The organism is Streptomyces sp. NPDC020917 (genome assembly GCF_044333795.1).
In the GTDB taxonomy this organism is placed as follows: Bacteria; Actinomycetota; Actinomycetes; order Streptomycetales; family Streptomycetaceae; genus Actinacidiphila.
In genome coordinates this window covers 227,344-342,686 of sequence record NZ_JBIRRR010000006.1, presented here as the reverse complement: position 1 = coordinate 342,686, position 115,343 = coordinate 227,344, and the positions used below count along the sequence as shown (strand labels likewise).

Here is a 115,343-nt window from a genome sequence, read left to right as displayed (position 1 = left end):
GCCGCCGGAACCGCGCGGATCCACCACCTCGTCTCCACCGGCGTCGCCGTGCCCGACGCGACCACCTCGGGCCTGCGCCACGCTCTGGCCATCGGAGCCGCGTTCGCCGCCGCGGCGGCCGTGATCGCGCTCGCGACCAACAACGCCCGTGAGGACCCCCAGGCGGCGGACCACCCCGAGCCCGTCTCCGGCCACCCGCACACCGCGGCCCCTCTCGACACCACGGCCACGAAGGAGGTCCACTCATGAACAGCGCCCACGACGCGCCCGTGCGCGTCCTCATCGTCGGACGCAGCCCCGGCGTCCTGCTCGACGCGGTCGCGATGCTCCGGGCGAAGGGCTACGCGGCCGACGCGACCAACCAGTTCGACAGCGTCCTGGAGGACTACGACGTCAGCGCGCTCGACGTCCTCCTCTTCGGCGGCATGGTGCCGCCCGACACGAAACAGCGCCTGCGCGAGGCGATCGTCGCCCGCAGCCCGCGGGTGACCGTCGTCCAGGGACTCGCCGGCATCGCCGGCGTCATCGCCGCCCAGGTCGAGACCCTCGACGCGGCCGGAACCACTGCCCCTGCGGACATCGCGTACGACAGCGCCCGCCGGACCGTGCGGGTCATGCTGCCCGCGCCCGCCCACGTCACCGTCGAGGCATGGTGGGGCACCTCGTTCACCCCGCCGGAGCCCACGAGCACGTCCCTGGTCGTGTGCGACCGCCGGTTCGACGCCGGGTCCCACACCGTCGCCGTGCCCGAAGACGTGCCCTCCGTCGCCTCCTTCGCCGTCGTCCGCACCGGTTCAACGGTCCGCGTCGTCACCCTCGGCGCCCTGCCGAGCGCCGTCACGCGGCGGGTCCCCACGTCGGCGAGCGACCGGCGGCTCCCCGACGTCGCCCCGGTCACCACCAAGGGCGACGACCGGTAGCGCCGGGGCGCAGGGCGGTGGCGGTCAGTACGGGGACATCACCAGCTCGCCGATCACGTGCAGGCCGACGCAAGCCGCCCGCCCCGGGGCGCGTTCCGCCTCCACCTGCTTGACGTGCACGAAGACGGCGTGGTCGGTGGCCGGTTCGGCCAGGTCGAAGTCGCGCACGTTCATGCACAGGGTGACGAAAGCCCCCCGGGTTCCACCGATGTCGAGCCCGATCTCGGGCGCCTCCGGTCCATTTTCACGCTGCCGGTGACTCCCCGGCGCACCAGGTCACTTGGGGGAGTCGAGGTCGGCGCCGGCGGCGAGGGCGGCGGCCTCCCCGCGCGAGGTCACGTCCAACTTCCGGAATAGGCCGGCGACATGGAACTTGACGGTGCTCTCGGTGATGCCCAGGTCGGTCGCGATCGCCTTGTTGCGCTTGCCCTGCGCGACGAGGCGGAGCACCTCGCGCTCGCGCGGGTTGAGGGCCGCCAGGCGGGTCTGGCCGCCGCGGCCGGCGGGCGGCTCCAGGGGGAAGGCGACCGTCGCGTGGCTGCCCCATCCCGGTACCGCGTCCAGGGTGATCACGGCACCCAACGTCTGTGCGCGGCCTTCGAGCTGCCGTCGCAGGGCCGGCACGTCGAGCTTCCCGGCCTCCTGGTCGCGGACATCGACCACCAGCGAGGAGCCGGGGCAGCTCCAGGCGATGCGGACGCGCGTCAGCTCGGGCTGGGCGACGAAGGCCAGCACGGTCGCGCGCGTCATCGCGCGTGCCGCGTAGGCGATCTCGCCCGGCACCGGCCGCTCGTTCCTCGGGGGAGCGGCGAACTCGATCCGTGCCTCGTGGTGCCGCAGCATCTGCCGGATGTCCTTGCGCAGCTTCGCGAACGCGTCGTGGACGTTCTCCTGCGACATCTCCTGGTCGGTCTTCTGCAGCGAGCGCAGCGCGATCAGCGCGGCCGACGCGGTGTCCGTGGCGGCGAGCCGGGCTCTGGCGTCGTCCAGGGCGGAGGAGCGCAGCGTGGCCAGTATGGCCACCAGCGAGGTCTCGTGCGCGGCCACCATCTCCGCGATGGTGCGCGCCCGTTCACTGGAGGCGGCGCGCGACTCGGCGAGGTAGTCGGGGCTGGCCTGCGCGACCTGCTGCCGGATCGAGGTGGCCACGATGCCGAAGGCCGCCGCCAACTCGCCGGGGCGGGGGACCGGCCGCTCCGCGCCGTGCGGCACCAGCAGGAGCAGCGTGTCCTCCTCGTCCCGCACCGCCCACACCGCCCGCGGGGCGCCGCCGATCCGGGCGGTGGTGCCCCGCGCGTGCCCGCGGCCGACGGCCGCCTTGAGGGTCTCGAGTTCGTCGATGGTGACCTGGTGGATCAGGTCCGCGGCCCCGGCGACCTTGCGCGGACGCCCGGTGCACTCGCGGGTGAAGATGACGAGCGCGGCGTGCGGCCACTGCTCCGACAGGAACCGCGAGAACCGCTGAGCGATGTCGTGCAGCGGGCCGGCGACCACCTCCCGCAGCGCGGGCAGACCATCGGCCGGGGCCAGGGTGTCGTGCATTGCGCCGACCCTACACCCTCACCCGGCTGGCCGATCGTCCAGTTCTCCTGGTCGTAAGGCCAGGTCTTCGACGGGCCTGCGGGCGGCTATCTTCGCTGGAGCATGCGCGTTCCGCGCATGGACCCGGCTCACGAACGACGAAGGAACAGTGCCGATGCCACAGCAGGTCCGAGGCGTGATCGCCCGTGCGAAGGGAGCTCCGGCCGAGCTCACCGACATCGTGGTCCCGGACCCGGGGCCCGGTGAGGTCGTCGTCGCCGTGGTCGCGTGCGGGGTCTGCCACACCGACCTCACCTACCGCGACGGCGGGATCAGCGACGACTACCCCTTCCTGCTCGGCCACGAGGCGGCCGGCATCGTCGAGACCGTCGGCAGCGGCGTCGACTCGGTGAAGCCGGGTGACTTCGTGGTGCTGAACTGGCGGGCGGTGTGCGGCCAGTGCCGCGCCTGCAAGCGGGGCCGCCCGCAGTACTGCTTCGACACCTTCAACGCCGCCCAGAAGATGACCCTGCTGGACGGCACCGAACTCAGCCCCGCCCTGGGCATCGGCGCCTTCGCCGACAAGACCCTCGTCCACGCCGGCCAGTGCACGAAGGTGGACCCGTCCGCGGACCCCGCGGTCGTCGGCCTCCTGGGCTGCGGTGTCATGGCCGGGCTCGGGGCGGCGGTCAACACCGGCAGCGTCAGCCGCGGCGACACCGTGGCGGTCATCGGCTGCGGTGGCGTGGGCACCGCCGCGGTCGTCGGAGCGCGCCTGGCGGGCGCGTCGAAGATCATCGCCGTCGACCGCGACGCGCAGAAGCTCACCGGGGCCCGGGAGCTCGGCGCGACCCACACCGTCGACGCGACCGAGAGCGACGTCGTCGAAGCGGTCAGGGAACTGACCCGCGGCTTCGGCGCGGACGTCGTCATCGACGCCGTGGGCCGGCCCGAGACCTGGAAGCAGGCGTTCTACGCCCGCGACCTCGCCGGCACGGTCGTCCTCGTCGGAGTCCCCACCCCGGACATGCGCCTGGACATGCCGCTGATCGACTTCTTCTCCCGCGGCGGCAGCCTCAAGTCCTCCTGGTACGGCGACTGCCTGCCCGAGCGCGACTTCCCCATGCTCGTCGACCTCTACCAGCAGGGCCGCCTGCCGCTGGAGAAGTTCGTCAGCGAGCGCATCGGCCTCGACGCCGTCGAGGACGCGTTCCACACCATGCACGCCGGCAAGGTGCTCCGCTCGGTGGTGGTCCTGTGAGCGGCCCCCGCATCGAACGCGTCGTCACCAGCGGGGTCTTCGAGCTCGACGGCGGCTCGTGGGAGGTCGACAACAACGTCTGGCTGGTCGGCGACGACCGCGAGGTCGTGGTCGTCGACGCCGCCCACGACGACGCCGTGATCGCCGAAGCGGTGGGCGGCCGCCACGTCGTGGCGATCGTCTGCACCCACGGGCACAACGACCACATCTCGGTCGCGCCCCAGCTCGGCGACCGCCTGCACGCGCCGGTCCTGCTGCATCCGGCGGACCGCGAGCTGTGGGAGATGACCCACCCGGAGCGGACGTTCGTGGACACCGCCGACGGGGCGCGGATCGAGGTGGCGGGGACGGCCCTGGAGGTGCTCCACACCCCCGGGCACTCACCCGGCTCGATCTGCCTCCACCTGCCCGAGAGCCGCGCGCTGTTCTCCGGCGACACCCTGTTCGCCGGCGGTCCCGGCGCCACGGGCCGGTCGTTCTCGCACTTCCCGACGATCATCACGTCGATCCGCGACCGCCTGCTCACGCTGGACGGGGACACCGTGGTGCACACCGGGCACGGTGACGCCACGACCATCGGGGCCGAGGCCCCGCACCTCGGCGAGTGGCTGCGCCGCGGCCACTGACCCCGCCGGGGGAGGGCCCACCCGGCCCTCCCCCCGCACGCGGTGCGCGCAGCCGATCCGGGGTGCGGGCACGACTGCGGTGATCAGGGAGCGACGATGGCGAAATCGGGGTCGGGGTCGTCGAGGAGCGCGGTGAGGCGGGTCAGGACGGCGGGGTCGCCGTCGTGGGTGACGCCGTCGAGGCCCCCGCCCGCGAGGAGGCGCAGCAGGTGGGCCTTGTCCAGGGTGAGGGTGAGGTCCGCGGTGGTGTCCCTGGGATCGGGGTAGTGGATCAGGACGCCGTTGGACAGGACCATGCGGTGCGTCTCGCCGGTGTCGGTGATCCTCCACAGGATGCTCAGGCTCTCGTCCCAGGCGCGCGGCCCGTTGACGCGGATCGCGAGGGTGTCGAAGGCCTGGGACACGCTCAGCGCCGAGGCCATGCTCGCGGCCAGCGCGATGGCGGTGTGCGGCACCGGGTTGAGCAGTTCGAAGGCGCCCTGGAGGTAGTAGTTGCGCCAGGTGGCGTTCTGCGCGCCGTGGCCCAGCCGCGTCAGGACGCCGGCCAGGAAGGTGCGGGCCTGCTGGTCGTCGGGGTCGGCGAAGACCAGGTGGGAGCCGAGTTCGGCGGCGAAGCGCAGGTCGCCGTCGTCGGCGAACCGCCGGGCCGCCGCCAGCGCGGGCCCGGGCCCGCCGAGCGCGGTCACGTACCGGCGGCCCTGCTCGGCCGGCGGGTGCTGCCACAGGTGGGCGGGGTTCCCGTCGAACCAGCCCATGTAGCGCTGGTAGACGGCCCTGACGTTGTGGGAGACCGAGCCGTAGTAGCCGCCGGCGTGCCGGGCCCGCTCCAGCGCGGGCGGCAGTTCCATGGCCTCGGCGATCTCGGTGCCGGTGGCGCCGCTGTTCATCATGCGCAGGGTCTGATCGTGCAGATAGCCGTACAGGTCCCGCTGCTCGGTGAGGAACGCCACCAGGCGCTCGCGCCCCCACACCGGCCAGTGGTGGGAGGCGAAGACGACTTCGGCCCGGCCGGTGCCGGTGAACAGCTCGATCGTCTCGTTGAGGTAGCGCGACCACATCCGCGCGTCGCGGACCTGGGCGCCGCGCAGCGTCAGCAGGTTGTGCAGGGTGTGGCAGGCGTTCTCGGCGGTGCACAGCGCCTGCCGGTCCGGGAGGTAGAAGTTCATCTCCGCCGGGGCCTCCGTGCCCGGGGTCAGCTGGAAGACGAACCGGACGCCGTCGAGGACCTCCTCCTGCCCGGTACGGGTGATCTCCAGCGTCGGCGGGAGCAGACCCACCGAGCCGGACGACGTCGCCAGCCCCAGGCCCATGCCGACCTGGCCCTCGGGGCCGACGTCGGTGCCGAACGCGGAGAAGTACATGCCGCGCCGGATCATGGCCGTGCCGGCGTACACGTTCTCGGAGACCGCGTGCTCCATGAAGTGCTCCGGGGCCACGATCGGCACACCCGCCTCGACGTCCTCGGGGGCGATCACGCCGAGGACGCCGCCGAAGTGGTCGACGTGCGGATGGGTGTAGACCACGGCTGTCACCGGGCGGTCGCCGCGGTGGTCCCGGTACAGGCCCAGCGCCGCGGCGGCGGTCTCGGCCGACACCAGCGGGTCCACGACGACGACCCCGCGCTCGCCCTCCACCAGGGTCATGTTCGACAGGTCCAGGCCGCGCACCTGGTAGACGCCCTCGGTCACCTCGTACAGGCCCTGCCGCGCGCACAGCGCCGACTGCCGCCACAGGCCCGGGTGCACCGTCGGGGCCGGAACGGTCTCGCGCAGGAAAGCGAAGGCGTCGCTGTCCCAGACCACCCGGCCGTCGCGCGCCTTGACGACGCCGGGCACCAGCGCGGCGACGAACCCGCGGTCGGCATCGGCCGCGTCGCTCGCGTCGGCCGCGTTACCCCCGCCCTTGGCTCCGGTCGCCGGTTCCGCCGTGTGTGCCGAGGTCATGGGCCCTCCTGATGGCGTCGCGTCGCTTGCTGCCTGCGGGTGGTCCCCCCATTCACCCCCAGCCGTGCGTACGCCGCCCGGCGGCCTACTGCGGACGGGGCGACGCCGACGCGTCGCGGCGGGCGAAGTTGCGCCAGGCGGGGGAACCCCGCGGCGACGGGAATGTCCCGCTGTCGGCGGCTGCACCACCTCCCGCTCAGCCAGCACGCGTTCTAGGGCTGAACACCGGCCGACCGGCCACGGAGGAGAGGCGTTCGGTACCACACTGTGGGGGACGAGAGCGACGCGCCGCCGGGCCACCCGGCCGCCGCGGCCTGCCGGCCTTTCCTGGGGAGACATGCCTACCGGCACGGTGAAGTGGTTCAACGACGCGAAGGGCTTCGGCGTCATCATCCCGGACGACGGCGGCGAGGAACTCCTCGCCCACTACAGCGAGATCCGCAAGGAAGGCTTCAAGAGCCTCGACGAGAACCAGAAGGTCCAGTACGAGGTCGGGGCCGCGCCCAAGAGTTCGCAGGCCGTCGGCATCGTGCCGATGGAGCCCCGCACCATGTGACGGCCGCCGCCGGTGCAACGCCCGAGCCCGCCCGCCCCGGACCTGGTCCGGAGTGGGCGGGCTCGCGTGTCAGGCACTTACTGCGCCGGGCCGAACCCCATGGCGAACAGGTTCAGCCGACCCGAGTAGCCGGACGGCAGCACGACCGACGCGATGGTTTTGGTTGCGTCGACCGGCGTGGTGACCGCGAACACGTAGGCACTCGTCTGCTGCGCGCCGGAGGCCAGGTTGCGGTAGGACATCTTCGCCGCGACCGTCTCGCCGGCGAGCAGCTGGTCCGCGTCGTGGTGCATCGTCCAGTCGCTCACGTGCAGCGTGTACGGCTGCACGGTGCCGTCGGTGTAGACGATCTGCCCGGTGGCGTTGATCGGACCGCCGGACCCGGCCGTCGCGAGGAACGCGAGGGTGCCCGCGTTCCCCGGTGCCGGGAGCTGGATCGCCTGACCGGCGGCCACGACGTCGTCGGGCTGACCGGCCGCGCTCGCCGGCCAGGTGAGCGTGGTGCCGCCGGCGGAGACCCAAGCGCCCGGCGTCAGCCCCGCCGCCGCGAGGGCGTCCCGGGACAGGCTGTTGTGGCCGCCGTCGAGGTTGCCGACGCTCCGGTCGGCGTCCGGGCTGGTGCCGACCGTGTCGAAGAGCTGCGGCAGGGAGCTCGCGGCCACCTGGTAGAGCGCGGTCGTGAAGGTGGTCAGCGCGCTGCCGCTCCCGGCGTTGCTCGACCAGCCGGCGGTGACCGTCAGCGGATAGCTGCCGGGCTTGGCGTCCGACGGCGGGGTGACCTTGAGCGTGGCCGTCGCCGAGTGGCCGGGAGCGATCGCCGGAAGCGTGGTCGCGGGCACCGCCCACGGCCCCTTCGCACCGATCGTCACGCGGTTGGCGGCAGTGGTGCCGGAGTTGGTGAGCTTCACCGTCAGCGTGCCCGCATCCCCGGCGGCACCGGGCTCGGACGTGACGCCGGTGATCCGCACGTCGGCCGTGTGCGCCGTCGCCGAGCACGGGGAGACCGGCGTGCCGGAACCCGTGGCCCAGTCGCTCGGCTGGTCCCCGAGGTCGAAGTGGAGCGTGGCGCCGTCCTGGATCGCGCGATGGCTGATCACGCTGGTGTTGACGGGCGCGTTGCCGACCGTCAGACCCTTGATGTAGCGGTTGGACGCCGACGCGCCGGGCGCGTCGATCACCAGCTGCGAGGCGTGGTACCACGGCTGCTGCAGGTGCACGACGGCGTGGGTGAACAGCGGGCTCGTCACCGTGTACTGGTCACCGCCGGCGAAGAACGGGTACAGCCCGAGCGACGACAGCACGTACCAGCTCGACATCGTGCCGAGGTCGTCGTTGCCGGTGACCCCGGTGGGGCTGGTGTTGTACAGGGTCTCGGCCGCGCGCACGACGTCCTGCGTCTTCCACGGCTGGCCGAGGTAGTTGTACAGGTACGGCGCCTGGAGGTCCGTCTCGTTGTACGGGTTGTACTGGTCCTCGGCGCCCCACTTGGTGCCGGCGACACTCGCCGGGTTCGCGGCCAGCTGGTCGTACGAGAAGAACTGGTCGAGCTTGGCGACCGTCGGGCCGACCCCGCCGAGCGCCTTCGCCAGCCCCGTCACGTCCTGCGGGGCCAACCAGGTGTAGTGCCAGGCCGAGCCCTCCTTGAACCCGTTCTCCTTCGCGGGGTCGAACGGCGTGACCCACGTGCCGTCGGCGCGCCGCGGCTGCACGAAACCGGTCTGCGGGTTGATGACGTTCACGTACGACTGCGAGCGGTCGAGGAAGCGGGCGGCATCGGCGTTCTCGCCCAGCTTGCTCGCGTAGAGCGACAACGAGCAGTCGTTGACGCCGTATTCGAGCTGGTCGGACACCGCCGTCGTGTAGTCGCCGGTGGTCCCCAGCGGCACGTAGCCCCCGTTGAGGTACTCGGCGAGTCCGGTGCGGCCCTCGAACGGCGTCTGGGACGGGTCGGGGAGCTGGGTGGCGTTCTTGACCAGCGCGTCGTAGATCGGGCGGGCGTCCTCGGGGCGCACCAGGCCCTTCAGGTACGCGTCGGTGAGCAGGTTCGCCGCCGGGTCGCCGACCATCTCGTTCGTGTAGTACTGCGCGTACGGCCACTTCGGCATCCAGCCGCCCTGCTGCGAGTCCTCGAGCAGGCTGTGCGCCATGTCGGCGACGTGTTCCGGCGCGACCAGGTCGAGGACCTGCTGCTGCGCGCGGTAGGTGTCCCACATGGAGAACGCCGTGTAGTGCGCGTGCCCGGCCGGCTCGTGGTGCACCGCGCCGTCGAAGCCCGTGTAGTCGCCGTTCGCGTCCGAGTACACGTTGGGATCGAGCAGCGAGTGGTACAGCGCCGTGTAGAACGTCCGCTGCTGCTCGTCGGTGCCGCCCTGGATCGCGACGCGGGACAGCAGCGAGTTCCACTGCGACGTGGCGGCCGTGCGGACGCCGTCGAAGTCGAACCCGCTCGTGCCCTCGGCCGTCAGGTTGCTGCGCGCCCCGTCGAGCGAGACGTACGAGATGCCGACCTTGGCGACGACGTCGTGGCTGCCGAACGACAGGTACGCCCCGGCGCCCGTGCCGGTGGTGGACGCCTGCCCGGTCTTGACCGTGGTGCCGCTGCCGGTGGCGAACGAGCTGAAGGGCTGGTCGAACTGCATCGAGAAGTAGACGGTGTAGCGGTTGTAGCTCTTGGACGGGCAGGTGTTGAAGTACCCGTACGTGCCGACGGTCCCCTCGACCGTGTGGTCGCCGACGACGTTGACGCTCGCGGAGGACACCCCGCGGAACCCGCCGCCCGGGCTCACCAGCACGCCCGGCGTGGAGCCGCTCGGGAACGTGTACCGCGCCCAGCCGGTGCGGGTGGTCGCGGTGAGCTCCGAGTGCACACCGGCGAGGTCGACGGCGTACGAGCCCGGGTGCGCGTCCTCCGTGGCGTGGTCGATGGTGACCTCGTTGGCGTGCGGGTCGAGCGACTTCACCGCGCCGGTGAGCGGCAGCGACGTCACATCGCCCATCGCGGCGCAGCCAGGCCCGGACAGGTGGTTGAGCCCGAAGCCCCAGGTCTTCGGGTTCGTGTACTCGTAGCCGCCGCCCTCGGCCGACTCGGTGTTCGGGCTGAACTGCACCATGCCGAACGGCAGTGCCGCGCCCGGGTAGGTCCCGCCGCCCGCCGCGGTACCGGCCAGCGGTGCGACCAGGCCGGCCGGATCCGCGGGCGCGGCGGCCGCGCCCGCGGCCTCGGGAACGGCGGTCAGGCCGGCGATCACCAGTGCCGCCGTGACCATGACTCTTATGGGATGAACGTGAAGTATTCGCCGCCGCATATCGGCCCCTCGGTGCGCGCGCTGCATTACCTGCCTCCCTGACATCGTTGTCAGGCGGCTCAGGGAACCTACTGCCACGGCCTGGTCAAGGCAAGGGTTTGCCGTACTTTCGCCTCGGGCCGCGGCCGGCGGCACCGAGGCGGTTCACGCGGGGCAGGCGGTTCGCTCAGACCGCTTCGGTCCGTGCGGGCACCCGCGGGACGGCCGCGTTCGGGTCGTGCCCGGCGAAGACCAGGGCGATGACCAGACCCGCGGCCTCCTCCAACTGGCGGGCGCGGCGCAGCGGTCCGACCACCGCCGGCTCGGCGCCCGCGTCGCGGACCAGGGCGGACACGGTGTGCAGGGCGGCCTCGTCGTCGCCCGCGATCGGCACGGTGACCGGCTCGCGGCCCGCCGACCACTGGTCGGCGGGGAAGAGGTGGAACGCCTTCACCACATGGGAGCCGGGCGCGAGTTCCGCGATGTGCTCGGCGGCGGCGCGGCCGTCGGCGACCAGGTGCTCGCCGACGCCGTGGTCCACCGCGTTGACCGGGTCGATCAGCGGGGTGCCGGCGAGCGAGCCGCCGGCCGCCCCGGCCGCGGCCAGGATGCCGGGCACTCCGGACCAGCTGACCGCGAGCAGGACCGCGTCGCGTCCGGTGGCCGCGGCGGCGGGCTCCGCGGCGCGGGCGGTGCCGGCGCCCGGGGCCGAGGCCGTCATCCGCGCGGCGGCCTCGGCCGCCTTCTGCGGCGAGCGGCCGCCGACCACCACGTCGTGCCCGGCCCGTACCCAGGCCGCGCCCAGGGCCGTCGCGAGCGTTCCGGTGCCGAGGATGCCGATGTTCATACGGGTGCGCTCCAGAGGTGCGGGCGACGGCCTCCGGGAGCGGCCGCCGCGGTGCCGCCACGGTAGGAGAACCGACGCGCACCGGACGGTAGGAAACGGCTGCGGGACACTGGGGGCATGGGCGACGACGGGTGCGTGCGGCTGCTCGTGGACTGCCGGCTGCGCGCCGCCACCGAGTTGTTCTCCCACACGTGGGACCCGGTGATCCTCGCCGGGCTCAGCGAAGGACCGCTGCGCCGGGCCGAGTTGCGGACGCTGGCGGGCGGGATCAGCGACAAGGTCCTGACCGAGGCGCTGCGGCGCCTGCTCGGCAACGGGCTCGTCGAGCGCCGCGCCTTCCGCGCGGCGCCGCCGCGCGTGGAGTACGGGCTGACCCCGCTCGGCACCAGCCTGGTCGAAGGGCCGCTGCGGGCGATGGGGCGGTGGACCGAGGAGCACGGCGAGGAGCTGCTCGACGCTCAGGAACGGGCCGCCGGCTCCACGGTGTGAGGGACGGCGGGCCGTCCGGGGCCGAGCGCCGGACCGGCTCAGCCGGTCCGGGTCCGTCCGTCGAGCAGCGAGGCCGACTGCGGGTCGGCGTAGACGGTGCACGAGGGGTGGGTGCGCAGGACGGTGCTCGGCCACTCGGTGCCGAGCGGGGCTTCGAACGTCGCCCGCACCGCCCTTGCCTTGAGCGCGCCGGGGACCATGCAGAACAGATGGCCGGCGCTCATCAGCGTCGGGATGGTGACCGTGACGGCCTTCTCGGGCACGTCCGCCAGGGTACCGAAGCAGCCGTCGGCGACCTGCTGCTCGCGGCAGGCCCGGTCCAGGGACACCGGCTTGACCGCGTCGGGGTCGTGGAAGTCCGCAACGGGCGGATCGTTGAAGGCCAGATGGCCGTTCATGCCGATGCCCAGGCAGACGATGTCGATGGGCTGCTCGCGCAGGAGTTCCGCGTAGCGGTCGGCGGCGGCCCGCGCGCCGCCGGGGGCCGCCGTGTCGATGTAGTGCACGGCGCCGAAGGGGAGCCTGCCGAACAGCGCCTCCCGCAGCCAGTTGCCGAACCGCTCGGGCGCCTCGGGTGGCAGGTCCAGGTACTCGTCCATGTGGAAGGCCGTCACCCGGCGCCAGTCGATGCCCGGTTCGCGGGTCAGGGCGGCCAGGGTCTCCGCCTGGCTGGGGGCCGCGGCGAAGATCATGCGGGCGTGACCTCGGTCGGCCAGGATCCGGCGAAGCCGCCGGGCGATCTCGTGCGCTGCCGTCTCACCGAGCACCCGGCGGTCCGGCAGAACGCGCAGCATGGCGTCAAGGTCGTTTGGTGGCATGAGGGGAGTGTGGCGTGCAACCGGTTGCACGTCAAGTGGCGCCGGGCGCCGTAAAGTGAGCGCATGCCGACTCGCCCACGCCCGTCCTCCGGTGTCACCATCGGCGACGTCGCGGTCGCCGCCGACGTCTCGCGCGCCACGGTCTCCCGCGCCTTCTCCCGGCCCGAGCTGCTCCGCCCCGAAACCGTCGACCACGTGAAAGCCGTGGCGGAACGGCTCGGCTACACCGCCAACCGGGCGGCGCAGGCGCTGTCGACCGGGCGGTTCGGCAACATCGCCATGGTCGTGCCCGATGTCGCGAACCCGTTCTTCCCGCCCATGGTCCGCACCGTCCAGTCCCGGGCGGAGCAGGCCGACCTGGCCGTCTTCCTCGGGGACGCCGACGAGTCCGCCGAGCGCGAGGCCAAGCTCGCCGCGCGCTTCAGCCCGCAGGTGGACGGGTTCATCCTGGCCTCGCCCCGGCTCTCGGCCGAGCGGATCTGGGAGCTGGCCGACAAGCGCCCGGTGGTCCTGGTGAACCGGGACGTCGAGGGGATCCCCCGGGTCCTCATCGACTCCTCGGGCGGGATGACCGAGGGTGTCGTGCACCTGAAGCGGCTGGGGCACCGGCGGATCGCCTATCTCGCCGGTCCCCGCGACTCCTGGTCCGACCAGCAGCGCAGGGCCGCCATCACCCGGGCCGCCGACGCGGCGGGCATGGAGGTCGAGGTCGTCGAGGTGGGACGGCCCAGCTACACGGCGGGCCGCAGTGCGGTGTCCGCGCTCGTGGCGGCGGGCGCGACGGCAGCGGTCGCCTTCGACGACGTGGTGTCCCAAGGCGTGCTGGCAGGACTGGAACTGCGCGACATCGCGGTCCCCAGGGACTTCAGCCTCATGGGGTGCGACGACACCCTGGCCGCCCTCACGACACCCGCCATGACCAGCGTGTCCGCCGCTTCCGCCGCGGCCGGCACCGCGGCCGCCGACCTCCTGGTGCGCATGCTGGAGACCGGCCGCGCCGAGCCGGAGCGGCTGACCGTGGCGACCCACCTGGTGGTCCGCGCGACGACGGGACCCGCCGCCGGCTGACACATGCCGAAAGGCAAAACCTTCGCGCGGACCATTGACGTGCAACCGGTTGCATGTTTGGGTTCCGGCCATGACGCGCATAGCCGTTGCCGGCGCAGCCCATCCTCACGTCGACTACGTGGTGGACGAGATCAGCCGGTCGCAGAACCTCCAGTTGGTGGCCGTCGCCGATCCGGTGCGCGAGCTGGCCGAGAAATGGGCCGCTCCGCACGGCGCCCCGGTCTTCACCGATCACCGCAGGATGCTCGACGCCGTGCGGCCGGACGTGGTCGTCACGGCAGGTGTCTACGGTGACCGGGGCCGGACCGTCCTCGACGCGCTGCACGCCGGCTGCCACGTGCTGGCGGACAAGCCGCTGTGCACGACGCCGGACGAGCTCGACGCCATCGCCGCGGCGACGCACCGCGGCGGACGCCACGTGGTGCTGATGCTGGAGAAGCGCTACTACCCCGAGACGCTGGCCGCCCTGGAACTGGTCCGCGCCGGAGTGCTCGGCGAGATCACCGGCGTGCTGTCGTCGGGCCCGCACAAGCTCAACCGGGCGGCGCGGCCCGGCTGGTTCTTCGAACGGGCCCGCTACGGCGGCATCCTGGGCGACCTGGCCGTGCACGACATCGACGCCGCCCTGTACTTCACCGGGCTCACCGCGGGCACCGTCGCCGGCAGCGTCGCGGGCACCACCCCGGGCACCGCGGACTTCGCCCCGTACGGCGTCGCGACGCTCGCCGCCCCGGACGTGCTGGTGACGGCCGAGGTCAGCTGGATGACCCCCGCGGCGTCCGCGGTGCACGGCGACTACCGCATGCGGCTGGTCGGAACGCGCGGCACCGCCGAACTGCTGTGGGCCCGGCGGCGTCTCGTGGTCACCACCGACGACGAGGCGACGCACGACGTCGCCCTGCCCGAGGGCTTCCGCCCCGCCCAACTGCCGCTGCGCGCCCTCGCGTCCGGCGAGGAACCCGACATCTCCACCCGCCAGAGCCTGCTGGCGACCCGGCTGGCGCTGCTCGCCCAGCAGTCCGCCGACACCGGCGGGACGCGGATCCCGTGGTCGGCCACGACCGCCGCCGTCCCGGACACGAGCGCCTGACCCGCGCGAACACCCCAGGAACCGCCCGAAAGTGAGGGAGTGACCATGCGATTCGCCCTGGTGGGCGCCGGCGTCATCGGCGCCGTGCACGCCCGGCTGATCACCGCGTTCGGCGAGAGCGACGCGAGCGTCCGGCTCGGCGCCGTCGTCGACCAGGACCTCGGCAGGGCCGCGGCCCTGGCCGACCGGTACGGCGGCCGCGCCTTCGCGAGCCTGGCCGACGCGCTGGCCGCCGAGGCCGTCGACGCGGTCGCCGTCTGCCTGCCCAGCGCCCTGCACGCCGATGCGGCGGTCGAGGCGCTGGCCGCCGGCAAGCACGTGCTCGTCGAGAAGCCCGTGGACATCACGCTGGCCGCGGCCGACCGGATCGTCGAGGCGCAGCGCGGCACCGGGCTGACCGTCTCCGTCATCAGCCAGCGCCGCTTCCAGGCGCCCGCCGCCTTCATCAAGGACTCGGTGGAGGCGGGGCGGCTCGGGCGGATCACCTCCGGGATCGCCGAGTCGGCGTTCTACCGGCCGCAGGCGTACTTCGACTCCGGCGACTGGCGCGGCACCGTGGCGGTCGACGGCGGCGGTGCCCTGATGAACCAGGGCATCCACGCGCTGGACCTGCTGCTGTGGATGCTCGGGAAGCCGGTCCACGTCAGCGCGCAGACCGGCCGCGTCGCCCACGAGGGCATCGAGGTGGAGGACCTGGCCGCGGCCACCATCCGCTTCGAGAGCGGCGCCGTCGGGCTGGTGCTGGCCAGCACCGCCGCCTACCCCGGCCTGCCCGTGCGGCTGTCCGTCCACGGCGACCGGGGAAGCGCGGTGATGGCCGACGACCGGCTGGAGTACTTCCACTCGGCGGACCCCGCCGCGCCCGCCGCGCCACCGGACGTGGCACTGCGCGACGGCTGGGGCCCCGTCGACGTCGCGCACCTCGCCCAGTACGAGGACTTCGTCACCGCCGTCCGCACCGGCCGCGAGCCGGCCGTGACGCTCGCCGCGGGACGCCGGGCGCTCGCCGTGGTCCGGGCCGTCTACCAGTCCGCCGACGAGGGCCGCCCCGTCGAACTCCAGGAGGTCTGAGCCATGAACGACACACGGCGTCTCGCCATCGTCGGAACCGAGAACAGCCACGCCGAGGAGATCGTCCGGGCCCTCAACGTCAAGCAGATCGCACCGCACGCCCGGGTCACCGCGCTGGTCGGCGAGGACGACGCCCGCAACCGCGAACTCGCCGATTTGGGCGGCGGACTGCCGGTCGTGCCGACCTCGACCGAACTGCTCGGCCACGTCGACGCGTTGATCGTCACCAACCGCGACGGCGCGCTGCACCGCGCCCAGGCCGTGCCGTTCCTGGAGGCGGGCATCCCGGTCTGGGTGGACAAGCCGCTGGCCGCCAGTACCGCCGATGCCGAGGCGATCATCGAGGCCGCCGCGCGCGGCGGGGCCCCCATGACCTCCTACTCCGCGGTCCGCTGGGTCCCCGACGCCGACCGGCTCCAGGAGGCGGCCACCGGGATCGGTGAGATCCAGGCGGTCACCGTCACCGGCCCCGCGGACCCGGACAGCGAGCACAGCGGCATCTTCTTCTACGGCATCCACGCCGCCGACCTCGCCCAGCGCCTGGCGCCCGGCGTGCCCGGCCCCGTCGACGTCGAGCGGTCCGGTGCCACCGTCGTGGCCCGCTACCGCTGCGGCGGAGTGCCGGTCACCCTGCACCTCGTCACCCCCAGCGACGCCGGACGGGTCCCGTTCCACGCGGAGATCGTCGGCCGGCACGGGCTGGCGAGCCGCGACATCGAACTGGACGCCGACTACGTGGAGCCGGGTCTGCGGGCCTTCCTGCGGATGCTGGAGTCCGGCGTCCCTCCCCTGGACGCGGAGGTGCTGCTGGCACCGATCACAGTCCTGGAGCAGATCCGCGCCGCCCTGTGAGGCGGGCACCCACAGCCATGCAAATCCTTCGTTGAAAGAGACATGCCCTATGGATGCGCGAATCATCAAGTGCGCGGCGGCGGCACTGGCCGTCGGCCTGCTGACGGTCGGCTGTTCCTCGGCCTCGGGCGGCAGCGGCGAATCGGTCTCGGGCGGTCCCGACAAGGGCACCGTACGCGTGTGGTTCATGCAGGACTCGATCCCGCAGGCCGCCCAGGACTACCTGAAGACGGCGTTCGAGAAGGAGCACCCCGGCTCCACGCTGAAGATCGAGATCCAGCAGTGGGACGACATCATCGCCAAGCTGCAGACCGCGATGGCCAGTGAGAAGGAGACCCCGGACCTCGCCGAGATCGGCAACACCACCGCATCGACGTTCGCCAGCGTCGGCGCCTTCGCCGACCTCAGCCCGCTGTACCAGGACCTGGGCGGCACGAAGCTGATCCCCAGTTTCGTCGGGGCCGGCACCTCCCGCGGCAAGAAGTACGCGCTGCCGCTGTACGCCGGGGCGAGCGTCATCTACTACCGCAAGGACCTGTTCGCCAAGGCGCACATAGCGCAGCCCAGGACCCTGGGTGAGCTGGTCCAGGCCGCCCAGAAGGTCAAGGCGGCCAACCCCGACAAGCACCGGAACTTCCAGGGCATCTACCTGCCGGCCGCCGACAACCACTTCATGGAGGCGTGGATCTTCTCGCAGGGCGCCAACTACGCCAAGCAGAACTCCGACGGCACCTGGAAGGGCACGCTCGCCACCCCGCAGGCAGAGACCGGACTCGCCATGCTCCAGGAACTGTGGAAGACCGCCGCACTGGGCGCGTCGGACTCCTCCCAGCAGGGCGCGGCCCCCTGGGTTCCGTACAACAACGGCGAGGTCGCGATCGTCTCCGGCCGTACGTTCGCGGAGAAGAACATCTCTCCCGAGATGAAGAAGAACACCGCGGTCATGGCGATCCCGCCGGTCACGGCGGGCGGCGTGGGCCACTCGTTCTCGGGCGGTTCGAGCATCGGCATCTCGGCCAAGTCGCAGGTGAAGTCGCTGGCGCAGGACGCGCTGCGGCTCGTCTACGGCAAGGAGTTCCAGTCCAAGGTCGCCGCCCAGGGGTGGATCCCCGGCAACACCGCCTACACGGGCGCCATCCCCGCGAGCCTGTCCAGCGGGCAGTTGCAGGCGCAGATCGTGGCGAACTCGGTGCTCACCCCGACCGCCGAGAACTGGGCCGTCGTGCAGGGCGACAACATCCCGGCCGACTTCTGGGCCCAGCTCGCCCGCGGTGGTGACGCCGGGAAGCTGGCCCGGGAGACGGACGGCAAGATCGAGAAGGTCCTGAACAAGAAATGACCACCGATCCGGGTCTCACGCCCGCGGTCCCGGCGGCCCGCCGCCGGCACCGCAGGACGCAACTCACGCCCTACCTGCTCGTCGCGCCGGTGTTCGTGGCGGTCATCGTGGCCCTGGGCTATCCGCTGGTCCGCCAGATCGTGATGTCCTTCCAGGAGTTCGGGCTGCGCCAGCAGTTCGGTCAGGCACCTGGATGGGTGGGCCTGGACAACTACCGGACCGTGCTCAGCGACCCGGCGATGCTGAGGGTGCTCGTCCGCTCGATCGTGTTCTGCTTCGTCTGCGTGGTGCTGACGATGCTGGCCGGGACCGCCCTTGCGGTGCTCATGACGGTGGTGAGCCGGTGGGCCCGGCTGGCGCTGCAGGTCGCGCTGCTGTTCGTCTGGGCCATGCCGGTCATGGTGACCGTGACGGTCTGGCAGTGGCTGTTCGACAGCCGCTACGGCGTCGTCAACTGGCTGCTGAGCCACGTCGGTTTCACCGGGATGGAAGGGCACGCCTGGACCGCGGACCCGATGGGGCTGTTCACCGTGGCGGCGCTGATCGTGGTCTGGATGAGCGTGCCGCTGGTGGCCTTCATGAGCTACGCGGGCCTCAGCCAGGTCCCGGCGGAGGTGATGGAGGCCGCGTCGCTGGACGGGGCGTCCGCCTGGCGCCGGTTCCGCAGCGTGATGCTGCCGCTGGCGCTGCCGGTCATCATGATCGTCGGGCTGCTCCAGATCGTCTGGGACCTGCGGGTGTTCACCCAGATCTACGTACTGCAGCAGAACGGCGGCTCCACCGACGACACCAACCTCCTCGGCACCGCCATCTACCGGCTGGGCATCGGCCAGGGCGACTACGGGATGGCCTCCGCGCTGGCCACCGTGGTGCTCCTCCTCACCCTGCTGCTGACCTGGAAGTACATCAGCACGCTGGTCACCCAGCAGAAGGAGGCGGCGGCCCGATGAGCACGTCCACGTTCTCCCGCACGGGCGGCCGCCCGTCCAGGACGGGTCCGCGGCCCGCGGCCGGCACGCCGGCACCGTCGGGCCGGCGGTCACGGCGCCGGCGCAGCCGCTGGGTGCTCAACGCGATCGCCGTCCTGGCCGCGCTGGTGTGGGTCTTCCCGGTCTACTGGATGGTCAACACCGCGCTGGTGCCGACCTCGGAGCTGTTCACCCTCACGCCGCGGTTCGTGCCGTACCCGACCTCCTTCGAGCACTTCTCGGGGGTGCTGCGGGACGGGAAGTTCTGGTCGGCACTGCGCATGAGCGCCGTCGTGGCGCTGGTCGTGGTGGTCCTGGCGGTGCTCTTCGGCTTCCTCGCGGCGGTCGCGGTCAGCCGGTTCCGGTTCCGTGGCCGCGGCGCGCTGATCATGCTCGTGATCGTCGTGCAGATGCTGCCGGCGGAGGCCCTGTTCATCTCGCAGTTCCGGATGCTCGACGACTGGAACCTGCTCAGCTCGGTGCCCGGCCTGTCGCTGCTGTGCCTCGGCGGGATCGTGCCGTTCACGGTCTGGCTGCTGCGCGGCTTCATCGACGGCGTCCCGGTGGAACTGGAGGAGGCAGCGATGGTCGACGGCTGCAGCCGGGTGGGCGCCTTCTTCCGCGTCACCCTGCCGCTGCTCGGACCCGGACTGGTCACCTCGTCGGTCTTCGCCTTCCTGCACACCTGGAACGAGTACAACCTCGCGCTGATCGTCATGACCAAGACCGACCACGCGACGCTGCCCCTGTGGCTGCGCAGCTTCAGCAGCGAGACCTCCGCGACCGACTGGGGCGGGGTGATGGCCGGTTCCACGCTGATCGCCGTACCGGTGATCGCCCTGTTCCTGTCGGTGCACTCCCGGATGGGCTCCGGTCTGGTGGCGGGGGCGGTCAAGGGCTGATGGAGGGACAACTGCCGGACGGGCGCCACGCCCTGGTGCGGGCCGGCCGCGACGGCCGCATCCGGTCCGTCGAACACCGCGAACCCGCCGGCCGCGACGTCGCGCACCACCTGGTCCCCGGCCTGGTCGACCTCCAGGTCAACGGCTACGGCGGCCACGACGTCAACGCCGACGACCTGAGCGTCGACACGGTGCACGCCCTGACCCGCGCCCTGTGGGCGGCCGGCACCACGACGTTCTTCCCCACGGTCATCACCGCCGACCACGACAGGATCGTGCACGCGCTGGAGGTCATCGCCGAGGCGGTCCGCACCGACGCCCTGCTCGCCCACTCGATCGCCGGCATCCACGTCGAAGGGCCGTATCTGTCACCGGTGGACGGGGCACGCGGGGCCCACGACGCGGACTGCCTGCGGGACCCGGACACCGCCGAACTGGCCCGCTGGATCGCGGCGTCCGACGGCCTGCTGCGGATCGTGACGCTCGCACCGGAGCGGGCGAACACCGACGCGTACATCGACCGGGCGGTGCGGTCCGGAGTCCTGGTGGCGCTCGGGCACTGCGCGGCCGAGCCCGACCGGATCCACCGGGCGGCGGCGGCAGGGGCGTCGCTGTCGACCCATCTGGGCAACGGCATCCAGCCGACGCTGCCGCGCCACCCGAACCCGATCTGGGCGCAGCTCGCCGACGACCGCCTGTCCGCCGGGTTCATCGCGGACGGGCACCACCTGCCGGCCGACACCCTGAGCGCCATGGTCCGCGCCAAGGGCGTCCGCCGCTCGTTCCTGGTCAGCGACGCGGCGGCGCTCGCCGGCTCCCCGCCGGGCCGCTACATGACACCCGTCGGCGGCGACGTCACCGTCACCCCCGACGGCGGCCTGGTCCTCACCGGCAGCGGGTTGCTGGCCGGCTCGGCGGCCTCGCTCGCCGACTGCGTCCGCTGGACGCGCGCGCACACCCCGTTCGCCGACGCGGACGTCCTGGCTCTCGCGACGTCCAACCCCGCGCGCATCGCCGGGCTCCGCGACCGCGGAACCCTGACGGCCGGCGCCGCCGCCGACCTGGTGCTGCTGGACACCGAGTTCCGCGTCCTGCGCACGGTCCTCGCCGGCACGACCGTCCACCGCGCGGACGAACCCCCCTCGCTGTAACCGCAGTTCTCCCTTGAAAAGAAGAGGAGCACCGTCATGCGAAGAAGCAGAAAACCCTGGGCAGTGGCCCTGTCCCTGCTGTGCGCGGGCGCCGCCTGGCTGGCGCCGGCCGGCTCCGCACACGCCGCCGGGACCCCCATGATCTCCATCGACTCCCCGGCCGACCACGCCACGATCGACGGGCACACCCTGACGGTCAGCGGCCGGTACGCCGAGACCGGCGACCTGAAGCTGGTCGTCGACGCGCAGCGGACCGTGCCCGTCACCACCGACGCCGCCGCCGGCACCTGGTCGGCGACGGTCGACGTCGGAGACCAGGACGGGACCATCGGCCTCGCCGTCTACGGCAAGAACCTCCAGACCCTGTACTCGAAGTGGTCCAACCTCGTCTCGGTGGACGTCGACAACCCGGCCGCCGCGAAGCCTGCGGTCCGGATCGTCTCGCCCGCGATGTCCGACCGGCTCACCGGCGCCACCGTGCCGGTCGTCGTCGAGGCGACGTCGAAGAGCGGGCTGCGCGGCGTCGAGGTGCGGGCCAACGGCCGCGCCTGGCGGACGGCCCATCCGGTCCCCGGCTCCCCGAACCGCTACCTGGTACGGCTCGACCTGCGCGCCCTGTCCCCGGGCTTCGCCGGCCTGGAGGCCCGTGCCACCGACCGGCGCGGGCACGTCGGCACCTCCACCACCACCTACGTCTCGCTCGGGGGAGCGAAGCCCGCCCCGCGCAGGACCTACGACCAGAACCGCGCCATGTGGGTCTGGGAGCAGAACTCCTACCCGGTGGTGTTCGACACCGCCGCACGCGACCGGCTCGGCCGGATGATGGACGACACCACCACCTTCCCCGGCTCCGAACCCGTCCGGACCCTGTACCTCGGCGTCGCCGCCTCCCAGGGCAAGGACATGCTGCGTGACTCCCGCACCCAGGTGGCGTCGTTCGTGCGCTGGGCGCGCGGCCGCGGCTACCACGTGCAGGCGGTCGTCGCCGGGGGCACCACCCCGCCGAACCTGGGCGCGCTGCCCCAGTACCAGCACTACGCGATCAGCGAGTTCGAGAAGGTCCTCGACTACAACCTGGCCGTCCCGGCGGACGCCCGCTTCGACGGCGTGAACGTCGACATCGAGCCGTACAGCCTCGCCCCGTGGAGCGACGCGAGCAGCAACCTCCAGGTCGTCTACCTCGACCTGCTGGAGCAGCTCGTCCGGCTGCGGGACGCCTCCGGCGAGCCGCTGCTGTTCGGCCCCGCCGTCCCCAGCTGGTTCGACACGTCCACGCCCTGCTGCACCGCCGTCACCTGGCACGGCAGGACCGCCCCCCTGAGCGACCATGTGCAGGACCTCAGCGACTACGTTTCCCTGATGGACTACGTGGACCACGCCGACAACGGCGGGATCATCGCGCGCGCGGCCCACGAGGTCGCCTACGCCCGGCAGATCGACAAGCCGGAGTCCGTGGTGATCGGCGTGGAGACCAAGGACCTGACCGGCGGCGGCGATCCGCCGAGCGTCACCTTCTGGGAGGAGGGCCGCACCTACATGGAGGCCGAACTCGCCAAGGTCCAGGCGGCCTACGCCCCGGACGAGACCTACTTCGCCGGCATCGCCATGCACCACTACGGGAACCTGCTCATCTTCCCGTCCGTGCAGGGCGGTGGCGGGGTCACCTACCCCCAGGGATAGCAGCGCGCTCCATGCGAACACTCAACAGATCGACGGCCGGGGCCCGTTCGCGGGCCCCGGTGCGGATCGTCCATCTCGGACTCGGCGCGTTCCACCGCGCCCACCAGGCCTGGTACACCCACCGGGCCGACCAGGAGAACGCCTGGGGCATCGCGGCGTTCACCGGCCGCAGGCCCGACGCGGCGCATCTCCTGGCCGCCCAGGACGGCCTCTACTCGGTGACCGAACGCGCCGACCGCGGCGATGGCGTCGAGCTGGTCGGATCCATCGTCGCCGCCCACGACGGTGCCGACCAGCCGCGGCTGCGCGAGCTCGGCGGGGGAGCGGGGGTCGCCGCGGTGACGCTGACCGTCACCGAGGCCGGCTACCGGCTCACCGCCCAGGGGGAGTTGGACCTTGCCGCGGCGGAGGTCCAGCGCGACCTGCGGGAGCTGCGCCGCGGCGGGGACGGCCCGCTGCTCACCGCTCCGGCCCGGCTGGTCGACCTGCTGGCCGCACGCCGGCGCGCCGGGGCCGGGGGCGTCGCGATCGTCTCCTGCGACAACCTGCCCGGCAACGGCGCGGCCACCCGGCGCGTCGTCCTCGGCCTCGCCGCCGAGGTGGACGGGTCGCTGGCCGACTGGGTGGACGCGCACGTCGGATTCGTCAGCACGTCCGTCGACCGCATCACGCCCCGCACCACGGCCGCCGACATCGGGCTGGCATCCGCGCGGCTCGGGCTGCGGGACGGCGCTGCGGTGGTCGCCGAGCCGTTCCACAGCTGGGTGCTCAGCGGCCGCTTCCCGGCCGGCCGGCCGCCGTGGGAACGGGCCGGCGCGCTCTTCGTCGACGACGTGGAGCCGTACGAGCGGCGGAAGTTGTGGCTGCTGAACGGGGCGCACTCGATGCTCGCCTACACCGGGCCCGTCCGCGGCCACGGCACGGTGGCGGACGCGATCCGCGACCCCGCCTGCCGGCGCGAGGTCGAGGAGTACTGGGACGGCGCCGAACGCCATCTGACCGAAGAGAGCCTCGGTGTCCCCGCGTACCGGGAGCAGCTGCTGGCCCGGTTCCGCAACCCCCGTATCGCCCACCACCTCGCCCAGATCGCCATGGACGGCAGCGTGAAACTGCGCGCCCGCATCCTGCCCGTCGTCCGGGCCGAGCAGGCGGCCGGCCGCGACGCCGTACCCGCCCTGCGCTGCGTGGCGGCCTGGGCCGACCACGTCCTCGCGGCCGCCGACCCCGCGGCACTGCCGGACACCGCCGCTCCCGAGCTGGCCCGCGCCTGCGCGCGGCCGGGCGGCACCCGGCGTCTCGCGGCGCTGCTGTCGGTGATCACCCCCGCCTGGGGAGAGGACCCCGCGGTCGTGGCCTCCGTCCAGCAGCTCCGCCGATCCTGAAACCGAGAAGGAGACATGCAGATAACCTCGGCCGACGTCATCGTCACCAGCCCCAACCGCAACTTCGTCACCCTCAAGATCACCACCGACGAGGGCGTCACCGGCCTCGGCGACGCCACGCTCAACGGCCGGGAACTGGCCGTCGCCGCCTATCTGCAGGAGCATGTGGCCCCGCTGCTGACCGGCCGCGACCCGCACCGCGTCGAGGACACCTGGCAGTTCCTCTACCGCGGGGCCTACTGGCGGCGCGGCCCGGTCACCATGGCGGCGATCGCGGCCGTCGACATGGCGCTGTGGGACATCAAGGGGAAAGCCGCGGGCCTGCCGGTCTACCAGCTCCTCGGCGGCGCGTGCCGCAGGGGCCTGATGACGTACGGCCACGCCTCCGGACGGGATCTGCCGGAGCTGTTCGACTCGGTGCGCCGCCATGTGGAGGAGGGCCACCAGGCCGTCCGCATCCAGAGCTCCGTCCCCGGCATCGAGAAGCTGTACGGGGTGGCCGCCCAGCCCCAGGCCAGCGGCGAGCGCTACGACCACGAGCCGGCCGGGCGGGGGAGCAGGCCGGCGGAGGAGGACTGGGACACCCGCGCGTACCTGCGCCATCTGCCCACTGTCTTCGAGGCCGTGCGCAACGAGTTCGGCCCCGAGCTGCCGCTGCTGCACGACGGCCATCACCGGATGACCCCGATCCAGGCCGCGAAGCTGGGCAAGTCGCTTGAGCCGTACGACCTGTTCTGGCTGGAGGACAGCACGCCGGCCGAGCACCAGGAGGCGTTCCGGCTGATCCGCCACCACACCACCACCCCGCTGGCGGTAGGCGAGGTCTTCAACCACGCCGCCGACTTCCACCAGTTGCTCGGCGAGCGGCTCATCGACTACGTCCGCGCGTCCGCGACCCACTTCGGCGGCATCACCCCGCTGCGCAAGATCATGGACACCGCGGCGGAGTACCAGATCAAGTCGGGGTTCCACGGCCCGACCGACATCTCCCCGGTCGGCCTGGCCGCGCAGGCGCACCTGGGGCTCGCCCTGCACAACTTCGGCATCCAGGAGTACATGGGCCACAGCGCGGCGACGAACACCGTGTTCCGGCAGTCGCTGACGTTCGGGAACGGCCTGCTGCATCCCGGCGACACCCCGGGGCTCGGCGTCGAGCTGGACGAGGAGGCGGCGGCCGCCCATCCCTACCAGCAGGCGTATCTGCCGTACAACAGGCTTGCCGACGGCACGATGCATGACTGGTGAGGGCGGGCCCTCCCGCCGCAGGGGCTGTTTCCGGTGCCGGACGGCGGCCGTCAGCCGTGCCTCCGCCGGTCGTTCACCGGATCGTCGGCTGCCGCGGTCCCGCCGGTGACCGTCTCGCCGGCGGCCGCGGCGAGGGGGGCGAGGCGGCCCGGAGCGGACTCGACGAGTTCGAGGTCGGCCTTGGTGTGCGCGATCGCCGCGTCGATGAGGAGCGAGACCAGCGGGTCGTCGGTGTGGGTGCGGCGGAGCCGGGTGAGGCCGCCGATCTCGGACAGATAGGTGCCGCGCTGGGCCTCGACGAGCGCGGCGAGCGCCTCGGGGCCCAGTGACGCGGCGCCGAACAGCTTCAGGAAGAGCTCGTCGCGGTAGCCGCCGGTGCGCACCCAGGCACTGGTGGCCCAGTCGTGGAGTTCGGCCCGCCCGGACGCGGTCAGGGTGTACCGGTTCTTGTCCGGCCGGTCGCTCTGCGAGACCTGGGAGCGGGTGATGTACCCGTCGCGGACCAGCCGTTCCAGGATCTGGTACAGGTGGCCGATGTTGAGGCCCCCCCACTGCGGGCCCACCGCCTGCTCGAAACGGGCCTTGAGCTCGTAGCCGTGGTCCGGGCTCTCACTCAGCAGAGCGAGCACCGCGTGGTGCAGTGGCATGTACACCCCTCCTAAGTTGTGACAATGTAGCGCTGTATTGCGGCAATGTACGAGGGGGATGCTCGACGTGCGCGTGACGCTGCGGGAAGTGACCCGGCGCTACCCGGGGCTGACGGCCCTGGACGCCGTCGACCTGACGGTCGGGGACGGGACGTCCGTGGCCCTCACCGGGGCGTCGGGGGCCGGGAAGTCGACGATCCTGCACCTGGCCGGCGGGATGGACCGCCCCGACGAGGGCGCGGTGGAGATCGACGGCGAGGAGCTGACCGCCCGCCGGCTCGACGCCCACCGGCGCCGGACCGGGTTCGTCTTCCAGCGCTTCCACCTGCTGCCCGCCCTGACCGCGCTCGACAACGTGCTCGCGCCGGTACTGCCGCGCCGGGTGGACTTCGACCGCCGCGAGCGCGGCACGGAGATGCTCGCCGCCGTCGGACTCGCCGACCGCGCACAGGCCCTGCCGTCCGAACTGTCCGGGGGCCAGCGGCAACGGGTCGCGATCGCACGGGCGTTGGTGAGCCGGCCGGCGCTCCTGCTGGCGGACGAGCCGACCGGCAACCTGGACAGCGCGACCGGCCGCGGCATCGTCGACCTGCTGATGAACCTGCGCGAGCAGTTCGGCATGACCATGCTGCTGGCCACGCACGACGCCGAAGTGGCGGCCTCCTGCGACCGGATCGTCCGCCTCCAGGACGGCCGGATCGTCGCCGACGACGCCGTCGCACCGGCCGCGGACGCCCTCGACCGGCTCGGCGGTTACCGGCCGTGACCCTCCAGCACTCCCGGCCCGGCCTGCTGGGCATGATCGTCTCCCAGCTGCGCCGGCGCCGCTCGCGCGCCCTGGCGCTCGGCGCCGGCACCCTCGTGGCCGCCACCAGCTTCACGCTGCTGACCACGGCAGTGAGCACCAGCCAGGCCCGCACCGTCGGCGTCGTCCAGCACAACGTCCGCTCCGCCTACGACGTCCTGGTGCGTCCGAAGGGCACCGAGACGCAGCTGGAGCAGAGTCGGGACCTGGTCCAGGCGAACTTCCTGTCCGGCATCTACGGCGGCATCAGCCTCGGCCAGTACCAGGCGATCAAGAAGATGGCCGGCGTGCAGGTCGCCGCGCCCGTGGCCAACGTCGGCTCCGTCATGGTGGAGAGCCACGTCCGCCTCGACGTCTCCAAGTACCTGAAGGCGGGCACCGAAGCGCAGGCGCTGCGGGTCAGGACCACGATCTCCACCGGCACGCAAGCCGTGCCCGGCTCCGACGCCTACCTGTACTTCTCGCGCACCCCGATCGGCACCGTCGACCACGTGGACGACCTGCCCTTCCCCGGGCTCCAGGCGCAGAAGGCCGGGAAGTCCACCTACTACGTCTGCTGGTACTACAACTCCGACAAGTCGGAGCTCCTCATCAACGGCGACGGCAGCCCGCTGAAGCCGCTGGACCTGCCCGAGGACCTCCGCGAGTGGTCGCCGTTCAACCCCGACATCAACGCCACCCTGACCTGCCGGAGCGGATCCGAGACGGGATACGTGGACGTGCCGGTCAGCTACCCGGTGCTGCTCGCCGCGATCGACCCGGACCAGGAGAACCGGCTGGTCGGCCTGGACCGCGCGGCGGTGACCGGGCGCGCCCTCCGCGAGGACGACAAGCCCGTCTGGAAGACCCCGCATGACGTGTCCTACTACTACGACGTCCCTGCGGTCCTCAGCAGCCGCGCACTGACCGCCGGCCGGGTGGACGGCACCGTCGAGCAGCTCGACGTGGGCGATCCCGCCGCATTGGCGAAGAACCTCGGCGGCGTCCACGCGCACACCTTCCTCAACGGCCTGCACGGCACGCCCGTCGGCAGCGTCACCGCGAACCTGGACGACGGCTTCCCGGCACAGGGGAGCCTCAAGGCGCGTGTCGACACCGACGAGTACTGGACGACCGGCCCGGTGCGGTACGGCTCCTCGGGCGGCGTGCTCCACCCGGTGCTGAAACCGCCGCAGTCGAAGGAGCTGTGGCGGACCCGGTCGGAACAGCAGTTCATCCCGGCCGTCCCCGAGGAGAACAAGGGCACCCAGTTCCGCACGGTCACCCCGCACCCCGGCGCGGTCTGCGTCGGCCTGCGCGACATCTGCGTCGAGCAGGACTTCGGCCGGCTTCCGCCGCCCCTGCTGGACGTGGTCGGCCGGTACGATCCGGACCGGCTGCCGGGGTTCTCGGCCCTGACCGCCGTCCCGATGGAGACCTACCGGCCGCCGTCGGTCGTCGGGGCCGACGATGCGACCCGCAAGGCCCTGCACGACGCCCCGCTCCGGCCGGACCGGAACCTGGGCGCCTACCTCAGTGCACCGCCGACGCTGCTCACCAGCCTCGACTCGCTGACCGTGGTCACCAAGAGCCGCCACACCCCGGACCTTCAGGACACGGCACCGATCAGCGCCATCAGGATCAGGGTCGCCGGCGTCACCGGCGTGGACGCCGTCTCGCGCGCCCGCGTCAGCGCCGTGGCCGGCGAGATCAGCCGCGCCTACCCGGGCCTCCAGGTCGACCTCACCGTCGGCAGCTCGCCGGCCCCGCAGAAGGTCGCGCTGCCGGGCGGGCTGACGGTCCGCGAGGAGTGGACCGCCAAAGGCGTGGCCCTGCGCATCCTCAAGGCCGTCGACCGCAAGAGCGAGATCCTCTTCGTCCTGGTCCTCGTGGTGTGCGGGCTGTTCCTGTCACAGGCGGCGCTGGCGTCGGTGCGCTCCCGGCGCACGGAGATCGGCACGCTGCGCTGCCTGGGGTGGAGCGGCGGCGAGGTGATGCGGCTGGTCGTCGGTGAACTGGCCGTGATCGGCGCGGTGTCCGGTGCGGTGGGCACCGGCCTCGCCTACGGCCTCGGTGCCGGGCTGGGGATGGCCCACGCCGGAGCGCGCGCGGTGCTCGTGCTGCCGGTCGCCTTGCTGCTGACCGTGGCGGCGGGGCTGCTGCCGGCCTGGAAGGCCACCCGCCTGGGCCCGCTGGACGCGGTCAACCCGCCGGTCAGCGCGACCCGCCGGGCCGCCGCGGTGCGCTCGGTCCGGGGCCTGGCGTGGTGCAACCTGCTGCGCACGCCGGGCCGCACCGCGCTCGGCGCGGCCGGAATCGCCCTGGGTGTCGCCGCGTTCACCGTGCTGCTCGCCCTGACCCTCGGCTTCCGCGGCCAGGTCGCGGGCTCGCTGCTGGGCAGCGCCGTCGTCGCGCACGCGCGTTCGGCCGACTACATCTCCGTGGCACTGTCCCTGCTGCTGGGCGCGGCCGGCGCGGTCGACGTGCTGGTGCTGTCGCAGCGCGAGCGGGCGGCGGATCTGGCGGTGCTGCGCGCCACCGGGTGGAGCGACCGCGAACTGGCCCGGCTGTCCCTCTGCGAGGGCGCGCTGCTCGCCCTCATGGGCGGCCTCGCCGGAGCGGCCGTGGGCCTGGCCACCGTGCTGCCCCTGGGCGCCGGCATGCTCGCCGGCCGGCTGCCCGCCCTCACCGGCGCGGCGCTGCTGGCCACCGCCGCGGGCGTCGTCCTGGTGTGCGCCGCGCTCACCCTCCCGATCCGGGCCATGTCGCGCATCACCCCCGCCCACGCGCTCGCCGAGGACTGACCCTCCCTCCGGGGGAGCAGCGCCCGCCCGCCGGGGCACCGGACTTGAGTCCGTCCGGGACTGGTAGGCGGGCCCCCGGCGGCGATCCTGGCGTTGACAGACTCCCGACAGGCCCCGAAGGTCGGAGGATGGCGATCGAGGGCGCCGGCGGCGAGCGCGATCAGGATTGGCTGGCGACGCTGAACGCCTGGGGGCCGCCGCACCTGGGCGGTGACTGGGCGCGCCCGGCGATGTGGCGGTTGCTGCAACTGGCCGTGGAGGAGCCGGTGCTGCGGGCCTTGTTCCCGTGGACGAGCATGAACGTGCTGCATGTGTCGGTGACGGGCGACTTCCGCGACTACTCCGGCGAGCCGTTCCCCGCGATCGCCGCATCGACCACGGATTCCTCGTGATGGCGCACCCGTGGGGACGGGAGCACGTGGTGCTGGACACCCCGGATCCGGCGGCCGCGCTGGCGTGCATGCTGCGCCTGATGGCCGGTGAGGAGCCGCCACCTCCATAGGGCAGGGCCGGGAACCGCGTGCCTGGAGGCTGACCCATTGCAAGGGGGGCGGGGCCCGCGGATGGGCTGGTGACGGCGTCTTGTTTCCTTTGCGCGGCCTGTGGTTGAGTGGTGTACCGAGAGGTTGAAACGATTCAACAGGCAGGGCGGGCGGGGGAGCCGCGCGGCGCGCGGCGCCGGATCCCGTGCCGTCCATGGAGGCAAGTGTGAGAAAGCGCGGATTGGCTGTCGGGCTGATGCTGTCGCTCGTGGCGGCCGTGTCAGGAGTGGGCGCCTCGCCCGGTGCGGCGGCCGTGGCCGTACCGGACCCCGGGCCGGGCGCGGCGGCGAACGGGAACGCCCCGCGGGTGAGCGGGCTCGAAGTCGAGCACCAGGTCCAGCCGTTGGGCGTCGACGTCACCCGGCCCCGGCTGAGCTGGGAGGTGACCCCGGGCCCCGGCGCCGCCGGCCACCCCGCCGTCGAACAGGCCGCCTACCAGGTCGAGGTGTCGACGTCCCCCGGCGGCAAGGGAGTTGTGTGGGACAGCGGGCGGGTCCGCTCCTCCCGGTCCTTCGACGTGACCTACGGCGGCAGCGCCCTCGCCTCGCGGACGGGCTACTACTGGCACGTCCGCGTCTGGGACGGCTCCGGGAACGCCTCGGCGTGGAGCGGCGAAGCACGGTTCGAGACGTCCTTCGTCGACCCCGCGGACTTCCAGGGCACGTGGATCGGCGCCCACGCGAACGCGCCCGTGCTGCGGCTCGACGACGCGAACTGGATCTGGTACCCGGAGGGCAATCCCTCCGACTCGGCTCCCGCCGGGACCCGTTACCTGCGCCGCAGCTTCGACCTGCCCGCCGGAGCGCAGATCGCCACGGCGGAGATGCAGCTCACCGCCGACGACAGCTTCACGCTGTACGTCAACGGCACCGAGGCCGCCGGCTCCCCGCGCGTCGCGGACTCCTGGCGGACGGCGAGCGTCGTCGACATCGCGCCTTACCTCCACGCGGGCACCAACGTGCTGGCGGTGGAGGCGACCAACACCAACCAGGGGCCGGCGGGCGTGCTCGGCAGCCTCCACTTCACCGGCACGGGAGCGCCCGCCGACCTCGTCACCGACAGCAGCTGGAAAGCCTCCGACACGGCGGCTGACGGATGGCAGCAGCCCGGGTACGACGACGCGGCGTGGCCGAAGGCCCTGGAGGCCGCCCGCTACGGCGCGGGCCCCTGGGGCAGGTCCGTGTCGGCTCCGCCGGCGCCCGAGACGCTGCTGCGCGACGACTTCACCGCCCGCAAGCCCATCGCCTCCGCGCGGGCCCACATCGCGGGCCTGGGCTACAACAAGCTGTACCTGAACGGCCGGCGCATCGGCGACCGGGAGCTCGAACCCGGATTCACCGTCTACGACAAGACCGTCCTGTACTCGACGTACGACGTCACCTCCGCGCTGCGCACCGGCGGCAACGCCATCGGCGTCAGCCTGGGGCGCGGCTACTACGCGATGACGAACCCGGACGAGTGGAAGGCGTCGTCCTGGTGGGGCGAGCCCAAGCTCAAGCTGGAGCTCGACATCACCTACACCGACGGCACGCACCAGCAAGTGGTCAGCGACAGCGGGTGGAAGGTGTCGGACGGGCCCACGACCTCGCAGTCGCTGTGGTTCGGGGAGAGCTACGACGCCCGCGCTGAGCAGCCCGGCTGGAACGACACCGGCTTCGACGACAGCGCCTGGCACCCCGCGCTGACGGTCGACGGCCCCCAGGGCACGCTGCGTTCGGAGAGCTTCCCGCCCATCAAGGTGACCGGCCACCTGCAGGCCGCGCACGTCACCACTCCGGCCGCCGGCACGCACGTCTACGACTACGGCAGCCCCACCGCCGGCTGGGCGCGCATCGGCGTCCAGGGCCCCGCGGGAGCGACGGTCACCGTCACCTACGGCGAGAAGCTGCGCGCCGACGGCACCGTCGACAACACCGGCGCCTTCGGGCTCGGCCTGCAGACCTACACCTACACCCTCAGGGGCGGCGGCGTGGAGTCCTACCAGCCGAGCTACAGCTACGCCGGCTTCCGCTACGCCCAGGTCGTCGTCCCCCAGGGGGTCACCCTCCAGTCGGTCGACGGGATGCGGGTCCACACGGCGGTCACGTCCACCGGCGGGTTCACCAGCTCCAGCGACCTGCTGAACCGCTACCAGGACGCGCAGGCCGACACGATCCTCAACAACCTGCACTCGGTCCCGACCGACACACCCATGTACGAGAAGCGGCCCTACACGGCCGACGGCTTCCTGTACGCGGACTCGGCGATCGCCAACTTCGACATGCAGAACTTCTACGAGAGCTGGGTCCGCTCGCACCGCGACGACCAGAACGCCGACGGGTCGATCGGCCCCACCGTGCCCACCACCGAGTCGGGCAAGCAGGTCAAGGACCCCGTCTGGTCGGCCAGTTACATCCTCGGCACCTGGGACCTGTACTGGTACTACGGCGACACCGCGGCGGTCGCCGACAACTACGACGGCATGAAGGCCTGGATGTCGTACTACGAGCACGACATCGCCGGCACCGGCGGCATCTACACCGGCTTCAGCTACGGCGACTGGCTCTCCCCGGAAGGCGCCAACGCACCGGAGGGCACCCGGCTGACGGGCACCGCCTACCTCTACCTCACCGCGACCCGGCTCGCGACGATGGCGAAGGCGCTGGGCCACGGCACCGACGCACAGCACTTCGACGCCTTCGCCGCCCAGGTCAAGGACACCTTCAACGCCACCTTCTACGACAGCGCCAAGGGCGCCTACTTCGACGACAAGGCCGCGGGCTACCGGCAGACGTCGAACCTGCTCCCGCTGAGCTTCGGCCTGGTGCCGCCGGAGCACCGCCAGGCCGTGACCGACAACCTCGTCGCGGACATCCACGCCCGCGGCGACCACCTGGACACCGGGGCGCTCGGCACCAAGGTTCTCCTGCCGGTCCTCACCGACTCCGGGCACGCCGACCTGGCCTACAAGGTGGCCACCAACCCGACCTATCCCGGTTGGGGTTACTGGTTCGAGGGCCTGGACGCCACGACCATGTGGGAGGAGTGGAACGCCAACTCGCGCTCGCACGACCACGCCTTCCTCGGCACGGTGGACGACTGGCTGTACCAGGACGTCGCGGGCATCGAGGCCGCGGCGCCCGGCTACACGAAGGTGACCATCAGCCCCCACACCGTCGGGGGCCTCACCCATGCCTCCGCCCACGTCACGTCACCCCTCGGCCGGATCGCCTCGTCGTGGACCCGGAACCCGGGGCTGCTCACCCTGAGCGTCGACATCCCGGTGGGGTCCACCGCCGACGTCCTCGTCCCGGTCAGCGGTGCGCAGAAGGTCCACGCCCCCGCAGGCGCGACATCCGGCCAACGCGCGGACGGCTACGCCCACTTCACCGTCGGCGCGGGCAGCCACGTGTTCCGCGTCACCGGCTAGCCGCGCGAACGGCGGCGGTTCCGGCCGTCGCCGGTGCAGGGCCGGGTTCACCCGCGGGTGAACCCGGCCTGTAGGCCACTCCGGTCGAAGCGGGCCCCGAACGGGCGCGCCCTTCCGGGCCTCCTCGGAGCCGGGTGCTTGGGTCTGAGCACTGGAAGGTGACGGCTTCTGCGCATGGTCCTGGCCTGCTGCCCGGACGATGCGCCGGTGGGCACGGTCGAGGAGGAATCTGGTGGCAGGAAAGGCCGAGGAGAGCCGGGGGCCGCTGAGCGCGCGGCTTCTGCACGGGCAGAAGGCCCTGGTGACCGGGGCGAACTCGGGTATCGGCATGGCGACCGCGGTCGCCCTGGGCCGTGCCGGGGCCGACGTCGTCGTCAACTACGTCGCCGGGGCGGACGAGGCCGACAAGGTCGTGGAGCAGATCAAGGGCTTCGGGGTCCGCGCCTACGCCCACGAGGCCGACGTGTCCCAGGAGGACCAGGTCGTCGAGATGGTCGCCCGGATGGTGAAGGAGTTCGGCACCATCGACATCATGGTGCCCAACGCCGGCCTCCAGCGGGACTCCTCGCTCGTGGACATGACCCTCGCCCAGTGGCAGAAGGTCATCGACGTCAACCTCACCGGGCAGTTCCTGTGCGCGCGCGAGGCCGCCAAGGAGTTCATGCGCCGCGGTGTCGTCCCCGAGGTGTCCCGGTCGGCCGGGAAGATCGTCTGCATGAGCTCCGTCCACCAGATCATCCCGTGGTCGGGCCACGTGAACTACGCCTCCTCCAAGGGAGGCATCCTCATGATGATGCAGACCCTGGCCCAGGAACTCGCGCCGCACCACATCCGGGTGAACGCGGTCGCCCCGGGCGCCATCCGCACCCCCATCAACAAGTCCGCCTGGGACACGCCCGACGCTGAGGCCGACCTGCTCAAGCTCATCCCGTACCGCCGGGTCGGAGACCCCGAGGACATCGCCGAGGCCGTCGTCGCGATGGCATCTGACCTGCTCGACTACGTCGTGGGCACGACCTTGTACGTCGACGGCGGCATGACGCTCTTCCCCGGCTTCGCCACCGGCGGCTGAGCGTCCGTGGAGGACCACATCACGCCCCGCCGGGTGGTGATCATCGGCGGCGGTTTCGCGGGACTGTTCGCTGCCCGGGCGCTGCGCCGTGCACCGGTCGCGGTGACGCTGGTCGACCGCCGGGCCCACCACCTCTTCCAGCCGCTGCTCTACCAGTGCGCGGCCGGGATCCTGTCCGAGGGCCAGATCGCGCAGCCGTTGCGCGCGGTCCTGCGCCGCCACCCGAACGTGCGCTGCCTGCTGGCCGACGCCACCGGCGTGGACGTGGAAGAGCGCCTCGTCCACGTGCGGCGGCCGGAGGGCGGCAGCCTCGCCGTCCCCTACGACGATCTGATCGTCGCGGTCGGCATGCGCCAGTCCTACTTCGGGCACGACGAGTTCGCCGTGAACGCCCCGGGCATGAAGACCCTCGGCGACGCCCTGGAGATCCGCCGCCGGATCTACCGCGCCTTCGAGATGGCCGAGTCGGCCACCGATCCGGAGGAGCGACGCCAGTGGCTCACCTTCGCCCTGGTCGGCGGCGGGCCGACCGGTGTGGAACTCGCCGGGCAGATCAGGGAGATCGCCGGCCACACCCTCGACCGCGAGTTCCGCACGATCGACCCCCTCCAGGCCCGGGTGCTGCTCTTCGAGGGGTCCGACAAGGTCCTCGGGACCTTCGGTGAACCGCTGGCCGGACGCGCGGCGCGCACCCTGCGGCATCTGGGGGTGGATCTCCATCTGGGGACGATGGTCACCGACCTCGACGCGAACGGCCTCACCGTCAAGGACAGGGACGGCGCCACCACCCGGTACGCCGCACGCACCGTGCTGTGGACGGCGGGGGTCGAGGCGCCGCCCATCGCCGCCGCGGTGGCACGGGCCGCCGGCGCGGCCCAGGACCGTGCCGGGCGTATCGCGGTCGAACCCGACCTGACCCTCGCCGGGCATCCGGAGATCCGCGTGGTGGGCGACGTGATGGGGCTCCGCCACCTGCCCGGTCTGGCGGAGGTCGCGATGCAGTCGGGTGCCTATGCCGGGCGGGCCGTGCGCCATTCCGTGGAGGGCAGGACGAAGAAGCCGAAGCCCTTCAAGTATCTGGACCTGGGCAGCGCCGCCTACATCTCCCGCGGCCGGGCCGTCGTCAAGGCCGGCCCGGTGCATCTGTCGGGCGTGCCCGGCTGGCTGGCGTGGCTCTTCATCCACATCGCCTTCCTGACCGGGTTCCGCAGCAGGCTGGGCGCGGTGCTGAGCTGGTCCGTCGTCTTCGCGTCCGGCGCACGGCGCGAGCGGGCCTTCACCCTGCCCGACCGCGACCCCGCGCCCGATCGGCCCCACGGAGCAACAGCGGTGTCGCACCGGCACTGATCCGGCCGGGACATCCCGAATCCGGCACCCTCCTGTCCCTCCTGTCCCCGCCCGCGGCGGGGGAAGACCACCGAGGCACGCATGCTCAGCACAGCAGCCCAACTGGCCGGCAGCACACCGCCCCAGCTCCTGCCCTCCCGCGAGCTGATGGCCTTCACCCTGGCCTCGCACATCCTGCTCGTCCCCTTCGGGGTGGCGCTGCCCTTCATCACCCTGGTGATGCACTACCGGGGCCTGCGCCGAGGCGACCCGGTGGCCCTGAAGCTCGCCCGGCGCTGGTCGGCGGTCATGGCGGTGCAGTTCGCGATCGGCATCGTCACCGGCACCGTGCTGTCCTTCGAGTTCGGCCTGCTGTGGCCGGGGATGATGGGGCGCTGGGGCGACGTGTTCGGTCTCGGTTTCGGCGTGGAGGCATGGGCCTTCTTCCTCGAAGCCATCATGATCGCCGTCTACCTCTACGGATGGCGCCGCCTGAAGCCGTGGACGCACTTCTGGCTGGCCGTGCCGCTGCCCCTGGCCGCCCTGATGGGGGCCTTCGGCATCATCGCCGCCAACTCGTGGATGAACACCCCGCAGGGGTTCACCCTCGACTCCCACGGCAATCCGGTGAACGTCGACGTGCAGAAGGCCGTCTTCACCCCGATCTTCGGCCCCGAGTACTGGCACTTCGTCGTCGCGATGTTCCTCACCGCCAGCTACGTGGTCGCCGGCGTGTACGCGGTCGGCTGGCTGCGCGGCCGCCGCGACCGCTACCACAAGCTCGGATTCACCGTCCCGTTCACCGTCGCCGCGATCCTCTCGCCGCTCCAGTTCTTCCTCGGGGACTCCGCCGCCCGCTCGGTGTTCCACAAGCAGCCCGTCAAGTTCGCGGCCATGGAGATCGTCTGGAAGACCGACACCCATGTGCCCGAGTACGTCTTCGGCCGGCTGAACGCCGACGGCAGCATCGCCGGCGGCATCAGGATCCCCCAACTCGACTCGATCCTGGCCGGGTTCAGACCCAGCACCAAGGTGGTCGGACTGACCTCCGTGCCGGCCGCGGACCGCCCCACGCCGACCGAGGCGACGATCGTGCACTTCGCCTTCGACATCATGGCCACCATCGGGAGCCTGCTGATCCTGCTGGCCCTGTGGTACGCGTGGATCTGGTGGCGGCACCGGGACCTGCCCCTCAACCGCTGGTTCTTCCGCACCGCCGCGATCGCCGGCGTGGCCTGCCTGGTCACGGTCGAGTGCGGCTGGGTCACCACGGAGGTCGGCCGCCAGCCCTGGATCGTCTACAACAACATGCGGGTGTCCGAGGCCGTCACGCACACGCAGGCCGCGGGGATCTGGACCATGCTCGGCGTCGTCATCGTCATGTACGTCGCCGTCTTCTGGTCCTTCCTCGCGGTCGTGCTGAAGATGCGCACCCGCTGGCGGGTCGCCGACGAGACGGCGGCGGGAGCACCTGCCGGCGTCGATCCGGAGGTGGACACCCCCTACGGTCCCAGGAGCGAAGCCGAGCCCGCCGCGGTGGGGGCAGGGAACGGCGCAGACGCCGGACCGGGTTCGTCGGAAGGGAACGCGGGTGGTGCCCGATGATGGCCGACACCATCGCCTGGGTCCTCGTCGTGGTGATCGCCGCCTACGCCTGCGGCGGAGGCACCGACTACGGCGCCGGCTTCTGGGACCTGGTGGCGGGCGGCGCCGACCGGGGCAAGCGGCCGCGCTGGCTGATCGACCACGCCATGGCACCCGTGTGGGAGGTCAACAACGTCTGGCTGATCTTCGTCCTCGTCCTGATGTGGACCGGCTTCCCGACGATGTTCGAGGCCGTGTTCACCGCCCTGTGGCTGCCGTTGGTCCTCGCGGCCGTCGGGACGGTGCTGCGCGGCGCGGGCTTCGCCCTGCGCAAGCCGACCCGGCGGCTGGCCCGGCGGCGGATCTACGGCGCCGTGTTCGCGATCGCCTCGCTCGTCACGCCGTACTTCCTCGGCTCGGTCCTCGGTGGCGTCGCCTCGGGCAGGGTGGCGGTGGGCACGCCCGCCTCCGCGCACGTGTGGAGCAACCCGACGTCGATCCTCGCGGGGCTGATGGCCATCGCGGCCACCGCCTTCCTCGGCGCGGTCTTCCTCAGCGCCGACGCCCGCAGGTTCGGCGCGGACGACCTCGTCGACTACTTCCGCCTGCGGGCCGTCATCGCCTTCTGCGCTGTGGTGGTCCTGGCCGCCATCGCCCTGCCGGTCACCCACCACGACGCCCGCTACGTCTGGCACGGCCTCACCCGGGGGCTCGGCCTGACCTTCGTGGCACTGTCCGGGTTCATGGGCGTGCTCACGGTGTTCCTGCTGATGGTCCGCGCACACCGCTGGACGCGTTACACGTCCGTGGCCACGGTCGCCCTCGCCATCCTGGCCTGGGGCCTCGCCCAGCGCCCCTACCTGCTGCCGACCACTTTGACGGTGGCGCAGGGCGCCGGTGCCCCGCACACCCTTCGCTGGCTCGGGCTGGTCGCGCTCATCGCGGTTGTCCTGGTGGGACCGGCGCTGTTCCTGGTCTACCGGCTCGACATGAAGGGCAGGCTGGAGGAACTGACCGACACCGACACAGGAGGCGCGGGCCTCCCCGGGGACAACGCGTGACCGGGAGCCGGAACGAACCGCCGTGCGGCCGTGGGCCGTTCAGCCCAGCCGGTCGATCAGGTGGTCACCGACCCGCAGCGCGTTGGCGATCGCGGTCAGCGACGGGTTGACCGCGCCGATGCTGGGGAAGAACGACGTGTCCACGACGTACAGGTTGTCGACGTCGTGCGCCTTGCAGTTGACGTCCAGGGCCGAACTGGCCGGGTCCGTGCCGAACCGCACGGTGCCGGCCTGGTGGGCGGTGGCGCCGATCGGCATCCCCTTGTGCAGGTAGATGCTGTGGTCCAGCAGGTGGTGCTCACGCATGCCCAAGTGCCCCAGCATCCCCTGCAGTTTGTGCCGGAGCTTCTTGACGCCCGCGATGTTGTTCTTCTCGTCGAGGGCCAGGTGGATGCCGTCGTCCCCGTCGAGGGTGACGCGGCTCCCGGGCAGCGGCAGGTCCTCCCCGCACAGCCAGAAGTCCACGGCGTGGTGGGCGAGTACCTCGAACGGCATGTCCGGGGAGACCGCGCCGGCCCAGCGGGGCGCCTCGCCGTGGATCTGCTCGGCGTCCGACTTGCCGAGCATCTGGATGCCGCCGAGTGGGTACTCCCAGTCGTCCGCCCCCAGGTACCAGTCGTGCAGGGCGAGGGTCTTCTGGAACCTCGTCGGGTTCGGCTCCTCGGACACGGCCATCAGGGCCAGGTTGTTGTGCCGCATGTAGTGGCGTCCCACGACGTCCGAGCTGTTGGCAAGCCCGGCCGGGTGCCGGTCGTTCGCCGAACGTAGCAGCAGCACCGCGGAGTTCACCGCACCGCAGGCCACGACCACGATGTCCGCGCTGAACGTCCCGGTCGTGCCGTCCGCGAGGTCGGCGACCACGCCGGTGACGGTGCGGCCCGAATCGTCGGTCTCCAGCCGGCGGACGTCGGCGTCGGTGACCATCGTGACGTTGGGATGTTCGAGCGCCGGGTCGACGCAGATCACCTGCGCGTCGGACTTCGCGCCCAGCAGGCACGGGAACCCGTCGACCCGGTCGCAGCGGATGCAGGCGCTGGTGCGGGTGGCCTCGCCGTTGTCGTCCTGGGTCAGGTTCACGCCGATCGGCAGGTGGAACGGGTGCAGGCCCTGCTTCTCCAAGTCGTCGCTGAGCTGCTGGATCCGCGGCGCGTGCTCCACCGGAGGGTGCGCGTACTGGCCGCTGACCGGGCCCTCGGTGAGATCCTCGCCGTGCCGGCCGTGCACGAGGTAGAGCCGCTCGGCCTGCGTGTAGTAGGGCTCCAGGTCGTCGTAGCCGATCGGCCAGGCCGGGGACATCCCGTCGTGGTGGCGGATCTCCCCGAAGTCCTCCGGGCGCAGCCGGAACAGCGCGGCACCGTAGAACTTGGTGTTGCCGCCGACGTAGTAGTTGACCTCCGGCGGGAAGCTGTTGCCGTGTTTGTCGTACCAGAATTCAGGAGCCCGGTACTTGCCCTGGACGAACACCGCGGTGGAGTCCCAGTTGTCGCGCTCCCTGGGCAGATAGCCGCCGCGCTCCAGGATCAGGATCCGTTTGCCGCTGGGCGCCAGCCGGTGTGCGAGCGTGCCGCCGCCCGCTCCGGTGCCGATGACGATGACGTCGTAGTGCTGATCGCCGGCCATGAGAGCCCCGTTCTGGGAGTCGTCGGCTGCCCCGGCCCCGGCATCATCCCCCCGGTTGGGACTGTTCGCGCAGCCACCTACCGAAAGCACCTCCAATTTTATCGGCTGGGCCGCCACCCGGCACGCGGGCCGCGGCCGGGCCCGGGGGTCAGCCGGCGGCTCGCACGGCGGCTGTCGCACGGTCGACGATCGCCTGCGGGGAGTCCTCCGCGTCGACGGTCAGGCCGGCCTCGCCAGGCCGCAGCGGATCCAGTTCGGCGTACTGGGAGTCCACGAGGGCGGTCGGCATGAAGTGCCCCGTGCGCGCGGCGACCCGCCGGCGGGCCGCCGCCTCACCGAGTGCCAGATGCAGGATCCACACCCCGCCTCCCGCGTCGCGGAACACCTCGCGGTAGCCGTACCGCAGTGCCGAGCACGCCACGACCCCGCCGCGGCCGGACTCCGACGCCCGCCCGATCCACCGGGCCAGGGACAGCAGCCAGGGCTCCCGGTCCTCCTCGGTGAGCGGGCGGCCGGAGGCCATCTTGAGCCGGTTCGCCGCCGGATGAAGATCGTCCCCCTCCAGGAAGGGCACCTGGAGCCGGTCGGCGAGCAGCCTTCCCACGGTGGACTTCCCGCTCCCCGCGACGCCCATGACCACCACGACCGGAGCTGCCATTCACATCACGGCGATGGGGTTGACGGGTGAACCGGTCGCGCCCGGCAGCCGCAGCGGGGCGATCACGCAGAAGAAGGACCAGCGCCGCTCGGCCGCGCAGACCGGCACGAGGTCCTCGAACTGCAGGTAGTCCAGCAGAGGCAGGCCCATGGCGTGGATCGCCAGCACGTGCACCGGATAAGCCACGCCGTCGGTGGAACTGGGCGCGGTGTCGTTGTTGCCGTCGCCGCCCAGCGCCGCGACCCGGCGATCCGCGACGAACTCCAGGGCGGTGGGGTGGAGTCCCGCTCTCGCCTCCGCCACGTTCCAGGGGCCCCTGTCCGCCCGGCGCCTGCGGTGCCCCGTCCGCACGAACAGCAGGTCACCCTCCGAGATCCGCACGCGCTGGGAGCGTTCCGCGGCACCGAGGTCCTCGGCGGTCACATGGTCCCCCGGTTCGAGCCAGGGCACGCCGCGGATCCGGGGGATGTCCAGCAGCACCCCGCGGCCGACGATCCCGGCCGCGGCCAAAGCGACGGACAGGGCCGTCGCGCCGTCCGGCGTGACGCTGCTCGACGGCACCCCGCCGTGCAGGGTGCCGTCGTAGACCACATGGCACAGCGCGTCGAGATGGCTGTCGGTGTCCCCGTGCACGTTCATGGCGAAGCGGTCCCGGGCGAAGCGGAGCCCCTGGCCCGCCAGTTGTTCCGGCCCGGTGATCATCGTGTGCGTCGCGGGCTCGGGGCTGTCGGGGCCCGGCGTCGTCTCCACCGGTGCCGCGAGCGTGACCGTCCGACCCGTCCGCACCTCACCGGCGGCCGCCGCCACGCGCCCCGGCGTCAGCGCGGCCAGGGCGCCGCGCTCGCCGCCGGCCCAGGACGTGCTCGCCGCCAGCCTCCGGTACAGCGCGTCGAACGCCGACGCCGTCAACCGAGGCGACCCTGCCGCGCGTTCAGGGGCGGCCACGCGTCAGCGTCCATGCTCGGCGTCGAGCGCGTCGTCGAGTGTGGTCGCGGCCATGATGAGCGCGAGGTGGGTGAACGCCTGCGGGAAGTTGCCCAGTTGCTCGCCGCTGGGGCCGATCTCCTCGGAGAACAGGCCGACATGGTTGGCGTAGGTCTGCATCTTCTCGAAGGTGTACCGGGCCTGGTCCAGGCGCCCGGCGCGGGCCAGCGCGTCGACGTAGAGGAACGTGCACAGGCTGAAGGTGCCCTCCGAGCCGCGCAGCCCGTCCGGTGAGGCGGCGGGGTCGTAGCGGTAGACGAGGCTGTCGGAGACGAGCTTGCGGTCCATCGCGTCGAGCGTGGACAGCCACAGCGGGTCCCTGGAGCCGAGGAAGCCGACCCGGGGCATCAGCAGGAGAGAGGCGTCGAGCACGTCGCCGTCGTAGTGCTGGACGAAGGCGCGTTCCTTGTCGCTCCAGCCGCGGTCCATGATCTGCTCGAAGACGGCGTCGCGCGCCTGGCGCCACTTGTCGATGTCGGCGGGCCTGCGGTAGTGCTCGGCCAGACGCATCCCGTGGTCGAACGCCGCCCAGGACATCACCCGGCTGTAGGTGAAGTCCTCGCGGCCGCCGCGGGTCTCCCAGATGCCCTCGTCCGGCCGGTCCCAGTGCTCCGCCAGCCAGTCCAGCGTCCTGGCGAAGGTCTTCCACCCCTCGTAGGTGGACTGCGCCTCGATCTCGCGGCCCTGGGACAGCGCGTAGACGGCCTCCCCGTAGATGTCGAGCTGCAGCTGGTCGGCGGCGCCGTTTCCGATGCGCACCGGCGCGGATCCGCGGTAGCCCTCGAAGTGGTCGAGGTTCTGCTCGGGCAGATCAGGACTGCCGTCGATGCGGTACATCGTCTGCAGCGGCTCGCCCTCCTTCCCCTCGCGCTCCCGCAGCCTTTCCACCAGCCAGTGCACGAACGCGGTGGCCTCGTCGGCGAAACCGAGGTCGAGCATGGCCCGCACCGACAGCGAGCCGTCGCGGATCCAGGTGAAGCGGTAGTCCCAGTTGCGCTCACCGCCGACCTGCTCCGGCAGGCCCATGGTCGCCGCAGCGACCAGCGCGCCGGTGGGGGCGTACGTCAGCAGCTTGAGGGTGATCACCGAACGGTGCACCAGCTCCGGCCAGCGGCCCCGGTACCGGGACTGGCGCAGCCAGTCGTGCCAGAAGTGCCCGGTCTCCGCGGCGTGTGCGTGGACCGCTTCCATCGTCAGGGCGCTGGGCGTGTCGCCGCCCGGCGCGCCGACGGCGAACGCCGCTCCGGCGGTCTGGCCCGCCTCGAGGCGGACGGTGCCGAGCACGTCACGGCCGTCCGCTTGGAGCGGAAAGGTCGCCTGCAGGTGGGCGTCGGTGCTCGGCGCGTGGAAGTGGGCGCCGTTCCCGCTCATGTCGAGTTCGTGCTCGGCCTGCCCGTATGCGAAGCGCGGCCGGCACTCCAGGGCGAACTCGACGGTTCCCCGCACGGCCCGGATCAGGCGGATCAGCGTGTGGCGATCGCTCGGACTGCGGGTCTGGTGGGGCGGCATGAAGTCGACCACCTCGCCCACCCCGTCCGGCGACATGAACCGCGTGACCAGGATCGCCGTGTCGGGGTAGTACAGCTGCTTGCACGTGATGTCGGGATGCGTCGGGGCGATACGGAAACGCCCCCCGCCGTCATGATCCAGCAGCGCGGCGAAGATGCTCGGCGAATCGAATCGCGGCGCCGCGAACCAGTCGACCACGCCCTCGGACGAGACGAGAGCGGCTGTCTGCAGGTCGCCCACCAGCCCGTGGTCGGCGATGGGAGGGTAGCGGTCCATGGCATGCTCCAGCGTCTCCCCGAGCACCCCCCTCACTTCCACTATCCGACGCGCCGGCCGGCCCTGCCACATGCGGCCGGGACCGTGGATCCCCGGGAGGTCGCCGCTACTTCTCGTGCCCGCCCGGATGCGAGGGGTGGGCGTCGGGCGGCGCGGCGTCACGGGTGCGGCCGGTGCTGCGTTCGGGGGAAAACGCCCGGCTGTACCGCCCGGCGCAACGTGTTGCGCTTGACCGCCTCCGGGACCGGCAGCACGCTCCCGACGAGGAGGTGGACACGGGCCGGAGCGCAGCAGTGGAGAACGCGCATCCCACCATCGGAGTTCGAAGGGCAGTCCGTGACGACGAATCAGGTGCTCATCGGTCTGGGCCTGATCGTGGTCCTCGCCGTCGGATCCCAGCTCCTGGCCGGACGTCTCCGGATCCCCGCACTCATCGTCCTGCTTCCGGTCGGGTTCGCCGCCGGTGCGCTGATCGACGACGTCGACCCGCAACAACTGCTGGGTGCGTCGTTCTCACCCCTGGTGTCCCTCGCCGTCGCGGTGATCCTCTACGACGCCGGACTCGGCCTCGACCTGGGCAGGTTCAAAGGCCACAACCGCCGTGTCGTCTCCCGCCTGATCTGGATCGGCGTTCCCGTCACCTGGCTCCTCTGCGCCGCCCTCGCCATTCCGCTGCTGGGCATGTCCCGCCAGGCAGCCGTCACGCTGGGCGCCATCCTCGTGGTGTCGGGACCGACCGTCGTGGGCCCCCTGCTCAGCCTCGTGCGGCCGGAGGACCGGCTCCAGCACATCCTTGTCTGGGAGGGCTCCCTCATCGACCCGGTCGGGGGCATCCTGGGCGCCCTCGTCTTCCACGGCGTCGTCGCCGGCACGCACCACAGCCCGGCCCATGCGATCGGGGGGTTCGCGGCCAGCGTGGTCACGGGGGTGGTGGGCGGCGTGGCAGGGGCAGCCGTGCTGTGGGGGCTGTTCCGCGTGGTGCGGCCCGGCGAGGTCCTGGGCACCACGGCCCAGCTCGCCGCCGTGGTCGGGGTGGCCGCGTTCTGCGACGTGCTGCGCGAGGACGCGGGGCTCATCGCCGCCGTGCTGATGGGCCTGTTCGTCGCCAACGTGTCCCGCATCGACGTCCCCGTCCGCCGCGAGTTCTTCGAGACCCTGGTCAGCCTGATCATCGGGCTGCTCTTCACGTCGATCTCGGCCACGGTCACCCCCGCGTCGCTCCGCCACGTGGTGCTGCCCGCCCTCGGGCTGGCCGCCTTCCTGGTCCTCGCCGTCCGGCCGCTCGTCGCGGCCGTGTCCACCATCGGCACGGACCTGTCCCGCGGCGAGCGGAGCTTCATCGGCTGGATGGCGCCGCGCGGCATCGTCGCGGCCGCCACCGCCTCCACGTTCACCTCCGGCCTGGTCGCCGAGCACATCGGCGGCGCGGCGAAGATCCTTCCGGCGACCTTCGTCGTCATCGTCGCCACCGTCACCCTCTACGGCCTCACGGCAGCCCCCGTCGCCCGGCTGCTGGGCGTCGTGCGCCGGTCCCGTTCCCGCCCGCTGCTGGTCGGCGGCGCCCCCTGGGTCGTCGACCTCGGGTCGACCCTGAGGTCGACGGGCATGGAGGTACTGATGTGGGCCGGCCAGGAGCAGCAGCGGCACCGCATCCGGCAGGCCGGCATCGAACTCGCCGCCGGCGAGATGCTGGCCACGGCCACCGGCGGGGGAGCCGAGTGGGAAGGCATCACCGCGGTGTACTTCCTCACCGAGGAGGACGACTTCAACGCCCTGGCGGCGGCGATCCTGCGCGGTGGCATCGAGGGACCGGTGCACCGTGTCGGTCCGGCGGCCGGCAGCCACGGCGTGATGGCGCCGTACATCGGCGGCGAGACCCTCTTCGGCCCGCGGCTGACGGGCCCGGCCCTCGCCCGCAAGCACGAGGAAGGCGCTGCCGTCGTGGCGCTGCCCGCCGGCGGCCCCGTTCCACCGGGCAGCGACCTCCTGTTCGTCGTGCGCCGCGGTGAACGGCTCGAACCGGTCACCGGCGGCAGCGCACCCCGGCCCGAGCAGGGGGACACCCTGGTGCTCCTGACCCCGCCCCGAGACGCGGAGGCCCCGGCGTGACCACTCCCAGCGGCCCGGCGGCGTCCGACGGCAAGTCCCCGGCAGCCGCCCCGGACCCGTTCGCGCTCGTGCGCAGCCGCGGTTACGCCGTGCTGCTGCTGGTCGCCGCCGTCCTGGGCGTCCCGATCTCGGCGGCGGCCTTCGGCTTCCTCGCTCTCGTCAACAAGCTCCAGTCGCTGACGTACACGGACCTGCCCAAAGGGCTCGGGTTCCACGGCACACCGAACTGGTGGCCGGTGCCGCTGCTCGCCGTGGCAGGACTCCTCGTCGGCCCGATCATCCGCTACCTCCCCGGCAACGGCGGCCACGAGCCGTCCCGCGGGTTCGCACCGTCGGGACCCACGCCGACCGTCGACCTGCCCGGCGTGGCGCTCGCCGCGCTGGCCTCGCTCGGCCTCGGCGCCGTCATCGGCCCTGAGGCCCCGCTCATCGCGCTGGGCAGCGGGCTCGCGGTGGCCGCGCTGGAACTCACGCGGAGGCCGTTCCCGAAGCAGGTCACCGACGTCGTCGGAGCCTCCGGGAGCTTCGCCGCGATCAGCACGCTGCTCGGCTCACCGCTGCTGGGCGCGTTCCTGCTCATGGAGACCGCGGGACTCGGCGGCCCGATGCTCGGCGTCGTCCTGCTGCCCGGCCTGCTCTGCTCCGGCATCGGCGCGCTCATCTTCACGGGGCTGGGCTCGTGGACCGGCCTGGGCACCTACTCGCTGGTCCTGCCGAACGTCCCCCACGCCGCCGCGCCGGACGCCGCCGGGTTCGGCTGGGCGCTCGTGATCGGGGTCGCGGCGGCGGTCCTCGGCTGGGGGATCCGGTCGCTCTCCTTGCGCCTCCTCGCACTGGTCCGGCCGCGGCGGCTGCCCGCCACCGTGCTCGCCGGTGTCGCCGTCGGCGTGATCGCCCTCGTCTACGCGGAGTGGACCGGGCACGCGGCATCGGGAGTCCTGTACTCGGGCCAGAGCGGGCTCGGCACCCTGCTCACCGACCACGCGCAGTACTCGGTCGGGGCCCTCGTCGTGCTCGTCGCCTGCAAGTCCCTGGGATACAGCGTCTCCATGTCGGCGTTCCGGGGCGGCCCGGTGTTCCCCTCCCTGTTCGTCGGCGCCGCCGGCGGCATCGCGCTCTCCCACCTGCCCGGACTCGGCCTGACCGCCGGGCTCGCGATGGGTGTGGGCGCCATGGCCACCGCGATGCTCAGGTACCCGATGGTCTCCGTGCTCCTCGCCACCCTGCTGCTGGGCAAGGACGGACTCACCGTGATGCCCCTGGTGATCGTCGCGGTCGTGGTCTCCTACGTCCTCACGCTCAGGCTGGCCCCGCCGCCGGCCACCGCGCCCGCCGAGCGGCAGGCGTGAACGGGAGCATGCACACGAAACAGCACGTAACAGCTCACCGGTGAACTGACGATCCCTCAAAAAGGTTCGTGGCCAGGGTCGTTGGTCCGACTATGTCTGCTGTTCGGCCGCGCGCAAACCGATTAAGATCACACACGCCGACCAGGGCGTCACCGTGCGTCCGTGCCGGTCTCCTGTGCGTGCACCGCGGTCCATTGCGGATCAGTCCGACGAAATCGGAGGTCTTCCCGATGGATCTCGATCACCCCCTGATCGTCCTGGACCCCACCTCTGCCGATCCCTACGGCGAGGGGAAGCGGCTGCAGGAGCTGGGCTCCTGCGTGCCCGTCGAACTGCCGCAGGGCGTCACCGCCTGGATCACCACCGACGACGCCTCCGGCCGCGAGGTTCTTGGCCACCGGCAGCTGGCCAAGAACCCGGAGCACTGGCGTGCCTTCCGGGAGGGCCGGATCAGCAGCGACTGGCCGTTGATGGCCCTGGCCGTCGGCCAGACGATGCTGAACCGGGACGGCCTCGACCACGCCCGGCTGCGCAACCCGGTCACGCACGCCTTCAACCGCCGGCCGACCCAGACCTACGCGCCCCGCATCCAGGAGATCACCGAGGAACTGCTGGACGAGCTCGCGGGGGAGCCGGGTGACGCCGTCGTCGACATCAAGGCGCGGTACGCCCTTCCGCTGCCCATGCGGGTGATCTGCGAACTGCTGGGCATCGACGACCACGCCGTGCGCCGCGAGTTCGGCCGCCACACCAGCACCCTGCTGCTGAGCACCGCCACCCCGGAAGAGGCCGGCCGGGCGCACGCGGCGGTCGTGGCGCTCCTCGACGACCTGATCGCGGTCAAGGAGCAGCATCCGTCCGACGACCTGACGACCCGCCTGCTGCAGACCCACCTCGACGGCCAGCTGACCAGATCCGAGCTGGTGGACAGCCTCATGCTGCTGGTCATCGCAGGGCACGACACGACCGTCAACCTCCTCACCAACGCCGTCAAGGCACTGCTCTCGCACCCCGAACAGCTCGCGCTCGTCCGGGACGGCGGCAGCAGCTGGGAGGACGTCGTCCAGGAGACGCTGCGCTACGACCCTCCGGTGCAGCGGGTCTACTTCCGCTTCGCCGTGTGCGACACCCCGCTGGGGGACGTCGTCGTCAAGGAGGGCGATCCGGTCATCGTCGGACTGGCCACCGCGGGACGCGACCCCAAGGTCTTCACCGATCCGGAGACGTTCGACATCACCCGAGACCACCCCACAACCACGCTCGCCTTCGGGCACGGCGCCCACTACTGCCTCGGCGTGGCCCTGGCGCGGCTGGAGGTCGGCACGGCCCTGCCCGCCCTCTTCCGGCGCTTCCCCGACCTGGCCCTCGCCACCCCTGACCAGCCGCGGCTGGCCAGCCAGGCGATGAACGGCGTGCAGGAGCTCCCCGTGCGCCTGGCGCCCGGCTCGCCGGCCCGTGCCCTGCGGGGCTGAGGTGCAGCCCATCAGATGGTGAACGTCCCGCCGCGGCAGCGGGGCGGGACGTACGCCGAGTTCGACTTGATCACACGGGGGTTTGACAGCCGGCTCGACCGCGACCTGCGGTCAGGGCCCGCTCATCCGATGAACGAAGGATCTCCGGAGACACCATGAACACCAACCTCGCCACCCATGCCTCCACCGGTGGCCGGGCGTTCGACGAAAGTCAGGTCCCGCTCTACTACAGCCGCAAGACAGCGGACATCCTCCACAAGTACGGGCCAGGCCCCCGCGTGCACTTCCACATGGGGCTCTTCGACCACACACCGCCGAACACCACCGTCGCCCAACGCGTCCTCAAGCGGCGCATCGTGGCTTCGCAGGAGGCGATAGTCGACCATGCCGCACGCACCTGGGGCATCCACGGCACGGCGCCCGGGCATCTCCTGGACATCGGCTGCGGGGTCGGCGGCGGCTCGCTCTACTGGGCGCAGGAGCACGGCGCGCAGGTCACCGGGCTGACGGTCGCGGCCGAACACGTCCCGGTCATCCAGGACTTCGCGCGGCAGGCCGGCGTCGCCGACCGGGTCACCCCCCGCCTCGGGGACATCCACGAACTCGACGAGCAGGCGAAGTACGACGGCGCGTACGCCAACGAGAGCTCCGGGTACATGGACCGCGCGCGGCTGTTCCAGGTCGTGGCCAGGGCGCTGAAGCCCGGCGGCTGGTTCGGCATCCAGGAGCACTTCATCTGCCGCCCGGAGTGGAGCGCGTTCATCGACGCCTACTACCGGACGCGCCTGGGCACGCTCACCGAGTACATCAGCGCGGCGGAAGCGGCCGGCTTCGAACTGGAGCAGGACGAGGACGTCACCGACCGGGTCGCCGAGTTCTGGGTCCAGTCGATGGCCTGGAACACCGCGGAACTGGACCACGTCGAGCGCACCGGCGCGGCGTCCGCCTGGTCGCGCGAGCGCCTCCAGGAGTCCACCATCACCCACAGCAAGCTGTTCCGGATCTGGCGCGACCACGCCATGGAGACCCGGCTGCTCCTCTTCCGGCTGGGAGGGAACTGACCGTGATCGCCGATCACGGCCACCCCTCCCGCATCGGCTGGCAACTGCCCCCGTTCTACTGCCCGTTCGACCGCGCGGCGGTCCACGCGGAGGCGGCAGAGCTGGAACGGCGGGCTGTCGAGTGGATCGACGCGTTCGGGTTCTATCCCGATGCCACCGAGCGGGTCTGGGGCCTGGCGACCCACAGCGCCGACTTCTCCTGCCGCATCATCCCGGACGGGGACGTGGAGCCGCTGCTGCTGTTCATCGAGTGGAACTACTGGGCCAACGCCGTCGACGACTGGCAGGACTCCGCCACGGCGATCAGCACCGCGTCCATCACCGACCACAGCATCCGGCTGGCCCGCGCCATCGAAGCGCCCGGATCCGCGATGCTCCCCGACAGCCCGCTGACCGCGGCGCTCGACGACCTGGTGACCCGTACCCGCGCCCTGCTCACGCCCTTCCAGCTGCGCAGGTTCAGCGAGGGCGCCCGCGACTGGCTGTTCGGCGCCGGCTGGCAGGCCGCCAACGCAGAACGCGGCGTCATGCCCAGCGTGAACGACTTCGCCGCGGTGGGTGCGCTCGCCAACGGGACCCGTTTCAGCCTGACGTGGTCCGACGTGGCGAACCGGATCCACCTGGGCCCGGACGTCCTGTACTCGGCACCCGTCCAGGCTCTCACCGACGCCGCGGGGTTCATCGTCAGCGCCGACAACGACCTGTTCTCCTACAACAAGGACGACGACCAGGAGCCCTGGGAGCAGAACTGGATCAACGTCATCGCCCACCAGAACGGCTGCTCGCCGAGGGACGCGCTGCCCGAGGCCGTCGCCCTGCGGGACCGGGTGATGACGCTGTTCGTCCGGCTGCGTGACCGGCTAGCGAAGGACGCCGACGAGCAACTCGGCCGCTACCTGGTCTCGCTGGAGCACTACGTCGCCGGCAGCATCGCCTGGCAGAACCGGGCCCCCCGGTACGCCAGCCCGCGCAACCGCAACGCCCTTCCCGTGGAAGGAGCGTCGTTCGGCATCACCTGGCGGGACACGCCGAGCGACCCGAGCACGCAGCCGCCGCCGATCCCGGCCCTCGCCCGGTGGTGGCGTCACCTGGAGGGGTGACCGGCCCGCCTGCTCCCAGCGGCCGCACATGCGGAGGGGGTCCACACCGTGGTGTGGACCCCCTCCGCACGTCACCGGATCACCGCCCGCCGAACCAGCGGCGCCACCACGGGCGCCGCCGCTCCTGGACGGCCGGGGGAGCGGCCACCGGGGGCGCCGCTACCGGCACCGCGCTCTCCGGCAGCGGCGCCGCCGGGGCCGGGGTCGCCGCGGCCGGTCCCGATCCGCGTGCGGGCTTCGGGGTGAAGGTGACCGGCAGGCCCACGAGGTGCTGCGACATCAGCGTCCCGCGCCACTCCAACTCGGTCTCCGGCACCGCCAGTTCGAGGTCAGGGAGGCGTCCCAGCAGGACCTCGATGCCGGTGTCCGCGATGGCCCGTCCGATGTCCTGGCCGGGGCACTCGTGCGCGCCGCTGGAGAAGGCCAGGTGCGCGCGGTTGCCGTGGACGGGATCGCTCAGGTCCGGGCGGATCGCCGGGTCGACGTTGCCCGCGGCCAGGCTCAGCAGGAGCATGTCGCCCGCCTGGATCTGCCGGCCGCCCAGGACCGTGTCGCCGATGGCCCAGCGGCCGAGGACCGTGTTGAGCGGCGGCTGGTCCCACAGCACCTGCTCCAGCGCGTCGGGCAGCGTCATCTGGCCGCCGGAGAGGTTCGCCCGGAAGCGGCGGTCGGTGAGGACCACCCGCAGGGTGTTCGCGATCAGGTTGGCGGTGGTCTCGTAGGCGGCCACCAGCACGACCCGGACGTGCGCCAGGACCTCCACCTCCGTCAGCTTCGACGGGTGCTCCAGCAGCCACGACGTCAGGTCGTGGCCCGGGTGGGCCCGCTTGGCTGCCACGAGCTGCTGGAGCGTGGTGGTGACGTGCTGGTCGCTGGCCAGGGCGGTCTCGGTGCCCTTGAGCATGTCGCGGACCGCCTCGACCAGCAGCGGACCGTGCTCGTCGGGGGCGCCGACCAGCTGCGTCATCACCAGCATCGGCAGCTGCGCGGCGAAGTCCTCGACCAGGTCCGCCCGGCCCTTCGCCGTGAACCCGTCGATCAGCTGGTTCGCGAAGTGGTCCACGTAGCGGCGGATCCCGCGCCTGCCGAACTTCTGCAGCGAGTCCGTCACCGCGTCCCGCAACCGCTCGTGCGTGGGCCCGTCGGTGAAGTTGACCACCGGCCACCACGTCAGCATCGGCCCCAGCGGATGATCGGCGGGAACCCCGCCCTCCTGCTGGACGCGCCAGGTGCGCGGGTCGCGGGCGAAACGCGACGGGTTCCGCGCGACCTCCAGGTTCTCCTGGTAGCCCAGGACCAGCCAGGCCGGCAGGTCGCCCTGCACGAAGACCGGGGCGACGGAGCCGTGTTCGGCCCGCAGCTTCCCGTACAGGGCCATCGGGTCGTCGGCCTCGTGCAGGCGGGTGATCGCCTCGGGGTCCAGACCGTGGGCGGGGCAGCCCGGAGGGGGGACGGGGGTGCTCACGATGCCTCCGATGTCGCGGCGAGAGAGTGCAGGTAGTGCATGAGCGTCATCAGGACGTCGCGGCTGGAACTGCGCAGCCGGGCGTCGCAGGCGACGATCGGGACGGACGCGGGCAGGTCGAGTGCGCCCCGCAGCTCGCCCAACGGGTACTCGGGCGCTTCGGGGAAGGTGTTGACCGCCACGATGAAGGGCAGCCCGCGCTCCTCCAGCCGGCCGATGACGTCGAAGCTGACCTCCAGCCTGCGGGTGTCGACCAGCACCACCGCGCCCAGCGCGCCCTCGAACAGGTCGGCCCACAGGAACCAGAAGCGCTCCTGCCCCGGGGTGCCGAAGATGTACAGCACCAGTTCCCTGTTGATGCTGATCCGCCCGAAGTCCAGCGCCACGGTGGTCGAGGACTTGTGCTCCACCCCGGCGTTGTCGTCGACACCGACCCCGGCCTCGGTCATGGTCTCTTCGGTGGTCAGCGGCCGGATCTCGCTCACCGAGCCGACCAGGGTCGTCTTGCCGACTCCGAACCCGCCCACGATCACCACCTTGACCGCCGTGGTGGCCGTGTCCGGCAGCACGTCCTCGCTGCGCGGCCCAGCGGGCCTGTCAGAGCTTCTTGTTGAGTCCATCGATCACTGCCTCAATCAACGCGCGGTCGGGAAGTTGAGCGGAAGGCACGGGTGCGCGCGCCATCACATGGTTGTCAGCCAGGAGATCGCTGAGCAGGACGGTCACGACACTCACCGGCAGCCCCGTGTAGGCGGAGATCTCCGCCACCGAGAGCGGGGCCTGGCACACGCGCAGGATCTCCACCGACTCGGGCTGCATCCCCGGCCGCGGCCCCGAACAGGCCACGACCAGGGTGACCAGCCTCAACGGAGTGCTGGTGGACGATCCGCTGCGGCCTCCGGTGATGACGTAGAGCCGTTCCAGGCTGGCGTCTTCCCAGCCACGGCCCGAGTCGCTCACCCGGCCCGCCGGTCCTGCCTCGGCGGACTGCTCAGGTGCTCCCCGATCCGGATGACCAGGTCGCGCATCCGCTGCCCGATGAGGCCGGCGTCCACCCCCTCGTCGGCCAGCACCGCGAGATGCGCGCCGGAACCCGCCGCCATCAGGTAGAAGAAGCCGACGTCCAGCTCGATGACGACCATCCGCATCTTCCCCTGCTTGTCGGGGAATTCACGGCCGACGGCGCTCGCAAGGCTCTGCAGTCCGGCACAGGAGGCGGCCAGCCGGTCGGCGGCGTCGACGTCGGCGCCGTGCTGGGCCATCCGCAGCCCGTCCGCGGACAGGAGGACCACGTAGCGGGTCTGCGGGACGCCCTCCGCGAGATCCTTGAGCATCCAGTCCATGTTGGCCCGCTGCTGAGTCACTGTTCTCCCTTGCTTCCCGGCCCCGAAGAGCCACCGCCGTTCTCTGCTGCCTCACCGGCCAGGGCGCTCTGGAAGGCGCCCAGCCACAACCCGGGCTGGACCTGCGGCTGCTCCTGCGTCTCGTCAGGGGCGTTGTCCGGCGCGGCCGGCTCGGTCACCCGGCTCCTGCGCTGCCGCTGCGGCAGCCCGCTCGCCGACCGCGCGGCCGGGGCCGGAGCGGGCGCTTCGGCCTGCGGCGCCGCGGGCGGAGCCTCCGTGTGCTCGACCGCGCGCGGCCCGCGGGTCTCCGCCACCGCCCGCGGCCCGGCGGAGGTGCCGATGCCGTGGGCCAGGCCGCTCGCGGCCGACGCGGTGGTGATCAGCGTCTGCGGGAGGACCAGTACGGCGCGCACGCCGCCGTAGGCGGACGAACGCAGCGCCACCTGGAAGCCGTACGCCTGCGCGAGCCGGCCCACCACGGCCAGGCCCAGGCGCGGCGTCTCGCCCAGATCGTTCACGTCGATGCCCTGCTGGGCCTGCTCCAGCGTCCGCTCGGCCCGCCTGCGGGCCTCCTCGCTCATGCTCACGCCGCCGTCCTCGATCTCGACGGCGATCCCCGACTGCACCTCGACCGCGGTGACGTGCACCTGGGTGTGCGGGGGGGAGTAGCGGGTCGCGTTGTCCAGCAGTTCGGCCAGCGCGTGGATGAGCGGCTCCACGGCGAGGCCGACGACGGCGACCTCGGTGACCGAGTGCAACTCCACACGCTGGTAGTCGATGATGCGCGACATCGCGCCGCGCAGCACGCTGTACAGGGGCACCGCCCTGCTGCGCTGGCGACCCGGACGCGCCCCGCCGAGCACGGCGATGGAGTCCGCGAGCCGGCCGATCAGCGCTGTGCCGTGGTCGATCCGCAGCAGGTCGCCGAAGACCTCCGGCATCTGGCCGTGCCGCTCCTCCATCTCGCGCAGTTCCTGCGACTGGCGGTGAATGATGGCCTGGACGCGCCTGGCGATGTTGACAAACGCCCGCTGCGCCGAGTCGCGCAGATCCTCCTCCGCGACGACCGCCTCGAGGACCGAGGTGAGCACCGCCCGGTGCGCGGCCCTGAACTCGGGGGTGAGCCCGGCCCGTTCGGCCCCCGCTGCCTCGGCGGTGAGGGAGGCGAGCACCGTCTCGGGGAACTCTCCCTTGCGGAGCCGCTCCATCATCTCCGGCAGCACTTCCACGTGCAGCCGTACGGTCTCCGCCTCCTGCCGGGCGAGCGCCGCCTCACGCCCCGCGACCTGGGCGCGGAGCGCCACGATCTGCCGGCCGCGGCGTTCCGCGGCGGCCACCGCGAAACCGGCCACGGCCACGGCCACCACCCCGAGCACGATCACGGGTGTGCGCGCCGACGACGGGGCCAGGGACGCGACGAGTGCGGTGGCCACCACGATCGCAATGGGAGGTAGGTACCACATGTATGACGCAGCGGGCCGCCCGGCGGTCGGCGACGCTTCCTCTCGGACCATCAACTTCCTCAAACCATTGCGCGGAACGATCTTATGACAATGGGCGGGAGCATAACGCCATGCAGGAGCGGTGTGTGACCATGCGTCAGATGGTTTTCGGCGCATTCCAGCCAGCGTTGCCCGATGTGAGCGGACTGCTCCGACGGCGCTTTTCCGCCATCGTGCGACCGCCGGCCGGGCACGGCGTGCGCCTGCCGGCCCGGCCGCCCCGCGTCAGCTCCCGGGCCGCGCCGTCACGGCCACACGGTGGCCCCCGCCCGGAAGATGTCCGGATCGCTCTCCACGGGCAGGACGCACAGCAGATGCCCGCCCGGTACGCGGAGCACGCGGCACTCCTGCCACTGCGAGATCTGCTCCGCGCCCAGCGCGATCAGGCGCGCGGTCTCCGCCTCGACGTCGTCGGTCTCCATGTCCAGGTGGATGCGCGGCGCGTCGTCGACCGCCTGAACGGCGGTGACCAGTCCGGGCAGGGCCTGGTGGAGCGTGGTGAACTGCGGTTCCGGCGGGAACGGCCGGGCCTCCACGCCGAGAGCCGCCGACCAGAAGCGCGCGGCCCGCGCGGCCTCGGCATCGGGCGCGTCGATGATCACGGCGTATACACGGCTCCGGTGCACGTACGGCCACCTTCCCTCGACAGGTCGCGAACGGCCCCGCACCCTACTCGCCACGGCTGCCGGTGTCGTGACCGACGGCCGCGGTGCCGGCCGGCCTCGCCGCGCCCGCGGCCGGTGCGGGCATCCCTGCCCTCAGGCGTTCCCCCCGGCCTGACGTACCGACGCGGTCGTGATGAGAGGGGTCTCGCGCTTGGCGGAGGATCCTTCGAGAGGTGGCTGGTGTCCGCGTTCGAACCACACGCTGCGAGTCATCGGAGACGGCCGCGGCCTTGGTCGACCAGGCTCTGACAGCCCTCCTCCTCTCCGCGGCCGGACCCGTCCGCGCACTCATGACAGTCCGACCCGCGCGGCCTCACATCCGGGATCTCAGCACGTCGACCTCGCAGCCGGGCGCGGTCGGGTCGAAGCCGTGCTCGGACAGCCAGCGGATGGCCAGCAGGCTGCGCAACGACCACCACGCGCGGATCACGTCGAGGTCGACGTCGGTGCCGTAGCCGGCGACGAGGTCGCCGAGGTGCTCCTCGTGTCCGAGGGTCAGGATGGCGAGGTCGAACAGGGCGTCGCCCTGGCCCGCCTCGGACCAGTCGATGATGCCCGTGATCTCGTCGCCTTCGGTGAACACGTGGGTGATCTGCAGGTCGCCGTGCGCGAACACCGGGGTCCACGGGCGGAGCGCGGCCTCCGCGACCTGGCGGTTGCGCGCGACGAGGTCGGCGGGCAGGACGCCGTTCGTCACGAGCCACGCGCATTCGCGGTCGAGGTCCGCCGCCAACTCGTCGAGGCTGCGGCCGCCTTGGCCGGGCCAGGCGGGCAACGGCGCGTCGTGCAGCTTCCGGACGGCGGCGCCCACCGCGGCCCACGCCGCCGGGGACGCGGTCGACGGCTCGCCGAGGCGGCCGAGCGCCGTCCCCGGGACCGCGGAGATCGCGAGTACGGGCGGCTTGCGCCACAGGACCCGCGGCGTCGGGACCGGCGCCAGGGCCATCGCCTCGACCTCGACGTCGATCCGCGCCTGATCCCCGTCCACCTTCAGGAACACGTCGCCGACCCGCAGGGTCGCCCGCTCGGAATGGGCGACGACGACTTCAACCTCGTCCATGGGCGACCAGTATCCCGGCGCCGATCCTCGGCGTCGCCGGATTTACCGCCGCCCGACCGGCGCGGCCATCCACGCGCCCGGTGCGTGGATGGCGAGGCCGGATCCGCGCGGCACCGGCCGTTCCCTACCCCAGCCCGAGCATCGCCTCGGCGACCTCGCCGGCCGCCGCCGCGGGGATCGCCGTGGCGGCCTCCTCGAGGACGAGCAGCCGTGCGCCCGGGATCTCGCGGGCGATCGCCTCGCCGTTGCCGACGGGGAAGAACCGGTCGCGGCGGCCGTGGACGACGAGCGTGGGCACCTCGATCTCCGGCAGCCGCTCGCGCCAGCGGGGTGTGCAGTCCAGCCTGGAGAACACCATGCCCAACTGGTTGGCCAACTGGACCGGCGGAGCGGTGCCGGGCGTGCGGTCCCAGATGCGCGCGGCGACGGCGCGCGCGGCGGCCGGGTCGTCGCCGCGGATCTCCGCGCCGCCTGCGACGAACTCCGCGACCGCCTCGCGGTCGGCCCAGTCGGGCATGGGCCGCGCGAACAGCCGGCTCATCATCGCCTGGTCATGGCCGGGCAGGTCGTCGTCGGGCGGGCCGGGGGCGACCGGGCGGGTGCCGACCAGGGTGAGCGCCGAGAACGCGGCCGGATGGTCGAGCGCGGCCACCTGGGCGACCATCCCGCCGACGCCGATCCCGGCGAGGTGCGCAGGTCCCCCGCCGAGCGCGTCGGCGAGGGCCGCCGCGTCGGCGGCGAGGTCGCGCAGGGTGTAGGCGGGCGCCCCCGGATCCCCCGCCGCCGACTCCCCGCTGTCGCGCAGGTCGTAGCGCACCACCCGGCGCCCGCCGGTGGCGAGGCGCGCGCACAGCGCGTCGGGCCAGGAGAGCATCGTGGTGCCGCCAGCGAGCAGGACGAGCGGCGCGTCGCGGTCACCGAACGACTCGATGCCCAAGGTGACGTCATTGACGTGGACCGTGGTCACCGGATCACCGCACGAGGTCGTAGGTCAGGTGCGTCGCGGTCGATGTCGCGAGCACGCTCCGCTGCACCAGGGTGCGCGGCGCCGCGCCGGTGAACAGGGGCGTCCCGGCGCCCAGCACGACGGGCGCGAGGTGCAGCGTCAGCACGTCGACCAGGCCCGCGTCGAGCGCCGAGCGGATCGTGGCGCCGCCGCCCATGAGGACGACGTCCAGGTCCTTGCCGCTCTCCGAGGACGCCGCCTCGGCTCGCTCGCGGGCGGCGGCGACAGCGTCGGGCAGACCGGTGGTGACGAACGTCCAGTCGAGGTGGGTGGTCCGCACCGTCCGCGGCGGCGAGCCCGTCACGACGACGAACGCGGGCCGGCCGACCTCGCCGGCGCCGTAGCCGGACGTGTCGTCCCAGCCCTTCGGCCCGTCGACCAGGTCGAACAGGTGGCGGCCGAGGACGACGGCGCCCGAGCGGGCGGTCCCCTCGCGCAGCAGCCGGCGGTCGTCGGGGTCGTCCGAGAACGCCCACGTGTGCAGGGCCTCGCCGCCGGTGCCCAGACCGCTGTCCACACTGGGGTCGGGTCCGGTGACGAAGCCGTCGAGCGAGACGGAGATGTCAGCGATGATGCGCGTCATACCAGGGCAGACCCGATCCGCCGCCCGAACTCATCGCTCACGCGGCCAGCGGCCCGTTCTCCGAAACCCGACTGACACGGGATCCCCGGTGCGACAGGATGTCCGTTCGCCGTGCTGACGAGTGAAAGACAGGCCGCATGCCGCATCCCGCGCCGCAACCGACTCCCGAGCCGACCGACCTGCTCACCGCGGAACTGGTGGTGGACGTCGCCTCCCCCGTGACGCCGGCCCTCTCGCCGGACGGTCGCCTGGTCGCCTACGGAGTGGTCGCGCACGGTGGCAAGGACGGCCGTCCGCACAGCTCCATCTGGGTCGTCCCCGCCGACGGCAGCGCAGCCCCGCGCAGGCTGACCGACGGCACGGCCCGCGACGCCGGCCCGAAGTGGTCGCCGGACTCGGCTTCGCTGTTCTTCACCTCCGACCGCGAGGAGCCGGGCACCGCTCAACTCCGGCGGATCCGCCTGGACGGCAGCGAGGACACCGCCGAGGCGGAGTCCCTGACCCGATGGCGCGGCGGCATCAGCGACCACCACCCGCTCGCCGACGGCCGCACCGTCGCGCTGCTCGCCGAGGACGAGCCCACCGCGGAGGACGAACGCCGCGCGGCCGAGGGCGACGACGCGAAGGTCTGGGGCAAGCACCTCCCGGTCACCCGGCTGCGCCTGCTCGACCTGGAGACCGGCGTGATCCGCACCGTGGACGGCCTCGGGGACCGCCATGTCGTGGAGTTGACCCAGCGTCCGGACGGCGGCCCGCTGGCCGTGCTGAGCTGGGCCGGCCCCGAGGTGGAGTCCGGCCTCACGACGGCGGAGCTGCATCTGGCCTTCCCGGGGACGGCAGCCGTCCAGGACCTGGGCCAGGTCGGAGCCGAGGCCGAGTCCCCGGTCTGGTGGAACCACGACGGTGCATGGCATCTGGCCCACCTGGCAGTGACTCCTGGGCACTTGGTGGGCGCGCTCGCCGTGATCGACACCGTCCCGCCCGCGACCGGCCCGGCCGTCGAACAACGCAACCTCACGTCCGGCATGAGCCCCACACCCACCGAGCTGGCGCAGGTCGCCGACGGGCCGCCGCTGGCGCTGTTCGCGGGCGGGCTGGACACCGCGCTGTACCGGCTCGACCCGGAGTCGCTGCGGTTCCACCAGCTGTCCTCCGCGCCCGGCACGCTCGCCGGACTCACCGCGAGTCACTCAGGACGGACCCTCGCCGTGCTGGCCAGCACGGCGCACGAGCCCAGGAACGTCCACGCGGGACCTCCCACGGGCGGGCCGCTGGTCAGGCTCAGCGACACCAGCCCCGAACTGCGCGGGATCCGCTGGGGCGTCCAGGAACGGCTCGGCTACCGGGCCTTGGACGGACTCCCGCTGGACGGCCTGCTGATCCTGCCTGCCGGCCGGACCAGGGCAGACGGCCCGTTCCCGCTCGTCACCCTGGTCCACGGCGGCCCGTACTTCCGCTACGCCGACGAGTTCGCGCTCAACGCGGTCGACTGCGGCCAGTGGCTGGCGACCGCCGGATACGCGGTCTTCCTGGCCAACCCCCGGGGCGGGTCGGGCCACGGCCACGCGTTCGCCGCCGTGGCGGCGGGCGCGGTGGGAGGCGACGAGTGGACCGACATCCTCGCCGGGATCGACCTGCTGGTCGCCGAGGGAGTCGCCGATCCCGAACGCCTGGGCATCTCCGGCTGGAGCCACGGCGGTTTCATGGCGGCCTGGGCCATCGGCCGGACCGACCGGTTCAAAGCCGCCGTGATGGGCGCCGGCATCAGCGACTGGGGCATGCAGGGCGGGACCGGCGACTGGGGAATCCTGGACGCGACGCTCGGCGGCAGCACCGGCTGGGACGGGCCGGGACCGCACCTCCACGACCGGAACAGCCCGATCTCCTACGCGTCCAGGATCCGCACCCCGATCCTGATCCTGCACGGCGAGCAGGACACCAACGTGCCGCTCGGCCAGGCCGTCCACTTCCATCGCGCACTGCGCCACTTCGGGGTCGACCACGAGTTCGTCGTCTACCCCCGCGAGGGCCACGGGCTCGACGAGCGCGCCCACCAACTCGACGCCCTCCGGCGTACCCGCGCCTGGTTCGACCGCTGGCTGTAACTCGCAGAGAACGGGGCGGCTGAAGGCCGTCCGCCCGGCGTGTGCGCGGTAAGAGCGCCGGCGGCCCCGCACCCGCGCACGGCCCCACGGCCGGTGACGGACAGCCACCGGCGAGGCAGGAGTCGCCCCCGGCGCGGAGCCGGGCAGGCGCACCGCCACCGCCCTGCTCAGGCCCCACGTGGGCGGGGCCGACTGACACCTACGACTGGAATCAATTCCGGCCGTCAAACAGGCCCTTTGGTGCATGATGCCTTGACAGTGCCGGGGGAGCCTACTATCAACTCTCTGGAATCCTTTCCAGTTTGGCTACGGATCGTAGCCGAACTGGGTGCTGCCGCTGTTCGGTCCGACGGTCCCGCGCCAGAAGCCCGGCGCCGTCGTACGCAGGGTCGAGGCCACACCTGCCGGACCTGAGTGCGGCAACCGTTTCACGGCTGACTGCCTCGTGGACCGGGTCGGCTGCCGTGCCCGGGCCCTCGACCCGTCGGGGGCTTCGTCGTGAGAGACGTTCTGGAGGGAACCGATGCGAAGAGCCGCACTGGGAGTGTTCGCCGTGGTGCTGGGGGTGCTGGCAGCGGGAGTCGAAGTGGCTCCCGCCGGTGCGAGTACCGAGTCGTCGATGGCGGCTCCGACCGGACTGTCGGTGGACGACCAGACCGGCCCGGGGCTGGTGACCGTGGGGGACAGCACGCCGACCCTGTCGTGGGTGGACCACGACTCCGCACGAGGCCAGGCGCAGTCGGCGTACCAGGTGGTGGTGTCGCGAGCGCCCGGGCAGGGCGGGCCGGCCGGGACGGTGTGGGACTCCGGACGGGTCCGCGGCGCGCAGACGACGGATGTGGCCTACCGTGGGCCGGCGCTGGCCAGTGACACCTCGTACGTGTGGAAGGTCCGGAGCTGGAACGGCGACGGCGACGCCTCACCCTGGTCGGAGTCCGCCGCGTTCGGCACCGGCCTGCTGAAGCCGCAGGACTGGTCGGCGAGTTGGATCCAGCAGCCCCCGCCGCCGACCCTGGAGGGCGCGGACTGGATCTGGTACCCGGAGATCGCGCCGGGCGGCGCCACCGCTCCCGTGGCGACGCGCTACTTCCGCCGCACCTTCAGCGTGCCGTCGGGAACGGTGATCAAGCACGCCACCCTGGTGCTCACCGCCGACGACAGCAACACCGTGTGGATCAACGGCACGCGGGTCTCCGCGAGCCCCGCCGGCACGACATGGCAGCAACCGCAGGCCGTCGACGTCACCTCCGCCCTGCACGGCGGGACCAACGTCCTGGCGACAGCGGTGGCGAACGCCGGGGGTCCTGCCGGCCTGGTCGCCCGACTGCACATCGAGCCGGCCTCCGGCGACCCCGCCGACGTGGACACCGACGGCAGCTGGGTGTCGGCGCAGCAGGCTCCGGACGGCTGGCAGCAGCCGGGGTTCGACGACTCGGCGTGGCCCGCCGCGCTGGTGGAGGGCGCGTTCGGCAGCGGACCGTGGGGCAACCAGGCCGACACCGCGCGAGCCCTGCGCGATCCCTACCTCCGGCGCGAGTTCTCGCTCGACAAGAAGGTGGCGCGGGCGCGGCTGTACGTGGCGGCGCAGGGCATGGCCGAGGCGTACCTGAACGGCGCCAAGGTCGGCGAGGACGTCCTGGACCCGACGGTGACGGACTGGCAGTCCCGCGTGCTGTACCGCACCTTCGACGTGACCGGCCGGCTCCACCAGGGCGGCAACGCCATCGGGATGCTCCTCGGGCAGGGCAACAACTACCAGGCGGGCCACAACCGGCTGGTGGCGGCGCAGCTCGACGTCACCTATGCCGACGGCAGCACCGCCGTCATCGGGACCGACGCCACCTGGCTGGCCGCCTCCAGCCCCGTCACCTCCGAGGACATGTACCGCGGCGAGGCCTATGACGCGCGCCTGGAGCAACCGGGGTGGGACACGGCCGGGTTCGACGCTCAGGGCTGGACCCCGACCCAGGCCGTCGCACCCGCGTCGGCGGGGTCACCGAAGCTCCAGGCCGATCCCCTCGCGCCCGTCAAGGTCATCAGGAGCGTCGCCCCGGTGAAGGAGACGCGGCTCGGGCCGGGGGACCGGGTCTACGACTTCGGCGACAACTTCGCCGGGTGGGTGCGGATCAGCGCGGCCGCCCCGGCCGGCACCACCGTGGACATCAAGAAGGGCGAACTGCTCGACGCGAACGGGCATGCCGACACGACCAACATCAGCTTCTCCCCGGACGACGGCGTCCGGCAGACCGATCACTACACGTTCCGCGGCACGGGCACGGAGACCTACCACCCGCACTTCGTCTACAGCGGTTTCCGCTACGCGGAGATCACCGGGCTGCCCGACTCCGCGAAGATCTCGGTCGTGGCCGACGCGGTCCACAACGCGGTGCCGACCACGGGGACGTTCACCAGTTCCGACCCCCTGCTGAACAGGATCGACCACGCCACCGGGCAGACCATCGCCAACAGCCTCTACGGCATGCCCTCCTCCGACCCCACGCGGGAGCGGCACGGCTGGACGCGCGACGCGGGCAACGCGGCGGACGCCGCGATGGACACCTACGGCCTGGACACCTTCTACACCAAGTGGCTCGACGACATCGTCACCAGCCAGGGGGCGGACGGCAGCGTGTCCTCCGTGGCGCCCTCGACCATGTTCGGCGGTGTCTACGTCAACGACCCGGCGTGGGCCTCGGCGTATCCGGAGGTGCTCTGGAGCGTCTACACCCGCTACGGCGACTCCTCCGTGCTGGACGGCCACTACGACTCGCTGAAGCGGTACATCGACTACCTGGGCACGATCACCGACGCAGACCACGTCATCGCGCGACCGCAGACGACCTGGGGCAACGACTGGGAGGCCGTCGAGTCCACCCCGGCCGCCCTGTTCCAGACCGGCTACTACTACGAGGACACGATGATCCTCGCGCGGACGGCGCGGATCCTGGGCAGGACCGCGGATGCCGACGCCTACACGCGGCTCGCGGGTCAGATCGCCGACGGCTTCAACCAGCGGTTCTTCCACGCCGACAGCGGCCAGTACGGCAACGGCACGCAGCTGTCGAACGCGATGCCGCTGATGCTGGGCATCGTGCCGCAGGACGACGTCCCGCACGTCCTGCAGGCGCTCGTCTCGAACATCGCCGCCCACGGCCAGCACCTGACCACCGGCTATGTGGGCACGCCCATCCTGCTCGACGTGCTGCGCAGCAACGGCCGCAACGACGTCGTGCTCGCCATGGCGCAGCAGACCGACTACCCCGGCGTCGGTTACATGCTGGCCAGGGGCCCCGGCACCTTCTGGGAGGGCTGGACCGACTCGGACGTCGCCAACGGCCTCTCCAACAAGGACCATCCCGGGCTCGGCACCCCGTTCGGTGACTGGCTCTACACGGGTCTGGCCGGTATCCAGCAGGACCGCTCCGGCTCGGGTTCCGGCTTCAGCTCGTTCACCCTGGCGCCGTCGGTGGTGGGCGACCTGACCCACGTCGCGGCGCAGGAGCAGACCCCGCGCGGCACGGTGGCCAGCGAGTGGAGCAGGAACGGCGACACCCTGACCTACCGCGCGCAGATCCCGGTCGGCGCGCGGGCGACCGTCGACCTGCCGCTGCCGGGCGGCGCCGGCTCCACCGTGCGGGAGGACGGGCACGTCATCTTCAGCGGCGGGCACGCCGGCGAGGCCGACCCCGGCCTGACCGTGGACGGCATGCACGGATCCGTGCTCAGGATGACCGCGGGTTCGGGCCGGTACACCTTCACCGTCCAGCCGTAGGCAACCGGCCACCAGACACGCCGGGTCGGGGCGCGCCAGGCGTCCCACCCGCTCCGTCCGATGCGACGGACACGACCCCCTCTCCGGATCGAGGAGCCCCGAAGTGCGCTCACACGCCCCTGACCCCCTTCTGCCACGGCCTGCCCGACTCGCCGCACAGAGCCCGTGCCGTCCCGCGGAAACGAGGCAGCGATGACACCGCGCAGGCGGCGGATGTCCCGCCGTACCTTCCTCGGCGCGGCCGGCGCGGCGGGGATGACGGCCGCCGCCGGTGCCGCCGCCGGACCGGCGAGCGCGACACCCGATCCGGCGGGCGGCCCGGCGCCGGCACCGGTGCGGCTGACGGTCGACGGCGCGACCACGCCGCTCGGCATCGACTCCGCGGCGCCGCGACTCGCCTGGCAACTCCCCGGTGACCGGCGGGGCGTGCGCCAGCGCGCCTACCAGGTCCGCGTCGCCACCTCGGCTGGCCGGCTGGCGGGCGGCGGCCGGCCCGACGTGTGGGACAGCGGACGCGTCGCCTCCGCCGAATCCGTGGACGTGCCCTACGGCGGGCCGGCGCTGGACGCGCGACGCCGCTACCTCTGGAACGTCCGCGTGTGGGACGAGCGCGGGGTGCCGTCGGAGTGGAGCGAGCCCTCGTGGTGGGAGATGGGCCTGCTGGCACCGGCCGACTGGTCCGCGCGGTGGATCGGGGCCGACACCTCGGACGCGCTCACCTTCGACGGTGCGAGCTGGATCTGGTACCCCGAGGGTGACCCGACGTCGGCGCTGCCGCCCATGACGAGGTACTTCCGGGCGCCCGTCGACCTGCCGGCCGGAGCCGCCGTCACGCGGGCGCGGATGCTGATCACGGCCGACGACAGCTTCGTCCTCCACGTCAACGGAACCCAGCTGGGTGCGACCCCGGCAGGGGCCCTCTGGTACGACGGCCAGGCCTACGACGTCACCTCCGCGCTGTCGGCAGGGCACAACACGTGGGCTGTCACGGCGGTCAACGCGCTCGACACCAACGGCAACCCGTCGCCCGCCGGCCTGCTGGCCGTGCTGGTCGTCGACCTCGCGTCCGGCGACCGGGTCGTGGTGCGCACCGGAGCGGGCTGGCGCGCCTCGACGACGGCCCCGGCGGGCTGGACCGGACGCGACTTCGACGACAGCGGGTGGGCGGCCGCCCGCGCGCTCGCCGTCTACGGCGGCGGTCCGTGGGGCCGCGGGGCGACCGTCCCCCCGGCGCCCGCACCGCTGCTGCGCCGGGAGTTCACGGTGCGGGGGCCGGTCCTGCGCGCTCGCGTCTACGCGGCCGGCGCCGGGTACCACGAACTCGAACTGAACGGCCGCAAGGTCGGGGACCACTGGATGGACACCGCGCCGACGGACTACGACGCGCGGGTCCTCTACGTCACCCACGACGTCACGTCGATGCTGCGGCGCGGTGCCAACGCGATCGGAGCCGAACTCGGCCGCGGCTTCTTCGGCCTGACCACGTCCACGGCGTGGGACTGGACCTCGGCGCCGTGGCACGGAGATCCGCGGCTGGCCCTCCAACTGGAGATCGACTACCGGGACGGCAGCCGCGACGTCGTGGGGACCGGCACCGACTGGCAGACCGCCGACGGTCCGACCCGTTCCGACTCGGTCTACGCGGGCGAGACCTACGACGCCCGGTTCGCCCGGCCCGGCTGGTCGGCGCCCGGGTACGACGCCGGCCGATGGACCGCGCCGGCAGCGGTCGATCCACCGAAGGGCGCGGTGCGTGCGCAGGCCGTCGACCCGATCCGCGTGGTGGAGACGGTGCGGCCGGTGGCCGTCACCCGGTCGAAGGCCGGGACCCAGGTGTTCGACCTCGGCCGGACGCTCGGCGGCTGGGTCGAGCTGCGGGTCAGCGGCGCCGCCGGCACCCGGGTGAGCCTGAAGTACGCGCAGCAGCTCACCGCGGACGGGACCGCCGACCTCGAACAGGGCTACGTCCACGGCGGGCGGTTCCAGACCGACGAGTACGTCCTCGCCGGGCAGGGGACCGAAGTCTGGCATCCGCGCTTCAGCCACAAGAGCTTCCGCTACGTCGAGGTCGACGGCCTGCCGGACGGCGGCACCCTCGCCGGCCAGGAGGTGCGCACGTCGGCGCCGGTGACGGGGTCGTTCTCCTCCTCGTCCGCGCTCTACGACGACATCCACGCGATGGTGCAGCGCAGCCAGGGCCACCACATGCTCGGCATACCGGCCGTGGACGTGATGTACGAGAAGATCGGCTGGACGGCCGACGGGCAGCTCAACGTCCCGTCGCTGGCCACCAACTTCGGCGCGCACCGCTTCTACGCGAACTGGCTGGACGACCTCGCCGACAGCCAGAGCGACGGCACGACGCACACCGACGACGGCCGGATCTGCGTCATCGCGCCCAGCGGCGGCTGGGGGTACGGCACGACCGCTCCCGAGTGGACGGCCGCCTACCCGATCGTGATGTGGGAGCTGTACCAGCGCTTCGGCGACCGGCGCGCGCTCGCCGACCACTACGACGGCGTACGCCGCTATGTCGACTGGGACTTCGCGCGCCGTGACGGCGACGGGCTGGTGAGCAGCGACCTGGGGGACTGGCTGTCCCCCGGCGGCTACACCCAGCCGCCCGAGGACACGCGGCTGACCGCCACCGCGTACCTCTTCCGCGAACTGACGATCGTCGCCGGCAGCGCGCGCGTCCTCGGCCGCGCGGCCGACGCCGCCGCGTACTCCGCGCGGGCGGCCGAGGTGCGCGACGCGTTCAACGCCGCCTTCCTCGACCGCGGGAACGGGCTCTACCGGACCGCGAAGGACCCCGGCTACCGGCAGACCTCGAACGCCGTCCCGGTCGCGTTCGGGATCGTCCCCGACGACCTGCGGGACCGTGTCGTCAGCTCCCTCGTCGCGGACGTGCGGTCCAGGGGCAACCACCTCAACACCGGGGCGGTCGGCACCGCGGTGCTGCTGCCGGTGCTGTCCGCGTCCGGTCACGCCGACGTGGCCTGCGCCGTGGCGGGCCGGCAGGACTTCCCGAGCTGGGGCTACTGGCTGGCGAACGGCGCCGACACCCTCTGGGAGACGTGGGAGCTCGTCCAGAACGGCCAGGGGCGGCCGCCGTCGCACGACCACTACCTGTTCGGGTCGATCGACCAGTGGTTCTACGAGTACGTCGCGGGGATCACCCCGGCTGCGCCCGGCTACGCGCAGATCGGCGTCCGCCCGTACGCGGACGGCCCGCTGACGTCGGCTCAGGCCGAGATCGAGACGGTGCGCGGCCGGGTCGGCGTCAGCTGGCACAAGCCCCGCGAGGACCAGCTGGACCTGACCGTCGTCGTCCCCGGGAACGCGACCGCCGAGGTGACGCTGCCCGCCGACACCGACGCGGTGCTGGAAGGCGGCCGGCCGGCCGAGGGCCGCAGCGACATCCAGCGCGTCGACGCGCGGACCTGGCGGATCGGCTCCGGCCGGTACGCGTTCACCGCCCACCGCCGCCTGACCGGGGCGGACTAGAGATCTGCGGTGCCGGGGGCAACGGCGCCGCTCAGTCCAGGAGGAAGGCGCCGCCCGCGGCCGTCGCGAGGTCCGGCCCGAAGGCGGCCGCGGGTGTCCAGGCGCGGGGCCGGCTTCGCCGCGGGCCAGCAGTTCGGCGACGGTGGCGGTGACATCGGCCGTGAAGTCCATGCCGTCGCCGGCGCGGAGCCAGCCCTCGTGCCGGGTGCCGTCCTCCCACTCGACGACGGCGTGGTCCCAGGAGTGCTCCCGCGGCCTGGGCGCGGCGTTGACCCGTGCCCGGCCGAGCCGGTCGGCGGCGAGGCGCCGCAGCGGCGGAACGGACAGCAGGCTGCCCAGCAGCGGGAGCAGGACGCGCACCGGCAGGACGCTCGGCACGAGGGCGGAGGTGGGGGTGACGACAGCAGGGCTACGACAACGTGACGGTGACCGACATCGCCGAGCGGGCCGGACTCACCCGGCGCTCCTCCTTCCGCTACTTCGCCGACAAGCGCGAGGTCCTCTTCGCCGGCTCGGAGCGCATGCCCCCGGCGCTGGCGGAGGCGGTCCTGGCTGCCGACCCGGACGCGGCTCCGCTCGCCGCCGTCCTCGACGCGCTGGCGCGCGTGGGTACCGACCTCGTCGAGCAGGTGGACGGCGTGACGGAGCGGCGGGCGGTGATCGACGCCAGCCCGGAGCTGCAGGAGCGCGAACGGACCAAGACCGCCGCAATCACCGAGGCGATCCGCGACGCCCTGACGCAGCGTCAGGTAGACGCCGGGACGGCCGAACTGGTCGCGCAGCTGGGCACGGTGGCGTTCCGGCAGGCGTTCCGGCAGTGGATCGAGGCCGAAGGGCGCGCCGGGTTCGGCAGCTGCCTGCACGCGGTGGCCGGCGAACTGCGAGCCGCCCTCGCCGGGACGTGACACGCCGCTCGCCGTCCGGCGGACCCCCGTGGGCCAGGACCGCGGCTCACAGCCGATAGCGGTCCAGGACGCCGGGGCGGATCTCGACGCCGAGGCCGGGAGCCTGCGGCTGGGCGAAGACTCCCGCGCGGGGGAGCGGCGGACCGGAACTGAGCTCGTGCTGCATCGGGTTGGCGAGGGGCTTGATCTCGACCTGGTGGCAGTTGGGGGTGGCGAAGGACAGGGCGAGGCTGGCCGCGGTCACGATGGCACTGGACCAGGCATGCGCGTTGATCTCCCGGCCGCCCGCCCGGGTGTGGGCGGCGGCCGCTCGCCAGCCGGTGATGCCCTCGCACCGGCCGGGGTCGACGCCGACGACGTCGACCGTGCCGGTCTCCACGATCCGCTGCACGCCGCGGGGCGTCCACTCGCGCTCGCCGTAGGCGATCTTCGTGGTGACACCCGAGCGGAGCTGCGCGTAGCCCGCGGGGTCGTCGGCGCCGAGCGGCTCCTCGATCCAGGCGATGCCGAACTCCTCGAAGGCGCGGGTGCGCCGGATCGCGGTGGCCACGTCCCAGTGGATCGAGGCCCCGATGTCGACCATGATCGACGGCCCGGGCCCGAGCTCGCGGCGCAGGGCGGCGACGAACGCGACGTCCCGGTCGTGGTCGACGCCGAGCCGGGCGTCGCCGCGCTTGCCGAACCCGACCTTGATACCCGCGGCGGCGTGCTCGCGGACCCAGCCGGCCATCGTCCGGGCCATCTCGTCGAGGTCCGCGAGCGTCGCGTGGCAGCTGACCAGTGCGGGGAGAGTGGAATGGGCAGGGCCGCCGAGGAGGTCGAGCAGACTCTGGCCGGTCGCCCTGCCCGCCAGGTCCCACAGCGCGATGTCCAGGGCGGAGATGGCGAAGGCCGCGATGCCGCCGACGCCGTACCACCAGGTGTGCTGCTTGAACTCGCTGTGGATGGCGGCGTGTTCGAGGGGATCGCGGCCCACGACGAGGCCGGCCAGGCCCTCGACGATCGCCGCGCAGGCCAGGGTGGCCTCGGGCCACATGGTGACCGCCTCGCCCCATCCGGTCGTCCCGTCGTCGGCCGTCATGCGCACGAACAGCAGATGGCGGGTCGCGTCGTTGTCGTTCGGCTCCGGGTAGGCGACGGGGATCGCCTCGATGCGGGTGATCCTCATGCCAGGGCCTCGAACAGTCCGCTGGAGGCGCTGCGGTAGGCGAGTTCGAGCGCTTCCACGGTGCGTGCTCCCAGCTCGCCCGGCGCCGGGTTGTCCGTGGTGCGGCCGCGCACGAGGTCGACCAGCCGGCGGGCGGGCCGTGAGCCGTCGTAGGCGCCCTCGCCCGGGGTGACCGGGAGGTCCACCTGGCCCTGGCCGGGCCGGAAGATCGACACCCGTTCGCGGAAGACGTCGACGGTGAACTGCCCGTCGGAGCCGACCGCCTCGACCGCCAGATGGTGCTTGTTGCCGTCCGCGCCCAGGAACGAGGAGGCTCCGCCGACGCTGCAGATCCCGCCGCCGTCCAGCGCCAGGCAGATCGCGTCGTGCAGTTCCACCCGTGCGCCCAGCGGAGCCGACATCAGCGCGAAGGCGCCGCGGGCCCGCGCGCCGGTGAGGCCGAAGGCCAGCGCCAGGGCGTGCGAGAGCTGGGCCTGGGCGTAGCCGCCGCCCGACTTCTGCGGATCGGTCCATGTCGCTTGCTCCGGGGCGCTGTCCTGGCTGGCGTCCGGGTAGGCGCCGGTGTCCGCGAGCAGTTCACGGGTCTGCGAGGACATCGTCACCGCCATGTGCTCGACCGCGCCGATGCCCGTCGCGCCCAGCGCCTCGCGTGCCCTGGCGATCATCGGGGAGAAGTTCCAGCCGAAGGAGACGAGCAGGTGGCGGCCCGATCGCTCGGCGGTGTCCACCAGGGACCACGCCTGGGTCGCGGTCAGCGTGAAGGGCTTCTCGCACAGGACGTGCGCGCCCGCCTCCAGGGCTGCCATGGCGTGCTCGTAGTGGTCGGCGGTGGGACTGGCGACCACCGCGATGTCCACGCCGGCGGCCAGCACGTCCCGGTGGTCCTGGCTGGCCACCTGGAACCCGAACCGCTCCTTCACCCGGCCGAGCGCCTCCTCGCCGTGGCGGCACACGCCGACGAACTCGACCTCGTCGGAGACCGCCTCCAGCGCCGGCAGATGCGCCGCCAGCGCCCACGAGCCGGCGCCGATGACGCCCAGACGCAGTTTCGTCACCTTGTCTTCCCTTCGCTTGCCGCTGTCCCGGTCCGCCGGGACCGCCGATGCCACGTGATCACAGCTTGGCGAACCGCAACCGCAACTGGTCGAAGCTGACCGCGATGATGAGCAGCGTGCCGCTGGCGACCTGCTGGTAGAAGCTGGAGACGCTGAGCAGGGTGAGACCGTTGTTGAGCACGCCGATGATCAGCAGCCCCACGATGGTGCCCTGGATGGTGCCCCGGCCACCGGACAGGCTCGCACCGCCCAGCACGATGGCGGTCACCACGCTCAACTCCAGCCCGGTCGCCGCGTTCGGCGAGGCCGCCGAGAGCTGCGAGTCCAGGATCAGCCCGGACAGCGCGACGCCCAGGCCGCTGGCGACGAAGGCGATGACGATCATCTTGCCGCCGCGGACGCCGACCAGCCGCGCGGCGACCGGGTTGGAGCCGGCGGCGTACAGCGACCGGCCGAAGACGGTGTAGCGCATCACCAGGGCGGCCAGGATCGCGATGCCCAGCAGCAGCAACCCCGGCACCGGGATGTTCAGGAACGGCCGGGCGGTGCCCAGCCCGGAGAAGTTGGCCAGGGTCACCGTGGCGCCGTGCGCCCGCACTTCGGTCAGACCCCGCAGCACGGCGAGCATGCCCAGCGTCGCGATCAGCGCGTTGACCCGCAGCACCGTCACCAGCAGGCCGTTGACCAGGCCGATGAGGATGCCCAGGCCGACCGCGACCAGGACGCCGACGATCAGCGCGTGGTCCTGCGACACCGTGGCCATCATGACGCCGCAGAAGGCCGCGCCGCTGCCCACCGACAGGTCGACCTGACCGGCGACGAGCAGCATGGTGCCCGGGACGGCGATGATGCCGGTGACGGCGATCGCCGTGAGGACGTTGACGATGTTGTCCTTGGTCATGAAGTACGGCGACTTGAACCAGAAGAACGCGATCAGTGCCACGAGGACGACCAGCAGGGCCGCCAATTCGGGAGCCGAGCGGGTGCGCCGGCGAGCGGTCCGCGGACCGTCCACGGCGCCGTCGGAGGGGACGGGGCCGCCCGGGCCGCGGGCGGCGCCGGTTCCACCCGCTTCGGTGGGGAGCTGATTCTTGCCGGTGACGTTGGCCATGGAACCCTCTTCGGAGCTGGTGGTTTCCTTCATCCGCCGGCGGCGTCCGTCAACGCCTCGGTGGTGATCTGGTCGGCTTGCAGTTCGCTGGTCACCCGTCCGCGGATCATGACCACGGCCCGGTCCGCGAGTTGGACGACCTCCTCGTAGTCGCTCGTCGCCACCAGCACCCCGGCGCCGTTGGCCGCCAGCGCGCGGAGCGCCGTGTAGATGTCGGCGCGGGCGCCGACGTCCACCCCGCGGGTGGGCTCCACCAGGACGAGGAGTTCGGAGCCGCGCTCCAGCCAGCGAGCCAAGAGCACCTTCTGCTGGTTGCCGCCGGACAGGGTGGCCAGCAACTGGCCGGCGCCGCCGACCGCCTTGATGTCGAGCATCGTGCTCCAGCGCTCGAACGCCTCCTGCTCGCGCGCCGACCCGATGGTGCCGAAGCGGCTCAGCCGTGGCCAGGACGGCGCGGCCAGGTTCTCGCCGATGGAACGGGTGATCAGCGCCCCCTCCCGCTGCCGGTCCGCGGCGAGGTAGCCGACACCCTGGTCGATGGCCTGCCGGGGTTCCCTCGCCGGCTCGCGGCCCAGCACGTGCACGGACCCGCTGCTCAGCCGGCGGCGTCCGAAGACCGTGTCGGCGACATCGGCGGTGCCGCTGCCGACCTTCCCGTACAGGCAGACGATCTCCCCGGCGCGCACGCTCAGATCCACGTCCCCGTACGCCGGCGGCGAGCCGGCCCGCCGGAACTCCAGTACCGGATCGCCCGGTTCGGCGGCCGCGGCCTCGGGGCGGCGGACCGCTCCGATGTCCCGGCCGACCATGGCGGTGACCAGTTGGGAGCGGCGGAAGCCGGCGGCCGGCCCGGACGCGGAGACCACACCGTCGCGCAGCACGGCCACGTCGTCCGCGATCGCGGCCACCTCGTCCAGGCGATGGGTGATGTAGACGATCGCCACCCCCTGCGCGCGCAGGCGCCGCACGAACCGGAAGAGCCGGTCGACCTCCTCCGCCGACAGGGCGGCGGTGGGCTCGTCGAGCACCAGGCAGGTCGCGTCGTCGGACAGCGCGCGGGCGATCTCGACGATCTGCCGCTCCCCGATCCGCAACGTGCCCACGGGGGCGTCGAGATCGAGGTCGACGCCCATGCTGTCCAGCACCTCGCGGGCCCGGCGGCGCAGCGCCCGCCAGTCGACCAGGCCGCCGCGCCGCCGCGGCCAGTGCCCCAGGCCGATGTTCTCGGCCACCGTGAGGTCGGGGGCGTCGGACAGCTCCTGGAAGATCATGCGGATGCCCCGCCTGCGCGCGCCGAGCGGGTCGAGGGCGGGCACCACGTCGCGCGTGCCGTCAGGGCCGGTGAAGTCGAGCGTGCCCGCGTCCGGCCCGTGCGCCCCGGCGACCACCCGCACGAAGGTGGACTTGCCCGCGCCGTTCTCGCCGAGCAGCGCCAGGACGCGGCCGCCGACGATGTCCACGTCGACGCCGTGCAGGACTTCCGTGCCGCCGAAGGACTTGCGGATGCCCCGGGCCCGCAAGGTGAAGGCCGAAGGCCCGGCCTCCTGGGGCGAAGTGCTGGTCATCGCGGGTCTCCGCTTCAGCAGGAGGGGTGGTAGACGCTGTCGATGTTCGCCGGGTCGATGATCTGGTGCGGCACGAGCAGGTCCTTGGGAACGGTCTGGCCCTTGATCGCCCGGATCAGATAGGGGACGCCGATCTCGCCGTAGCGCTCAGGGAAGTACGCGGTGTCGCCGACCCACTGGGGGTTGGACTTGATGTCGCACCACGACGACGGGTCCGCACCCTGGCCGGAGACGAACAGGTCCTTGGTGCGGCCGGCGGTCTTGGCCGCCGCGAGCGCGCCCTCGATCGCGTCGTCGTTGATCGCGGCGACGACGATCCGGTGCGCGCCGGGAAGCGTGGTCAACACGTCGGCGAAGGTCGTCCGCGCCTGGTCGATGCGGAAGGCGTTCTCGGTCTTCAGGTGCTCGACCGGGCCGCACACCGACTCGAAGCCCTTGCGGTAGCCGCCCATGCGCGCCGTGTTGACGTCCCCGGCGTCGGGCTCCTCCATGGACACGAAGGCGTCGTACTTGCAGTCGAAGTTCTTCTTCATGTACGTGCCCAGCGCCTTGCCGGCGAGCGTGCCGGCGAACTCGTTGTTCGCGCCCATGAAGGACGTCTGGCACGAGCCCTGGGTGATGTCGATCGCGATGACCGGGACCGCGGGCCCCGCCGCGCAGATCGCGTTCGCCGACTTCGCGTCGGACTGGAAGTTGAGGTAGCCCTTGACGCCCTGGACCTTGAAGGTCCGGGCGCAGGCCAGGGCCGTGGCGCCGTCGCCCTTGGAGTCGCAGTAGACGAGGGTCGCGCCGGCCGCCTTCGCCTGCTTCTTGATGCTGTCGCTGACCAGCTTGGAGAACGGCACCGAGTCGTCGAGCGTGATCAGCCCGATCTTCAGGCCCTTCCCGCTGCCGGGCGCCGCCTGCTGGAACTGCACTGCGCCCGACTCGCCGCTCGGCGGGGCCACGGACGCCCCGGAGCCGGGAGTGGCCGGCACCGTCTGCGGCTTGGCGCTGCTGCCTCCCCCCGCTTTGCCGGTGCTGCACGCGGTGGGCAGGACCATCACGGTCGCGCCGGCAAGCACAGTGATCAGAAGTCTCCTGGATCGCATGTGATCCACCTTTCGGCTGACTCGAAGCCCGCAGGACCGAGCGGTGAGGGGCACGCTCCGGAATGGATTCCAGGACTTCCTAACCCCGCGCGGCGCCCATCGTCAAGGTTCTGTTCCAAACGGGCCGGGCTCTTTTCCGTTGTCAGCGCGGCAAACTGGCGATCGTGCGAGCTAGCAGGCACGAATGGTTGACCGCCGCTACGGGAGATGGAACCCTGGCATCGATTCCAGCCTGAGGAGGCCCTATGTCGGATACACCGAAGGTCGCCAAAGCCGTCTCTGGGGGTGTGGCGGAGACCGCGGAGCTGCGACCGCCCGGGACGGGCGGTCCCGGGCCGCGCATCGGGTGGATCGAGGTCGTCCCCGTGCGCGCCCCGCTGGCGGGCGACTTCCGCGGCAGCTACTACCACATGACCCACCGGGCGACCCTGGTCGTTCGCGTCCACACCGACGCCGGCGTCATCGGCGAGGCCTACGTCGGCGACGAGGACGCGACGGCCCACGAGATCCGCGCCGTCCTGCTGAACGAGATCGCGCCGCGGGTGATCGGCATGGAGGTGCTGGAGACCGAGAAGTGCTGGCAGGCCGGCTACCCCGCCACGTTCGACATCCTGCGCGACCGCCGCATCGGGCTGGTGGCCCTCGCGGGCCTGGACACCGCGGTGTGGGACGCCGTCGGCAAGTTCCTCGGCCAGCCCCTGTGGCGGCTGTGGGGCGGAGCCCGCAACCGGGTCCCGATGACGGCGATAGGCGGCTACTACGGGGAGCCGCTGGGGCCGATCGAGGAGGAGATCGCCTACTACCGCGAGGTACTCGGGCTGGCCGGGATGAAGTTCAAGGTCGGCGGCCGGTCACCGGAGGTCGACGCGCAGCGGGTCCGGGCGGCCCGCGCCGCGGCCGGCCCCGACTTCGTGCTGTGCATCGACGCCAACCAGGGCTACAGCGTGCCGGACGCCATCGACCTGGCCCGGCGCCTGGAGGACCAGGACATCCGCTGGTTCGAGGAACCGGCCATCTGGCAGAACGACCGCCGCGCCCTGCGCGACGTCCGCTACCTGGGCGGGATACCGGTCTGCGCCGGGCAGAGCGAGCTGTCGGCCAGCGGATGCCGCGACCTGATGGAGACCGGGTCGGTGGACGTGTGCAACTTCGACGCCTCGTGGTCCGGCGGCCCCACGGCGTGGCGCCGCGTGGCCGCGATCGCCTCCAGCTATGACGTGCAGATGGGACATCACGAAGAACCGCAGGTCAGCGCCCATCTCCTGGCCAGCGTTCCGCACGGCACCTACGCGGAGTGCTTCCATCCCAGCCGCGACCCCTTCTGGTGGAACCTGGTGACCAACCGGGGCGACCTCGACGGCGGCGAGATCGTCCTCACCGACCGCCCCGGTCTCGGCTGGGAGCTGGACTGGGACTACATCCAAGCGCACAGGATCGACACGTGACCTCGCCACTGGACGACGGACTGCGCGGCGCGCGGGTGCTGGTCACCGGTGCGGCCGGCGGCATCGGCGCGGCCACGGCGGCCGCCTTCGCCGCCGCGGGCGCGCGCGTGGCGGCCGCCGACCTGCCCGGCCGGCAGGTCCCCGACGGGATGGCGGCCGTGCTGGAAGCGGACCTGGGCGACCCGTCCGGGTGCGCCGCGCTGGTGGAGTCCGCGATCGGCCGGCTCGGCGGGCTCGACGTGGTCGCGCATCTGGCGGGGGTGATGCGGCGCCGCGCCGATCTCACGGAGGTCACCGAGGAGGACTGGGACGTGCAGCACGACGTCAACCTCAAGTCCTCGTTCTTCCTGCTGCGCGCGGCGGCCGAGCACATGGCACGACAGGGGAGCGGCGGCCGGCTGATCGCCGCCGCCTCCCAGGGCTGGTGGAGCGGCGGTTACGGCGGCTCCGCCGTCTACGCGGCCACCAAGGGCGGTCTCGTCTCGCTCTGCCGCGGCCTGGCCCGCACCTACGGCCCGGCCGGCATCACCGTGAACACGGTCGCGCCGGGCGCGATCGACACCCCGATGCTGACCACCGACCTCGCCCCCGGCGCGCTGGAGGACATCGTCGCGGCGACCCCGCTGGGCCGGGTGGGCACGCCCCAGGAGGTGGCCTCCGCGGTGCTGTTCCTCGCCTCGTCCCGGGCCTCCTTCGTCACCGCCGCGACGCTGAACGTCAGCGGCGGCTGGCTGGCGTACTGAGGAGGCGGGCGGCATGGAGTTCCTGGTGACCATCCGTCAGGACTGGGCCGCGCTGCGCGACCTGCCCGACCTCGGCGCACTGGTCGACGGCGAGCGCCGGGTCGGCCGTGAGCTGATCGAGGAGGGCGTCATCGTACGGATCTGGCGGATACCGGGGCAGCGCGCCAACGTCGGCGTCTGGTCGGCCCGCGACGCCACCGACCTGGCCGCCCAGCTCGACCGGCTGCCGCTGCGCCGCTGGCTGGACGCCGACGTCCACGCCCTGGCGGAGCACGAACTGGAGCGGCCATGACCCCCGGCCGGGCCCCGTCGGGCCGAGGACCGGACCGGGGGCCGTCGCACCGGGCCCGGTCAGTCCATGTGCCACACCTCGGCGGCCTCGATCAGCCCGCCGTCGGCTCCCATGCGCTCGGCCAGGACGTCCTCGAACCACGCCGACCAGCGCGCGTTCACCTCGGTGGCGCCGACCTTGCCGAACGCCGTCGCCGCGTCCGGCTCGCACTCGGCGTAGGCGATCACCGTGGTGCCGCGGCGGAACAGGCTGTAGTTGCGCACGCCCGCCTCCCGAAGCGCCGTTAGCAGTTCCGGCCAGATCTCGTCGTGGCGCCGCTGGTACTCCTCCTCGCGGCCCGCGATCACCGTCATGAGAAAACAGACGCGCTGCACTGCGGCTCCTCCCGGTCGGCCCGGTCGGAACGACGCCTTGCGTTCGGCCGGATGCTCCGGCACTGTACTGGAACGGATTCCAGCCCGGGAAGCGGCAGCGGCGCCGGTGCGGAGTCCGATCCCAGCCCGAATCCGAGCGGAGACAACCTGATGCGCCTGTCATGCGCTGACTACACCTGGCCCCTGCTGCCCCACGGCAGCTCACTGGACCTGGTCCGGGCCCTCGGTTGCGAGGCGGTGGACATCGGCTTCATGACGGGGCGTTCGCACGTCCGTCCCGAGACGGCACACGGAGCGATCGACATGACCGCGGGCGCGGTCCGGGAGCGGGTGGAGTCCCGCGGCCTGGCCGTCGCCGACGTGTTCGCGATCCCCGCCGACGACTTCGAGAGCCTGGCGGTGAACCACCCCGATCCCGGGCGGCAGGCACACGCGATGGAGTTCTTCACCGACGCGGTGGACTTCGCCCGCGCCGTCGGCGCACCCGGCCTGACCACCCTGCCCGGCGTGGTCTTCGGCCAGGAGCCCTTCGAGCAGGCGCTGGAGCGCTCGGCGGCGGGACTGCGGCGGCGCGTGGAACTCGCCGGCGCCGCAGGGCTCACGCTGTCCGTCGAACCGCACACCGGCTCGCTCATCGACACCCCCGCCGCGACCATGCGGTTGCTGGAGGCCGTCCCCGGACTCTCGCTCACCCTGGACTACGCGCACTACATCTACGGCGGCATGCCCCAGGAGGCGGTCGACCCGCTGGTCGCCCACGCCCGGCACCTGCAGTGCCGGTCCGGCCGGCCCGGGCACCTCCAGACGCGCGTCGCCGAGGACGCCATCGACTGGGCCCGGGTGGTGGCCGCACTCGGCGAGGACTACGGCGGCTACCTCGCGCTGGAGTACGTCTGGCAGGAGTGGCTGGACTGCAACACGGTCGACACGGTCGCCGAGTCCGCGCTGCTGCGCGACGTCCTCCTGGCGGGTGCCCGATGAGCACGAACCCGGAGCACAGCCGCAGGACCCCCGGGAAGGGCGCCCCCTCCGAGCCCGCGTCGCGGCCGCCGACCGCGCTCTCCGACCGGGCGGGCATGCGCCAGGTCGCCGATCGCGCGGGCGTGGCGATGTCGTCGGTCTCCCGCGTGCTGTCGGGCCACCCCGACGTCAGCGCCGCGATGCGCAGCCGGGTGATGGCCGCCGTCGAGGAACTGGGCTACGAGCCCAACATGCTCGCGCAGATGCTGCGCAAGGGCGCCACGCAGACCATCGGGTTCGTCGTCGGCGACATCTCCAACCCCCTGCTGGCGCAGATCGCCCTGGGCGCGGAGGTGGCGCTGCGCGCCGCCGGCTACGCGATGCTGCTGACGAACTCGGTCAACGACCCGAACCTCGACGCCACCCACATCCGGCTGCTGCAGCAGCGCCGGGTCGACGGCCTGCTGCTGTCGGTGTCGGACGAGACCAACGCGCAGACCATCGAGGCGCTGAGCGCCGCCCCGACACCCAGCGTGCTGATCGACCGCGATCTGCGCACCCCCACCGCCGAGAGCGCCGTGCTGTCCGATCACGCCGCCGGGATCACGCAGGCCGTGGAGCACCTGGTCGGCCTGGGCCATCGGCGGATCGCGCTGATCGCCGGATCTCCCCACGTGCGTCCGACCCGTGAGCGGATCAACGCGCTCGAAGAGGCGATCGAGGCACACCCCGACGTGCACGCCCAGGTGCGGCCCGGCGCGTTCACCGAAGGGCACGGCAGCGCGGCGACCCGGGAACTGCTCGACGGCCGGCGCCCGCCGACCGCGATCATCGCCGGCGGCAACCAGATCCTGGTCGGCGTGCTGGGCGAACTCGCGGTCCGCGGCGTCCGGATCCCCGCCGACATCTCCCTGATCACCTGCGACGACGTACCGCTCGCCAAGTTCTTCACCCCCACGCTGGCGATGATCAGCCGCGACCCGTACGAGATGGGCTCGGAGGCCGCACGGCTGCTCCTCGCCCGCTTCGGCGGCGCCGACCCCGGCTTCACCACACTGCCCACCAGCTTCATCGGAGGGCGCAGTTGCGCCGCTCCGTCCCGCACCGCACCACCAGCGCTGGGAGAGTGACCGTGACCACCGCAACGACCGACTCTGTGACCGTCGAGCAGTTGCTCGGCATGCAGCGTCGGATGCACGAAATCCGGTTCTTCGAGGACATCACCAAGGACTGGTTCAGCCGTTCCCTCGTGCGCGGCAGCACGCACCTGGGCCAAGGACAGGAAGCGGTGTCCGTCGGTGTCGCCTCCGCGCTGCGCGCGGGCGACACCACGACCTGCACCTACCGCGGGCACGCCACCGTCCTCGCCCAGGGCGCCCCCCTGGACCGCGCCTTCGCCGAGATCCTCGGCAAGGAGCAGGGACTGTGCCGCGGCAAGGGCGGATCCATGCACCTGACGGACCTGAGCGTGGGAGCGCTCGGCTCGTTCGCGATCGTCGGCGCGCACCTGCCGGTCAGCACCGGCGCCGCGTGGGCGGCGCAACTCCTGGGCACCGGAGCGGTGAGCGCCACGTTCTTCGGCGACGGCGCCGCCAACATCGGCACGTTCCACGAGGCGATGAACCTCGCCGGGGTGTGGAAGCTGCCGGTGCTCTTCGTCCTGGAGAACAACCTGTACGGCGAGTACTCGCCGATCGCCACCACGACCGCGAACACCCGCCTCTCCGACCGGGCGGCCGGCTACGGCATGCCCGGCGTGCGGGTCGACGGCAACGATGTCGTGGCGGTCCTCGACGCCGCGGCGCACGCGGCCGAGCGGGCGCGGGCCGGCGAGGGGCCCACGCTGATGGAGGCCATGACCTACCGCCAGTCGGGACACTCCCGGTCCGACCCGGCCACCTACCGGCCGGCGGGCGAGCTGGACGCGTGGCTCGCCCGGGACCCCCTGCTGGTGTGCGCGGGCCGGCTGCGCGAACTCGGTGCCGCGGACGCGGAGATCGACGCCGTCCGCGAGGAGGCCGAGAAGACCGTGCACGAGGCCGCCGAGCGGGCCCTCAGCTGGAGCGAACCCGCTGCCGACAGCCGCTTCGACGACGTGTGGGAGAACCGATGACCACGGACACCGTGACCCCCGGCATGGTCCGGATCAACTACCGCAAGGTCATCGCGCGAGCGCTGGCGGACGAGCTCGCCGCCGACCCCACGGTCGTCTTCCTCGGCGAGGACGTCGGCGTGGCGGGCGGCGCGTTCAAGGCCACCGAAGGGCTCAAGGCCCGCTTCGGCGACCGGGTGCGGGACACCCCGATCTCCGAGCAGGCCATCATCGGCACCGCGGTCGGTGCCGCGCTGATGGGCCTGCGCCCGGTCGCCGAGATCATGTTCGCCGACTTCGCCGGCGTGTGCTTCGACCAGATCGTCAACACCCTCGCCAAGTACCGTTACACCACGGGCGGTCAGGCCAGGGTCCCGGTCACCGTCCGGATGTCCAACGGGGCGGGGTCGGGCTTCGGCCCGCAGCACTCCCAGGCCGCCGAGAACTGGTTCCTCAACGTCCCCGGGCTGAAGATCGCCGTCCCCGGCACCGTGGAGGACCTCTACGGGCTGCTCAGGTCGGCGATCCGGGACAACGATCCGGTGCTGGTCTTCGAGCACAAGAACCTCTTCGCGCTCAAGGGGCAGGTGCCCGCGGAGCCCGACGACGCGTACCTGGTCCCGCTCGGCGTCGCCGACGTCGTGCGCCCCGGGGACGACGTCACCGTGGTCGCCACCCAGCAGATGCGCCACCGGGCGGTGGAGGCCGCCGGCCTGCTGGCCGCGCACGGCATCTCGGCCGAGGTCATCGACCCGCGCACGCTCGTGCCCTTCGACATGGAGACCGTACGCGCCTCCGTGGCCAGGACCTCCCGGCTCCTCGTCGTCCAGGAGGGGCCGCCGGACGGCGGATGGGGCGCCACCCTCGTCGCGCGGATCGCCGCGGAGCACTTCGAACTCCTCGACGCCGCGCCGGTCCTGCTCGCCTGCGACCCGACGCCCGTACCGTACGCGGGCCCGCTGGAGGACGCCTGGCTCCCCGACGCCCAGCGCATCGCCGACACCGCGGAGCGGCTCGTCGACTACTGAGCCCCCGGCCGCCGGGGAGCCCCCATCCATCACCGGATACAGGCGTATGCCGCGGTCCACGTGGCGCACGCCTGGTTCCGTACGCCTTCCGAGCCGTCGGTCCCACCCGGACCCCTACCTCTGGAGCTTCCATGGAGAACGACGAAGGGCACGGCTTCACCAGACGCGGCTTCCTCGGCGCGGCCGCCGGAGCGTCGGCAGGATCAGCGCTCCTCACCGGGATGACGGCGGCGCCGGCCGCCGCGGCGGCCCCGGCAGCCGCCCCGTCGCCGATCGCCGAACCCTACCCACCGGTGAACGGCGGCGCGTTCACCGGACCGCGGGTCAAGGAGTCCGACGACCCGCTCGTGGACTACCGCTGGCCGGACCCGAAGGCCGACGACGGCCTCCAGATCTACCGGCTGCGCCCGGCGGCGGCAGTGGCCGATCCGCCGCAGTCCTTCGGGAACCTCGCCTCCGTCACCACGTCCCGGTGCGACGTCACCGTGAACGGCGTCGGCTCGCTCCGCGTCGACTTCGGCGTGGAGAGCCCGGCCTGGCTGGAGTTCGACAGCCCGGACTTCTCCGGCACGGTCGAGATGAGCATCAGCGAGTACAACAGGCCGGGGAAGGTCAATCCGGGGCCCGCGCACCCGGACAAGACGCTGACCCCGCAGGCTTACGGGAACACCTTCCGTCTGGAGCTGAACTCGGACCTCTACGAGGGGGTCCGGTTCGGCTGGATCCACGTGCGGACCTTCGACCGGCCCTGGCACATCACCGCCGTACGCGCGGTGTGCCAGGCCAAGCCCACCAACTACAACGGCCGCTTCGCCTGCAGCGATCCCCAGCTCACCCGGATCTGGTACGCCGGGGCCTACGGGGTGCGGGTGGGATTCCAGCGCGACTACATGGGCGCGATCCTCATGGACCGCGGCGACCGCTTCGGCTGGTCCGGCGACTGCAACCCCATCCAGGCCGCGGCCCTGGTCGCCTTCGGCGACACGGACTTCGTCAAGGCCAATCTGGCCAGGACCGCCGACGACAACCAGGGCATCGAGTCGTACGCGCTCTACTGGGTGCTGAGCCTCCTGGAGTACTACCGGCACACCGGCGACACCGAGACCCTCCGGTCCTGCATCGACAACATCCGGGGCAAGCTCGATCACGCCGAGACGCTCTACGCCGCCCCGCAGAGCACGTTCTTCGGGTGGGACGAGCGCCTCGGCGCCGGATTCGAGGCGCCCGACCGCCCCGAGACCGCGAGCATCTACCGCAGCATGTACCTGCAGTGCTGCCGCGAATTCGCCGACGCGATGGACGGCATCGGCCGCTCCGACATCGCCGCCGCCTACCGGTCGACGGCCGACGGGCATGACGCCCGACTGCACGCCGAACCGGACTGGTTCAAGCAGTTGGGTGTCCATGCCCGCGCGCACGCCGTCAACGCGCAGAGCGTGCACGACGCGGAGCGGCAGGGCGTCATCGCCGGCGAGTTCGACGACCGGCTCAACCGGCTGTCGTTCTCGACCTTCAACCAGTACCCGATCCTCCAGGCCATGACGGCCCTCGACCGCTGCGACGACGCGATCGTCACGGCGCGCGACAACTGGGGCGGCCAACTCGACTACGGAGGCACCACGTTCTTCGAGGTGTTCCGGCCCGACTGGCTGACCTTCCTTGAGCACAACGACCCGGTGCCCAACAGCCAGTCCGGCTGGACCAGCCTGTCGCACCCCTGGGGCGGCGGCGTCACCGCCTGGCTGTCCCACGACATCCTCGGCATCACCCCCAGCTCGCCCGGGTACGACACCGTGGATGTCTTCCCGCGCCTCGGGCGCACCCTCAGCTGGGTCTCCGGTACCGTGCCCACCCGGCACGGGGACGTCTCGGTCGCGTACGACGGCGACTCGGGGCACGGCTCGCTCCGGATCCCCGCCGGCTCCCGCGGACGCTTCGGCATCCCCGCCGACGGACGCGCCGTCAAGGTCGTCCGGATCGGCAAGAAGGTCGTCTGGGACGGGCAGTTCAGGCCGGTCCCGGGGATCGGCGGCGCGTCGGAGGCCGGTGGCTCCGTCGTGCTCACCGACATCGCTCCCGGCACGTACGCACTGGACGTCGTCCATCAGGGCAAGCGCCAGGAGGCGTACCGGCCCGCACCGCTCTCCTACCCGATGCGCTTCACCGGGCGTGACGTGACGACGGCCGGAGACTGGGGCGGCGTCTACGGCAGCGACGGCCACGTGCTGTTCAACTACGACGGCATGGGCGGCGACCGGCGGGCCCTGCCGGACTACGTCGAGTCCGTCACCCCGTGGCGCACCGGCTGGAGCGGCTGCCTGAACGCCGTGTGGGAGTCCTCCACCGGCGACCGCCGGGCGCCGGCCGCCGACGCGGGCAACGGCACGGCGCGCAGCGCCGCCTGCATCTACACCACGACGCCCAACCCCGGCGGCATGACGATGCCGATCGACATCGAGGTGACGCCGGGCAGCTCGTACCAACTCGCGCTGTACTTCGTCGACTGGGACTCCACCGCCCGCCGGCTCGCCGTGGAGGTGTTCGACCTCGCCACCCGCAAGCTGGTGGCGCCGGAACAGCTCGTGGACGACTTCCACGGCGGCGTGTGGCTCGTGTACGACTGCGACCGCTCGGTACGGGTGCGGGTGGCGCACGTCCTGGGCGCCAACGCCGTCCTCAGCGGTGTGTTCTTCGACCCTGCCGGTTCCGCCTCGACCCGGTGACGCCCGCCCGATCACCCACGGAAGGCTGATGCCATGAACCCCCTACCCCCTGGCCTGTCGCGACGCGGCTTCCTGGGCTCCGCAGCCGGTGCGGGAGCCGCTGTCGTACTCGGCTCCGCACCGCATGCGTCGGCGTCGGCGTCTGCGTCCGCGCAGACGCCGTGGCTGCCGTCCTACCTGGACGGCCGTCCCGTCGCGACGCTGCGGCTCGACGCCCTGGACGCCGGCCCGGTGCTGCGGCACGGGGACGGCCCGGACCACTGCGACGTCTACGGTGCCCGCGACATCTGGGTCTACCAGGACCGCGGCACGCTCTACATGAACTACGACGGCGCGGGCGACCAGGGCTGGCTCGCGTGCCTCGCGACGAGCAGGAACGGCACCGACTGGACGAAGCGGGGGCCCGTGCTGCAACTCGGGGCACCCGGCTCGGACGATGGCGGTTCGGCCAGCTACGGCGTCACCTACGAGGCCGCGCCCGGCGACTGGCACATGTTCTACCTCGGCACCCCGAACACCACGCCGCCGCCCGACCGGATCCCCGCCTTCCCGTACCTGACCCTGAAAGCGCACGGCCCCGGGCCCGCCGGCCCCTGGACCAAGCAGCCGGACGTCGTGCCGTTCCGCCCGCAGCCCGGCACGTACTACTCGACCACCGCGAGCCCTGGCCACATCATCCGCCACCGGGGTGAGTACCTGCAGTTCTTCAGCGCCTCGACGCAGAACGCGGCCGGCACGCAGCGGACCATCGGCATCGCCCGCACCCGCGATCTGAACGGCCCCTGGCAGGTCGATCCCCAGCCCATCGTCCCGCTGGACGAGCAGATCGAGAACACCTCGCTCTACTACGAACCCGCGAACGAGACGTGGTTCCTGTTCACCGACCACATCGCGCTCGACGCCTTCGGCGAGTACACCGACGCGGTCTGGGTCTACTGGACCCGCGATCCCGACCACTGGGATCCGCAGGACAAGGCGGTGGTGCTCGACCGGACGAACTGCGCATGGTCGCCGTACGTCATGGGGCTGCCCTCGGTCGTCCCGCTCGGCGGCCGCCTCGCCGTCTTCTACGACGGCCGGCCGGCCCCCGACATCTCGCACATGGGCCGCGACGTCGGCCTCGCCTGGCTCGACCTGCCCCTGCGCCCGCCGCGGGGACCGTCGGGACCGGACCTCGCCCGGGGCGCGCGGGTCACCGCCTCCTCGACGTACCCCGGTTACAGCCCGGACCGGGTCGTGGACGGGCGGACCTCGACGCAGCTGGGCGGCGACTTCAGCTGGGCGAACGCCGAGGGCGCCGCCCTGCCGCAGTGGCTCGAACTGGAGCTGCGCGCACCGCGGACGGCGGGCCGCGTCGACCTCTACACCACCAGCGGCTACGAGCTGCGCGACTACCGCGTCCAGGTCTGGGACGGCCGCGGCTGGGCGGACCTCGCAGCCGTCGCCGGCAACACCTCCGCCTACCGGGTGCACACCTTCGCCCCCACGCGGATCGACCGGCTCCGGGTGCTGGCCGAGCGCGGTCCGGACCGCCAGCCCGGCTACGCCCGGGTCAACGAGATCGGCGTCTACCCGCCGGGCGACTGAGAGCCGCTGCGTCCCGTCTCCCGCTCCCCGGCCCTGACGAGTCCTGAGGGGTCCTCACCGAATGCCCGGGTAGCCCGACCGGCTACCCGGGCACCCCGCCAGTCCCCCCGACCGCGGCTGCCCCGCCCACCGGCCGCCCCACCGGTGACGCACTGCCGTTCGCCTGCCCGCGTCCCGACGAGCACCGGCAAAGGCCTCGCAACCCGTAGCCCGTCCGACCTAGCCTGCACACAGCCGAGTCGACGACATGGGTTCACCGTAGGAGCAAGGAGACAACATGAGGAATCGCCACCTGCCGGGCGCTCTCACTGCCGGCGCCGTGCTCGCACTCGCCGTGACGGGCTGTTCCTCCGACCCGTCGCCGTCTCCCGCGGCATCGGGCAAGCCGACGACCCGCGCGGCGCCGAAGGTGCCGTCCCTCGCCCCCGCCGGCACGCCCCGCGACGTCGCGGTCGAACTCGGCACCCCCTGGTCGCTCGTGTTCGTCCACGGCACGCCCCTGCTCAGCGAACGCGACACCGGGCGCATCCTCGAACTGGACCGCGCCGGAACCCCGCGCGTCGTGGGCACGATCGCGGCCGTGGTGCACGAGGGCGAGGCCGGGGTGCTCGGCCTGGCGGTCGACCGGCAGAACCGCCTCTACGTGTACTCCACCGGGCCGCGCGGGAACCGCATCGAGCGGTACGAACTGACCGGCGCGGCCGGTTCGCTGGCGCTGGGTCCGCACCGCACCCTCCTCGACGGCCTGCCGTCCGCCGACCACCACGACGGGGGACGCATCGCCTTCGGCCCGGACGGGATGCTCTACGCGGGAGTCGGCGACGCCGGGAACACCGGCAACGCCCAGAACCTGAAGTCGCTTTCGGGGAAGATCCTGCGGATGACCCCGGACGGCGCCGTGCCCGCCGACAACCCGTTCCCCGGCTCGCTCGTCTACAGCTACGGCCACCGCAACGTCCAGGGCATGGCCTGGGGCAAGGACGGGACGATGTACGCCACCGAGTTCGGCCAGGACACCTGGGACGAGCTGAACGTCATCAAGCCCGGCGGCAACTACGGCTGGCCCACCGTGGAGGGCACCGTCCACGGCCGCGGCACCTTCGTCGACCCCGTCCAGCAGTGGCACCCCGAGGAGGCCAGCCCCAGCGATCTCCTGGCCGTCGACCGGACGTTGTTCATCGCCAACCTCCGCGGCGAGGTGCTGCGCGCCGTCCCCATGGCCGACCTGGCGGCGTCCACCGACTACTACAAAGGCGCCTTCGGGCGCATCCGGGCGCTCGCCGTCGGTCCGGACGGCAAGCTGTGGTTCGCCACGAACAACACCGACGGGCGGGGCAGGCCCGGCCAGCACGACGACCGCGTCCTGCGCGTCACGCTGGCGCCGACTGGCGGGCGTTGACGGCCGCGGGCGCCTCGTCCAGGGTGCGGATGCGCACCACGGGTGAGAAGACCAGCCACAGCACCGACAGCGCGCCGCCGCCGGCGGCCAGCAGGAGGGTCGGGCGCAGTCCCATCGTGGTGGCGAGCACGCCGCCGACGGCCGCGCCGATCGGCCGCACCCCGTAGTTGACGCTGCTGTACGCGCCGGCGACCCGGCTGCGTATCCCGTCGTGGATGACCGTCGTCTGCAGCGAGTTGAGGTTGATGTCGAACAGCATCACCCCGACTCCGGCCAGGAACTCCGCCAGGGCCAGCGCCCCGCCGCGCACCCACAGCGGCCCGTCCGCGAGGGCCGCGATGGCCAGGGGCGCCGGGAACAGCACCGCGCCCACCGCGATGCTCGGCCCCACGCCCCACCAGCGTGACATCCGGGGCGCGATCACCGCGCCCAGCAGCGACCCGGTCGCGCCCACGCCGAGCGCGAGGCCGATGCCGCCGGCCGTCAGGTGCAGCACGCGGGTGGCGAACAGGACCGTCAGGCCGGCGCCGGAGATGAACGTGAAGAAGTTGACGGTGGCGGCGCACCCGAGGGTGGCCCGCAGGATCGGGTGGCGGACCACGTAGGCCATGCCCGCACGGGCCCGGTGCAGCATCGAGGGCTGCGCCGCGGGGGGCGGCGGTTCCTCGGTGCGGATGCGCCCGACCAGGAAGGCGGAGGCGAGGAACGTGGCCGCGTCCGCGACGACGGCGACGGGGGCGCTCAGCGCCTGCACCAGCGCCCCGCCGATCGCGGGCCCCGCCACGTAGGAGGCCGAACGGCTGGTGCTGAGCTTGCTGTTGGCGTCCACATAGGACGTCCGCGGCACCAGATGGGCGAAGAAGGCCGAGTAGGAGGTGTTGAACAGGACCGCCGCGGTCCCGGTGAGCAGGGCGATCACGTAGAGCTGACCCAGGGTCACCGCTCCGGCCAGGTACGCAACGGGCAGGCTCAGCAGCACCAGCGCGCGGGCCAGGTCCGCGGCGACCATCAGCCGGCGTTTGCGGGGGCGCTGGTCCACCCAGGCGCCGAGCACGATCGCCGCCAGGTTCGGCGTCCACATCAGCGCCGTAAGCCAGGCCACCTGGTCGGCGGAGGCGTGCAGCGTCGTCACGGCGATCAGCGGCAGCGCCAGCTCGGTGATCCGGTCACCGAACTGGGAGACCGTCTGCGCCGACCAGAAGCGGAGGAACCGCCGGTCCTGCCAGAGAGAGGGCGGTATCGCGGGCGGCGTCACATCGCTCACTTGGCGCCGCCCTCGGGTCCGGCCTGCTCCGGCAGGACATAGCGCAGCAGCCGCACCCGGCGGCCGTCGGACGGCCGGTCGGCCGCCTCGCGGGTCACGTACGGCGCCAGCACCCGCTCGATCTCGGCTTCGACAGAGGCGAGTTCGTCGGGGCTGAGCACCACCCGGGTGTTGGACAGGCCGGCCAGCCGGCGCCAGACCGGTTCGAGTCCCGGCTCGACGTCGGCCACCCAGCGGGCCGGTGCCTCAGCCGCCTGAAGGAACATCTGCTCGGACAGCAGCCGGGCCGCCGACGTGCCCTCGACGTCGCCGGGATCCTCCGGGACCTCGAAGCGGAAGCCGCGGGCCACCGCCTCCCAGCGCCGGGACCGGCGGTCGGGTCCGGGCTCGCTGTCCCGCACCAGGCCGAAGCTCTGCAGATGGCGCAGGTGCCAGCTGATGTTCGACGGCGACGCGTCGATGTCCCGGGCGAGTTCCGTGGCGCTCGCCGGCCCGTCGCGGCGCAGCAGGTCGAGGATCGACAGCCGCGCCGGATGCGACAGCGCGCGCATCGCCTTGGGGTCGGTGATCGTGAGGTCGCCCAGCAGATTGTCTGCATCCATAACGTGAAAGTATCCTTTCACGATTCTCGGAGTCAATGCCCCGCCCCTGGCCCGGTGGGACCCGGCGTGCCCGGTGCCGGCGGCCGGCCGCCGCCCTCGACCGTCTACACGACTGTAGGCATTCATCGGCGAACAGCCTGCCGGCCGCGTCCCGTTCACCTGCCGCCCTTCTCACCTCACGGCAACCGCACCGGATTCCTCCTACTCGTGGAGAACCATGAACAAGGCAACACGACTTGCCACGGCCATCGCCGTCCTCGGGCTGGCCGCGGCAGCCGTCCCGACCGCGTCCGCCAGCAGCGGGCCCCGGCAGCACGTGCCGGCCCGGCACGTCCTCCTGCTGTCGGTCGACGGGCTGCACCAGTCGGACCTCGCCTGGTACGTCGCCCGGCACCCGGACTCGGCTCTCGCCCGGCTGGTGGGGAACGGCACCGAGTACAGCCATGCGCGGACCACCGTGCCCTCGGACTCCTTCCCCGGCATGATCGGCCAGCTGACCGGAGGAAACCCCGGGACCACCGGCGTCTACTACGACGACACCTGGAGCACGGCGCTGCTTCCCGCGGGAACGACCGACTGCGCGAAGGCCACGCCGGGCGCCGAGGTCGACCTGACCGAGGACCTCGACAGGAACAAGGACTCCCTGGACGCGGGACAGGGCCTGGCCGGGCTCCCCGGCAGCATCCTGAACCTGACCGGCGACGCCCGGGCGCTCATCGACCCGTCGAAGCTGCCGGTCGACCCCACGACCTGCAAGCCCGTCCAGCCGTACGGGTACCTGCGGGTGAACACCGTCTTCGAGGCGGCGCGCCAGGCCGGCCTGCGCACCGCATGGTCGGACAAGCACGCCGCCTACGACATCCTCGACGGGCCGTCGGGCACCGGGATCCAGGACCTGTTCGCCCCGGAGATCAACAGCCAGGCGATCGGCTACCCGGCCGGCGAGGACTGGACGAGCGACAACGCCGCGACCCAGCAGTACGACTCCTACAAGGTCACGGCCGTCCTCCACGAGATCGATGGCTTCGACCACAGCGGCACGCACCAGGTCGGCACGCCCGCGGTCTTCGGCATGAACTTCCAGTCCGTCTCCACCGCCCAGAAGCTGCCCGCCTCCGACGGCCTCAAGGGCGGATACACCGCCGAGGGCGCGCCGGGGCCGCTGCTGGCCAGGAGCCTGGACTACGTCAACACCCAGGTCGGCGCGCTCACTTCGGAGATCCGCAAGCAGCACCTGGACGGCAGCACGACGGTCATCCTGTCCGCCAAGCACGGCCAGTCGCCGACCGACCCGGCCGCGCTGACCCGGATCGACGACGGACCCCTCCTCGACGGCCTCAACGCCGCCTGGAAGTCCGCGCACCCGGGCGCCGGCGACCTGGTGGTGCACTCCGTGGACGACGACGCCATGCTGCTGTGGCTCAGCGACCGCTCCCAGGCCGCCGCGGACTTCGCCCGCAGCTACCTGCTGCGCCAGTCCGGCACCGGCAACGACATCAAGGGCGCCCCCAAGCCCTTCACCGCCTCCGGCCTGAGCAGGGTCTACGCCGGAGCGGACGCCGCCCGCTACTTCGGCGCGAAGCCCGGGGACTCCCGGGTCCCCGACCTCTTCGGCATCACCGACTACGGCGTCGTCTACACCGGCAAGCAGAGCAAGATCGCCGAGCACGGCGGAGCGCTCGCCGACGACCGCGACGTGCCCCTGGTCGTCTCCGGGGCCGGCACGGGGCACGGCAAGCACGTGGCCGCGCCCGTCGAGACCACCCAGATCGCGCCCACCATCCTGAGCCTTCTGGGCCTGGACCCCGACGCCCTGCAGGCGGTCCGGATCGACCACACCCGGGTGCTGCCCGCATCCCGCTGACCGCCACCCGGTCGACTCCCGTGCCACCGGCCCGCACCGCGGCATCCTCCGGGGTGCCGTGGTGCGGGCCGTCTGCGCCGCGCGCCCTGCCTGACCGCCTCATATATGACGGCCTTGCAGGCATGGGCGATCAGCGGCCCGATCACCGGCCCCGGCCTGCCTGACGACAGCCGGGGAAGTTCGCGTACGCACCCTTGACTGGGTGAGAGCCCAGGACCTAGCGTCAACCGCGCCTCATATATGAGATCTGATGCGTCATGGAGCCGGTACGTGTCTGAAGCCCTTGCTACGCCTGGTCGCGCCCGTGTGGGGGCGATGCCGTCCCGCACCGAGGCGGTGCTGGACGCGATCAAGCACTCCATCCTGATCGGGGAGCTGAAGCCCGGTCAGGCGCTCGTCGAAGCCGAACTCGCCGAGGGGCTGGGCGTCTCCAAGACACCGGTCCGCGAGGCACTCAAGACCCTGGCCGGCTCGGGGCTGGTCACCATGAGCCGCTACAAGGGCGCGGCCGTCCGCGAGGTCGACCGCCAACTCGCCCGCAGCGTCTACGACATGAGACTGCTCCTCGAACCCGTCGCCGCCGGCCGCACCACGGCCTTCGCGCGCGGCGACTGGGACGCGGCGGCCGAGGCGCTCGACCGGGCCGACCAGGCCGAGGACATGGCCGACCGGTCGCTGGCCAACCGGGCCTTCCACCGGGCCCTGTACGCGGGATGCGGCAACCCGCTGCTGGTCGAGGCGCTCGACGAACTGCGCGACCAGACCGCGCTGGTCTCCAGCGCCGCCTGGTCCGTGCGGGCGTCCTGGGAGGAGGAGGCCCGGGAGCACCGGGCGATTCTCGCCGCCGCCCGGGCGGGCGACGCGGACCTGGTCCGCAACCTGATGCGCCGGCACATCAGCGCGTTCGTCGCATGCAACTTCCCCGAAAACGAAGCGGAGTAGGCGACATGTCCTTAACGACGCCGGAGGCGAACGGTCCGACCCAGCTGCGAGCCCGACTCCAGACCGTGGTCGCCATCCCCGTGACGCCCTTCCACGCCGGTGGGGTGGAGGCGGACTGGGACACCCACGCCGCCCTCATCGGCAGGCTCGTCGAGCACGGCGTCGAGGTGATCACCCCCAACGGCAACACCGGGGAGTTCTACACGCTGTCCACGGCCGAGATGCGGCGTGCGGTGGAGTCGTCCGTCGCGGCCGCCGCGGGGCGGGCGGAGGTGATGGCCGGCGTCGGCCTCGACACCGCGAGCGCGATCGCGCTCGCCCGGCACGCCCGCGAGCGCGGAGCCGGATCGGTGATGGTCCACCAGCCGCCCCACCCGTACCGGTCGGCCGAGGGATGGATCGCCTACCACCGGGCGATCGCGGCCGCGGTTCCGGAACTCGGCGTGGTCCTCTACATCCGCGATCCGGCCATCACGGGCGCGCACATCGCCGCCCTCGCCGACGCCTGCCCGAACGTCGTGGGCGTGAAGTACGCGGTGCCCGACCCCGTGCGCTTCGCGTCCGTCGCCCGGGACGCCGGCCTGGAGCGGTTCGTCTGGATCGCCGGGCTGGCCGAGCTGTCCGCCCCCGCCTACTGGACCGCCGGAGCCGCCGGCTTCACGTCCGGTCTGGTCAACGTCGCGCCGCGGCTGTCGATGGCGCTGCTGCAGGCGCTGCGGGGCGGAAAGTACGACCAGGCCATGGGCGTGTGGGAGCAGGCCCGGGTCTTCGAGGAACTGCGGGCGGCCGACGCGTCGGCCGACAACGTCAGCGTGGTCAAGGAGGCGCTGCACCAGCTCGGGCTGTCCGACCGGGCGGTGCGCCCGCCGTCCCGGCTGCTCCCGGAGACCGCCCGCGAGCGGGTCGCGGTGCTCCTCGACCAGTGGCGGACGGAGGGCCTGCTGTGACCACCGACGCCATGCCCCCGCTGCGCAGCGCCGCCTGGTTCGGCGAGGGCCCCACCGGCGGCAAGCTGCGGGCCTTCAGCCACCGTTCGCGGATGCGGCAGCTGGGCTACCTGCCCGAGGAGCACCTGGGCAAGCCGGTCATCGCCGTCCTCAACACCTGGTCCGACGTCAATCCCTGCCACATGCATCTGCGGGAGCGCGCCCAGGCCGTCAAACGCGGCGTGTGGCAGGCGGGCGGGTTCCCCCTGGAGTTCCCGGTCGCCACGCTGTCCGAGACGTTCCAGAAGCCCACCCCCATGCTCTACCGCAACCTGCTGGCGATGGAGACCGAGGAACTGCTGCGGTCCTACCCGGTCGACGGCGCGGTGCTGATGGGAGGCTGCGACAAGACGATCCCCGCGCTGCTGATGGGCGCGACCAGCGCCGACCTGCCGTGCCTCGTGGTACCGGCAGGGCCCATGCTGCGCGGGCACTACCGGGGCAGGACGCTGGGCAGCGGCACCGACCTGTGGGCCTACTGGGACGAGCACCGCGCGGGCCGCCTCGGCGAGTGCGAACTCGCCGAAGTGGAGGGCGGGCTGGCCCGCTCCGCCGGCCACTGCATGACGATGGGCACGGCGTCCACCATGACCGCTGCGGCCGAGGCGCTGGGCATGGCCCTGCCGGGATCGTCGTCCATACCCGCCGTCGACTCCGCCCACCACCGCATGGCGTCCGCCGCGGGATCGCGCGCGGTCGCCCTCGTCCGCGAGCAGCTGACCCCGACCAAGGTGCTGTCCCGCGAGGCGTTCGAGGACGCCGCGGCGACCGCCCTGGCACTCGGCGGCTCCACCAACGCCCTGATCCACCTGATCGCCCTGGCCGGACGCGCCGGAGTCCCCTTCAGCCTCGAGGACTTCGACACCATCGGCTCGCGGGTCCCCGTCCTCGCCGACATCCGCCCGGTCGGAACCCGCCTGATGGAGGACTTCCACTACGCGGGCGGGCTGCCCGCGATGCTCGCCCAGCTCGCCCGCGTACCCGGCGCCCTCCACCCCGACCGCCCCACCGTGGCGGGCTGCTCCTTCGGCGGCTACTACGAGGGAGCCGAGGTCCACGAACCCGGCGTCATCCGCACCCCGGACACCGCGATCGCCGACGAGGGCGGGGTCGCGGTCCTCCACGGCAACCTGGCGCCCGGGGGAGCGGTGATCAAACACCTCGCCGCGGACCCGAAACTGCTGACCCACACGGGTCCCGCGGTCGTCTTCGACTCCTACCAGGACCTGCAGCAGCGCATCGACGACCCCGCGGTCGCCGTCACCGCGGACAGCGTCCTGGTCCTGCGGGGGACCGGTCCGCTGGGCGGCCCCGGCATGCCCGAGTACGGCATGCTGCCCATCCCCGCGTACCTCCTGGAGCGCGGTGTCACCGACATGGTGCGCATCTCCGACGCCCGGATGAGCGGCACCAGTTACGGCACCTGCGTGCTGCACGTGGCACCGGAGGCGCACGTCGGCGGGCCGCTCGCCCTCGTGCGCGACGGCGACCTGATCACCCTCGACGTCCCGGCCCGGCGCCTGCACCTGGAGGTCGACGATGCCGAACTCGCACGCCGCCGCGCCGCCTGGGAGCCGCCGGAGCCGCGCTACGAGCGGGGATACGGCGCCCTGTACAGCGCACATGTCGCACAGGCCGACCAGGGCTGCGACTTCGACTTCCTGGCTCGACCCGGCCGCAACCCCGCACCCGACCCGCAGTAGTGCCCGCGCAGGTGACGGAGAACCCTCCTCGCACCGCCCCCTGTTCACCGCCTATGGACGAAGGGCCCGATCAGTCATGCCTGACAGCACCCCCCGCCCCCCGAGAATGTTCAGCCGCCGCAGCGTTCTCGGCACCGTCGCGCTCGGCGCGGCCGCCGCCCCCGTGCTCGCCGCCTGCGGCGCGCCCTCCAGCGGAACCAGCTCCAAGGCGGCCCCCACCTCGCTGCCGACAACGCCGTCCAAGCCGGTCACCCTCAACGTCCTCGACGTCGCCGGCAACCTCCAGCTCACCAAGCCGATCCTGGACGCCTTCAAGGCCAAGCACCCCGAGATCGTCACCAAGATCACCACGACGACCGGCACCGCCCCCGAACTCGCCCCCAAGGTCCAGGCGCAGCAGCAGGCCGGCAACGTGCAGATCCAGCTCGTCCTCACCGGCACCGACGGCCTGTCGGCCGGTATCGCCAAGGGCCTGTGGTACGACCTCAAGCCGTACTACCCGGCGTTCTTCCCCGACCTCATGGCCAACTACCAGCCGGCGGCGGCCTCGATGGCCTCGCTCGCCCAGGACCAGGGCATCGAACTCGTCTGGTACCCCTCCGGGCCCCTGCTGGAGTACGACCCCGCCGCGGTCAACCCGGTGCCGACCACCCCGGACGCCCTGCTGGACTGGGCGAAGGCGCACCCGGGGAAGTTCCAGTACGCCCGGCCGCGCAACTCCGGACCGGGACGCACCTTCCTGATGGGACTGCCGTACCTGCTGGGCGACAGCCAGCCCACCGACCCGGTCAACGGCTGGTCCAAGACCTGGGCCTACCTCACCGAGCTGAACAAGTACATCAGCAGCTACCCGGCCAAGACCTCCGCCGTCATGACGAACCTCGCCCAGGGCACCGTCCACCTGATCGCCACGACGACCGGCTGGTACATCAACCCGCGCGCCCTGGGCACCGTGCCCGCCTCGGTCAAGGTCGCCAAGTTCGACAACCTCACCTGGGTCAGCGACGCCCAGTACGGCGTCATCCCCAAGGGCGTCAGCAAGGACGAACTCAGCGCCGCGCTCAGGCTGCTGGCCTTCGCCCTGACGCCCGAGCAGCAGGCCGCCACCTACGACGACGGCTACTTCTACCCGGGCCCCGCGGTCAAGAACGTCGGGATCAAGCAGGCGCCCGCCTCCTCGCAGCAGGTCATCGCCAAGTACGGCGAGCCGGAGTTCGACTCCTGGATGACCCAGTACCCCACGAAGAACTCGCTGCCGGCCACCGCGCAGGTCACCGCGTTCGACCTGTGGGAGAAGAAGATCGGTGCCAGCAAGTGACCAGGACCAGGCCCTCGGCACCCGACACGCCCTCGGCGCCCCCGACGCCGGCGACGGCGCGGAAGTCCCCACCGGCGGCGGCGACTTCCCCGGCCCCGCGGGGCCGGCAGGCGTCGCAGTTGGGCGAGCTGCGGCTCAGCGGCGTCAGCCGCGCCTACGGCGCGCACCTCGCCCTCCACCCGCTGGACCTGACGATCCGCGGGGGCGAGTTCGTCGCCCTGCTCGGACCCTCGGGCTGCGGCAAGACCACGGCACTCAACTGCCTGGCCGGCCTGCTGCCGCTGACCTCCGGCGAGATCACCATGGACGGCCGCCGGGTGGACACCCTCGCGCCGGAGAAGCGCGGCTTCGGCATGGTCTTCCAGAACTACGCGCTCTTCCCTCACCTGACCGTGCGGGCCAACGTCGCCTTCGGGCTGAAGATGCGCAAGGTGGGCAAGGCGGAGACCCGGCGCCGCGTCGACGACGTGCTCGACCTGGTCCGGCTCGGTGAGCACGCTCACAAACACCCCGGGCAGCTGTCCGGCGGCCAGCAGCAGCGGGTCTCCATCGCCCGCGCCATCGTGATGGAGCCGCCGCTGGTGCTGATGGACGAGCCCCTGTCCAACCTGGACGCGGCGCTGCGGCTGTCCATGCGCAGCGAGATCCGCCGCATCCACCAGGAGTTCGGCCTGACCACCATCTACGTCACGCACGACCAGGAGGAGGCCCTGTCCCTCGCCGACCGCCTGGTCGTGCTGCACGCCGGCCAGGTCAGCCAGGTCGGCGCTCCCGCCGAGCTCTACGAGCACCCGGCCGACGCCCACGTCGCCGCGTTCATGGGCTACCGCAACCTGCTGACGCTGGACCTGGCCGCCGTCGACGGCACCGAGGCCGTCGCCGAGGGCCGCGGGCTGAAGGTGCGCGGCACCGTCGTGGGCGGGGCGGGCCTGCGGGCCGGTGACACCGCCACGGTGGCGATCCGCCCGGAGGACCTGCGGGTGGCCGAAGGCGACGAGCAGCCGATGGCCGAGGCGACCGCGGAGATCGTCGAGTACCACGGCCGCGTGCTGCACGTGGAGGCCGTCACCGCCCAGGGCGACCGCCTGCACCTGAAGTCCGCCGCAGCCGTCCGCCCCGGGGACGCGGTGCGCGTCGCGGTGGACGCCGACCGCGCCCTGGTCTTCCCGCGGACCGGGGAGTCCGGGCACCTCCCGGAGCAGGGCCCGGGCTCCGAGGGAGGCGCGCCATGACCACCTCGGCCGTCGCACAGCGACCACGCGCCAGGGCGGCCCTGCGCCACCGGCTGGCGGAGCGCGGCGTGGACCGGACCCTGCTGCTCATCCTCCCCGGCGCCCTCGCCGTGCTCGCCCTGTTCTGCTACCCCTTCCTGTACGGGCTCCAGTTGTCGTTCCAGCCGGCAAAGGGCGGCGTCCTCGGCGCCTACCGGGCCTTCTTCTCCGACCCCTTCGCCCGCAAGTCGATCTGGGCGACCTTCTCCCTGGCGATCCCCGCCTCGCTGATCAACGTCGGCGCCTCGGTGCCCATCTCCTACCGGATGCGCCGCGAGTTCCGCGGCAAGCGGCTGCTGCTGGCGATCCTGGTCGTGCCCATCACTCTCGGCACCGTGCTGACCGCCGAGGGCATCCTCGAGTTCTACGGCCCGGCCGGCTGGTTCAACCGGACCCTGCACTGGCTGGGCCTCGCGGACTCGCCCGTCCACCTGACCATGAACTACACCGGCGTGCTGCTCTCGCTGATCATCAGCGGCTTCCCCTTCTCGTACCTGCTCACCCACTCCTACCTGTCGGGCATCCACCCCAACCTGGAGAAGGCCGCGGCGACCCTGGGCGCCGGCTGGTGGCAGCGGTTCCGCTACGTCACCTTCCCGCTGCTGCTGCCCGGGCTGATGACGACCTTCTGCCTCAGCTTCGTCATGGCCTTCGCGGTCTTCCCCTCCGCGCTGATGGTCGGCGACCCCGACGGCAAGACGCACGTCATCTCCATCGAGGTCTACCAGGCGGCCCTGGAACGCTTCGACTACGTCCAGGGCTGCGCCGACGCGATGATCATGACGGTGCTCATGCTGGCCGTGCTGGCCGCGGTCACCGGTCTGCGGGCCCGGCTCTACAGCGGCGCCACCGGAGGCAAAGGATGACCACCGTGCTCCCCGCACGCCCCGCCACCACGGGGCCCGCCGCCCCACCGGAACGCCGCACCCTGGCCCTTCGCCCGGGAACCTGGCTGGCCTGGGCCGTGCTCGCGTTCTTCTTCGTCAACCTCGCCGGTGTCATCGCCACCGTCCTGGTCAACTCCTTCAGCCGCAGCTGGTTCAACTCCTGGCTGCCGCACGGCTGGACGGGCGACTGGTACAGCCACGCCTGGCACGAGTTCAGCCTCGGCCAGGTGCTGACCACCACGATCGAGGTCACCCTCCTCGTGGTCGTCATCTCCCTGGTGCTGGCCGTCCCCGCCTCCTACGCGCTGGCCCGCCGGTCCTTCCCCGGCAAGAAGCTGGTCACCACCCTGTTCGTGCTGCCGATCCTGGTGCCCCCGATCGCCTACGGCATCCCGCTCGCGACGGTGCTGTACAAGATCCACCTGGCCGGGACGATCACCGGCGTGGTGCTGGCCAACCTGGTGCCGTCGATCCCGTTCGTGGTCTTCACCATGACCCCCTTCATCGAGCAGATCGACCCCAAGATCGAGGCCGCCGCCCGCATGTGCGGTGCCTCCACCTGGACCGTCCTCACCCGGATCCTGTCGCCGCTGCTGCTGCCCGGGATGCTGGCCGCCGGCATCCTCGTCCTGGTGCGGACCTTCGGCATGTTCGAGCTGACCTTCCTCACCTCCGGCCCCACCAGCCAGACCCTGATCGTGTCGCTGTTCTCCGCCGTCAACTCCGCCGGCATCCGGGCACCGCAGTCCGTCGACGCGATGGCCGTCATCTACACCGGCTCCATGGCCGTGCTGCTGCTCATCGCGCTGCGCTTCGTCAACCCCACCCAGCTCGTCGCCCGCTCCTCCGACTGAGAGGTCCGCCATGCCCTCGCGTCGTGCCGAACGCGGCCGGGAAGCGTCCGGGCGCACCGTCCTGCTGACCGGGGCCGCCGGGGGAGTGGGGACCTTCCTGCGGCGGGGCCTGCCCGGCCTCGGCTGGCGGCTGCGCTGCTTCGACCTGGCCCCGCCGGACCCGCCCGACGACCTGCCCTGGCTCCTGGGCGACATCTCCGACCGCCGCCGCCTCGTGGAGGCGATGCGGGGTGCGGACGCGGTGATCCACCTCGCCGGCATCCCGCACGAGGCGGACTTCCCCCGCCTGCTGCACACCAACATCGAGGGCACCTACCAGGTCTTCGAAGCCGCACGGGAGGCCGGCGTCACCCGCGTCCTGTACGCCAGCAGCAACCACGCCGTGGGCCGGCACCCCGCGGACACCCGCCTCCCGGACGGCGCGCGTCCGCGGCCCGACTCCCTGTACGGCGTCAGCAAGGCCTTCGGCGAGGCCCTCGGGTCCTACTACGCCGACCGGTTCGGCATGCGCGTCGCGTGCGTGCGCATCGGGAGCTGCTTCGACCACCCCACGCAGCTGCGGCACTTGGCGACGTGGCTCAGCCCGGGGGACGCGGCCCGGCTGTTCGCCGCGCTCCTCGCCGCGCCGGGACTGCGCTTCGCCACGGTCAACGGCATCTCCGCCAACACCCGCGCATGGTGGGACCTGGACGGCGCCAGGGCGCTCGGCTACGCGCCGCAGGACGACGCGGAGGGCTGGGCAGGGGAGTTGCTGGCCCGCTTCGGCGGCGAACTGGCACCCGACGACCCCGACGCCGCCTTCGTCGGCGGCCGGATGACCGCAGGCGGCTGAACGCCTGCCCGCGGTCCGACGTCTCCACCGTCCGCAGCGCACCACCCGGGAGGGCTGAGTCGACCTGTCGAATTGAACGTTTCATCCTGACCTTGCTCCCGTCGGCAGCCTGTTGCCACGGGGGCGGGACGGCCCTTGCCCGGGGCGAGTCGGTGACCTTGTGGGCGCCTCGTCCCGTCGTCTGCCCATACGTGCAGTTCATGGACGCACATGTGCAGGTTCCCGGTCCCCGTCCGCCAGGTGCGGCTCCCGCGCCCGATGCCGGTCAATCGGTGCGCGATCCCTTGCGTACTCGCCGGTGCACGGCTAGGTTCCCGACTTGAGTCGATTCAATTCACGATCGCTGGCAGGGCAGGGAGAGGGGCCGACCCATCACACGGCCGGCGCTGATCCCGATGGCCCGCCCCCCCTCTCGCGGCCGTGACCGCCCGCATCGGGCCTCCTCCGCACCTCCCCGAACGACCAGCTGTCCTCAAGGAGCGCACTCACCATGTCATCGGGCCACCACACGACCGTCGCACGACCGCGGGGCATGAGCGTGCTGCTCACCACCGCGATTCTCACCACCCTGTCCCTCACCGGGTCCGGGATGGCCGCGGCCGCGCCGGGCAACCACGCCCCGCTGGCGCCAGGGCACTTGACGGTCGACGACCAGTCCAGACCGCTGGAGGTCGAGGGCGCACCGCAGTTCGGCTGGCAGCCCCGCGACCCCGACTCCGGGGAGTCTCAGTCCGCCTACGAGATCGTGGTGACCCGCGCCGCCACCGCGTCCGCCGCCGCTCAGCAGGTCTGGGACAGCGGCAAGGTGACCTCCGCCGACGAGGCGTACGTCCCCTACGGCGGCCCTGCGCTGGCCGACGGGACCAGCTACACCTGGACCGTGCGCACCTGGGACCGTGCCGGAGCCGCCTCCAAGTGGGCGGCACCGGCGTCGTTCGACACCGGCATCACGGACGCCGAGTGGAAGGCGAGCTGGATCCGCCGGACCACCGGCGAGAAGGACGACTACACCCTGGCCCGCAAGGAGTTCACCACGGGCGCCAGCCAGGTGGTGCGCGCCCGGCTCTACCTGTCGGCCTACCAGCAGTACCAGGCGTACATCAACGGGAAGCTGGTCGACCGCGGCCCGGCGTACGCCTACACCGACGAGGGCTACTACCAGGCCACCGACGTCACCCAGGACGTCAAGGCCGGCGGTGCCAACGCCATCGGTGTGCTCTACCACTGGTACGGCCCCGGCCAGGGACGCCCGTCCGACGAGTCCGGCATGCTGGCGCGGCTGGTGGTCGACCACGCCGACGGCTCGCAGGAGGTCGTGCTGTCCGACGGCACCTGGCAGGTCACCCGCGGGCCCTGGCTGACGCAGTCGTACCGCAACAGCGACGGCCGCGACTACCGGGAGTCCGTCGACGGCCGCCTCGCGCAGGCCCAGGAGGGCTGGACCAGCCCCGGATTCGACGACTCCTCCTGGCAGGCGCCGCAAGTCGTCGGCGTCCACCCCAGCGGTGTCTTCACCCACCTGCAGGCCCAGCAGATCCGGCTGGACTACCAGACCGTGCACCCGGTGAAGGTCACCACGCTCGCCGACGGTTCCGCCGTCGCCGACTTCGGGCGGATCATCCCCGCGATGCCGCGGCTCACCTTCGCCCAGGGAGTCTCCGGGCGGACCGTCAGCCTGAACGCCGGCTACCTGCTCGCGGCCGACGGCAGCGTGTCCACCTCCAACCACGACAACCAGAGCACCAACCTGTCGTACTCCTACACCGAGCACGACGGCGCGCAGACCTTCCAGGCGTACACCTACGAAGGCTTCCGCTACCTGCAGATCTCCGGTGCCGGCGAACCGCTGGACGCCTCGTCGATCGCCGCGGTCGTCCAGCACGTCGCCGAGGACCCGGACCGGGCGGCGACCTTCACCAGCTCCGACCCCACCCTGAACCAGGTCGACGACCTGCTGCAGCGTTCGGCGCTGTACGACACCCAGGAGCAGTTCCTGGACACCCCCACCCGGGAGAAGGGCCAGTTCCTCGGCGACTCCGTGGACATCTCCCGCGCCCTGATGGCCGGTTCCGGCGACCGGAACCAGACCGCCAAGGCGATCAAGGAGTTCGCCGAGTCGCAGAAGCGGTACTGGCCCGACGGCCGCCTCAACGCCGTCTACCCCAACGGGGACGGCAAGCGCGACATCCCGGACTACACCGAGATGTACCCGGGCTGGGTCTGGGACTACTACCTCAACTCCGGTGACCGCTCCCTGGTCGCCGACACCTACCAGGTGTCCCTCAACGTCGCCGACTACGTGCGCCGGTACATCGACCCCGCCACCGGGCTGGTCACCAAGCTCGCCGGCGGCTCCGGCTCCTACGCCAACGGCATCATCGACTGGCCCAACCGCTACGGCTACGACACCGCCACGACCGCGCGCACCACCGTCAACATCCTTGCCGTGGACGTGCTGCGCTCGACCGCGAAGCAGGCCGAGGTCATCGGCCGCCCCCAGGCCGAGATCGACGCCCTGCGCGCCGACGCGGACAAGCTGAGCGCCGCGATCACCAGCAAGCTGCGCCGCGCGGACGGGATCTACACCGACGGCCTGGAGGCGGACGGCAGCCAGAGCGCCCACGCCTCGCAGATCGCCAACGCCTACGCCCTGGCCTTCGGCATCGCCCCCGACGACACGGTCGGCGACATCGCCGAGTACATCGCGCAGTTGAAGCTCCAGATGAGCCCGATGACGGCCAACTGGCTGCTCACCGCCCTGCACGCGGCCGGCCGCGACGACCAGGTGCTCGCCCGCCTGACGGACGCCACCTCGCTGGGCTGGGCGAACATCCTCGCCCAGGGCGGCACCTTCACCTGGGAGTCCTGGGAAGCCCCGCAGACCGGCGACAGCCTCTCCCACGGCTGGGGCGCGACCGCGCTGGTCGACCTGCAGCAGGCCATGCTGGGCGTCACGCTCACCTCGCCCGGCGGCCGCACCCTGAGCATCGCCCCGCCGCGCGACACCGCCCTGACCCACGCCGCCGGCACCGTGTGGACGCAGTCCGGCACCGTCGCCGTCCACTGGACCACCGGCGGCCACGGCACGACCGTCACGGTCGACATCCCCGACAACACCACGGCCACCGTTGCCGTCCCCGTCACCGGCGAGAAGGCCCCGCACGCGGTCGGCGCCGGCCCCGACGGCGCCGACGGCCCGCGGCTGGAAGGCATCCACGACGGTGTGGCCGTGTACACCGTCGGCTCCGGGCACAGCGCCTTCACGCCCGGTCAGTGACCCACCGGCCTCCGGGGCGGGCCGCGCCGCGGCCCGCCCCGGGCGCCGCCCCGGCCGCCCGACCACCCACGCACCTGCTCCCTGTCCGCCCTGGCTGCACCGCACGACCGACCCACCACCGCACCGTGTGAGGAGACCAGCGCATGACGCCGCAGACCAAGAGCCGCCCGAGAACCCGGCGCATCGCAGACGCCGCGCCGATCGCCGTACTCATGCTCATCTCCGGGCTGCTGCCCGCCACCGTCGGCAGCACCGCCGCCTGGGCCGCCAGGCCGGCGGCGGACAGCGGTCCGGCACCCGGCACCTCCGTCTCGCCACCCGTCGACTGGCAGACGCAGGGCCGGGGGCAGGACTTCCGTCTCGCCTTCCGCCAAGGCGGCCGCACCGTCGCCGCCCAGGCGCCCGGTGACACCGCCGGGCCGGGAGGCCGCATGGCCTACCAGACCGACGACGGGCAGGGAGGCACCACCTACCACCGGCTGACCACGCTGACGTCCAGCCGGCAGGTCGCGGGCGGCACCCGGTACACGGTGGACACCGACGAGAGCGGTCGCACGGCGACGGTCACCGTCACCCACACCCTGCAAGGTGCGCACGTGGCCTGGACGTTCACCCCCGCGACCGGTGTCACCGCCGTGTTCGAAGCGCTCTCCGCCGGCTCCGCCGAGCACTACCTGGGCGGCAGCTCCGCCACCACGGTGGACCTGCGCGGCCTGGTCCGCGGCTGGAGCCCGGGCAAGGAGGGCAGCGAGGCCGGCGACTACTGCCAGGACCAGGAGCAGACGGCGAGCACGTTCTACCTCAGCTCCGGCGGGTACGGCTTCCACGCCGACACCGACCACATCGGCCGGTTCGCGTTCCCCGGTGCCACGCCGGCCGGCGGTTCCTGCCGCCTGTCGCTGCCCTCGGGCGCCCCGGCGCCGACGCCCTGCCCGATCGCGGCGACGGCGCAGGACGACCGCGTGCAGACCTGCGTCAAGGACGACCACCTCGACTACGACGTCTACGCCGGAACCCCGGCCCAGGTGACCACCGCCTACTACGGCACCGTCGGCCTGCCGCTGCTCCCGCCGCCGAGCCAGTTCGGCGTGATGAAGTGGCGCGACGTCAACGCCGACCAGGCCCAGGTCCTCGACGACGTCGCCGAGTTCAAGACGCTCGGCATCCCGCTCGGCACGATCTGGATCGACAACCCCTGGGAGCAGCAGCCGGCCGGCAACACCCACCGGATCAACGGCAGTGCCTGCACGAACAGCGGGAAGTTCGACCCGACCTTCTTCCCCGACCCCAAGGCGATGATCGACCGGATCCACGCGCAGGGCGTGAAGTTCGGACTGTGGGTCACCCCGCACGTCGGGACACCCAGTTCCTCGCAGGGCGGCGGCTCGTGCGCCGGGATCAACGACCAGTGGGCGAAGAACGGCTGGCTGATCCCGGGCACCAACTACATCGACCTGACGAACCCGGCCGCCTACCAGGCGTACGTCGCCCAGCTGACCAAGGTCTTCTCCCTCGGCGTCGACATGACCAAGGAGGACCGCTCGGAGGAGTACCGCCTGGAGACGGCCACCTTCGCCGCGGGACCGGGCTCCCAGGAGTACCTGCGCTACCCCGCGCTGTACCAGAAGGCCGTCAGCGAGGCGCTGCGCAACGTCAACGGCGAGGACTTCGAGACCCTCGTGCGGGCCGGCGCCCCCGGCACCGCCCAGAACGCCCACGGCATCTGGGGCAGCGACAGCTACGAGAACTTCGCCGGCCTGCGCACCGAACTGCGCTACGGCATCGGCGAGTCGCTCACCGGCCACTTCGCCTGGGGCTCCGACACCGGGGGCATCGACCCCCAGAAGCCGGCGAACGCCACCAACAGCCCCACCCCCACGCTGTTCACCCGCTGGTCGCAGTTCAGCTCGGTCAGCCCGGTCTTCGAGGTGGGCGGCGCGGGGATGAACGCCGCTCCGTGGCTCTACCCGGCCGACACCGTCGACCGGTTCCGCGACAGCGCCGTGCTGCACACCGAGCTCTACCCGTACTTCTACGCCCTCGCCCGGCAGGCGGCGGCCACCGGCGTGCCGATCATGCGCTCGGTGGGCTACGAGTACCCCGACGACCAGCAGGCGTGGGCCCAGGACCAGGAGTTCATGGTCGGCCCCGACCTGCTGGCCGCACCGGTGACCGCCGAACGCGCCGAGACCGACGGCGCCGCGGGCCAGGCCACGCCCGTCAGCGTCTACCTGCCGAAGGGCCAGTGGATCGACGTCTTCACCGGCGAGGTCGTCGACGGCGGGCAGACCATCACCCGGAACACCGGACTGGACGACTTCCCGCTCTACCTCAAGGCCGGAACGGCCATCGGCTTCAACGACCGGGCCCCGCAGGTGTGGGGCGACGGCTGGGGCACCGACACCCTGTCCCAGCCGGGTCTCGCCGGCTGGCTCTACGCGCCGCAGCCCGCCGGCGCCCCGGAGGCCCGCACCACCGCGATCGGCACCGACGGCGGGCAGATGGTCGCGTTCTCCGGTCCGCAGGGCAGCCACCTCCAGCTGTCCGGCGCGCCCGCCGAGACACAGGTCGTCGTCCTGGCCCAGCAGGCCCCCGACGCGGTCACCGTCGACGGGCTGACCCTGCCGAAGGCCGACTCCACGGCCCAGCTCCGCGGCATGCGGACCGGCTGGACCTTCACCCCGGGCCCGTTCGGCGGCATCGTCCTCAAGCTGCGGCCGGACCACGGCCGCGCGGAGGTCGTCATCCCGCCCGTGGGCCGCGCCGGCTAGCACCCACCCGCTCGCGTCGCGGGCCCACGCCCCCACCGTGGGCCCGCCCTCCGCCATGCCCGCCCACCCACACGAGAGGCCCCCATGTCCTTCTCATCGACCCGCAGGCAGCTGTTGCGCTCGGCCATCGCACTGAGCGGCAGCGCGGCTCTATCCGCCGGACTCCCCGGCATCGCCCACGCCCAGGCGCAGCAGAGTGCCGACCGCGCCGCGGACGTAGCCGCCGACCGCATCATCGCGGGCATACGCCGCCCGCGGATCCCGCAGCGGGACTTCCCCCTCACCGCCTTCGGTGCCGTCGCGGACGGCACGACCGACACCACGCAGGCCCTGGCCGCGGCCGTCCGCGCCGCCCACGAGGCCGGCGGCGGACGGGTGGTCGTGCCCGCGGGAACCTGGGCGACCGGCCCCGTCCACCTGCTCTCCCGCGTCGAACTGCACCTCGCGGAGGGCGCCATCCTGCTGTTCACGACCGATCCGGCGGCCTACCTGCCCACGGTGTTCAGCAGGTGGCAGGGCATCGAGCTGATGAACTACTCGCCGCTGATCTACGCCTACGGCCAGCACGACATCGCCCTCACCGGATCGGGCGTGCTGGACGGCCAGGCGTCCACGGACAACTGGTACACCTGGGGAAAGCCCGGCGGCAGCGACTTCGCCGCCCTGGAGGCGAGCGCCGACGCGGGCGTGCCCGTCGCGCAGCGGGACGGCGCGAACTACCACCTGCGGCCCACGTTCGTCGAGCCGTACCGGTGCGAGCGGGTGCTGATCGAGGGGGTCACCCTCAGGAACTCGCCGTTCTGGAACCTGCACCCCACCCTCTGCCAGGACGTGACGATCCGTCACGTCACCGTCGACTCCAGCGGCCCCAACACCGACGGCTGTGACCCCGAGTCGTGCGACGGGGTGCTCATCGACCGGGTCTCCTTCAACACCGGCGACGACTGCATCGCCGTCAAGGCCGGGCGCAACACCGACGGCCGGCGGGTCGGCGTCCCGTGCCAGAACCTCGTCGTCCAGAACTCGACGTTCGCCAACGGGCACGGCGGCATCACCCTGGGCAGCGAGATGACCGGCGGCATCCGCAACGTCTACGGCCGCGACCTGACCATGTCCTCGACCGGGCTGCGCGCCGGCCACCGGCTGAAGACCAACTCGGTGCGCGGCGGTTTCCTGGAGAACAGCAACGTCTACCGGGTCGACGTGCAGGCGATCGGCGGCCCGCTGCTGCTCATCGACTACCACTACGGCGAGGGCGACACCGGCACCTACCCCCCGACCGTGACCGACATCAACCTGAGCCACTGGTCGGTCGCCTCGGCCTCACAGGGCTGGGACGTCCAAGGCTACGACAGCGACCCGGTCGGCACCGTGCGGCTCAGCGACATCACCATCGACGGCCCGCTGAGCAAGGCGAACGTCGCCGACAACGTCACCGACCTCCGGCTCGACCACGTGGTCATCGACGGGGTCGAGCAGTAGGGGCACTCCCGACCACCAGCCAATCCTCTGCAAGGAGAGCAACCATGGAACGCCACTGGGGAGTCGACCGCCGGACGGTCCTGCGCGGGATCGCCGGAGTCGCCTCCGCCACCTTGATGACCCGCGTGATGGAAAGCGAGGCCGCGGCGGCCACCGCCCCCGCGGGGGCGCCGGCCGGGGGAGCCGCACGCACCGTCGACCGGCAGGCGCTCGTCGGCCGGCACCGGGTGGTGCGCCACGCCAGCGATCCCGACCTGCCCGTCCAGGTGGGCAACGGCCGCTTCGCGTTCGGCGCGGACGTCACCGGCCTGCAGACCTTCGTCCCGTTCAACACGCTCTCCGACTGGGGGTGGCACGTCGACGCGCTCCCACCCGGCAAGAGCGTGTCGGACTACCACGGCACGATCTGGCCGACCTACGGACGCGACGTCTACTACTGGAGCGGCGACAAGAACGAGCCCGCGCTCAACAACTGGCTCCGCGAGAACCCGCACCGGGCGAACCTCGGCCGGATCGGGCTGCGCCTGCTCAAGCAGGACGGCACGGAAGCCGCGGAGAGCGACCTGACCGGCATCGTCCAGGAGCTGGATCCCTGGACCGGCGTGCTGCACAGCGAGTTCCGGCTCGACGGCACCCTCGTCACGGTGGACACCGCATGCCACCCCGGCGCCGACGTCGTCGGCGCGCAGATCCGCTCGGACCTGATCGGCCAGGGGCGCCTGACGGCCTTCCTCGACTTCCCCTACGCGACCCGCGCCGGGCTGAACAAGATGGAGGCCCCGTACGTCGGCTTCTACGACCGCCTGCAGCTGCACACCACCGTCCTGCGCGGCAACGTGCTCACGCACACCATGGACGGCACGCGCTACCAGGTCGGACTGTCCCTGTCCCCGGGTGCCCGCGTCGCCCGGGTCGACCCCGCGCGGCACCGCTACGAGATCACGGGCCGCGGCGCCGCCCTCGACCTCGCCGCCCTCTACGCCCCCGAGGTCAGGGGCCGGATCCCGTCCGCGGCCGAGGTGACCGGGCAGAGCCGGGAATGGTGGCCGCGGTACTGGCGGACCGGCGGCGCGGTCGACCTGTCCGCCAGCAGCGATCCCCGGTGGCCGGAGCTGGAGCGGCGCATCGTGCTGAGCCAGTACCACCTCGCGGTGAACGACGCCGGCAACGACCCGGCGCAGGAGTCCGGTCTGGTCAACAACGGCTGGTACGGCAAGTTCCACATGGAGATGTACTGGTGGCACGCCTTCCACTACGCCCTCTGGCAGCGGTGGCCGCTGCTCGACCGCAGCACCGACATCTACCGGCGGTTCCTGCCCAGCGCCCAGGACCGGGCGGAGTCGCAGGGCTTCCGCGGCGCGCGGTGGCCGAAGATGACGACGGCCTACGGTGACGCGATCGGCCGCGAGTCGCCCGGCGAGCCCACGGCGCTCCTGGTGTGGCAGCAGCCGCACCTGATGTTCCTCGCGGAGCTGGACTACCAGGCGCACCCCAAGCAGAGCACCCTGGTCAAGTGGGACAAGGTCCTCCACGAGGGCGCCGAGTTCATCGCCTCGTTCGCGAACCGCGAGGCCGGCGGGCGCTACGTGATCGGGCCGCCCCTGATGTGCTGCAACGAGCGCAACGACTCCGCGACCACCATGAACCCCACCTTCGAGCTGTCCTACTGGAAGTTCGCGCTGAGGATCGCCCAGCAGTGGCGCGAGCGGCTGGGGCGGGCCCGCGACCCGCACTGGGACGACGTCCTGGACCACCTGGCACCGCTCCCGGTCCAGGACGGCCTCTACGTGCTGTACGAGGGCGTGCCGGACATGTGGACGCAGCACAACAACAACCACCCCGATCCCGTCGCCGCGTACGGCATGCTGCCCGGCGACGGCGTGGACGTCGGCGTGATGCGCGCGACGACGCAGAAGGTGCGCCAGACCTGGCCCGTGAACGACCTGTACAGCTGGGACTTCCCCCTGCTCGCGCTGAACGCGGCACGGTTGGGGGACAGTGAGGCGGCCGTCGACTTCCTGCTCCACGACCGCTTCGGGTTCACGGACACCGGACTGCCGGCGAGCGGCAAGAGCGGCGTGCCCTCCCCGTACTTCCCCGGCGCCGGCGCCCTGCTGTACACCGTGGCGATGATGTGCGCCGGCTGGGGCGACTCCCCGTCGGGCGTGCCCGGCGCGCGGGGGCGGGCCGGGTCCGGCGGCAGCGCGCCCGGCTTCCCCGAGGGCTGGTCGGTGACCTGGGAGGACCTCGCGCCCGCCCTGTGATCCAGGCCGCCGGCCCGGCGGCACGCGGCGAGCGGCCTCAGCGGACGCCTTCGCAGGCGCCCGCTGGGGCCCGCCCCGCCGTCGTGCCGAAGTGGCGGCTCAGGACAGCGGGTTGAACGTCCAGACGTGGTTGCCCGGCGCCGTGGCCGGCTGCTGGGTCAGCCCGGTCCCGTCGCTGAGGGCCGCCGCGGTGAGCAGCAGACCGCTGCTGACGGCGGTGAGGGTGTATCCGGAGCCGCTGGGCGCCGCCCTCCAGCGCTGGTTGGCGGCGCCGCTGCAGGACCACTGGATGACATGGGCGCCGGCCGCCGTGCTGTTGCCCTCCACGTCCGCGCACAGCCCCGAACTCCCGCTGCGCAGCGAGAAGCTGCCGTCGCTCTGGGCCACCGCCGTCCACCGCTGGTTGGCCGAGTCGTGCTCGGCCCAGACGATCAGCTGGGTGCCGGCCACCGTGGTCGATCCGGGTACGTCGACGGCCTTCCCGCCCGCGGACACCGCGTAGGTCCTCCCGCCCTCGGGCGCGCAGGCAGCCGTCACCTGGTGCGCGCCGCGGTCGGGCAGGCATCCGGCACGCACGAGGTTCCCGAAGATGTCCTCGCCGTCGGCGGGCAGTACGTCGAGTCCGCTGCCGGCGGCCGGAGAGCCGGCCGCGATCCGGTAACCCCCCAGGTCCGTGCGGGAGGTGGCGGTCCCGGGCGAGGCCAGCTGCGGGTCAGCGGTGATCTTGTGCGGGTCGGCGGGCTCGCCCGCCGGGTGCTGCCCGTAGAAGACGTTTGCGTCGAACCCGAGGCTGCCGGGCGTCACATAGGAGGCACCGGTGGCCGCGACGTAGAAGATGTTGTTGCGCAAAACCTCGCTGGCCGCGGCGGAGCCGTTGCCGTTGGCGATGATCTGGGCGTCCTTGCCCACGTAGAAGGTGTTGTTGTAGATCTGCGTGTTCGTCAGCTTGCCGCAGACGAACTCCAGTAGCTGTCCCTGGTCGTTCTGGCTGATGTTGTAGCGGACGACGTTCCCGTCGGTGGTGGACCCGGCGCCGTTGCACAGCAGCAGGAAGCCGCCCTCGTTGTCGTGGCTGTAGTTGTACTGGTACGTGGTGCGGATGTTGGCCTCGTCCAGGTCCAGGCCCTGCCCGTCGCACTGGCTGCGGCCGCCGCTGACCTCGTTGTCCTGGTAGACGGCGTCGTCGGTGTTCCAGCCCCACAACCCGGCCGCGCAGCTCGACGTGTTCAGCCGGAACCCGTCGATGCGGTTGTCCTCGGCCAGCGCGCCGGAGGTGTGGTGCAGGTCGACGGCGTCGCCGCCGATGTCCGTGACGGTGTTCGCGCGCACCACCACATGGGTCTGCGGATCCCACGCGCCGCACGCGGTACCGCAGTTGGCGTTGTTCAGCTGCGGGCGCTGCATCCAGCGGGTCCAGAAGTGGATGCCGTACCGGTCGACCGCGTGCACGGTGTTGTCCGCGACGAGGACGTCGTCGAAGTTGGTGGGCGTGGCCGAGCCGAGCACCTCGAAGAAGATGCCGGCGCTCGCGTTGTCGTCCTTCTTGTTCTGGTCCCCGTTGATGTCGTGGATGTTCAGGCCCTCGACGACGTAGTGGGTGCCGGTCCCCGCGTCGGTGCGGGTGATGTGGACCCCGCGCCGGGTGGCCGCGGTCGCACCGTGGTTGGAGACGTCGAGGTCGCGGATCTCCCAGTACTGCTGGTTCGACAGCGAGACGACGTCGGTCACCTGGCCGTTCCCGGCGAGCTTCGGCGGATCGCCGGTGCCGTAGGCGCCGATCGTGATGGGCAGGCCCGCCGAGCCGGAGCCCTGGGGGGCGAGTTCCTGCCCGGTGCAGGTCGAGCCCCGGGCCAGCAGGATCGCGTCGCCCGGCGCGAACGTGCGGGCGTCGACCGGCGCCAGCGAGTTCCACGGCGCGGACGGGCTGCCGTCACCGGCGGCCGAGGCCCCGCAGTCGACGTAGTACGCCGCCGGGGCGGCACTCGCTGCCGGCGCCAACGCGACGGGAGCCAGGGCGGGAGCGAGCAGGAGGACGGAGGTGAGGAGCAGGTGCGTGCGGACACGCATCGGCGATCCCCTCCTTTCAGAGGTGGGGTGTATCAGCGAGGACATCTGACATCTGACATAGGAGGGATTAAGGCGGCTTCCGAGTCCGGTGTCCAGACCTCGCACACAACGTCCGCTGCTGCCGAGGAATCTTTACCGAGTGGTCTGCTCCAATGTGCGCACGCTCATCAACCCGGGGCCGTCAAAGGTGGGAGGACTTCCCCGGTGAGGTGGGAGACGTTGACGGAGTGCCGGCCTGGGCGTGGCGGAAGCGGGACGGCGGCGCGCCGAAGGCCCGGGTGAAGGCGGCGGTGAACGCGGCGGGCGAGCTGTAGCCGAGGCGGCCGGCGACGGCGGTGACCGACGCGGAGTGCAGCAGCGGCAGGGCGGCCAGGAGCCGCGCGTGCGCCCGCCAGCCGGCCGGGCTGCGCCCGGTCTCGGCGCGGAACCGCCGGGTGAAGGCCCGCTCGCTCGTCGCCGTCCGCGCGGCCCACATGCCGTTGGTGACGGTCACGTCCGGGGCCGCGAGGTACTCCCGGCACAGGGACGCCAGATCGGGTGAGACGGGAAGGCCGATGTGCAGGGGGAGCGGTGCGAGCGACGCGATCTCGTACAGCAGCAGCGACGCGATGTGCCCCGCGCGCCCGTGAACGTCGTACTCCGGCCCGAACTCGGCCGCCGCGCCCAGCAGTTCCCGCAGGAGCGGCGGCACGTCCACCACCGTGCAGGTGGCCGGCCACCACGGCACGGCGGCGGGCTCGATGTACAGGCTGCGGGTGGTGACGCCGAGCACGCGGACCCGGTGCTCGGTCGCCGGCGGGATGAGCAGCGCCCGCTCGGCGGGGACGGTCCAGGAACCGTCCGCGGTGTCGGCGGTCATCACGCCGCTCCCGGCGTAGAGGAACTGGGCGCGGCGGTGCTCGTGCCAGTCCAGCACCTGGTCGGGGGCGTAGGCCGTACTGATGGGCAGCACCGCCCGTTCCAGCCGGTCCACATCCGCGAGGGAGGTGTTCTTCACGCTTCCAGGCTACTGGCCGAGACTCACAAGAAATGTGCCGGCCATCGCATGCGGGACACCCCGCGCCTTTGATGCAGTGGTGGGCGTGACACTTCTCGTCCTCTTCTGCATCGGAGTCCTGACCGGGCTCACCACCGTGCTCTTCGGATTCGGCGGGGGATTCGTCGCCGTGCCCGTCGTCGTCTGGGCGGACGCCTCCCTCGGCGCCGACGCCCTGCGGGTGGCGACGGCCACGTCGCTCGCCGTGATGGTGGTGAACTCCGGGTTCGCGACCGCCGTCACCCCCCGCGGCACCCTTGCGCGGCTGCGGGGCAGCGGCCCCCTCCTCGTCCTTCTGTCGGCAGGTGGCGCCCTCGGCGCGCTTGCCGCACTCAGGGCGCCCGCCGGGCCGGTCCGCTGGGCGTTCGTGGCCTACGTGGCCGCGACTCTCGCCGACCTGCTGGCGCGCCCGGGCTTCCTGCGCCCCCGCAGCGGGGAGGCGGCAGCGGCAGAACCGGGGAGGCTGCCGAACGTCCTCGGCGCACCGATCGGCGCCGTAGCCGCGTTCCTCGGCGTCGGCGGCAGCGTCATGACCGTTCCCGCCCTGCGCAGAGCCGGTCACACGATGCACGTGGCCACGGTGCTCGCAAACCCCCTGACCCTGGCCGTCGCACTCCCCGCCGCCGTGGTGTCCCTGAGCGGTTCCCCCGCCGCCACCGCGCACACGACCGTGCCCCTGGTGGGCACCGTCGACCCGCGTGCCGCCGCGGCGCTGCTGCTGGGCGCGCTGCCCGTGATCGCCGTGCTCCGCCGCCGGCCGCCGAAGATCTCCGACGGCGCCCACGCCCGGGCCTACGCGGCGCTGCTCGCCGCCGCCACCGTCGCCATGCTGCCGCTGAACTGACCCCGTCCGGCGGCGACATCAGCCCCGACGGCGGCGCCGATCCGGGCAGGCCCCCATAGGCTTGGCCGATGGCACGCTACTTCGACGTACACCCGGAAAACCCCCAGCCACGCATCGTCAGCGCCGTGGCCGACAACATCCGGTCCGGTGGACTGGTCGCCTACCCCACGGACTCCTGCTACGCGCTGGGCTGCCGGCTGGGCAACCGCGACGGCATCGACCGCATCCGGTCCATCCGGCACCTCGACGACCGGCACCACTTCACCCTGGTCTGCCAGAACTTCGCACAGCTGGGCCAGTTCGTGCAGATCGACAACGACGTGTTCCGGGCCGTCAAGGCGGCCACGCCGGGCAGCTACACCTTCATCCTGCCGGCGACGAAGGAAGTGCCGCGCCAGCTGCTGCACCCCAAGAAGAAGACCGTCGGCGTCCGCATCCCCGACCACGTCGTGACGCAGGCGCTGCTCGCCGAGCTCGGCGAACCGCTGGTCTCCAGCACCCTGCTGCTCCCCGACGAGGCCGAGCCGCTGACCCAGGGCTGGGAGATCAAGGAACGGCTCGACCACGTGGTGGACGCGGTGGTCGACTCCGGCGACTGCGGCACCGAACCCACCACCGTCGTCGACTTCTCCAGCGGTGAGAGCGAGATCGTCCGCCGCGGTGCGGGCGACCTGGCCCGGTTCGAGTAGCCGCGCGGCCGGACGGGTCTGCGTCCCCTGTACGGCAGGACCGCTCGGCGAGGGGCCGGTTCGCGGGGGACGTCCACTCGTTCGCGTGACCTGAACGGCCTTGTGGTGTCGGGCAGTTGATGCCGCTGGGTACCGTGCGTGCTCGACCGGCCCGCCAGGGCCGGACCCGAGCGGCGCAGGGGAGGGGTGGCGGGATGGCCGAGGGGACGCCGGGGAGTTCACACGAGGGCGGCGGGCTGTCGCGCCGTACGCTGCTCGCGTCGTCGGCCGCCGCGGGCGGCGCGGTCTGGCTGCTGCGCGGGCTCGTCCGGCCGGGCAGCGCCCACGCGGCCTCGGGACCGCCGCCCGGATTCCCGGCCGGGCTCGACGTCCACCAGCGCGTCTTCGAGAACTGGGCCGGCGAGATCCGCACCGACCAGCTGTGGACCTGCGCGCCGCGCACCGCCCAGGACGTGCTCGACGTCGTCAACTGGGCCCACGGCGTCGGCTGGACGGTACGCGCGCAGGGGCATCGCCACGGCTGGGCCCCGCTCACCGTGGCCGCCGGCACGCCCGCCGCGGCCCGGGTCGTCCTGCTGGACACCACCGCGCACCTCACCGCGATGTCGCTGGAGCAGCAGGCCGCCGACGGGTCGGCGGCCGTGCGGGCCCAGGCCGGCGCCTCGCTGGAGGCACTGCTCGGGTTCGCCGGCGCCGCCGGACACGGGGTCACCGCCGCGCCGGCGCCCGGCGACCTGTCGGTCGGCGGGGCGCTCGCCATCGGCGCGCACGGCACGGCCGCCCCCGCCGCCGGCGAGAGCCCGCCGCCCGGCCACGGCTACGGCTCGCTGAGCAACCTGGTCACCGAACTGACCGCGGTCGTCTGGGACGAGGGCGCCGGCCGCTACACCCTGCGGACCGTCGGCCGGGCCGAGCCCGACTGCGACGCGCTCCTCACCCACCTCGGCCGCTCGTTCGTCACCGAGGCCGTCCTGCGGGTGGGCGCCGACGCGAACCTGCGCTGCCGGTCCTTCCTGGACATCCCCGCCACCGAACTGTTCGCCGCGCCCGGCGCCCCCGCCGGCACGCGGACGCTGGCCGGTTTCGTGGACGGCACCGGCCGGGTGGAGGCGATCTGGTTCGCCTTCACCGACCGGCCCTGGCTGAAGACCTGGAGCGTCACCCCGGACCGGCCGTTCGCCGCCCGCGCCGTCACCGCGCCCTACAACTACCCCTTCTCCGACTCCCTCCCCGAGCCGGTGGCCCGGCTCGCCGGGGACCTGGTCTCCGGGGCCTGGGCGAGCGCGCCGCTGTTCGGGCAGGTCCAGTACCTGCTGGCCAAGGTCGCGCTGACCGGCGACATCACCGACGTACTCCTCTCGGGGACCCTCGTCCGGGACGTGCTGACCGGCGACGTGCTCACCCACCTGCTGGCGGACGGCCTGCGCTCGGACCTGTGGGGCGCCTCCCGCAACCTGCTGGAGT

89 protein-coding genes and 1 pseudogene (2 of these 90 only partly in view) are annotated in these 115,343 nt (G+C 72.4%); 60 read left to right on the top strand and 30 right to left on the bottom strand.

Translation table 11 applies throughout. The annotated features are described in order from the left end of the window. Both ACH4TG_RS16160 and ACH4TG_RS16155 read left to right on the top strand, forming a co-directional pair. On the top strand, positions 1 to 249 hold the end of the coding sequence (locus ACH4TG_RS16160; RefSeq protein ID WP_398242912.1) for an MFS transporter. 1,263 nt of this gene lie to the left of the window's left edge; the window shows 249 of its 1,512 coding nt (coding positions 1,264-1,512); its start codon lies beyond the left edge, outside the window; its stop codon occupies positions 247 to 249. Then, positions 246 to 920, top strand: a complete 675-nt coding sequence (locus ACH4TG_RS16155; protein WP_398242911.1) for a hypothetical protein — start codon at positions 246 to 248, stop codon at positions 918 to 920. The genes ACH4TG_RS16160 and ACH4TG_RS16155 overlap by 4 nt, the downstream gene beginning before the upstream one ends. Before the next feature lie 24 nt (positions 921 to 944). Here the strand turns inward: ACH4TG_RS16155 and ACH4TG_RS16150 are convergent, their stop codons facing one another. Both ACH4TG_RS16150 and ACH4TG_RS16145 read right to left on the bottom strand, forming a co-directional pair. After that, complete coding sequence (locus tag ACH4TG_RS16150; RefSeq protein ID WP_398242910.1) at positions 945 to 1,094, bottom strand: hypothetical protein; 150 nt, start codon at positions 1,092 to 1,094, stop codon at positions 945 to 947. 102 nt (positions 1,095 to 1,196) lie between these two features. Next, complete coding sequence (locus ACH4TG_RS16145; protein ID WP_398242909.1) at positions 1,197 to 2,462, bottom strand: LuxR C-terminal-related transcriptional regulator; 1,266 nt, start codon at positions 2,460 to 2,462, stop codon at positions 1,197 to 1,199. A 154-nt stretch (positions 2,463 to 2,616) separates the two neighbouring features. On the opposite strand from ACH4TG_RS16145, the gene ACH4TG_RS16140 reads away from it, so the two are divergent. Further along, positions 2,617 to 3,702: an S-(hydroxymethyl)mycothiol dehydrogenase gene (locus ACH4TG_RS16140; RefSeq protein ID WP_398242908.1), complete on the top strand. Its 1,086-nt coding sequence runs from the start codon at positions 2,617 to 2,619 to the stop codon at positions 3,700 to 3,702. Further along, positions 3,699 to 4,328, top strand: a complete 630-nt coding sequence (locus ACH4TG_RS16135) for an MBL fold metallo-hydrolase (RefSeq protein WP_398242907.1) — start codon at positions 3,699 to 3,701, stop codon at positions 4,326 to 4,328. The genes ACH4TG_RS16140 and ACH4TG_RS16135 overlap by 4 nt, the downstream gene beginning before the upstream one ends. Positions 4,329 to 4,411: 83 nt before the next feature. Here ACH4TG_RS16135 and ACH4TG_RS16130 read toward each other — a convergent pair whose 3' ends face one another. Continuing rightward, a complete protein-coding gene (locus tag ACH4TG_RS16130; protein ID WP_398242906.1) occupies positions 4,412 to 6,271 on the bottom strand; it encodes an alkyl/aryl-sulfatase in 1,860 nt (619 codons plus the stop codon). Between the two features lie 337 nt (positions 6,272 to 6,608). Between ACH4TG_RS16130 and ACH4TG_RS16125 the strand changes: the two genes are divergently transcribed. Further along, positions 6,609 to 6,827 carry a cold-shock protein gene (locus ACH4TG_RS16125; protein WP_398242905.1) on the top strand — a complete coding sequence of 73 codons (219 nt, stop codon included), beginning with the start codon at positions 6,609 to 6,611 and terminating at the stop codon, positions 6,825 to 6,827. A gap of 77 nt (positions 6,828 to 6,904) precedes the next feature. Here ACH4TG_RS16125 and ACH4TG_RS16120 read toward each other — a convergent pair whose 3' ends face one another. After that, positions 6,905 to 10,093, bottom strand: coding sequence for a GH92 family glycosyl hydrolase (locus tag ACH4TG_RS16120; RefSeq protein WP_398242904.1), 3,189 nt, complete (start codon positions 10,091 to 10,093; stop codon positions 6,905 to 6,907). A gap of 205 nt (positions 10,094 to 10,298) precedes the next feature. Further along, complete coding sequence (locus ACH4TG_RS16115; RefSeq protein WP_398242903.1) at positions 10,299 to 10,958, bottom strand: NADPH-dependent F420 reductase; 660 nt, start codon at positions 10,956 to 10,958, stop codon at positions 10,299 to 10,301. 117 nt (positions 10,959 to 11,075) lie between these two features. Between ACH4TG_RS16115 and ACH4TG_RS16110 the strand changes: the two genes are divergently transcribed. Next, positions 11,076 to 11,447 carry a winged helix-turn-helix transcriptional regulator gene (locus tag ACH4TG_RS16110; RefSeq protein ID WP_398242902.1) on the top strand — a complete coding sequence of 124 codons (372 nt, stop codon included), beginning with the start codon at positions 11,076 to 11,078 and terminating at the stop codon, positions 11,445 to 11,447. Between the two features lie 38 nt (positions 11,448 to 11,485). Here ACH4TG_RS16110 and ACH4TG_RS16105 read toward each other — a convergent pair whose 3' ends face one another. After that, positions 11,486 to 12,265, bottom strand: coding sequence for a glucosamine-6-phosphate deaminase (locus ACH4TG_RS16105; RefSeq protein WP_398242901.1), 780 nt, complete (start codon positions 12,263 to 12,265; stop codon positions 11,486 to 11,488). A 63-nt stretch (positions 12,266 to 12,328) separates the two neighbouring features. Between ACH4TG_RS16105 and ACH4TG_RS16100 the strand changes: the two genes are divergently transcribed. From ACH4TG_RS16100 to manD, 11 genes are all read left to right on the top strand, one after another. Beyond that, positions 12,329 to 13,333, top strand: a complete 1,005-nt coding sequence (locus tag ACH4TG_RS16100) for a LacI family DNA-binding transcriptional regulator (protein ID WP_398242900.1) — start codon at positions 12,329 to 12,331, stop codon at positions 13,331 to 13,333. Between the two features lie 70 nt (positions 13,334 to 13,403). Continuing rightward, entirely contained in the window at positions 13,404 to 14,423 is a 1,020-nt protein-coding gene (locus ACH4TG_RS16095; RefSeq protein WP_398242899.1) for a Gfo/Idh/MocA family protein, read from the top strand. 45 nt (positions 14,424 to 14,468) lie between these two features. Further along, positions 14,469 to 15,494 (top strand): Gfo/Idh/MocA family protein, encoded by a 1,026-nt coding sequence (locus ACH4TG_RS16090; RefSeq protein WP_398242898.1) that lies wholly within the window; start codon positions 14,469 to 14,471, stop codon positions 15,492 to 15,494. A gap of 3 nt (positions 15,495 to 15,497) precedes the next feature. After that, positions 15,498 to 16,346 (top strand): Gfo/Idh/MocA family oxidoreductase, encoded by an 849-nt coding sequence (locus tag ACH4TG_RS16085; RefSeq protein WP_398242897.1) that lies wholly within the window; start codon positions 15,498 to 15,500, stop codon positions 16,344 to 16,346. A gap of 49 nt (positions 16,347 to 16,395) precedes the next feature. Further along, a complete protein-coding gene (locus ACH4TG_RS16080) occupies positions 16,396 to 17,685 on the top strand; it encodes an extracellular solute-binding protein (protein WP_398242896.1) in 1,290 nt (429 codons plus the stop codon). Then, the gene (locus ACH4TG_RS16075) at positions 17,682 to 18,635 is read left to right on the top strand and encodes a carbohydrate ABC transporter permease (protein WP_398242895.1); all 954 of its coding nucleotides are present in this window, start codon (positions 17,682 to 17,684) and stop codon (positions 18,633 to 18,635) included. Before ACH4TG_RS16080 ends, ACH4TG_RS16075 begins: the two co-directional genes overlap by 4 nt. Next, entirely contained in the window at positions 18,632 to 19,555 is a 924-nt protein-coding gene (locus ACH4TG_RS16070; protein ID WP_398242894.1) for a carbohydrate ABC transporter permease, read from the top strand. Before ACH4TG_RS16075 ends, ACH4TG_RS16070 begins: the two co-directional genes overlap by 4 nt. After that, positions 19,555 to 20,706 carry an N-acetylglucosamine-6-phosphate deacetylase gene (locus ACH4TG_RS16065; RefSeq protein ID WP_398242893.1) on the top strand — a complete coding sequence of 384 codons (1,152 nt, stop codon included), beginning with the start codon at positions 19,555 to 19,557 and terminating at the stop codon, positions 20,704 to 20,706. Before ACH4TG_RS16070 ends, ACH4TG_RS16065 begins: the two co-directional genes overlap by 1 nt. 36 nt (positions 20,707 to 20,742) lie before the next feature. Continuing rightward, the gene (locus ACH4TG_RS16060) at positions 20,743 to 22,386 is read left to right on the top strand and encodes a hypothetical protein (protein WP_398242892.1); all 1,644 of its coding nucleotides are present in this window, start codon (positions 20,743 to 20,745) and stop codon (positions 22,384 to 22,386) included. 11 nt (positions 22,387 to 22,397) lie between these two features. Beyond that, positions 22,398 to 23,768, top strand: coding sequence for a mannitol dehydrogenase family protein (locus ACH4TG_RS16055; RefSeq protein ID WP_398242891.1), 1,371 nt, complete (start codon positions 22,398 to 22,400; stop codon positions 23,766 to 23,768). Positions 23,769 to 23,783: 15 nt separating this feature from the next. Then, a complete protein-coding gene (gene manD, locus ACH4TG_RS16050; RefSeq protein ID WP_398242890.1) occupies positions 23,784 to 25,013 on the top strand; it encodes a D-mannonate dehydratase ManD in 1,230 nt (409 codons plus the stop codon). Positions 25,014 to 25,063: 50 nt separating this feature from the next. On the opposite strand, the gene ACH4TG_RS16045 is transcribed toward manD, so the two are convergent. Beyond that, positions 25,064 to 25,660: a PadR family transcriptional regulator gene (locus ACH4TG_RS16045; protein WP_398242889.1), complete on the bottom strand. Its 597-nt coding sequence runs from the start codon at positions 25,658 to 25,660 to the stop codon at positions 25,064 to 25,066. 58 nt (positions 25,661 to 25,718) lie between these two features. Between ACH4TG_RS16045 and ACH4TG_RS16040 the strand changes: the two genes are divergently transcribed. From ACH4TG_RS16040 to ACH4TG_RS16005, 8 genes are all read left to right on the top strand, one after another. Then, complete coding sequence (locus tag ACH4TG_RS16040; RefSeq protein WP_398242888.1) at positions 25,719 to 26,426, top strand: ABC transporter ATP-binding protein; 708 nt, start codon at positions 25,719 to 25,721, stop codon at positions 26,424 to 26,426. After that, positions 26,423 to 29,248 carry an FtsX-like permease family protein gene (locus tag ACH4TG_RS16035; protein ID WP_398242887.1) on the top strand — a complete coding sequence of 942 codons (2,826 nt, stop codon included), beginning with the start codon at positions 26,423 to 26,425 and terminating at the stop codon, positions 29,246 to 29,248. The genes ACH4TG_RS16040 and ACH4TG_RS16035 overlap by 4 nt, the downstream gene beginning before the upstream one ends. Positions 29,249 to 29,376: 128 nt before the next feature. After that, a complete protein-coding gene (locus ACH4TG_RS16030; protein WP_398242886.1) occupies positions 29,377 to 29,640 on the top strand; it encodes a DUF6193 family natural product biosynthesis protein in 264 nt (87 codons plus the stop codon). Positions 29,641 to 29,956: 316 nt separating this feature from the next. Beyond that, positions 29,957 to 33,199 carry a family 78 glycoside hydrolase catalytic domain gene (locus tag ACH4TG_RS16025; protein WP_398242885.1) on the top strand — a complete coding sequence of 1,081 codons (3,243 nt, stop codon included), beginning with the start codon at positions 29,957 to 29,959 and terminating at the stop codon, positions 33,197 to 33,199. A gap of 232 nt (positions 33,200 to 33,431) precedes the next feature. Continuing rightward, positions 33,432 to 34,271 (top strand): SDR family oxidoreductase, encoded by an 840-nt coding sequence (locus tag ACH4TG_RS16020; protein WP_398242884.1) that lies wholly within the window; start codon positions 33,432 to 33,434, stop codon positions 34,269 to 34,271. A gap of 6 nt (positions 34,272 to 34,277) precedes the next feature. Further along, on the top strand, positions 34,278 to 35,618 hold the full coding sequence (locus ACH4TG_RS16015; RefSeq protein ID WP_398242883.1) for an NAD(P)/FAD-dependent oxidoreductase: 1,341 nt from the start codon (positions 34,278 to 34,280) through the stop codon (positions 35,616 to 35,618). An 81-nt stretch (positions 35,619 to 35,699) separates the two neighbouring features. Next, positions 35,700 to 37,202: a cytochrome ubiquinol oxidase subunit I gene (locus ACH4TG_RS16010; protein WP_398242882.1), complete on the top strand. Its 1,503-nt coding sequence runs from the start codon at positions 35,700 to 35,702 to the stop codon at positions 37,200 to 37,202. Beyond that, complete coding sequence (locus tag ACH4TG_RS16005; protein WP_398242881.1) at positions 37,199 to 38,242, top strand: cytochrome d ubiquinol oxidase subunit II; 1,044 nt, start codon at positions 37,199 to 37,201, stop codon at positions 38,240 to 38,242. The genes ACH4TG_RS16010 and ACH4TG_RS16005 overlap by 4 nt, the downstream gene beginning before the upstream one ends. 39 nt (positions 38,243 to 38,281) lie before the next feature. On the opposite strand, the gene ACH4TG_RS16000 is transcribed toward ACH4TG_RS16005, so the two are convergent. The 4 genes from ACH4TG_RS16000 to ACH4TG_RS15985 form a co-directional block, all read right to left on the bottom strand. Next, the gene (locus ACH4TG_RS16000; RefSeq protein WP_398242880.1) at positions 38,282 to 39,862 is read right to left on the bottom strand and encodes a GMC oxidoreductase; all 1,581 of its coding nucleotides are present in this window, start codon (positions 39,860 to 39,862) and stop codon (positions 38,282 to 38,284) included. A 148-nt stretch (positions 39,863 to 40,010) separates the two neighbouring features. Continuing rightward, complete coding sequence (locus ACH4TG_RS15995) at positions 40,011 to 40,520, bottom strand: gluconokinase (protein ID WP_398242879.1); 510 nt, start codon at positions 40,518 to 40,520, stop codon at positions 40,011 to 40,013. Beyond that, on the bottom strand, positions 40,521 to 41,429 hold the full coding sequence (locus tag ACH4TG_RS15990; RefSeq protein ID WP_398242878.1) for a cyclase family protein: 909 nt from the start codon (positions 41,427 to 41,429) through the stop codon (positions 40,521 to 40,523). Positions 41,430 to 41,468: 39 nt separating this feature from the next. Next, complete coding sequence (locus tag ACH4TG_RS15985; protein ID WP_398242877.1) at positions 41,469 to 43,289, bottom strand: glycoside hydrolase family 15 protein; 1,821 nt, start codon at positions 43,287 to 43,289, stop codon at positions 41,469 to 41,471. Between the two features lie 336 nt (positions 43,290 to 43,625). On the opposite strand from ACH4TG_RS15985, the gene ACH4TG_RS15980 reads away from it, so the two are divergent. The 5 genes from ACH4TG_RS15980 to ACH4TG_RS15960 all read left to right on the top strand — a co-directional run bounded on the left by ACH4TG_RS15980 (position 43,626) and on the right by ACH4TG_RS15960 (position 50,380). Beyond that, entirely contained in the window at positions 43,626 to 45,398 is a 1,773-nt protein-coding gene (locus ACH4TG_RS15980; RefSeq protein WP_398242876.1) for a cation:proton antiporter, read from the top strand. After that, complete coding sequence (locus tag ACH4TG_RS15975; RefSeq protein WP_398242875.1) at positions 45,395 to 46,747, top strand: chloride channel protein; 1,353 nt, start codon at positions 45,395 to 45,397, stop codon at positions 46,745 to 46,747. The genes ACH4TG_RS15980 and ACH4TG_RS15975 overlap by 4 nt, the downstream gene beginning before the upstream one ends. A gap of 230 nt (positions 46,748 to 46,977) precedes the next feature. Next, a complete protein-coding gene (locus ACH4TG_RS15970; RefSeq protein WP_398242874.1) occupies positions 46,978 to 48,219 on the top strand; it encodes a cytochrome P450 in 1,242 nt (413 codons plus the stop codon). Positions 48,220 to 48,374: 155 nt separating this feature from the next. Next, the gene (locus ACH4TG_RS15965; protein ID WP_398242873.1) at positions 48,375 to 49,280 is read left to right on the top strand and encodes a methyltransferase domain-containing protein; all 906 of its coding nucleotides are present in this window, start codon (positions 48,375 to 48,377) and stop codon (positions 49,278 to 49,280) included. A gap of 2 nt (positions 49,281 to 49,282) precedes the next feature. Beyond that, a complete protein-coding gene (locus ACH4TG_RS15960) occupies positions 49,283 to 50,380 on the top strand; it encodes a terpene synthase family protein (protein ID WP_398242872.1) in 1,098 nt (365 codons plus the stop codon). A gap of 79 nt (positions 50,381 to 50,459) precedes the next feature. Here the strand turns inward: ACH4TG_RS15960 and ACH4TG_RS15955 are convergent, their stop codons facing one another. The 9 genes from ACH4TG_RS15955 to ACH4TG_RS15915 all read right to left on the bottom strand — a co-directional run bounded on the left by ACH4TG_RS15955 (position 50,460) and on the right by ACH4TG_RS15915 (position 58,004). Further along, the gene (locus tag ACH4TG_RS15955; protein WP_398242871.1) at positions 50,460 to 51,845 is read right to left on the bottom strand and encodes a cytochrome P450; all 1,386 of its coding nucleotides are present in this window, start codon (positions 51,843 to 51,845) and stop codon (positions 50,460 to 50,462) included. After that, entirely contained in the window at positions 51,842 to 52,465 is a 624-nt protein-coding gene (locus tag ACH4TG_RS15950; protein WP_398242870.1) for a GTP-binding protein, read from the bottom strand. Before ACH4TG_RS15950 ends, ACH4TG_RS15955 begins: the two co-directional genes overlap by 4 nt. After that, positions 52,443 to 52,805 carry a DUF742 domain-containing protein gene (locus ACH4TG_RS15945; RefSeq protein WP_398242869.1) on the bottom strand — a complete coding sequence of 121 codons (363 nt, stop codon included), beginning with the start codon at positions 52,803 to 52,805 and terminating at the stop codon, positions 52,443 to 52,445. Before ACH4TG_RS15945 ends, ACH4TG_RS15950 begins: the two co-directional genes overlap by 23 nt. Further along, positions 52,802 to 53,188 (bottom strand): roadblock/LC7 domain-containing protein, encoded by a 387-nt coding sequence (locus ACH4TG_RS15940; protein ID WP_398243051.1) that lies wholly within the window; start codon positions 53,186 to 53,188, stop codon positions 52,802 to 52,804. The genes ACH4TG_RS15945 and ACH4TG_RS15940 overlap by 4 nt, the downstream gene beginning before the upstream one ends. Before the next feature lie 17 nt (positions 53,189 to 53,205). Continuing rightward, a complete protein-coding gene (locus ACH4TG_RS15935; protein WP_398242868.1) occupies positions 53,206 to 54,702 on the bottom strand; it encodes a sensor histidine kinase in 1,497 nt (498 codons plus the stop codon). 233 nt (positions 54,703 to 54,935) lie between these two features. Continuing rightward, a complete protein-coding gene (locus tag ACH4TG_RS15930) occupies positions 54,936 to 55,316 on the bottom strand; it encodes a VOC family protein (RefSeq protein ID WP_398242867.1) in 381 nt (126 codons plus the stop codon). A gap of 352 nt (positions 55,317 to 55,668) precedes the next feature. After that, entirely contained in the window at positions 55,669 to 56,415 is a 747-nt protein-coding gene (locus ACH4TG_RS15925; protein ID WP_398242866.1) for a phosphotransferase family protein, read from the bottom strand. A gap of 124 nt (positions 56,416 to 56,539) precedes the next feature. After that, entirely contained in the window at positions 56,540 to 57,382 is an 843-nt protein-coding gene (locus ACH4TG_RS15920; protein WP_398242865.1) for an alpha/beta fold hydrolase, read from the bottom strand. Positions 57,383 to 57,386: 4 nt separating this feature from the next. Next, the gene (locus ACH4TG_RS15915; RefSeq protein ID WP_398242864.1) at positions 57,387 to 58,004 is read right to left on the bottom strand and encodes a dihydrofolate reductase family protein; all 618 of its coding nucleotides are present in this window, start codon (positions 58,002 to 58,004) and stop codon (positions 57,387 to 57,389) included. A gap of 137 nt (positions 58,005 to 58,141) precedes the next feature. Here ACH4TG_RS15915 and ACH4TG_RS15910 point away from each other — a divergent pair, with 137 nt between their 5' ends. From ACH4TG_RS15910 to ACH4TG_RS15895, 4 genes and pseudogenes are all read left to right on the top strand, one after another. Continuing rightward, on the top strand, positions 58,142 to 60,109 hold the full coding sequence (locus ACH4TG_RS15910) for a S9 family peptidase (RefSeq protein WP_398242863.1): 1,968 nt from the start codon (positions 58,142 to 58,144) through the stop codon (positions 60,107 to 60,109). A 523-nt stretch (positions 60,110 to 60,632) separates the two neighbouring features. Further along, positions 60,633 to 63,881 carry a family 78 glycoside hydrolase catalytic domain gene (locus ACH4TG_RS15905; RefSeq protein WP_398242862.1) on the top strand — a complete coding sequence of 1,083 codons (3,249 nt, stop codon included), beginning with the start codon at positions 60,633 to 60,635 and terminating at the stop codon, positions 63,879 to 63,881. A gap of 192 nt (positions 63,882 to 64,073) precedes the next feature. Beyond that, on the top strand, positions 64,074 to 67,388 hold the full coding sequence (locus ACH4TG_RS15900; protein ID WP_398242861.1) for a family 78 glycoside hydrolase catalytic domain: 3,315 nt from the start codon (positions 64,074 to 64,076) through the stop codon (positions 67,386 to 67,388). A 413-nt stretch (positions 67,389 to 67,801) separates the two neighbouring features. Continuing rightward, positions 67,802 to 68,293: pseudogene (locus ACH4TG_RS15895) on the top strand (TetR/AcrR family transcriptional regulator); the annotation flags it as partial. A 46-nt stretch (positions 68,294 to 68,339) separates the two neighbouring features. On the opposite strand, the gene ACH4TG_RS15890 reads toward ACH4TG_RS15895, so the two are convergent. From ACH4TG_RS15890 to ACH4TG_RS15870, 5 genes are read right to left on the bottom strand one after another with little or no spacing between them, the layout of a single operon-like run. Further along, entirely contained in the window at positions 68,340 to 69,461 is a 1,122-nt protein-coding gene (locus ACH4TG_RS15890) for a mandelate racemase/muconate lactonizing enzyme family protein (protein ID WP_398242860.1), read from the bottom strand. Further along, complete coding sequence (locus ACH4TG_RS15885) at positions 69,458 to 70,516, bottom strand: Gfo/Idh/MocA family protein (protein WP_398242859.1); 1,059 nt, start codon at positions 70,514 to 70,516, stop codon at positions 69,458 to 69,460. Before ACH4TG_RS15885 ends, ACH4TG_RS15890 begins: the two co-directional genes overlap by 4 nt. Positions 70,517 to 70,574: 58 nt before the next feature. Next, complete coding sequence (locus ACH4TG_RS15880; protein ID WP_398242858.1) at positions 70,575 to 71,627, bottom strand: ABC transporter permease; 1,053 nt, start codon at positions 71,625 to 71,627, stop codon at positions 70,575 to 70,577. A gap of 29 nt (positions 71,628 to 71,656) precedes the next feature. Continuing rightward, on the bottom strand, positions 71,657 to 73,192 hold the full coding sequence (locus ACH4TG_RS15875; protein ID WP_398242857.1) for a sugar ABC transporter ATP-binding protein: 1,536 nt from the start codon (positions 73,190 to 73,192) through the stop codon (positions 71,657 to 71,659). A gap of 14 nt (positions 73,193 to 73,206) precedes the next feature. Then, positions 73,207 to 74,283 (bottom strand): sugar ABC transporter substrate-binding protein, encoded by a 1,077-nt coding sequence (locus tag ACH4TG_RS15870; RefSeq protein ID WP_398242856.1) that lies wholly within the window; start codon positions 74,281 to 74,283, stop codon positions 73,207 to 73,209. A gap of 245 nt (positions 74,284 to 74,528) precedes the next feature. Between ACH4TG_RS15870 and ACH4TG_RS15865 the strand changes: the two genes are divergently transcribed. From ACH4TG_RS15865 to ACH4TG_RS15855, 3 genes are read left to right on the top strand one after another with little or no spacing between them, the layout of a single operon-like run. Next, positions 74,529 to 75,728, top strand: coding sequence for a mandelate racemase/muconate lactonizing enzyme family protein (locus ACH4TG_RS15865; RefSeq protein ID WP_398242855.1), 1,200 nt, complete (start codon positions 74,529 to 74,531; stop codon positions 75,726 to 75,728). Continuing rightward, complete coding sequence (locus ACH4TG_RS15860) at positions 75,725 to 76,471, top strand: SDR family NAD(P)-dependent oxidoreductase (protein WP_398242854.1); 747 nt, start codon at positions 75,725 to 75,727, stop codon at positions 76,469 to 76,471. Before ACH4TG_RS15865 ends, ACH4TG_RS15860 begins: the two co-directional genes overlap by 4 nt. A gap of 13 nt (positions 76,472 to 76,484) precedes the next feature. Further along, entirely contained in the window at positions 76,485 to 76,763 is a 279-nt protein-coding gene (locus tag ACH4TG_RS15855) for a muconolactone Delta-isomerase (RefSeq protein WP_398242853.1), read from the top strand. Between the two features lie 59 nt (positions 76,764 to 76,822). On the opposite strand, the gene ACH4TG_RS15850 is transcribed toward ACH4TG_RS15855, so the two are convergent. Continuing rightward, positions 76,823 to 77,137, bottom strand: coding sequence for an L-rhamnose mutarotase (locus ACH4TG_RS15850; protein ID WP_398242852.1), 315 nt, complete (start codon positions 77,135 to 77,137; stop codon positions 76,823 to 76,825). Positions 77,138 to 77,287: 150 nt separating this feature from the next. Here ACH4TG_RS15850 and ACH4TG_RS15845 point away from each other — a divergent pair, with 150 nt between their 5' ends. The 7 genes from ACH4TG_RS15845 (at position 77,288) to ACH4TG_RS15815 (ending at position 86,926) form a co-directional block, all read left to right on the top strand. Beyond that, on the top strand, positions 77,288 to 78,118 hold the full coding sequence (locus ACH4TG_RS15845) for a sugar phosphate isomerase/epimerase family protein (RefSeq protein ID WP_398242851.1): 831 nt from the start codon (positions 77,288 to 77,290) through the stop codon (positions 78,116 to 78,118). Then, positions 78,115 to 79,227, top strand: coding sequence for a LacI family DNA-binding transcriptional regulator (locus ACH4TG_RS15840; protein ID WP_398242850.1), 1,113 nt, complete (start codon positions 78,115 to 78,117; stop codon positions 79,225 to 79,227). Before ACH4TG_RS15845 ends, ACH4TG_RS15840 begins: the two co-directional genes overlap by 4 nt. A gap of 2 nt (positions 79,228 to 79,229) precedes the next feature. Further along, positions 79,230 to 80,210, top strand: a complete 981-nt coding sequence (locus tag ACH4TG_RS15835; RefSeq protein ID WP_398242849.1) for a thiamine pyrophosphate-dependent dehydrogenase E1 component subunit alpha — start codon at positions 79,230 to 79,232, stop codon at positions 80,208 to 80,210. Further along, positions 80,207 to 81,217 carry an alpha-ketoacid dehydrogenase subunit beta gene (locus ACH4TG_RS15830; protein WP_398242848.1) on the top strand — a complete coding sequence of 337 codons (1,011 nt, stop codon included), beginning with the start codon at positions 80,207 to 80,209 and terminating at the stop codon, positions 81,215 to 81,217. The genes ACH4TG_RS15835 and ACH4TG_RS15830 overlap by 4 nt, the downstream gene beginning before the upstream one ends. 131 nt (positions 81,218 to 81,348) lie before the next feature. After that, on the top strand, positions 81,349 to 83,940 hold the full coding sequence (locus tag ACH4TG_RS15825; protein ID WP_398242847.1) for an alpha-L-rhamnosidase C-terminal domain-containing protein: 2,592 nt from the start codon (positions 81,349 to 81,351) through the stop codon (positions 83,938 to 83,940). A gap of 33 nt (positions 83,941 to 83,973) precedes the next feature. Next, on the top strand, positions 83,974 to 85,527 hold the full coding sequence (locus ACH4TG_RS15820) for a discoidin domain-containing protein (protein WP_398242846.1): 1,554 nt from the start codon (positions 83,974 to 83,976) through the stop codon (positions 85,525 to 85,527). A gap of 277 nt (positions 85,528 to 85,804) precedes the next feature. Then, positions 85,805 to 86,926 carry a PQQ-dependent sugar dehydrogenase gene (locus ACH4TG_RS15815; protein WP_398242845.1) on the top strand — a complete coding sequence of 374 codons (1,122 nt, stop codon included), beginning with the start codon at positions 85,805 to 85,807 and terminating at the stop codon, positions 86,924 to 86,926. On the opposite strand, the gene ACH4TG_RS15810 is transcribed toward ACH4TG_RS15815, so the two are convergent. Together ACH4TG_RS15810 and ACH4TG_RS15805 are read right to left on the bottom strand one after the other, a co-directional pair. Beyond that, positions 86,898 to 88,190, bottom strand: a complete 1,293-nt coding sequence (locus ACH4TG_RS15810) for an MFS transporter (RefSeq protein ID WP_398242844.1) — start codon at positions 88,188 to 88,190, stop codon at positions 86,898 to 86,900. The two genes, ACH4TG_RS15815 and ACH4TG_RS15810, sit on opposite strands and share 29 nt — an antisense overlap. After that, positions 88,187 to 88,792 carry an ArsR/SmtB family transcription factor gene (locus tag ACH4TG_RS15805; protein WP_398242843.1) on the bottom strand — a complete coding sequence of 202 codons (606 nt, stop codon included), beginning with the start codon at positions 88,790 to 88,792 and terminating at the stop codon, positions 88,187 to 88,189. Before ACH4TG_RS15805 ends, ACH4TG_RS15810 begins: the two co-directional genes overlap by 4 nt. Positions 88,793 to 89,009: 217 nt before the next feature. Here ACH4TG_RS15805 and ACH4TG_RS15800 point away from each other — a divergent pair, with 217 nt between their 5' ends. From ACH4TG_RS15800 to ACH4TG_RS15740, 13 genes are all read left to right on the top strand, one after another. Further along, positions 89,010 to 90,656, top strand: coding sequence for an alkaline phosphatase family protein (locus ACH4TG_RS15800; RefSeq protein WP_398242842.1), 1,647 nt, complete (start codon positions 89,010 to 89,012; stop codon positions 90,654 to 90,656). Positions 90,657 to 90,971: 315 nt separating this feature from the next. Then, positions 90,972 to 91,598 (top strand): GntR family transcriptional regulator, encoded by a 627-nt coding sequence (locus tag ACH4TG_RS15795; protein ID WP_398242841.1) that lies wholly within the window; start codon positions 90,972 to 90,974, stop codon positions 91,596 to 91,598. 5 nt (positions 91,599 to 91,603) lie between these two features. Next, positions 91,604 to 92,545 carry a dihydrodipicolinate synthase family protein gene (locus ACH4TG_RS15790; RefSeq protein ID WP_398242839.1) on the top strand — a complete coding sequence of 314 codons (942 nt, stop codon included), beginning with the start codon at positions 91,604 to 91,606 and terminating at the stop codon, positions 92,543 to 92,545. Between the two features lie 11 nt (positions 92,546 to 92,556). Continuing rightward, the gene (araD, locus tag ACH4TG_RS15785; protein WP_398243050.1) at positions 92,557 to 94,287 is read left to right on the top strand and encodes an L-arabinonate dehydratase; all 1,731 of its coding nucleotides are present in this window, start codon (positions 92,557 to 92,559) and stop codon (positions 94,285 to 94,287) included. 76 nt (positions 94,288 to 94,363) lie between these two features. Further along, positions 94,364 to 95,605, top strand: coding sequence for an extracellular solute-binding protein (locus ACH4TG_RS15780; protein ID WP_398242838.1), 1,242 nt, complete (start codon positions 94,364 to 94,366; stop codon positions 95,603 to 95,605). Then, positions 95,602 to 96,837 (top strand): ABC transporter ATP-binding protein, encoded by a 1,236-nt coding sequence (locus ACH4TG_RS15775; RefSeq protein WP_398242837.1) that lies wholly within the window; start codon positions 95,602 to 95,604, stop codon positions 96,835 to 96,837. The genes ACH4TG_RS15780 and ACH4TG_RS15775 overlap by 4 nt, the downstream gene beginning before the upstream one ends. After that, positions 96,834 to 97,742 carry an ABC transporter permease gene (locus ACH4TG_RS15770; protein WP_398242836.1) on the top strand — a complete coding sequence of 303 codons (909 nt, stop codon included), beginning with the start codon at positions 96,834 to 96,836 and terminating at the stop codon, positions 97,740 to 97,742. The genes ACH4TG_RS15775 and ACH4TG_RS15770 overlap by 4 nt, the downstream gene beginning before the upstream one ends. Then, positions 97,739 to 98,617 (top strand): ABC transporter permease, encoded by an 879-nt coding sequence (locus ACH4TG_RS15765; RefSeq protein ID WP_398242835.1) that lies wholly within the window; start codon positions 97,739 to 97,741, stop codon positions 98,615 to 98,617. Before ACH4TG_RS15770 ends, ACH4TG_RS15765 begins: the two co-directional genes overlap by 4 nt. A 10-nt stretch (positions 98,618 to 98,627) precedes the next feature. Further along, positions 98,628 to 99,449 carry an NAD-dependent epimerase/dehydratase family protein gene (locus ACH4TG_RS15760; RefSeq protein WP_398242834.1) on the top strand — a complete coding sequence of 274 codons (822 nt, stop codon included), beginning with the start codon at positions 98,628 to 98,630 and terminating at the stop codon, positions 99,447 to 99,449. Between the two features lie 490 nt (positions 99,450 to 99,939). Beyond that, positions 99,940 to 102,726 carry a family 78 glycoside hydrolase catalytic domain gene (locus ACH4TG_RS15755; RefSeq protein ID WP_398242832.1) on the top strand — a complete coding sequence of 929 codons (2,787 nt, stop codon included), beginning with the start codon at positions 99,940 to 99,942 and terminating at the stop codon, positions 102,724 to 102,726. 143 nt (positions 102,727 to 102,869) lie between these two features. Beyond that, on the top strand, positions 102,870 to 105,497 hold the full coding sequence (locus tag ACH4TG_RS15750; protein WP_398242831.1) for a TIM-barrel domain-containing protein: 2,628 nt from the start codon (positions 102,870 to 102,872) through the stop codon (positions 105,495 to 105,497). A gap of 84 nt (positions 105,498 to 105,581) precedes the next feature. Next, the gene (locus ACH4TG_RS15745) at positions 105,582 to 106,979 is read left to right on the top strand and encodes a glycoside hydrolase family 28 protein (RefSeq protein WP_398242830.1); all 1,398 of its coding nucleotides are present in this window, start codon (positions 105,582 to 105,584) and stop codon (positions 106,977 to 106,979) included. Positions 106,980 to 107,023: 44 nt separating this feature from the next. Further along, on the top strand, positions 107,024 to 109,243 hold the full coding sequence (locus ACH4TG_RS15740; protein ID WP_398242829.1) for a hypothetical protein: 2,220 nt from the start codon (positions 107,024 to 107,026) through the stop codon (positions 109,241 to 109,243). A 99-nt stretch (positions 109,244 to 109,342) separates the two neighbouring features. Here ACH4TG_RS15740 and ACH4TG_RS15735 read toward each other — a convergent pair whose 3' ends face one another. Next, positions 109,343 to 111,310, bottom strand: coding sequence for an RICIN domain-containing protein (locus ACH4TG_RS15735; protein ID WP_398242828.1), 1,968 nt, complete (start codon positions 111,308 to 111,310; stop codon positions 109,343 to 109,345). Positions 111,311 to 111,491: 181 nt separating this feature from the next. Next, positions 111,492 to 112,307: a helix-turn-helix domain-containing protein gene (locus ACH4TG_RS15730; RefSeq protein ID WP_398242827.1), complete on the bottom strand. Its 816-nt coding sequence runs from the start codon at positions 112,305 to 112,307 to the stop codon at positions 111,492 to 111,494. A gap of 85 nt (positions 112,308 to 112,392) precedes the next feature. Here ACH4TG_RS15730 and ACH4TG_RS15725 point away from each other — a divergent pair, with 85 nt between their 5' ends. The 3 genes from ACH4TG_RS15725 to ACH4TG_RS15715 form a co-directional block, all read left to right on the top strand. Then, positions 112,393 to 113,190 carry a sulfite exporter TauE/SafE family protein gene (locus tag ACH4TG_RS15725; RefSeq protein WP_398242826.1) on the top strand — a complete coding sequence of 266 codons (798 nt, stop codon included), beginning with the start codon at positions 112,393 to 112,395 and terminating at the stop codon, positions 113,188 to 113,190. Positions 113,191 to 113,258: 68 nt separating this feature from the next. After that, the gene (locus ACH4TG_RS15720) at positions 113,259 to 113,879 is read left to right on the top strand and encodes an L-threonylcarbamoyladenylate synthase (protein ID WP_398242825.1); all 621 of its coding nucleotides are present in this window, start codon (positions 113,259 to 113,261) and stop codon (positions 113,877 to 113,879) included. A gap of 194 nt (positions 113,880 to 114,073) precedes the next feature. Further along, a protein-coding gene (locus ACH4TG_RS15715; RefSeq protein ID WP_398242824.1) for a cholesterol oxidase substrate-binding domain-containing protein crosses the window boundary here: on the top strand, positions 114,074 to 115,343 show its 5' portion. It continues 572 nt past the right edge of the window; the window shows 1,270 of its 1,842 coding nt (coding positions 1-1,270); its start codon is at positions 114,074 to 114,076; its stop codon lies off the right edge, out of view.

Coding starts and splice junctions, on each gene's coding strand:
- ACH4TG_RS16055 (WP_398242891.1), top strand. CDS start 22,398: ATGCGAACACTCAACAGATCGACGGCCGGGGCCCGTTCGCGGGCCCCG.
- ACH4TG_RS15875 (WP_398242857.1), bottom strand. CDS start 73,192: ATGACCAGCACTTCGCCCCAGGAGGCCGGGCCTTCGGCCTTCACCTTG.
- ACH4TG_RS15820 (WP_398242846.1), top strand. CDS start 83,974: ATGAACCCCCTACCCCCTGGCCTGTCGCGACGCGGCTTCCTGGGCTCC.
- ACH4TG_RS16110 (WP_398242902.1), top strand. CDS start 11,076: ATGGGCGACGACGGGTGCGTGCGGCTGCTCGTGGACTGCCGGCTGCGC.
- ACH4TG_RS16085 (WP_398242897.1), top strand. CDS start 15,498: ATGAACGACACACGGCGTCTCGCCATCGTCGGAACCGAGAACAGCCAC.
- ACH4TG_RS16125 (WP_398242905.1), top strand. CDS start 6,609: ATGCCTACCGGCACGGTGAAGTGGTTCAACGACGCGAAGGGCTTCGGC.
- ACH4TG_RS15910 (WP_398242863.1), top strand. CDS start 58,142: ATGCCGCATCCCGCGCCGCAACCGACTCCCGAGCCGACCGACCTGCTC.
- ACH4TG_RS15830 (WP_398242848.1), top strand. CDS start 80,207: ATGACCACGGACACCGTGACCCCCGGCATGGTCCGGATCAACTACCGC.
- ACH4TG_RS16150 (WP_398242910.1), bottom strand. CDS start 1,094: ATGAACGTGCGCGACTTCGACCTGGCCGAACCGGCCACCGACCACGCC.
- ACH4TG_RS15755 (WP_398242832.1), top strand. CDS start 99,940: ATGTCATCGGGCCACCACACGACCGTCGCACGACCGCGGGGCATGAGC.
- ACH4TG_RS16090 (WP_398242898.1), top strand. CDS start 14,469: ATGCGATTCGCCCTGGTGGGCGCCGGCGTCATCGGCGCCGTGCACGCC.
- ACH4TG_RS16155 (WP_398242911.1), top strand. CDS start 246: ATGAACAGCGCCCACGACGCGCCCGTGCGCGTCCTCATCGTCGGACGC.
- ACH4TG_RS15995 (WP_398242879.1), bottom strand. CDS start 40,520: ATGGCAGCTCCGGTCGTGGTGGTCATGGGCGTCGCGGGGAGCGGGAAG.
- ACH4TG_RS15925 (WP_398242866.1), bottom strand. CDS start 56,415: ATGGACGAGGTTGAAGTCGTCGTCGCCCATTCCGAGCGGGCGACCCTG.
- ACH4TG_RS16000 (WP_398242880.1), bottom strand. CDS start 39,862: ATGGCCGGCGATCAGCACTACGACGTCATCGTCATCGGCACCGGAGCG.
- ACH4TG_RS16130 (WP_398242906.1), bottom strand. CDS start 6,271: ATGACCTCGGCACACACGGCGGAACCGGCGACCGGAGCCAAGGGCGGG.
- ACH4TG_RS15760 (WP_398242834.1), top strand. CDS start 98,628: ATGCCCTCGCGTCGTGCCGAACGCGGCCGGGAAGCGTCCGGGCGCACC.
- ACH4TG_RS16030 (WP_398242886.1), top strand. CDS start 29,377: ATGGCGATCGAGGGCGCCGGCGGCGAGCGCGATCAGGATTGGCTGGCG.
- ACH4TG_RS15890 (WP_398242860.1), bottom strand. CDS start 69,461: ATGAGGATCACCCGCATCGAGGCGATCCCCGTCGCCTACCCGGAGCCG.
- ACH4TG_RS15845 (WP_398242851.1), top strand. CDS start 77,288: ATGCGCCTGTCATGCGCTGACTACACCTGGCCCCTGCTGCCCCACGGC.
- ACH4TG_RS16140 (WP_398242908.1), top strand. CDS start 2,617: ATGCCACAGCAGGTCCGAGGCGTGATCGCCCGTGCGAAGGGAGCTCCG.
- ACH4TG_RS15780 (WP_398242838.1), top strand. CDS start 94,364: ATGCCTGACAGCACCCCCCGCCCCCCGAGAATGTTCAGCCGCCGCAGC.
- ACH4TG_RS15900 (WP_398242861.1), top strand. CDS start 64,074: ATGACACCGCGCAGGCGGCGGATGTCCCGCCGTACCTTCCTCGGCGCG.
- ACH4TG_RS15795 (WP_398242841.1), top strand. CDS start 90,972: ATGCCGTCCCGCACCGAGGCGGTGCTGGACGCGATCAAGCACTCCATC.
- ACH4TG_RS15905 (WP_398242862.1), top strand. CDS start 60,633: ATGCGAAGAGCCGCACTGGGAGTGTTCGCCGTGGTGCTGGGGGTGCTG.
- ACH4TG_RS15770 (WP_398242836.1), top strand. CDS start 96,834: ATGACCACCTCGGCCGTCGCACAGCGACCACGCGCCAGGGCGGCCCTG.
- ACH4TG_RS16060 (WP_398242892.1), top strand. CDS start 20,743: ATGCGAAGAAGCAGAAAACCCTGGGCAGTGGCCCTGTCCCTGCTGTGC.
- ACH4TG_RS16105 (WP_398242901.1), bottom strand. CDS start 12,265: ATGCCACCAAACGACCTTGACGCCATGCTGCGCGTTCTGCCGGACCGC.
- ACH4TG_RS16010 (WP_398242882.1), top strand. CDS start 35,700: ATGCTCAGCACAGCAGCCCAACTGGCCGGCAGCACACCGCCCCAGCTC.
- ACH4TG_RS16075 (WP_398242895.1), top strand. CDS start 17,682: ATGACCACCGATCCGGGTCTCACGCCCGCGGTCCCGGCGGCCCGCCGC.
- ACH4TG_RS15815 (WP_398242845.1), top strand. CDS start 85,805: ATGAGGAATCGCCACCTGCCGGGCGCTCTCACTGCCGGCGCCGTGCTC.
- ACH4TG_RS15805 (WP_398242843.1), bottom strand. CDS start 88,792: ATGGATGCAGACAATCTGCTGGGCGACCTCACGATCACCGACCCCAAG.
- ACH4TG_RS15950 (WP_398242870.1), bottom strand. CDS start 52,465: ATGGACTCAACAAGAAGCTCTGACAGGCCCGCTGGGCCGCGCAGCGAG.
- ACH4TG_RS15870 (WP_398242856.1), bottom strand. CDS start 74,283: ATGCGATCCAGGAGACTTCTGATCACTGTGCTTGCCGGCGCGACCGTG.
- ACH4TG_RS15720 (WP_398242825.1), top strand. CDS start 113,259: ATGGCACGCTACTTCGACGTACACCCGGAAAACCCCCAGCCACGCATC.
- ACH4TG_RS15735 (WP_398242828.1), bottom strand. CDS start 111,310: ATGCGTGTCCGCACGCACCTGCTCCTCACCTCCGTCCTCCTGCTCGCT.
- ACH4TG_RS15740 (WP_398242829.1), top strand. CDS start 107,024: ATGGAACGCCACTGGGGAGTCGACCGCCGGACGGTCCTGCGCGGGATC.
- ACH4TG_RS16115 (WP_398242903.1), bottom strand. CDS start 10,958: ATGAACATCGGCATCCTCGGCACCGGAACGCTCGCGACGGCCCTGGGC.
- ACH4TG_RS16120 (WP_398242904.1), bottom strand. CDS start 10,093: ATGGTCACGGCGGCACTGGTGATCGCCGGCCTGACCGCCGTTCCCGAG.
- ACH4TG_RS15865 (WP_398242855.1), top strand. CDS start 74,529: ATGTCGGATACACCGAAGGTCGCCAAAGCCGTCTCTGGGGGTGTGGCG.
- ACH4TG_RS16045 (WP_398242889.1), bottom strand. CDS start 25,660: ATGCCACTGCACCACGCGGTGCTCGCTCTGCTGAGTGAGAGCCCGGAC.
- ACH4TG_RS15880 (WP_398242858.1), bottom strand. CDS start 71,627: ATGGCCAACGTCACCGGCAAGAATCAGCTCCCCACCGAAGCGGGTGGA.
- ACH4TG_RS16145 (WP_398242909.1), bottom strand. CDS start 2,462: ATGCACGACACCCTGGCCCCGGCCGATGGTCTGCCCGCGCTGCGGGAG.
- ACH4TG_RS15765 (WP_398242835.1), top strand. CDS start 97,739: ATGACCACCGTGCTCCCCGCACGCCCCGCCACCACGGGGCCCGCCGCC.
- araD (WP_398243050.1), top strand. CDS start 92,557: ATGCCCCCGCTGCGCAGCGCCGCCTGGTTCGGCGAGGGCCCCACCGGC.
- ACH4TG_RS15855 (WP_398242853.1), top strand. CDS start 76,485: ATGGAGTTCCTGGTGACCATCCGTCAGGACTGGGCCGCGCTGCGCGAC.
- ACH4TG_RS15750 (WP_398242831.1), top strand. CDS start 102,870: ATGACGCCGCAGACCAAGAGCCGCCCGAGAACCCGGCGCATCGCAGAC.
- ACH4TG_RS15800 (WP_398242842.1), top strand. CDS start 89,010: ATGAACAAGGCAACACGACTTGCCACGGCCATCGCCGTCCTCGGGCTG.
- ACH4TG_RS15825 (WP_398242847.1), top strand. CDS start 81,349: ATGGAGAACGACGAAGGGCACGGCTTCACCAGACGCGGCTTCCTCGGC.
- manD (WP_398242890.1), top strand. CDS start 23,784: ATGCAGATAACCTCGGCCGACGTCATCGTCACCAGCCCCAACCGCAAC.
- ACH4TG_RS15985 (WP_398242877.1), bottom strand. CDS start 43,289: ATGGACCGCTACCCTCCCATCGCCGACCACGGGCTGGTGGGCGACCTG.
- ACH4TG_RS15745 (WP_398242830.1), top strand. CDS start 105,582: ATGTCCTTCTCATCGACCCGCAGGCAGCTGTTGCGCTCGGCCATCGCA.
- ACH4TG_RS15790 (WP_398242839.1), top strand. CDS start 91,604: ATGTCCTTAACGACGCCGGAGGCGAACGGTCCGACCCAGCTGCGAGCC.
- ACH4TG_RS16070 (WP_398242894.1), top strand. CDS start 18,632: ATGAGCACGTCCACGTTCTCCCGCACGGGCGGCCGCCCGTCCAGGACG.
- ACH4TG_RS15970 (WP_398242874.1), top strand. CDS start 46,978: ATGGATCTCGATCACCCCCTGATCGTCCTGGACCCCACCTCTGCCGAT.
- ACH4TG_RS15965 (WP_398242873.1), top strand. CDS start 48,375: ATGAACACCAACCTCGCCACCCATGCCTCCACCGGTGGCCGGGCGTTC.
- ACH4TG_RS15840 (WP_398242850.1), top strand. CDS start 78,115: ATGAGCACGAACCCGGAGCACAGCCGCAGGACCCCCGGGAAGGGCGCC.
- ACH4TG_RS16040 (WP_398242888.1), top strand. CDS start 25,719: ATGCTCGACGTGCGCGTGACGCTGCGGGAAGTGACCCGGCGCTACCCG.
- ACH4TG_RS16100 (WP_398242900.1), top strand. CDS start 12,329: ATGCCGACTCGCCCACGCCCGTCCTCCGGTGTCACCATCGGCGACGTC.
- ACH4TG_RS15915 (WP_398242864.1), bottom strand. CDS start 58,004: ATGACGCGCATCATCGCTGACATCTCCGTCTCGCTCGACGGCTTCGTC.
- ACH4TG_RS16080 (WP_398242896.1), top strand. CDS start 16,396: ATGGATGCGCGAATCATCAAGTGCGCGGCGGCGGCACTGGCCGTCGGC.
- ACH4TG_RS15940 (WP_398243051.1), bottom strand. CDS start 53,188: ATGGACTGGATGCTCAAGGATCTCGCGGAGGGCGTCCCGCAGACCCGC.
- ACH4TG_RS16095 (WP_398242899.1), top strand. CDS start 13,404: ATGACGCGCATAGCCGTTGCCGGCGCAGCCCATCCTCACGTCGACTAC.
- ACH4TG_RS16065 (WP_398242893.1), top strand. CDS start 19,555: ATGGAGGGACAACTGCCGGACGGGCGCCACGCCCTGGTGCGGGCCGGC.
- ACH4TG_RS16005 (WP_398242881.1), top strand. CDS start 37,199: ATGATGGCCGACACCATCGCCTGGGTCCTCGTCGTGGTGATCGCCGCC.
- ACH4TG_RS15935 (WP_398242868.1), bottom strand. CDS start 54,702: ATGGTCCGAGAGGAAGCGTCGCCGACCGCCGGGCGGCCCGCTGCGTCA.